We start from the raw sequence: 84,281 nt of genomic DNA on the forward strand, positions 1-84,281 counted from the left end.
GCGCGAAACAGCAATTCGGCCAACTGCCAGTCCTCTTCGGTGTCGATATCCACCACCCGCCAGCGCGGCAGGCGATGGCCAGCAGGGCGCTGCCAGCCATTTTGCCAGCTCTGGCTAGAAGCCCAGTAAAATTGTCCAGCGTCCTGATAGGCGGGCTCCAGATCTTGCGAGCGTTTGGCCATCATCTCGGGCCAGAAGGGCGTCACCAATCCCTGCTCATCCATGCGCACTGCGCGCTGGATAGGGAAGGGAAACTCGGTGACGCTGTAGACAAAATCAGCATCACTGCTGTTAAGTTGCTGATAGGCCGCACGAATATCATCGGCGCTGATAAGTGGTACCGTGGCATAAATGCAGCAGACATGGTCAGTGTGGATGCCCATGGTGCCCAGGCGATGAATGGCGTCGATAACCACCGGTGTGGTGCCGGTATGATCATCAGCCAGTGCTGGCGGCCGCATAAACGGAACGCTGGCGCCGAGCTCACGGGCAATCTGGGCAATCTCATCATCATCGGTTGAGACGACTACCTGCTCAAAGCAGCCGCTTTGAAGCGCAGCGTCGATGGCATAGGCGATCATCGGCTTGCCGCAGAAGGGGCGGATGTTTTTACGTGCAATCCGTTTGCTGCCGCCACGGGCAGGAATGATGGCAATGGCCATAAGAGCCCCTAAATAGTTACAACACGCTGAATTTTTTTGAGATTATATCCATCTGACGATTTTTTTAAGCGACTCGGCTCATCTTTGTGTCGCGTCGGGCCGATAAGGGGGCGCTAGCATGGAGTACGGGATTGAATTACGCCCGGTCACGCCAGCCGATTTACCGGCGCTTAGGCGTTGGCGTAACAGCGATGCGGTGCGCCTGCAGATGCAAGACACTGGTCATATTACCCCGCGTGGGCAGAGGCAGTGGTTTGAGCGCATTGCACAGAGCCAGAGCCAATGGCATCGGGTGGTGTGGTGCCGCGGTGAGCGTGCCGGTTACGTCAACCTCAAAGGGGGACGTGACGCGCCGTTAAGCGGGCAGGCAGAAGTTGATGCCGGACTCTATCTGGGCAACAGCCGCATCCGTCACCCCATGCTGGCCGTGGCAGCCGCGCTGGCTCAACTCGATTGCGCCTTTGAGCAACTGCACGTTGAGCGCATCAGAACGTCGGTGCGCAGGCACAATGAATCGGCCCTGCGCCTTAACCTGCAACTGGGTTATCGCGTGGCCGAGCAAGATGACGAGTGGGTCAGCATGACATTAAATGGCGCCGAGTATCAGCAGGCGCGAGGTTTACTGAGGAGATTTTTTCGATGATGTCCCTAGAGCAGGTTTTTGCCAATGCCCTCGGTATTGAGCTTGCCACTGTCAACGATGCGCTGGCCTACAACAGTATTCCGCAGTGGGACTCTGTGGCCCACATGGGGTTGATTGCTCAACTGGAAGATGCCTACGGCATGTTGCTTGATACCGATGACATCATCGATATGAGCTCGGTGGGCAAGGCGCGCGAGATCCTCGCCAAGTACGACGTTGTGCTGTGAGTGGTGCCATGCTGCAGGGAAAAGTAGCACTGGTCACCGGCGCTGGCCGCGGCATTGGTCTTGCCATTGCGCGACGTTTTTGCGCCCAGGGCGCCACCCTGTTTCTCGCTGGCCGTAATGAGGCTCACCTGAATAAACTGGCCGCTTCGCTGCACGATGAATTTAGCGTGCAAGTGACATCGCTTGTCATGGATGTCAGTGACGCGGCGCAGGTGAAAACCGCCTTTCAGGTACTTTTCAAACAGTGCGCCAGGCTGGATGTGCTGGTTAACAATGCCGGCATACTGGAAGAGGGGCTGCTGGGCATGATGAGTGCAGCCCAGATTGAGCGGCAATTTGCCGTTAATGCCTGTGGACCGCTCTACTGCTGCCAATATGGCGCGCGTTTGATGCAGCGCGCTGGTGGCGGCAGCATCATCAATCTGGCCTCGATCATGGGGCAATCTGGCGCAGCAGGTCTGAGCGCTTATGCTGCCAGCAAAGCGGCGGTGATCGGCATGACCGGTGCGCTGGCGCAAGAGCTGGCGCCTCATAACATCCGCGTAAATGCCATCTCGCCCGGTTTTATCGACACCGAGATGGCCCATGGCCTCTCTGATGAAACATTTCAGGAGCGTCTGGCCAGTATCGCCATGGGGCGGATCGGCGATCCCGATGAAGTGGCCAAGGTGGCTCTGTTTTTGGCATCGGACTTGTCGAGTTACGTCACCGGCGAGGTGATAGGTGTCAATGGGGGGATGCGAGTGTGATGCGGTCGCTGTTGGCTCATCTTCGCGTGGATAACCCGGCACTGGCCTGGTGGGATGAAACCGAGGGCTGGCTGAGTTATGACGAGCTCTGCCGACGGGTTGAGCATTTATCACATCGCTATCCTTCAGGCCGGCAGCTGGTCTATCTGCCGTTTGCCAACACGACGACGCACTTGATTCACTATCTGCTGGGGCTTCGCGACGGCCATGTGATGATGTTGGCTGATCCAGCCCAGCCTGACGAGGTGAGCGAGCAGCTCTGCCAGCATTTTGCGGTCAGCGTGCAGATATCCCCTGAGGGTGCGCTGCAGCAGCGCTCGGCCCCTGCGCCTTTGCATGCGGATTTGTCGGTACTGCTACCCACTTCTGGCAGTACCGGTAGCTGCAAATGGGTGCGTCTCTCATCAGACAACCTGGCCACTAATGCCGCCTCAATTGCGCAATATCTCAAGCTCGATGCCCATGAACGCGCCATCACCAGCCTGCCATTTTTCTACTCGTTCGGGATGTCGGTGCTCAACAGTCACCTGCTGGTCGGTGGCTCACTGGTACAAACCAGTGCCAGTCCGTTGGAGCGCAGCTTCTGGCATCGGGTTGATGAGCTCGGTGTCACCAGTGTGGCCGGTGTGCCGTTTACCTATCAGATGCTGAAAAAACTGCGCTTTGATTGGGGACGTCATCCCACGCTCACCACCCTGACGCAAGCGGGTGGACGGCTGGAGCCTGAGTTGACCCGCCATTTTGCCGAGCAGGCAAGTTTGCTGGGGCGCCGTTTTTTTGTCATGTATGGGCAGACGGAAGCCGCGCCACGCATGGCCTGGCTGGCCCATGACGAGGTGCTCATCGCCCCCGATGCCATTGGTCGCGCTGTACCGGGCGGCGAGTTTTCTCTGCGTCATGAGCCCGGGTTACCGGCAGGGCAGGGGGAGCTCGTCTATCGCGGCCCCAACGTGATGTTGGGCTATGCCACCTCGGCGAGCGACTTGGCGCTGGGGCGGACGATTGACGAGCTGCATACGGGAGATATCGGCTGGTGTGATGATGCTGGGCGTTATCACCTCTGTGGTCGTCTTAGCCGGTTTCTCAAGCTGTTTGGCAAACGAGTGAGCCTTGCGGAGGTCGAGTCATGGCTGTCGCAGCAAGGGGTGAGCGCTGCGGCGACCGGACGTGATGATCGTCTCAAGGTGGCTATCGAAGGGGAGAATGTGCCTTCAGATCTGCAGGTGGCGTTAGCCAATTGGTTGCGGGTTGCGCCCTCTGCCGTGTCGCTGCATCAGGTAGCGAGCCTGCCGCGGCGCAGTAACCTGAAAATTGATTATGTGGCGCTGTTACAGCAACTGGAGGCGCTGGCATGACCGAGTGGTGGGATCTGCCGGTGTATGGTCTGTCGCAGCAGGAGAAAAGCCAGCTGCTGCTGGCTCGTCTCAATCGTCTGACGGCGCTGCATCACAAGGGCTGCGATGCTTATGCGCGCGTGCTGAAGAGCTTTGGTTGGGGAGAGGCCGATGATTATGCCGCGCTCCCTTACCTAGCGGCCAGATTGTTTAAACTCTCGCGCTGGCAAAGTGTGCCGCAAGAGGAGGTGTTCAAGGTGCTCACCTCATCGGGTACGACCGGCGCACCCTCCCAGATCGTGCTTGATCGTGAAACAGCAGCGTTGCAGAGCAAGGTGCTGGTCAGGATCTTGCAAGATTTTATCGGTAAGCAGCGCCTGCCGATGCTGCTGATTGAACAGCCGACGCTGATTGAGCAGCGCAGTGGCTTTTCGGCCCGTGGCGCGGGCGCACTCGGGCTGTCATTTCTGGGGCGGGATCACACTTATGCGCTGGATGAACAGATGCGCCCCAATTGGCCGGTGATTGAAGCGTTTTGCGACAAGTATGCCAAGCAGCCGGTGCTCCTGTTCGGCTTTACCTTCATGGTCTGGCAATGCCTGCTTGAGCCGCTACGACAACGTGGTATGTCATTGCCCTTGATACAGGGCGTGCTGTTTCACAGCGGCGGCTGGAAGAAATTGCAGCATCTGGCCGTTGATAATGCTGCGTTCAAGCAGGCGTGCCGTGATACCTTGGGGCTCTCCCGGGTCCATAACTTTTACGGTATGGTCGAGCAAGTGGGTTCGGTGTTTGTCGAATGTGAGCAAGGTCATCTGCATGCACCCCTGTTTTCCGATCTGCTGGTTCGCGATCCGCTTACCCACGCAGTGAGCCAACCCGGTGATATCGGTCTGTTGCAAGTGCTGTCAGCCATTCCACAAAGCTATCCCGGTCACTCGCTGCTGACTGAAGATCTGGGCCGGATTCTCGGTACTGATGATTGTCCGTGTGGCCGCCAGGGCCACTATTTCGAGGTGTTGGGGCGCCAACGTGGCGCTGAGGTGAGAGGATGCAGCGACACGTTTCAATGACCCTGTGGTCGCAGGCTCCTGCCGTGGCGCACAGCTTACCAATGCTGGGGTGGCAGAATTTTGCCGCCACGCCATTGCCTCCTTTTTCGCCGGTGATCCGCGAGTTTATTGATGTGCTCTCATTGCGTTTGCAGCAGGCTGCTAGGCTGTGGCCCGATCTGGCAGCGCTCGGATTTTGGCTACGGCGTCGTCAGATTGAGGCGCAGGTACATCGTATGGAAGGGCGTTTATCACTGGGTGTGGTCTTTCATCTGGTGCCTTCCAATGTGCCGACGGTGGCATTTTACTCCTGGTTGATGGCGCTACTGATGGGAAATCCTTCTGTCGTGCGTCTCTCCTCACGGGACGATGAGATGCAATCGGCATTGTTAGCGATTCTTGCCGAGCTGTTTGCTGATCCCGCGTGGCAGGATATTGCCAGCCGCACCCGTTTTATCCGCTATGGCCACGAGGCCCATATTACCGCCTGGCTCAGTGAGCAGTGTTCGCTGCGTATTGTCTGGGGTGGGGATGACACCATTCGTGCCATTCGCGCTATTGCGCTCTCGCCGCGCGCTCAGGAGCTCGTGTTTCCGGATCGACGCTCCATGCTGTTAATCGATAGCCGCTGGCTTGGTGAGCAGAAAAGTGAGCACGTTGATCGAATTGCCACTGCATTAACCCAGGACTGTACCCAATTTAATCAGCTGGCGTGTGCATCACCCACCACGCTTATCTGGCTGGGTCAGCCAGAGCCTGTAATACGCCAAGCCCTGCTGGAGAGGATATTTGCTCCTCTGGTAGCCGATCCGGCCCTGGCGATGGAGCGTCTGGTGCAGAGCCAGCGTAGCGCTGCAGCATTACCAGACAGCAGGATGGAATCACTCCCCGGTGTCACTTTATTGACACTTACCGCCCCGCAACCACTTCCTTTTGTTGGTGGGGGTGTTCTCACCGAGTGGGCTGCCGATAACTGGGAAGCCTTGCTGGAAAAAAACTGGGATATGCAGACCTGCGTCTATGTAGGCGGCGATTTACAGCAAGCCCGTGCGCGTTTTGGCCGCTGTCATGGCCGTGTGGACAGGATTGTTGCCCCGGGACAGGCATTGGCATTTGACTGGTATTGGGACGGCATTGATCTTCTCCAGTCTTGCAGCCGTCAAATGTGCTGAATCATTTGAGCCTGATGTAAGTCACAAAAACCAGCAAAATCAGCGCATTAGTTTTGTCAGGCATAGCTCTTGCATTGATACTGACACAAGGGAGGAAGGGTTGACACAGACCGTGCGGTAGCTTTACCACAAACCAGCGCAACCCTACTCATCATCTCTCGTTTTTGTCGGAAAACCCTATGAAAGTCAGTGTATTGGTGCCGGTATATAACCTTGAGCGCTTTGTCGAACCCTGCCTGCTCAGTTTGCTCGAGCAGCAAACTGACTTCGAGTTTGAAGTGGTTGCTATCGACGATGGTTCGCGTGATGGCTCCTGGACCATTATGCAGCGACTGGCTGCGCGCTGGCCGCGTCTGCGCGCCTTGCAAAATCCGCAAAATATGGGGTTGGCGAAAACCCAAAAGCGCCTGCTGACAGAAGCGCGGGGCGAGTATCTGGCGTATGTCGATGGTGACGATCTGGCCTTACCGGGCAAGCTGCAGCAGCAGGCTGACTATCTCGATAGCCACCCGGGTTGTACGCTCTGTTATCACGAAGCCGACATGTTTGATGATGCGACAGGGCAGACGATTAAGCTGTTTACTCGTGATTACTACAATGCCCGTTATCTGAAACCGGTGATGGACCGCGAAGCACTGATCCGTTATGGCGTGTTTGTGAATGCCAGCTCCATCATGTTTCGCCGTTATGAAGAAATGGCAAATGCCATTGATGAAGGGTGCAAGATCATTCTTGATTACCCTTGGCACATTCTTAATTTGTCACTCAATCCCGGTACTCTCGATTTTATTCCCGAGGTGTTAGGGCGCTATCGCATGCATGTGCAAAGTTTCGGCGGCCAAACGCGCCAATCCCCCGATCGCCGCGAGCAGTCACTCCATGATTTACTGCGCGCCTGTGATAACGCCGCGCAATTTGGCGCAGCGCCCGTGCTGGTTGCTAAAGGGCGCTCCCATCATCTCTATTCGGCGGCTCTTTATTTCTTGCGTCAGGGGGATAACGCTCGCTTTGAGCATTTTATCGCGCAATCCATCGATGAAGTGTCTTTACTGGCGCCCGGCTGGTTTTTTGATGAGAGACATCAACTGGCTGCCACGCATCATAAAACACCGCAGTATGTGGCAAAGGCCCTGTTCGGAGTCAGTGCATGAGCTATCAGGCGGTGATCATCGGCGCTGGGCTCTCGGGCGCCGTCATGGCAGAGCGAATGGCCAGCCAGCTGGGTTGGAAGGTATTGGTGCTAGAGCAGCGCGATCACATCGGTGGCAACTGCTTCGACGAGTATGACGCGCACGGCATTTTGGTTCATCGTTATGGCCCACACCTATTTCATACTGACAAGCCTGAAGTGTGGGAATATCTCTCCAGATTTACTCAGTGGCACCCTTATGAGCATCGGGTGTTGTCGCGTATCGACGGGCAATTGGTGCCGATTCCTTTTAACCTGACCAGCATCGAGCGCTGTTTCCCCGCCGATAAAGCGAATGCCATGATTGCTGCCTTGTTGGCCCGCTTTGGCGAAGGGGCCCGAGTCCCAATACTGGAGCTGCGTAAAGAGTCAGAGCCTTTGCTCGGAGAGTTGGCCGAATTTATCTACCTGAAAGCCTTCGTCAACTACACCAGCAAACAGTGGGGGGTACCGCCAGAGCAGATCTCCCCCGAGGTGACGGCTCGGGTACCCGTGGTGGTCAGTCGGGATGATCGCTATTTCACCGACCCGTATCAGGGCGTTCCGCTCTATGGCTATACCAAAATGATTGAGGCGATATTGGACCATCCCAATATAGACCTGCAGCTGGGTATGCCCATGTCGTCACGCGTATCGTTGGACTGGGAGAAAAAAGGGATTATTTTGGATGGACATGTATTCAGCGGCCCAGTTATTTACACCGGTATGATTGACAGTCTTATTCCAGACAATCATATACCACTGCCTTATCGATCATTACGCTTCGAGCATAAGCATTTTGAGCAAGCACATTTTCAGCCGGTGACAACAGTCAACTATCCCAATGAAGAGCAGTTCACTCGTATCACCGAATTTAAACATCTGACTGGGCAAGTGAAACCAGATACTAGTATTGTTATTGAGTATCCCTGTGATTATCTTCCTGAATATGGTTTAGAGCCTTATTACCCAGTGCTACAAGATTCCACGATAAATCGATATCTTCGTTATAAACAAACTCTAGAGGAAATAAAAAACTTATGCCTCTTGGGTCGGCTAGCTGAATACAAGTACTTTGATATGGATGATATTGTCGCCAATAGTTTGGCAAAATTCAAAATTTTCGATAGAGGATAATAGATGAAGACCGCTTTGATTATTGGCGTAACTGGTCAAGATGGCTCATACCTTGCCGAATTTTTGATTGGTAAGGGATATATTGTCCATGGCGTAAAACGCCGTACCTCGATGTTTAACACTGGAAGAATTGAACACTTGTATCAGGATATCCATGTTCGAGATAGACAGTTCCACCTCCATCATGGTGATATCACCGACTCCAGCAATATGTTGCGTTTGATCCAGCAAATTCAGCCGGATGAAATATACAATTTGGCTGCCCAGAGTCATGTTGCGGTATCTTTCGAACAACCTGAATATACGGCGAATGTCGATGCCTTGGGGCCTTTACGTATTCTTGAAGCTATTCGAATTTTGGGCCTTCAGAATAAAACTAGGTTTTATCAAGCCTCCACATCAGAACTATATGGATTAGTTCAAACTATTCCTCAAAATGAGAACACACCTTTCTACCCACGCTCCCCTTATGGTGTGGCAAAGCTATATGCATATTGGATTACAGTAAACTATCGCGAGGCATATGGCATATATGCATGTAATGGTATATTGTTTAATCATGAATCCAGTCGGCGTGGTGAAACCTTTGTAACCAGAAAAATAACCCGTGGTTTATCGAGAATTAAAGTAGGGTTAGATGAAAAGTTATATCTTGGCAATCTTGATTCTCTAAGAGATTGGGGACATGCCAAAGATTATGTTGAAATGCAATGGCTTATGCTGCAGCAGGACAAGCCAGAGGACTATGTAATAGCAACAGGACAGCAACACAGTGTCAGAGAGTTTGTTGTACGCTGCGCAAAGAAACTCGGAATGAATATCGAATGGCGTGGACAAGGGGTTGATGAGAAAGGTTATGATCAGAATGGTCGTTGCATCGTAGAAGTTGATCCATTTTATTTTAGACCGACGGAAGTTGAAACATTGTTGGGAGATGCGTCAAAAGCTCGCAAAGAGTTAGGCTGGGAGCCATCAATAACTTTTGAAGAGATGGTGGATGAAATGATTGAGCACGATCTCATTGAAGCTAAGCAGACACTACTCCTGCAAACAACGACACTGGACTAAATCATGAAAATCTTTCTGAGCAATCCTCCTTGGTATCATCAACCGACTGCAGAAGTACCCGGTTGGCATGGTGTGCGCGCTGGTTCCCGTTGGCCCCACACATTTCCGTATTATTCGCATACTGATGAAGATGGTACTATTTCTGAACTGCGCAATGGCTATAAACCATTTCCATTCTGGTTGGCTACAGCGACTAGCATGTTGAATGCACTACCTGGTTTTGAGGTCGAGTTAAGAGACTCGATCGCTCTCTCAGAAAGCTACACGGCATTCTATGATGCATTTTGTGCCTGCCATCCAGATATTCTTGTCTTGGAGACAGCGTCAGCAACGTTGGATCACGACCTAGAGATCATTGAGCGGCTCAGAGGATTATCCTCTGACTTAACTGTAGTTTTGACCGGTTTGCATATTGAGCTGGACTCTCCAGAGTTTTTAAAAAAACACGTAAACATTGATTACATTGTTTATGGTGAGTATGAACTATCATTAGTTAGTCTTCTTGAAGCGTTAAGAGATAAAAAGCCAGTTTCAGATGTTCCTGGATTATTATATCGAAATGAAGATGGCGCTGTTGTAAAAAATCCATTTGGTGTGGGGAAATCAGTGACCGATTTCCCTTGGCCTTATCGTGATCCTGCAGTGGCACTTGCCTATAATGACACCGCAAGTGGCCTTCCAATGCCACAGCTACAGATCATGGCTACCCGTGGTTGTCCATATGGTTGCATATTTTGCATTTGGCCGCAGATGTTTTATCGCAGCGGGAAGTATAGAAAACGTACCGTTGAAGATGTGGTCGATGAAATTGAGCACAACATGAAAACGGGTCGCTATGCAAGCTTTTATCTGGATGATGATACATTCAATATAAACAGAAAATTTGTTATAGAGCTTTCCCAAGAAATAAAGAAGAGAGGGTTGCATAATTACCCTTGGGGTGCGATGGGACGGGCTGATTTGATTGACCAAGTCCAGGTCGATGCATTGAAAGAGGCCGGATTATATAGTGTGAAATACGGTGTGGAATCAGCAGATCAAACCGTATTGAATAGTTCTGGTAAGCACATTGATATTAATAAAGTAATTCTTGGCATTGAGTTGACTCATAATGCCGGCATAAAGGTACATTTAACTTTTACCATCGGGCTTCCCAATGACACGCATGATACAATAAATCAGACAATTGATCTTGCATGTTCGCTACCTTGTGAGTCAGTACAGTTTTCTATAGCGACACCTTATCCTGGAACCAGTATGTATGACATATATAAGGATAAGGACTGGTTAGTGTCTGACCAATGGTCTGACTATGTAGGTTCAACTAAGGCGGTTAGTAAGACGGATACGTTGACACCTGAGGATTTGGAGTATTATCAAAAGCTCGCAATGTCACGCTACGCAGAGGCAGATGCAAATCGTAAGGTAACGGATAATAACTTTATTGCGAAGTTAAGAGAGCGCCTGGCTGGTATTGGTAATGATGGCCGTCCCATATTATTATTTCAGTCTGCTCGCGTATCATTTACCAAAGCACTTCTTACCACGTTGTTAAGTCTTGGCTACAACGTACATGTATTATGTCATGAACGCTTCAGCAATGAATTCAGTGCTCTCATTGAAGAGAATCAACTACATGTGTTCTCCAAGTCGAGCAACTTTGACTTTATGCAATTAAAAGACCTATGTGAAAGTTTGTGCGGTCATTTTTGTGGAGCATTGATCCCCTATAGTCACCGGTTCGGTTCTGGCTATGCTGAGGTCGAGAGAATGGCTCTCGCTGCAACAGGGAAGATAATAGCTGGTGTAAATTTGGATGGAGAGTTTATAAAGTGAGCCACCCAATACTTGTTGTTGGCGCATTTGACTATCCTTACATTAATAATCATTGGCTTGAGCCATTAAGTATAACATCGAACGGAAATCTAATTTCAGTTGATGTTAACGTATTGCTTTCTATTTTATCTACAGAAGATGTTGAAAAATATCTAAAGAAGATAATTGAAGAATTTGAAGTGCGATACGTTTTTTTCTATCACGATCTCATCTTTGCAGATCTGAGTGATAGTTTTTTTTCGGAAATAAAAGAAATTACTAAGGTTATTACATTCTATGCCGATGACGAGCCACCGGTATGGTTTCAAAGGAATGTTCGCTTTGATCATCATTATTCGTATATAGCTACACACTCAATTACAGCTATCGAAAAAAGAAAGAAACAGTTTCCTGAACGGGAGTGCTATTATCTTCCTTGGGGATTTAACCCTCGCATAATAAAGTATCATATAAGTGAAGAAAAGCATCAGTACAACTATGATGTGATATTCATCGGCCGTAACAAAGATTCGCTAGGGAGCGGCTTATATAGAGAAGATGGTGCAATCCGCGACCAATTATTACAGGCTATTGCCGATGCGGCTAAACATCATGGATGGCGATTTGCTATTTTTGGCTTTGGGTGGGAGAATCATCCAACCTTGGCTCCTTGGTATGTTCGCCAGCTTTCGGATGATGAATATCAAAAAGTACTAGCATCATCACGTATAGTCTTCAATCCGGGTTATGCGTGGGATGGAACGTCATTAAAGCCTCAAGTAAAACTACGCCATTTTGAAGTTGCAGCTAACGGATATGCAATGCAGCTGACTAATGAGAATACTGAGCTCGGTAATATTTTTGAGGAGAATAAAGAAATAGTATTCTATGATAAAGCTGCTGACTTAGTCGAAAAGATAAGATATTGGTTAGATAAACCGCAAGAGTGTGCTCAGTGTGCAAATCTAGCTAAGACTAATGCATTTAAACGGCACACAATTGATAGCCGACTTCGTGATTTAATGAACAGCTGTAAAGTGAGTATCCCAGTCTACAATAACGTTAGCAAGATTGAAAAAATTGCATTTGATGAAAATATCGCTCTTTTAAAAGAGCGCCTTGAGGCATCAACTGCTGAATATGTTTATATCTGTCCGAAAGGAACTGACGTTCATATTCCCAACGTACCGGTATCGCATGCTGTTGTTGATAAGCCAAAGATAGTCGACTGCGAGCTATTTTCCTATGGGTATAGCAAGCTACGAGATCCGGTACAACCTCGCAGGGAGGAAATATATGCTTGCCACGTATCAAAAGGTGAGTTTGTAGGAAATGTTACTCCTGGTTTAATGACAATTATTGGTGGTGAATTAAGTCAGTCACTTAAAATGCCACTCCATACCAGTTTGATTCACCGCGATACATTGTTGGAATGTATCTGTGATATAGACAATCTTTATGCATTAAATATTAAACTGGCTTCTTTAGGTCATAGAAGTAGCTTGAATACGATGCTGATTATGAGGTTTGACTCGTGGTTGTGTAGCGAATTAGGGGTAAATACAGTCAGTCCTTTATATTGGCTTCTTGATCGTGTATCAGAACGTTGTAAATATGAAAAAAAGAAACTAATTGTGTACGGTGTTAGAGGTGATCTGGCTGAGTCAGCAATATCGTATCTGAAGACTTCAAAAGGAATAGATTCCCTGATTCTTGTTGATAATGCTCTTAAGGGGAGTAGTCTTCCGATAGGAGATATATATGGTCATGATGATATTTCCTCTACAAAAGACATGATTGTTCTCATTTGTGCGGCTATTTCTGGACCAGCAATCATGGCACAATGCGCATCACTAGATCAAAGTGTGAAACTCTTACCTCTCTATGATCCTTTCTTCCCTGCGTGGAGTTTATTTACATGAGCAGGACAATATGGGTAACTGGTGCCTCTGGTTATATTGGCAGTTATTTAGTTGACGCCTTTTCTAACAATAAGGGCTTTCATATTATACCTATCGGTGGTCGTTCCGGGCACTCTAATTGGTCTGGGGACTTAACGTCAGATGACTTTGTCTGTCAACTAGTCACACGAAATGGCATCCCCGATATTATTATACATTGTGCGGGAAATAAGAATGTTAAGTGGTTAGAGTCGAATAATAAACAGGCGCGAACAGATAATGCTGAAATGGTGGTTAATCTTTGTCGTTTAGCCCCCACTGCTCATTTCATATTTATTAGCACTGATCATGTTTTTGATGGAATGCAAGGTTTTTACAAAGAGAGTCACCGACCAAACCCTCATACTGTATATGGGAAAAGCAAGTATTTAGCAGAGCGATATCTGAGACGCCACAGTAAAAAGGCAACCATAGTTAGAACGTCAGCGGTATTTGACCGATATGCAGCATTTCCTGCGATGTTATTAAGTGCTTGGTCTGAAAACAAAGTTGTCAGCTGTTTTAGTGACGTGTTTTATAGTCCGTTATATCTTCCATGTTTTTATGATGGACTTGCTGCCATCATAGACAAAGTTCATTTAGGCACTGTGCATCTTGGTGGTGAACGATGTTCGAGAGTCGAATTCGCCCAGAAACTGGCTAATGTTGCAGGTATTTCATCTTCTTTAGTTGACACTTCACGTAGTCTTTCATCGAATGATATTTACGATCTTTCTCTAGATTCGACAGCCTCATGGAATTCATTGGGTATGACAACGCCGCAACTTAGCCGTTCGCTTCTTGATATGTGGAGTATAGGATGAAGATCATTGAGTCATATATGAATCGTACGGATGCAAGAGGTGAGGTCACCGGCATATTTAGAGAATTTCCTCTTGCTGAAATAAATATGATTAGAACCTTGGCTGGCCACACAAGGGGTAATCATTATCACAAGAGTACAAACGAATTCTTTGTTGTGCTGTCAGGTAGACTACATCTAAATGTGATGACGCTGAAAAATGATCTCTTGTTTGATGGCGAGTTATCTGAAGGAGCAAAGTTCATCATTGAAAAAAATGAAATACATACTATAACTGCAATTAGTGATGTAGTTTGGATCAATGGTTTGGATGTGAAATTTTCTGATAGTAATCCGGATTTTCATATCATTGCATCTAATTAAATATAAATGATGAAGGTGAACATAATGCGTGTACTTTTCCTTAATCCGCCTTGGTATAAACTTCCAGAAGACGGCCATGAAGGCTGGCGTGGTGTAAGAGCTGGTTCACGCTGGCCACACACTTTTACTGTTGATAATGCCTGTGAAAAAGATGGAATTCTACCTGGTCTGCTCGGCGGTTATCTGCCATTTCCATTCTGGTTGGCTACGGCTGGGGCACTTGCCAAGCAGAGAGGTTTTGATGCCTATGTTCGAGATTCGATAGCTCTGGGAGAGACTTATGAGAATTTCTATGGTTTTGTGAATTCATATAATGCTGATGTGATCGTTATCGAAACGGCCTCTGCGACACTGAAGCATGATCTTGCGATAGCAAATAATATTAAAAAATCATATCCATCGTGTATTGTCGTATTCACCGGATTACATATTGAGTTAGAAGATAAGTCATTCTTGGAGCGTACGCCAGTTATTGACTATATTGCATATGGCGAATATGAAGCCAGTGTAATGAAGTTACTTGAGGTCATTCGTGATGGTGTCAGCGATCGTCTCCTGAGTGAAATACCTGGTATTCTTTTCAGAAGTGAGCTACTTGGTGTAGTTAAAACTGAATTCGGTGAATTGGTCGGTCTTGATTCATTGCCGTGGGCAGAGAGAGAAGATGGATTACCTGCACTCAACTATTTTGATGGCGTATGCGGGTTGCCTCGCCCACAATTACAACTTATGTCAACGCGTGGCTGCCCTTACGGGTGTATATTTTGTGTTTGGCCACAAATGTTCTATAAAAGCGGTAAGTATCGCAAGCGTACACCGCAAGATGTCGTCGGTGAGATTAAAGCAAATTTGGAACAAGTCCCGTACAAGAGCTTCTATATTGATGATGATACCTTCAATATGAGTAAAGCAAGTGTAATTGCTTTGGCTAAAGCGATTACTGATGCAGGGTTAAATACGATTCCATGGGCGACCATGGGGCGTGCGGATAGAATTGATGATGAACAACTTGATGCACTCGTTGAGGCAGGACTTTACAGTATCAAATATGGTGTCGAGTCGGCTGAACAATCAATTCTTGATGCCTCAGAAAAATACATAGATATCAATAAAGTTATTAGTGGTATCCAAAAAACTGCTGCTCGTGGCATCAAGGTTCATTTAACCTTTACCTTTGGGTTACCTGGCGACACGATAGAGACAATTGAGAAAACAATTGATCTCGCATGTCAACTTCCTTGTGACACAGTACAGTTCTCCATTGCGACACCTTACCCTGGTACTCGTATGTACGAAATGTATAAAGAGGCAGGATGGTTACAGAGTGAAAATTGGGAAGACTATGTGGGTTCAACCAAAGCTGTTTCTCGTACTGAGAACTTTACCGGAGAGCAGTTGGAGTTCTACGTTCACGAAGCATACCGACGGTTTAACCTATCTCGTCAAGTAAAAAAATTCCATGACGGAAATTATGCTCAGACTCTTTGTGATGGGTTATTGGACAGAGGTATTAGTAAAGATAAGCGTATTGTTTTACTTCAATGTGCAAACATTACGTTTAGCAAGCTTGTTCTCACCGCGCTGAAAAATAATGGCTGGGATGTGAAAGTATTCACCCATGAGCGGTTTGTTGATGATCTCTCAGCAGTTATAGATGCCCCACGTATCACAACGTTTAACAATGTGAAAAACTTTGACTATCATAAACTAAGCTCTCAACTGAGTTCATTGATAGATGATGGCTGCATTGTCTTTGCTCCCTGCTCCAACAATGATGGTAGTGGATATGAGGAGGTTCGTAAACTCATGGCCTTAAGCCCGGATCCATCTGTGATGTTTACTATGGAAGGGACATTTATTTGATATGGAAAAAATAATAATACTGGGTGCATTTAACATCGAGTATATCCATGATAATTGCCGTTCACCATTTAGGGATGTTCTTGGATGTGCGGCAATAAATATTAATGTCCTTCCTTTATCTTTCTATCTTGGCAAGAAGGATGTCGAGGCATATGTTTTGGATGTTGCCAATAAATGTGGTGCAAAATTCATTCATATATATCACGACTGGATAAAAGAGCTTTTTTCAGAAGAGTTCTGGTTTAAATTGGCTGATGGCAGAGTAATCTCTGCCTTTTATCCTGACGATGAGCCTGGGCAGTGGATGGATCTGAATTTAGAAAAATTCGATCACCATTATAATCATATATTTACACATTCAAAAAAGGCCTATCAGATTCGGTGTGATCAAGGCTATGACAATGTTAGTCATCTACCTTGGGGTTATAATAATAGTCTGTTTAGACATGAACCTGGTTATCATGGCCACGATATTGTTTTTATTGGTAAGAATAAACAATCCAACTCTAGTTTTACTGGGGCCGAAGATGGTAAACAGCGTGATATTTTTCTGGAAATTTGCGCTGCCTACGCGGTAAGTCAGAATCTAGATCTTGCTATATATGGATATGGATGGGAAGAGCACCCGACGTTAGGAACATATGCTCGTGGTGTCTTGGATATAACCGATTTTAACAAGGTTTATAGTTCGGCAGGTGTTGTCTTTAACCCCGCATGGGCTCCTGACAGTCAGGAGCCTCAGGTTAAATTACGTCACTTTGAAGTCCTTGGTGCGGGAGCTGTTCAGATCACGAATAGCAACCCGGAGTTATACGAGGTTTTGGGAGAATCTCCAGCTGTTATTTACTTCAATAGCAGAGAAGAACTGCAAGAGAAGTTATCAACAATACTACATAACCGTTCACGAGACCGCCAGAGACAATGGTTTGAGATAAATCGGAGTATGCATTCCATCCAGAATAGGGTGAGTGCCATGCTTAAGGAACTCAATTTTCCTATTAATAAAGTGGATAAGCCATTTCTTGATATTGACTTAGAATATCCATCTACGATCGGTGACATACTACGCAGAGTCCAGGAAACATTTAAGAATAATCCTGACGTTGAGTATATCACTATTAACTCAGTAGGTGATGATACATATAAATATATTGATGAAGGGTTTGTCGCTACTTATTGTAGAACCGATAAAATCTGCCAGTTTGGTGTGATGTTCGATTTTTCTGCCTTCCAGGCAAACCATCTACATTTTTCGGATAATAACGGGGAATTGTCTTGCGAATTTATCGACTCATATGATGCTTTTAAACGGTTACTTGCCGAACCTGCATCTAAACATCTCGATGATAATTTTAGATCTCTTGTCACCATTGATGGTGAGCCTATATTTACTGATACACTGGTATTCCCAAGGAATGCTAACTACTCGTCATTGATGGAGCGGATAACGCATCTCGATGTGGAGAATTATACATACCATTTCCCTATAGAATACAAAGTTAGTAAGAATACTGCGCGTTTTATAAAACCGATGCAAATGTGGCGTAAAATTTTCGATCACTTAAGTTTATTGAGTCATATCCAAAGTGAATTATCACTTTGCATCTATGGTGTCGGGGGAAGTTTTGGTAAATCGTTGATCCGCTTTTTTGCAAAGAACTTCCAAAGTGTGAGAATTTTTGCTGTAGATAACCGGCTTTCAGGTCAATACATAGATGGTCTATATATTTACGACAAAAGCGTTCTTAGCACATATAAAATAGATGCGATACTTATCGCAGCTGAAGCATCAGGGCCATTGATTTATGAGGATATGATAAAGGCGGAACCGGTTGGTAAAATAATAAGAGCTTATGATACGACGTATATTTTATCTGATGTTTTAGATTTTATTGACTGTTATAAATAATGGGGGCTACGCCCCCATTATTTATTTCCGCTCATACAAGAATTCAGCATGATGGTAGTGTGATGAGTTTATGCTAAACCATGGCCAGCGAGAGGGAGATGAAAAAATGAGTTTGAATGCTTCAAGTGTAGGAAACGTGCTGACTGGATAAAATTCAAATCCGGCACCCCCATCGAGCATATTTTCATGGTAAATATAATGTCTACTTACTTTACTAAATATCTCAAGATAATGAGAAATATTTCTAAAGTCCATTTCTGAAAAGCTGATAGTGTTTATAGCAAAATCGATGCTCAACTCTTCAATCTTTTCAATAAGATAATGTGGCAACAAAATAATATCATATTTCTCTAGTTCTGCTCGGCTAAGCGTCTCGATATTATCTTGATATGTCAGTATCTTCTTATCGGGAAAACACATCATTAAATAGTATGATGATACTATTAGGTTTTCAGGTAAATCAAAGTTGATATATGTTCCCTGAAAGCCACAGGAAAATAGAGATTCAGCGTAGCCACCATACCCACCACCAACTTCCATCACGATTGGCCGATTGAGATCACTCAGTAGGTTAATTGTAGTTACCGCTCTATAGTTGTTCAGCATGTTATTTGCATGCACTATGTTGCCGTCTAAATAGATACCGTATGGGTTACCCACGTTTTTACATGCCAACTGTTCCACCTTGGGTTCAAGCAGGCTATTCTTCCATACATTAAAAACACGTCTAAAGTTTCCAGCATGGTGCGCATCGTTACAAAATGCATGAAATGCCTCAACTCCACCTAAAATACCACTGCTCATTTCATTTCTATAGAAATTCTGAAGTAGTTTTTTAAGTCCAACTTGATCTTTCTTGTTAATAGCAGTATAGAAGTTAGGTCTCGAACCCTTTAGGAAATTATGCCAGTTTTTTCCTACTTGTAACTCTGGTGGAATCGTATCATGTTCTGCATCATCAATCGTTTTTTCATAAGCAGAAAGGATATTAGCAACAAATACAGTTTCATTTATATCATCTATTCTAGAGAAAACATCATCGGTTGATTTATTTGAAATGTCATATGATATTGTCGCAGTGTTTAATCGATCATCCACAATCTTGTGACGTCGGATAGATATGCAGCTACTAGATTCGAACGCACGGATAATAGTGTGAAAGTCACTTTTAAACGAAAGTACTTTTTGGGGGGCAACACCATTCTGCGATAGTACTAATTGAGCATTGTTTTTTTCAAACTGGCTGTTGACTATAATGTAATCATATTCCAATGCGTTTAGCTCACTCGGCTCAAGAATTTTTGTGTTTTTTAATACATTCAGAGATTTATCCAGATGCGGCTGAACATATCCCACAATTGTGACGCCATAACGTGCGCAATTGAATTCAATACCACCATTAAACATGGTGCCAGCTGCGGCCTCTACATCGCTAACTGTGGTATCTTTATTTGTGATAAGCCCTGTTCCGTATACGATAACTTTCATAAGTATCTCTACAATATATTATTTGTTGAACCAGTTGTGCTTCTATTTAACTTACTGTCTCTATACTTATTTCTGATAGGTGTCTTATTATCGATCTAAAATCTGACTGTGATAGATTTGGATATAGCGGTAAGGTAATTGCTGATTGGGAAAAACTCGCAGCATTGGGAGTTTTCCCCAATGTCATCATATGAAAAGGCTGAGTATTTATCGCAATATAATGCACATTTGCTGAGATGTGTTTTTTTCTTAGCTTGTCCATCACTTCATTACGAGCAGATTGTTTAACTCGAATAACATAAAGATGCCATGCACTGAGACGAGCCTGGCGAGTAGCGAGAGACCCAATATGTCGTGGTAACTTGTTATGATAGCTTGCAGCAATCTCTCGGCGCTTGGCCAGAAACTCGTCCAGTCGCGTCATCTGGCTCAACCCCAACGCAGCCTGGATATCGGTCATCCGGTAGTTAAAGCCCAGCATCTGTTGCTCGTAGTACCAGGGGCCGTCCGGCTCATTGATAAAATCCTCCGGCTCACGGGTGATGCCGTGGCTGCGGAGCATGCGCATGGTTTTGGCCAGCGCAGGGTCGTTGGTCATGGCCATGCCACCCTCGCCAGTGGTGATGATCTTCACCGGATGGAAGCTAAATACCGTGATGTCGCTATAGCGGCCGTTGCCGGTGGGCTCATCGTGGTAACGCGCGCCAAGGGCATGGCAGGCATCTTCAATGATGCGAAAACCATATTCTTGCGCCAGGGTATGGATGGCCTGCATATCACACGGTAGTCCGGCAAAGTGCACAGGTATCACTACTTTGGGTAACTTGCCTTCCTGTTTGGCGATGGCAAGCTTACGGGCAAGCTCTTGCGCGCACATGTTGCCGGTATCGGGTTCGATATCAACAAAATCCACTTGGGCGCCGCAATAGAGCGCGCAGTTGGCGGATGCAACAAAGCTGATGGGAGAGGTCCAGACCCAATCTCCGGGGCCAACGCCGAGAGCCAGGCAAGCGATGTGTAACGCGGCAGTGCCTGAATTGACTGCAACACCAAAGCCGGCACCGCAATAATCGGCCACAGCTTGTTCAAAACGCGGCACCACCGGTCCTTGAGTCAGAAAATCTGACTTGAGTACTTCGATAACGGCGTCGATATCTTGCTGGCTAATGGATTGGCGCCCGTACGGAATCATTCAAATACCACCTGTTTGTTCAGTGCCATTAACTGTTCAATGGTCAGGAAATCAGGATTGTCGCGAGAGTTATATTCAAAGCCTTGGGCGACGGCTTGGCCGTTTTCACCCGCTGCCGTCCGGGAAAAATCGTTGTTGCGGTTGTTGAAGTTGATGGTCGGGCCAATGACAAAGAAGTCGTCGAACTCAAAGGTGTGATAGGAGTCATCGGCCGGGCACATCACCTCATGCAGCTTCTCACCGGGACGGATGCCGATAATGTCGTGGGATAACTCGGGGGCCATGGCTTTGGCCAGCTCGGTGATACGCACCGACGGCAGTTTGGGGACAAAAATCTCACCACCTTTCATTCGCTCGAAATTGCGTAAGACGAAATCGACCCCTTGTTGCAGCGTGATCCAGAAACGGGTCATTTCAGCATGAGTAATGGGTAGCGAGTGTTTGCCCTGATCAATCAGCTTTTGAAAGAAGGGAACGACTGAACCGCGTGACCCCACCACATTGCCATAGCGCACGACGGCAAACCGGGTCGGATCCTGGCCTGCGATATTATTGGCCGCGACAAACAACTTGTCGGAGGCAAGCTTGGTGGCGCCATAGAGATTAATCGGATTGGCAGCCTTGTCGGTCGAGAGTGCAATCACCTTTTTGACCTGATTAAGCAGCGCCGCCTGAATGACATTCTCCGCGCCATGAATATTGGTCTTGATGCACTCCATGGGATTGTATTCAGCTGCTGGCACCTGCTTGAGCGCAGCGGCATGAACGACGATATCCACCCCACGCATGGCCATGGTCAGACGGTTGGCATCACGCACGTCACCGATGAAATAGCGCATGCAGGGATCGTTGTAGATCTGCTGCATCTCGAACTGCTTGAGCTCGTCACGCGAGAAGATAATCAGGCGTTTGGGTTTGTAGCGGGCCAGAATGGTTCTGACCAGCATCTTGCCAAACGAGCCTGTTCCACCTGTGATCAATATCGATTTGTTGTCAAACATATGGCGTCTCTCTGCTGAGCTCTGACTCAAGCAATCTTCGTTCCATCTTCCAATGGCGCTTTGCGCTTCCTTAACAGATGGTACTCAATAAATTCGTGAGTGCGAATGAATAACCCGCTGTTTTTCAAAGTATTGCATACCGATGCCCACTGTTTGCCAGTGATTGGACCGGTTTGCTGTGAATTTGCGGAGTAGATAGCAAAAAAACAGGCACCGCCGGGGTGCCTGTTGCATAGAAAATGTTCAGGAGAGAAGTTCCAGTCGCCAGCCCATTTCCCGGCAGTAGCGCTGTTCTTTTTCCAGATTCTGCATCAACAGACGATTTGCCTCGCACCAGCTTTCCGGTAGCGTCAGGCTGATGCTGTCACCCTCGGCACTGGCCGACAGTGGCGGCACCAGGTCGTCCTGGCGGCGGTGATGCAGTGCAACGGCAAGGCGCAGCAGGCGGATACAACGCAATACCGTGGTCTCGTCGTGGCTGGGTAGAGGGGGCATCTCATCAAGACGCAGCGCCTTGCGCTGGAAGCGAACCATTGCCGCCAGCAGGGTTTGATCCTCCTGGCTAAAACCCGGCAGATCGGTGTGCTGCAGGATATAGGCTGAATGGCGATGAATGCCGCTGTAGTTAATTGCCATACCGATTTCATGCAGGCGAGCTGCCCAGCCGAGCATATCCCGGTAGGGGGCTTGCTCTAGCGCCCAGGGCGCCTGCACCGCATCAAACAGCGCCAGCGCGGTTTGTTCTACCCGGCTTGCCTGACGCACATCGAGTCGATAATGGCGGGCCAGGGCATCTGCCGTGCGCTCACGAATGTCGTGGTGCTGCAGGCGCTCTTCGAATTCATAGAGCAGGCCTTCACGCAGCGCGCCATCTGAGTAATCCATCCGCTCAATCTTGAGTGAGTGAAACAGCGCCAGCAGAATGGCCACACCTGCAGCCAGCACTTCGCGGCGCTCGTCGGGAAGGCCGGCCAGCTTGAGGTGGCTCACCTTGCGGCTCTCCACCATCTTTTGGCGCAGCAACTCCAGGGCGCTGAGGGTAATACCGCAATCGCTCATCCCCTCTTGCTGCAGCACATCATACACGGTACGCACCGAACCTGAGCTGCCGAGGCAACTTTGCCAGCCCAGTGAGCGGTACTGCTCCAGAATCGGATCAAGTTGATGCTGGGCTTCCAGCATGGCGGCCGTGAACTGGCGGTCTGTTAATTTACCGTCGGAGAAAAACTGCTGAGTAAAGCTCACGCAGCCCATCTTGCGGCTGGTGAGCGCCAGCGGACTAAAGCCTTCGCCGATGATGATTTCGGTACTTCCGCCGCCGATATCCACCACCAGCACCTGACCTTCCACATGCTGGGTATGGGCGACCCCTTGGTAGATCAAGCGGGCTTCTTCCTGGCCGCTGATCACCTCGATGGGATGATGCAGCAGTTGGCTCGCTTGCAGCACAAAATCACGGGCGTTGCTGGCGCGGCGCAGGGTATAGGTACCCGCGATGCGCACATGGTCCGGGCGGATGTTGGCCAGCCGCTCGGCAAACAGCGACAGACAGGAGAGGCCGCGCTCCATGGCTTCGGCGCTCATGCGCTTTTGCGCATCCATCCCCTCGGCCAGACGCACCCGCTCCTTGATGCGGTCGATAATACGAAAGCGCCCCTCGCTTAGGTGGGCGATGATCATATGAAAGCTGTTGGATCCCAGATCCACGGCGGCGTAGAGACTATTGTCCACCGCTCTTCTCCTCAATCTGTTTGAGGTAGTCATAGATGGCAACCTGGCTGCGCAGTTTGCGCCGGTTACCACGCTTGACGTACTCGTTCTTCTGCTCGGCGTCGATCATACGGGCCTTGGTGGTGTCATTCCACTGCAGATCGAGAATATCGAGAATGCGCTGGCGCAGGCGATCGTCATAAATGGGGGTGCCCACCTCGATTCGACCATCGATATTACGGGTCATCCAGTCGGCGCTGGAGATGTAGATCTGCTGATTGCCCTTGTTGTGGAACACCATGACGCGCGGGTGCTCAAGGAAGCGGTCGATGATACTGACAACCTTGATGTTCTCGCTCAATCCCGGCACGCCGGGGCGCATGGCACACATGCCGCGAATGATCATCTGGATAGGGACCCCCGCCTGACCGGCGGCATAGAGCCGGTTGATAAGATCCCGGTCTACCAGATTGTTGATTTTTAGGAAAATCCCCGATTCTAGACCCGCCTTGGCATTGGCAATCTCGTTGTCGAGCATGCGATAGAGCTGGCGGCGCGAGTTGATGGGGGAGACCAGCAGGTGGTTGAACTTGTAGCGGCGGTAGGGGTATTCGATGTACTCGAACACGCTCTCGACTTCGGCCGTGATCTCCGGATGGCAGGTCAGCAGCGAGAAGTCGGTATAAATCTTGGCGGTGCGTTCATTGAAGTTACCTGTACCGATATGGGCATAACGCACCGGTTCGCCATTTTCCATGCGGGTGATAAGGCAGAGCTTGGAGTGGATCTTGAGGCTCGGCACCCCAAACACCACCCGCACACCCGCATCGGTCAGGATGTTGGCCCAATCGATGTTGGCTGCTTCATCAAAGCGAGCGCGCAACTCAACCACCACGGTAACCTTCTTACCGTTGTTGGCGGCATCAATCAGTGAGTGAATGATGCGCGATTTTTTGGCCACCCGGTAGATATTGATACGCATGGCCGTCACTGCCGGGTCGAAGGCGGCCTGACGCACCAGCTCGGTAAAGTGGTGGAACTTGTGATAGGGGTAGTAGAGCAGGATATCCCGCTGCTTGATGGCATCAAAGGCGTTGACGAAGCCGTCAAAATCCCGGCAATCGAGGGCCGGCAACTTGCCGTTTTCCAGATAGTCGCGCCCGACATTGGGAAAACCGATGAAGTCCTTGAAGTTGTGATAGCGCCCGCCCGGAATGATGGCGTCGTAGGAGCTGATCTGCAGCTTGAGCTTGAGAAAGCTAATCATCGCAGCTGGCATTTCGCGCTCATAGACAAAACGCACCGGCATGGCAGTCAGCCGCTGCTTGAGGCCGTCACTCATCTTGTCAACCAGACTCATATCGAGCTGATCGGACAGGTCATATTCGGCGTCACGGGTGAGCTTTACGGCATAGGCCGATATCTCGTCGTAGTTGAAAAAGCCGCGGAAGATGTTGTCCAGATTGAGGCGGATGATGTTGTCGAGCAGCATGATCTGCTTGCGGCGACGAGTGCCATCGGGCGGCAGCTGAATAAAACGTGGCAAATCGTCAGTCGGCACTTCCACCAAGGCGTATTGAATCACCTGACCCTGCTTTTTCATCTCGATGGCGAGGTAGGTCCGTTCGTCTTTCAGGAACTTGGCCGGGTTAACCTCTTTATTGAGCAGGATCGGGATGATATGGCGCAGCACCTTCTCTTTAAAGAAGATATCTATCCAGGTCTGGATCGGCTCTGACAGCTGGTTTTCGTTGACCAGGAAAATGTTGTGGCGCGCTAGCGCCAGCAGCAGTTCGCGATAGGTGGCATCGAAGGCTTCGCCCAGCGACAACACTTTTTGCTGAATGGCGCGCAGCAGCACTTTGGCCTCTTCGTCGCCACCGTGCTCTTCGTTAATCAAAATGCGGCGTTTGACATCTGAAACGCGCACCTTGAAAAACTCATCCTGATTGGAGGAGAAGATACCGAGAAAGCGGACCCGCTCAATGAGCGGCACCGTTTTATCCATGGCTTCCTGCAATACCCGTTCATTGAAAGCGAGCCAGCTGAGCTCTTTTTCCACGTACAACTGATCCGTGCTCATGATGTGCCTCTGTGGTGTGTTCGGCTCGTTATATGACGCTTTGATTACGCTTTAATGACGTTGGCTTAGTCCTGCTCTTCGCGGTCGATATCGATCATCAGATCGTCCGACAGGGATTCAAGCTCGCTCACCAGTTGCTCCTGACTGATACTGGCCGGCAGTGCCACCAGAGCATGAGCATAAAAGAGCGGAGCGCCACTGTGAGCGGCGGCTTCGCAGCCGGTGGTGAGATCGACCACGTTGACATCTAGACGGTGCAGTACGGTGGCAAGCTCATGGACGATGCCGGGGCGATCGTTGCCGGTCACGGTCATCAGCAGTTGCGATGATTCGTCGAGTTCGGCGCCATCACTGCCTTCCGCCAAGGTGATCTGCAGATCGGGCAGGGCGCTTAATGCGGCTTTAAGCGGCGCGACGGCACTCTCTGGCAATGCGACTTGCAAGATACCGGCAAACTGCCCTGCCAGCTCGCTCATGGAGCTTGCCAGCCAGTTGCCATTGACGTTCGTCACGGCGGCCGCCAGGGTTTCGACGATGCCGGGTCTGTCGGGACCGATAACGGTGATAACCAGTTGTTTTTGCATCTTATCCTCCATGTCATGCCACTCTATTGTGCCTGTGCGGCTCGCCCAGATGAAGCCACCACAGCGGAAAAAACCACCCAAGGTTTCGGCCTCAGAGGCCCTGATGGGCCGCCGGCGCGTCAATAACTGACAGGCCCATACCTACATGCTAAAGTATTGCGCGTTTTTTTCAGCCCAAATGTGATGTGGGTGCAGGAGGAGTGATGGGCCTGGTCTGGTTTGCCGTATTGTTGTTGCTAGTGGCGGGCTTGCTGTGGTGGATGCGTCGTGGAGGCAATCCCTCTCACTACCGTCGTGTGGAAAATGTACTGGATAGTGAAGAGTTGGCGCTGTTTGTGGCGCTCGGTGAGGCAGTTGAAGGGCAGGCCCGGGTATTGTGCAAGGTCAACTTGGCCAATGTACTGTCACCCTCCGATAAACTGGGTGCCCGCAAGTGGCAGCGAGCTCAGGATGAGCTGACCTGTTGGGACCTCGACTATGTGCTGATCGACCCCGAAGACGGTGCCCCCCTGTGTGGTATCGTCCTTGAGGAAGAGGAGGGCCATGCCGAGGATTTCAGACGCAAAGCGTGCGCCGCCGGTGGGCTGGCCCTGTTGGCGGTCCCTCCTGCCAATGAGTATGACGTCGATCATCTGCGCACCCAGCTGCACTACTATCTGGAGCCCGAGTTGGGGCTGCTCGAAGAAGACAACGAAGAGCCACCGGTTGTCGATGAGCATCACCACGATCGCGATTTTGGCAACGAGCCGACATTTGGCGCCATTTCGCTCGATGGCATCGATGTAGGCGGCCGGCGTGAACCGACGCTCAACCCGGTCCTGATTGATGAGGTTGAGGTAGAAGGGCGCTTGCCCGAGGTCAAACCGGTCAAGAAAGTGCATACCCAATGCCCGCGCTGCTCGTCCCCGCTGGTGGAGCGACTGGCACGCAAGGGGCCGCAGGCCGGTCAGTATTTCATGACCTGCACCCGCTTTCCCGAGTGCCGTTATGCGACCTTGACCGACAAACGAGTTAGTCATTGACTAGCGAGATAACGCCCCATCCCGATAGTTGCAACGTGCCATAAAGCGCGATACCGCCGCCATCGGGCAAAAGAAAAGGCCAGCATGACGCTGGCCTTTTGATTTCTGCGCGGGATTGTCGTTATTCCTCAGCCCAGTGGCGGGAGCGCTCAACGGCTTTCTTCCAGCCGCGGTAGAAGTTGTCACGTTGGGCAACCTCCATCTGCGGAGTGAACTCGCGGTCTACGCTGAACTTGTTCTTCAGCTCGTCAGCGCTGGCCCAGAAGCCCACAGCCAGACCGGCCAGGAAGGCTGCACCCATAGCGGTGGTTTCGATACGAGTCGGACGTACCACCGGGGTATTGGTCATGTCGGACTGGAATTGCATCAGGAAGTCGTTAGCGACGGCGCCGCCATCAACCTTCAGGGCAGAGAGCTTGATGCCGGAGTCTTCCTGCATCGCATCAAGCACATCACGGCTTTGATAGGCGATGGATTCCAGTGCGGCACGGATGATGTGGTTGCGGTTAGCGCCACGGGTCAGACCCACCATGGTGCCGCGAGCATACGGATCCCAGTAGGGGGCGCCCAGACCGACGAAGGCCGGAACCAGATAGACACCGTTGGTGTCGGCGACCTTGGTCGCGAAGTAGCTGGTATCGCGGGCATCGTGGATGATCTTCAGCTCATCACGCAGCCACTGGATGGTGGCACCACCCATGAACACGGCACCTTCCAGTGCGTAGTTCACGTCACCCTTGGGACCAACTGCCACGGTGGTCAGCAGACCGTTGTGGGAGCGAACCGGCTCGGTACCGGTGTTCATCAGCAGGAAGCAGCCAGTACCGTAGGTGTTCTTGGCCATCCCCTTCTCGAAGCAGAGCTGACCGAACAGGGCGGCTTGCTGGTCACCGGCGATACCGGCGATGGGGATACGCGAGCCACCACCACGAGTGGTATAGCCATAGACCGAGGAGGAGGGTTTGACTTCCGGCATCATGGACATCGGGATGCCGAGTTCGTCGAGCATCTTCTCGTCCCACTTCAGATCGCGAATGTTATAGAGCATGGTACGCGATGCGTTGGTCGGGTCGGTGACATGCACTTCGCCGTTGGTCATCTTCCAGACCAACCAGGTATCGATGGTACCGAACAGCAGCTCGCCGTTCATGGCCTTTTCACGGGCGCCTTCTACGTTATCCAGAATCCACTTGACCTTGGTACCGGAGAAATAGGCATCGACCACGAGGCCGGTGTTTTCACGGACATACTCTTCCAGGCCGCGTGCTTTGAGCTCTTCACAGATAGACGCGGTACGGCGGCACTGCCACACGATGGCGTTGTAGATGGGTTTGCCGGTGGCCTTTTCCCACACCACAGTAGTTTCACGCTGGTTGGTGATACCGATGGCAGCAATTTGGTCACTGTGCAGGCCGGTCTTGGCCAGTACTTCGGTAAAGACGGAGGATTGGGTGGCCCAAATCTCCATCGGGTCGTGCTCTACCCAGCCCGCCTTGGGGTAGTGCTGGGTGAATTCGCGCTGGGAGACGGCAACGATGTTGGCGTCCTGATCGAAGACAATTGCGCGGGAAGAGGTGGTACCTTGGTCCAGAGCAACAACGTATTTCTTATCTGCAGTCATGATGTTCTCCACGTTTATTGTAGGGGCTGCCACTTAGGCGGCAGCCTCTTTTTTGTAGGGGCTACTACTTAAGCAGCAACCTCTTTCTTGGATGCGGCGGTTTTGGCTTCTTCGGTGACGACACGGTTACCCGGTACGCACGGAGCCAGTACTTTCACGTAGAGGGCTGCGCCAATTTGAGCTCCGACGATCGGGCCAAGGATGGGCACCCAGAAGTAGGGGTTGTCACGGCCACCGGTCAGGGCCATATCGCCCCAGCCTGCCATGTAGGCGAAGAACTTCGGACCAAAGTCACGGGCCGGGTTCATCGCAAAGCCGGTGAGCGGGCCAAGGGAGGCACCGATAACGGCAATCAGCACACCGATCAGCAGGGCAGCAGCAAAGCCCTTGGGCGCGCCATTGTTATTGTCACCCAGCGCCAGAATACCGGTCATCAGCACAGCGGTGATGGTCAACTCGACAAAGAAGGCGTGCAGGTTGGACAGTTGCGGCTTGGCATAGGTCGAGAAGATCCCGGCGGTGCCGAGGCTCTCCTGGCTACCGCGCACCACATTGTGGGTGGTTTCCCACTCGGTGAACAGGCTGCCATAGAGGAAGTAGACCAGAGCGGCGAAGCAGAACGCGCCGGCTACCTGAGCCACGATGTAAGGAACGATTTTGCGCTTGTCAAAGCCACAGAAGGTGGCCAGAGCCAGCGTAACAGCCGGGTTCAAGTGGGCACCGGAGATGCCACCGGTTACATAAACGGCGATGGCGACACCGAGACCCCAGGTAATGGAGATTTCCCATTGCCCGAAGTTGGCGCCAGTCAGTACCAGTGCTGCGACACATCCCACGCCGAAAAATATCAGCAGGCCGGTACCAAGGAACTCGGCGAAACACTCGCCAAGCAGGGTGTTGGGTCTTTGTATGCTCATATCTCGTTCCTTTTATTATCTATCCACCATGGGGGCACACCCCTGACGTTCTAAGGTTTGTTCTAACGACCTTTTTGCCCGAAAACGCGACCTTGTATGTTGTTTGAGCGAGCTCAAACTTTATGTTCGTTTTTGCTCGTTTCCGGGATAGCGCAACATTACGCCCTCTGCATAAAAGCCGTTAGACCCCACGCGGTAGAAGTGTGCTCGAGATCGCACATGTTGCTAACAAAATGTGACCGCTCGCAAATATACCATAACGATATAACCCTAAGTGGGTAACAACACCAATGGTATCAAGGGCTGCAGCAATGGTATGACCAGTGATAATGTTATTAATTGTGTCACAAAACTGTAATATTTTGTTTCTGTCACAGTTTAAATGTTCCTTTCTGAACATAATGCGAGCGAATTCGAAGTGGTAATTGCTCGAATTCCCGGCTTGTCCGGTCTCGCTACAACACAGAAGGAACGTCATATGATGTTGGGTCTTTTCAAACCGGCGCCACACATTGCCCGGTTGCCTGCTGACCAGGTTGATCCGCTTTACAAACGGATGCGCTGGCAGATTTTTTTCGGGATATTTTTTGGCTACGCCGGCTACTATCTGGTTCGCAAGAACTTCAGCCTGGCTATGCCCTACCTGATTGAGCAAGGTTTCTCCCGGGGTGATCTCGGGTTTGCGCTCTCGGGCGTCTCGATTGCCTACGGACTGTCCAAGTTCCTGATGGGGAACATCTCGGATCGCTCGAATGCGCGTTATTTCCTCTCCGCCGGTTTGCTGCTCTCGGCGATCCTCATGTACATGATGGGAACGATGCACTGGGCGACGTCCAGCATCGGCATTATGTTCGTGATGCTGTTCCTTAACGGCTGGGCACAAGGCATGGGCTGGCCGCCCTGCGGTCGCACCATGGTGCACTGGTGGTCGCACAAGGAGCGCGGCAGTATCGTGTCGGTTTGGAACGTGGCCCACAACGTCGGTGGTGGCATGATTGGGCCACTGTTTATCCTTGGAATGGGCTGGTTTAACGACTGGCGCAGTGCCTTCTATGTGCCGGCCGCCTGCGCGGCAGCTATCGCCGTGCTGGCTTTTTTTGTGATGCGTGATACGCCGCAATCGATCGGCCTGCCGTCGGTCGAAGAGTACAAAAACGACTATCCGGCTGATTACAGTGCCGAGCATGAGAAGGAGCTTTCAGCCAAGGAGATCTTCGTTAAATACGTGCTCAATAACAAACTGCTGTGGTACATCGCGATTGCCAACGCGTTCGTCTACCTCATTCGTTATGGCGTACTGGACTGGGCGCCGACCTATCTGAAGGAAGCCAAGGGCTTTAGCATGGATAAAACCTCCTGGGCTTACTTCCTCTATGAGTGGGCCGGGATCCCTGGCACTTTGCTGTGTGGCTGGATGTCAGACAAGTTCTTCCAGGGACGCCGTGCACCGGCCGGCATCCTGTTCATGGCACTGGTGACTGTGGGCGTGCTGGTGTACTGGTTCAACCCGGCAGGTAACCCAACCGTTGATATGCTGGCTCTGATCTCGATCGGTTTCCTTATCTACGGTCCGGTCATGCTGATTGGTCTGCATGCTCTGGAGCTGGCGCCGAAGAAGGCAGCCGGTACGGCGGCAGGCTTTACCGGTCTGTTCGGTTATCTGGGCGGCGCGGTGGCAGCGAACGCTATGCTTGGCTACACCGTTGACCACTTTGGTTGGGATGGCGGCTTTATGGTGCTGACCGTTTCGTGCGTACTCTCCATCCTGTTTATTGCGCTGACTCTCAAGCACGATAACGAGATGGTTGCGCAACAAGCCTAAAAGGTGATGGGCGACCTATCTGCCCCACCGGTCTTGGGGTAGACTGCAAAGGCCTCAGTGATGAGGCCTTTATCAGTCAGGTTGGAGGAGCTCGGTGAAGCAGACGCAACGGCACCAAGAAATACTGGATGTACTTACTCGTCAGGGATTTGTGTCGACAGAGGACCTGGTCAGCCACTTTGATGTGAGTCCTCAGACTATCCGCCGGGATCTCAACGACCTGGCCGAGCAGAACAAGATTCGGCGTCACCACGGTGGCGCCTCGCTGCACTCCAGCACTGTCAATACCGCATATACCACCCGCAAAGTGATGCAACTTAAAGAGAAGGATCGCATTGCTCAGGCCGTTGCGGCCCATATTCCCGATGGCTCTTCCCTGTTTATCGATATTGGTACGACCACGGAAGCCGTGGCGCGTGCGCTGCTTGGGCACCGCGACCTGCGCATTGTGACCAACAACCTCAACGTAGCCAGCATTCTGACCGCCAAGGATGACTTCACGGTGATCATTGCCGGTGGTGAAATCCGCAATCGTGACGGTGGTATCGTGGGTGAGGCAACCCGGGATTTTATCGGGCAGTTTCGCATGGATTATGGCGTGATCGGGATATCGGGGATCGATCTTGACGGTTCACTGCTCGATTTTGACTATCACGAAGTGAAGATTGCCCAAGCCATCATCAAGTATTCCCGTCAGGTGCTGCTGGCGGCCGATCACACCAAATTTGGCCGCAACGCCATGGTGAACCTGGGCAACATCAACCAGATCCATGCCCTGTTTACCGATCAACCCCCTCCCGACAAGCTGGTTCGCATCATGGATGCCCACCAGATTGAATACCATGTCTGCTGATAGCTAGTAGCTAATCCATTCAGGCAGTGAACAGGGCCCGCAGCGATAACCGTTGCGGGCCCTTTGTTTTGCGAACGACGTAAAGGGATGCATATGTTGCCACACAGTTGATATGGTGTTACTCCAATCGGGGTGGAAGAGTCGCATTTTGATCACATTTTTTTCATTTCATGTTCGAATTACTCTTTTAATCTTCTAATATGAGCGAAAACAAACGCAAACGCGCATAGCGAATAGATAAAGAGCAAGAAGGTGAACATGAGCGAGCATTATGATCTGGTCGTCATCGGTGGCGGCATTAATGGCGTCGGCATTGCGGCCGATGCGGCCGGTCGCGGGTTGAAGGTCGCCCTCTATGAAGCCAGCGATCTGGCCTCGGCGACCTCGTCCAACTCCAGCAAGCTGATCCACGGTGGTCTGCGTTATCTCGAGCATTATGAGTTTCGTCTGGTGAAAGAGGCGCTGGCAGAGCGCGAAGTGTTGCTGGGCATGGCGCCTCATATCGCCCGTCCCATGCGTTTTCGTCTGCCCCATCGCCCCCATCTCCGCCCGGCTTGGATGATCCGTGCCGGCCTGTTTTTGTATGACAACCTCGCCAAACGTAATCGCCTCAAGGGTAGTGTCGGGCTGCGTTTTGCCAGCAGCGATGGACTCAAACCCGGTATCAACAAGGGATTTGAATACTCCGATGCTTGGGTCGATGATGCCCGGCTGGTGGTACTCAATGCCATGCAGGCCCGTGACAAGGGCGCCACCATCGCAACACGCACGACCTGCGTCGATGCCAAACGTGAAGGCAAACAGTGGCGAGTGACCCTTGAACGTGAGGGGGGGGAGCGCTTTACCGTCACGGCTGCCGGGTTGGTCAATGCGGCTGGTCCCTGGGTCAGGCAGTTTTATGATGATGCGTTGCATGAGCGCTCACCGCGCGGCATCCGCCTTATCAAGGGGAGCCACATGGTGGTGCCGCGGATTCACGAACGTGAAGAGGCGTACATTCTGCAAAACGAAGACAAGCGCATCGTGTTTGTGATCCCTTATCAGCAGGTTTTTTCACTGATCGGCACCACTGATGTGGAGCACAAGAGCAGCCCGCGCGACGCCAAGATGAGCGCCGAGGAAATTGAATATCTGTGCAAGGTGGTCAATGCTCACTTCCGTCAACAGATAACGGCGCAAGATGTGGTCTGGACTTACGCCGGTGTGCGCCCACTTTGTGATGACGAGTCGGACTCGCCCCAAGCCGTGACGCGCGATTACACTCTGGAGGTCAATGGTGCAGAAGGGGAGGCACCGCTACTCTCGGTGTTTGGCGGCAAACTGACGACCTATCGCAAACTGGCCGAAGCAGCCTGCCATAAATTGAACGCCTGGTATCCGCAGATGGGCACTGACTGGACAGCCAAGAGCCGTTTACCAGGCGGTGAGTTTGATTGCTCGGTCACCGAGCTGGCCCGTGCTTACGCACTGGAGTTTGACTGGCTGGATGATCGCAATGCACTGCGCATCGCCGAAGCGTATGGCAGCCATGCCCGTCTTTGGTTGGGGCAGCCCCGTGGCGAGGAGTTCGGTGCTGGATTATGCGAAGCCGAAGTGCGCTATCTGGTCGAGCGCGAGTGGGCAGTGACTGTTGACGATATTTTGTGGCGCCGTAGCAAGCTGGGTCTGCGTCTTGATGAAGCAGGCCGCCAGCGATTGGCGCGCTGGCTGGAGCGTGAACCTCATGTGCTGCCCAAAGCGAGCTGATATCGAGCTAAGCATCTAAAAACAGGCCCCTTTATGGGGTTTGTTTGTTTATATGATCCGAAGTGTTTGGCTGTAATATTTTATTTACGACTATTGTGTTTTGAGTGTAATGAGATTGTCGACTGAACTCTATTTACTGAACTAAAGAGGTGTTTTTGCGAGATAAGTTAGATTTTATCTTGCCAAATCACGCTGAGTTGGTATGGTGAGCGTCGGTTGCGTAGCTGTGAGTGAACGTAAGTAAACTTAAATTTACATCACCGCAGTGGTTGTCAGTTAAACGAGAGAGAGTTCACTCATGCACAAAGATGCCCTTACCGATATTCATATCCAGTCCGAGCAGGTGATGATCACCCCGGCCGAGCTCAAGGCCAAGCTGCCGGTGTCGGAGCACGCGCTGGCCTTTATTCAGCAAGCGCGCCATACCATCTCCAACATCATCCATCGCCGTGATCACCGCTTGTTGGTGATCTGCGGACCTTGCTCTATTCATGACATCGATGCAGCCAAAGAGTACGCAACCCGCCTCAAGGCGCTGCACGATGCATACCGTGACTCTCTCTATATCGTTATGCGGGTCTATTTTGAGAAACCGCGGACCACTGTGGGCTGGAAGGGATTTATCAACGACCCCAAGCTAGATGGCACGTTTGATATCGAGCAAGGGTTGCATCAGGCGCGTGAGCTGTTGTGCTGGCTTGCCGAGCTGGAGTTGCCGCTGGCTACCGAAGCGCTTGACCCCATCAGCCCGCAATATCTGGCAGATCTCTTCTCTTGGTCGGCTATCGGGGCGCGTACTACCGAGTCGCAAACGCACCGCGAGATGGCCTCGGGTCTCTCGATGCCGGTCGGGTTTAAGAACGGCACCGATGGTAATCTGGGTACTGCCATCAATGCGATGCGCGCTGCCTCTTCTTCCCATGCCTTTATGGGGATCAACCAGCAGGGACAGGTTGCGCTGCTGCAGACCCAGGGTAATCCGGACGGTCATGTGATCCTGCGTGGCGGCAAGGCGCCGAACTACGACTCGGTCAACGTGTCGCTGGCTGAAGAGGCGATGGAGCAGGCAGGACTGACTCCTTGCCTGGTGGTTGATTGCAGTCACGGTAACTCCAACAAGGACTACCGCCTGCAGCCCAAAGTGGCTGACAATGTGATTCGCCAGATCCAGGAAGGTAATAAAGCTATCATCGGCCTGATGCTCGAATCCCATCTGGACGAGGGCAACCAATCTTCCGAGCAGCCGCGTGAATGCATGCGCTACGGCGTCTCCATCACCGATGCGTGTATCGGTTGGGAGAGCACTGCTGAGCTGCTTGAGCGAGCGAACCGCGAGCTGGGCTCGGCGCTAAAAGCGCGTCGGCAGTCCGCCTGATGAATCCATAAAGTGGGCCGCCGTGAGGCGGCTCATTGGTGAGTAAAGAGTCATGTCCGAAGAGTTGAATGTCCTGAGGGACAAGATTGATGAGGTAGACCGCCAATTGGTCGCCTTGCTGGCCCAGCGCCTGATGCTGGTGGCTGACGTGGGGGAAGTGAAAAGCCGCCACGGCTTGCCTATTTATGCCCCGGATCGTGAAGCGGCCATGCTGGCCAAACGCCGTGAAGAGGCTGAGCGTCAGGGGGTTCCCGGCGATCTGGTGGAAGATGTGCTGCGCCGCATCATGCGCGAGTCATACGCCAGTGAGAAAGATACCGGCTTTAAGTGTGTCAACCCGGCACTGCGTCGGGTGGTGGTCGTGGGCGGTCACGGTGCCCTCGGTCGCCTGTTTGTCTCCTTGCTGCGCCTGTCCGGTTATGATGTGGCGGTGCTCGAGCAGGGCGATTGGGTACAGGCTGATGCGTTGCTCAGCGATGCCGGCATGGTGCTGGTGGCAGTGCCGATTGATGTGACCGAGAGCGTGATTGCTCGTCTCAAGGGGCTACCCGATGATTGCCTGCTGGTGGATGTCACCAGCGTAAAACGTGGCCCACTGTCGGCCATGCTGGCGGTGCACTCTGGTCCTGTGCTCGGCTTACACCCCATGTTTGGTCCTGATGTGGCCAGTTTTGCCAAGCAGGTGATTGTCTGCTGCAGTGGTCGCGACGAGGCGGCCAGTGACTGGCTGCGACAGCAGATGACCATTTGGGGTGCTCGACTGGTCAATGTGAGCGCAGACGATCACGACCATTCCATGACGCTGATCCAGGCGCTGCGCCACTTTGCCACGTTCGCCTATGGGCGGCATCTGGCCGAGGAGCAGGCCGATCTCGAGCAGCTGCTGGCGCTGAGCTCTCCGATTTACCGGCTGGAGCTGGCGATGGTGGGACGCCTGTTTGCCCAAGACCCGGCACTCTATGCCGATATTATTCTCTCGTCACCTGATAATCTCGCCATGATCCGTCGCTATTACGAAGGATTTGGCCGCTCACTGGCGCTGCTGGAGCAAGGTGACAGGAGCGCGTTTGTCCGCGCTTTTAACGACGTCGCGGCTTATTTCGGCCCGCATGCCGGTGAGTTCTTGCGCGAAAGCAAGCAACTGCTGGCGCAAGCCAATGATCGGCGCCATCTGGCGTAGCCATTGCCGAGTTGATAGTGACAAAAAGCATAGAGGGCCTGCCGGCCCTCTCTCTGTTTCTGCAGCAGATAACCGTGCAGGCGTGGTTGTCGCGCTTGCTACAGCGGTGCGGTGCGCAGCTCATCCTCGCGCCAGCCAAGGGAGAGGCTGAGGATGCTGTCGATCAGTTCGCGGCGCTCTGAGTTTTCCAGATAGGCCACATAGAGCGGGCGGGTGAGCGGTTGGGTCTCCTTGACCGGATGCAGGCGCCCCTGCTCAAGGTAAGGACTGACCATGCGCCGTGGCAGAAAGGCGGCGCCGCCATTGCCAAGCAAAAACTGCAGGGCCATGCCGGCCGAGCTGGAGTGCAACACCGGCGTTTTTTGCAGGCTCTGCATCCGGGTCGGTTGGGGTTCAAAGCTGGTGCCCCAATCAAGATGAATATGCGGCATCTGGGCCAGCTTCTCGTGAGTGACCTCAGCATCGCGGCTAACCAGTTCAAACACCAGCTCACCGATGGGATGCAGCGCGATTTCATCGATCTTGGTCGGCTCGGAGAGCAGGGCCAAATCGAGCGAACGCTCCAGCAGTTGACGGCAGAGATGCTCGCGCGAGGCGGTCTCGAGGCGCACGGCCAGTCCGGGAACCAGTCCATAGACATGGCCCAGCCATTCGTTGAAATCGAGTTCCCAGAAGACGGGCGGCGCCCCAATGGCGAGTTGCTGGCTAAAGCCGGGCGAGAGGGCTACGTCCTGCTTGGCGCGCCCCAGCGTGTGCAGAATCGCGTCAGCGTAAGGGAGCAGACGCTCGCCGGAAGCGGTCAGGCGGATATTATTGCGGTGGCGTGCAAACAGACTGACACCCAGCTGCTGTTCAAGCTGGCGAATACGAAAGCTGACAGCAGACTGAGTGAGATAGAGGTTTTCAGCAGCCCGGCCAAAATGCCGGGTCTTGCTGACCTCAATGAAGGTCCGAAGCAGCTCGGTGTCCATTAATCCAGGGACTCGTCAGAGCTGCTGCTTGCCTCAAAACTGGTCTCTTCCGCCGAGCCGGCCACGGTGCACAAGCGGTGCACGCGCTTGGGCCCAATCACCTTCAGGTATTTGAACCACACCTTGGCATGCGGGTTGGTGCCTGCTTCACCCGTCTGGATCTGAGCGACAAAGGCGGCTTCTGCCTCGTCACGGGGAGCTTGGACTCCCTGATAGAGGGCCAGCATGACAGTGCCGTTTTTTTCCAGAGAGTCTGCTTCGGCCACGGTAAATTCACCGCTGCGGCGCAGGCCACGGGGGAAATGTTTGAAGTCGTTGAAACGCTTATCAGATTCGAAGCTCATAGAGGATCTTTCAGTGGTTAGATTTACCTTCGCGGGAAGTATCATCAGGTGTAGCGAGAGTGCAAAATCAATTTACTCGCCAAATCAATAAAAAACATTCATCGATTGGGTGTCGAACAGTTCCGCCTCTCCCATAAGGGTGAGAGAGGCGGCCAAACCGGCCCAGAAAGGGGATAAAAACGGGCGAAATTACTTCTGTTCCATGATGATTTGCAACAGGTCACCTTCGAGCAGCGCCCGTTTGACCAGTGCAAATCCACCGACAGTCGGCTGGTTTTGAAAGCGCGCTTTAACAATCGGCAGTCCGCGGTGAAAACTCGGCAGCGATTGATGCTCCACACAGCGGCGAATGGCGGGTAGAAGAATGTCGTCAGCGGCGGTGATCTCGCCAACCAGCAGCACCTTTTGCGGGTTGAACAGGTTGACCGTAATGGCAATCGCCCGTCCCAAATGCTCGCCAACATTCTCAAGCACGCTGCGCGCCAGCTCATCGCCCTGCAATGCGGCCTTGCACACCTCTTCAATGGTGATGTGGCGCTCTTGCAAACTGGAGCGATGACCACGGCTGATGAGCTCCTTGACCTTCTCGACAATCGCTTCGTTCGAGGCGATGGTCTCCAGACAGCCGAAGTTACCGCAGTGGCAGCGCTTACCGAGCGGTTCAACCTGGATATGACCAATCTCGCCTACGTTGCGATTCTGCCCTAAAAACACCTGTCCTTTGGTGATGATCCCGGAGCCCGTCCCCTGGTGCACGCTGACCAGGATCGAGTCCATGCAGTCGCGTGACTCGCCAAACAGGTGCTCGGCCAGCGCCAGCGAGCGGGTGTCGTTACCGACATAGCAGGGCAGGTTAAAGTGCTGCTCGAGCAGCTTGGCCAGCGGCAGATTGCGGATCTGATACTTGGGGGTATAGATGACCATACCGGTTTCCGGATTGACCAGACCCGGCATGATGAGCGCGATAGCAATCAGCTGGCGCACCCGCTCCCGATTGTCGTCGATAAAGGCGCCGAGCTCACGCAGTAGCATATCCACGACCGGCTGCTGCTCGACTTCATTCACCTGGGTGATGTGGTGGTCGAGCATCTTGCCATCGAGATCGTAAAGGGCCAGATGCAGGTAGCCGCGGCCAAGTTTGGCCGAGACAAACTGAAAACGGTTTTTGATAGTGGTCAGTGAAATGGCACGACGCCCCCCGGTTGAGGCCTGGGGGGCGCTTTCTCTGATCAACCCGTGCTCAATGAGCTGCCGGGTGATTTTGGTGACACTGGCAGGTGCCAACTGACTGAGCTCGGCAATCTTGACCCGGGAGATCGGGCCCTGCTGATCAATCAGCCGGTATACGGCCGCACTGTTGACCTGTTTGATTAGATCTACGTTTGCTATTTGTCCGCCAGTCATGGTGTCGTGCTTATTGGTTATAGTGTCCGTTCACCACGGTACCCAGGATAGTAAAGTCCTGATTGAACACCGTCAGGTTAGCAATCTTGCCGACCTGGATGCTGCCAAGACGGTTGTCCCAGCCGATGGCCCGTGCGGGATAGAGGCTCGCCATACGCAGCGCCTCCTCAAGCGGCAGTCCCACTTCTCGCACGAGGTTTTTCACCCCTTCGATCATGGTGAGTGCAGAGCCGCCGAGTGTACCATTCTCATCGACACACTGGCCATCTCGGTAATAGACGGTTGCGCCGCAAAAATCGAACTTATCAAAACCTTGCGCAGCGCCAGCCGGCGCGGTGGCATCGGTGACCAGCACCAAACGCTCGCCGAGAATGCGATGGGCCAGCCGCACATTGGCGTAATGCACATGATGGCCATCGACGATGATGCCGGCATAGACATCCGGGCGATCATAGATAGCACCGACCACACCGGGCTCGCGACCGTTGATGGTCGGTGTCATGGCGTTATAGAGGTGGGTGGCAAAGCGAATGCCGTTATCAAACCCGGCCATGGCCTGGGCGTAACTCGCTGCTGTGTGACCGGCGGAGACCAAAATTCCGGCATCCACCAGACGGCGGATGTGTTCGGGCTTGTTCTGCTCCGGGGCCAGCGTCATCTGGCCGATAGCATCGCTGTTGTCACAAAAGAAATCGATCATCTCATCAGAGGGATGACGGATCTGCTCGGCCGGGTGGATCCCCTTGCGCTTTAAGTTGGTGTATGGCCCCTCAAGGTGCACACCCAGCACTTCGTTCGGGCGTGTCTGCATGTAATCGCGGGTCACCTCGACGGCCTGGCGCATATCGGCGTCTGGGCTGGTGATCAGGGTCGGCAGGAAGCTGGTGGTGCCTGACTTGAGGTTAGCCGCCTGCATGGTGGCCAGCGTCTGGGTCGAGATAGCGTCGTTGAACATTACCCCGCCGCAGCCGTTCAGCTGCACGTCGATAAAGCCGGCGGTCAGGTTAGCGCCTTGCAGATCATGGCGCGGCATATCAGCAGGCAGTTCGCGCTCATCGATGATGGCGTGAATACGGTCGCCATCAATGATAAGGGCCCGTCCGGTGAGGATGCCCTCACCGGTATAGAGAGTACAGTGATGCAGGGCGTACATGCCATGCCTCCTTACAGATGGCCGATATTGGCCGCTTCCAGCTCTTGGAAGTAGCGTACTGTCTTGACCTTGAGCTCCATGGTTGAAGGCTCGTCGCACACCATGATGCTCTTGGGATGCAGTTGCAGGGTCGAGATGGTCCACATGTGGTTGACGCTGCCTTCGACGGCGGCTTGTAGCGCCTGGGCCTTGGCGTGCCCGGTGACCAGGATCAGGATCTCTTCGGCATCCATCAGGGTGCCCACGCCCACGGTCAGTGCCAGCTTGGGTACTTGAGTGACGTCATCACCAAAGAAGCGGGAGTTGGCGATACGGGTGTCTTCGGTCAGGGTCTTGACGCGGGTGCGCGAAGCCAGTGACGAGGCCGGTTCATTGAAGGCGATGTGGCCGTCATTGCCCACGCCGCCCATGAACAGGTGGATACGGCCGTAGGATTTGATCTTGTCTTCGTAGCGCTGGCATTCAGCCACCAGATCCTCAGCATTGCCGTTGAGGATATTGATATTTTCAAGGCGAGCATCAACGTGGTTGAAGAAGTTGTTGAACATGAAGCTGCGATAGCTTTCCGGATGATCCGCAGGCAGTGCAACGTACTCGTCCATGTTGAAGGTCACCACGTGCTCAAAGCTCACCTCACCGGCTTGATAGAGTTCGATCAGGCGCTTGTAGGTTGTCAGCGGTGTGCCGCCAGTGGGCAGGCCCAGCACGAAGGGGCGCTCGGCGGTCGGTTTGAAGGCGTTGATACGGTCGACGATATAGCGTGCAGACCAGAGGCCGACTTGAGCGGAGTTTTTCAGTGGGATCAGGCGCATGGGGAAACCTCTTTTAGATGTGGGGGGCGGGGGAGCCGCATGACAAGGTCGATAGTTGTTTCATAGCGTAAATAAAGATTCTGTATGTCGCCACAAAAATCCGCTTGAAATCTCCACATTAAGTGATTTATATCACGTTTGAGGGTTTATTAATTTGCGGAGCGAAATAAAAGACATAGACTGAAAATCAAGCCACTAGGCTTACTGTCAGATTGGCGATAAGCACTTAATTCGAACTTAAAAGACAATCAACTAAGGAAAGGAGAGGGAACCGTGAACATTCTCGGTTATTTGCAAAAGATCGGCCGTGCGCTGATGCTACCGGTAGCGACACTGCCGGCTGCTGCAATTCTGATGGGGGTAGGGTACTGGATTGACCCGACTGGCTGGGGTGGGGAGAGCGCACTGGCTGCGTTCCTGATCAAGGCCGGATCTGCCATTATCGATAACATGTCTGTGCTGTTTGCTCTCGGCGTAGCCTATGGCTTGTCCAAGGATAAAGACGGTGCCGCTGCGCTGGCCGGTCTGGTTGGCTTCTTGGTGGTCACCACACTACTGAGTCCGGCTGCCGTAGCCCTGATCCAGCATATCCCGGCCGAGCAGGTTTCGCCGGCATTTAACAAGATCAACAACCAGTTCATCGGTATCCTGTGCGGTATCATTGCGTCGGTGATCTACAACCGCTACAGCAGTGTCGAGCTGCCCAAGGCGCTGGCATTCTTCTCTGGTCGTCGTCTGGTACCGATCGTGACATCTGTGGTCATGATCGTCGTCTCCTTTATCCTGATGTACGTCTGGCCGGTGCTGTTTGGTGCCCTCATCTCCTTTGGTGAGTCGATCATCAGTCTGGGGCCGATTGGCGCGGGTATCTTCGGTTTCATCAACCGTCTGCTGATCCCGGTGGGTCTGCACCACGCCTTCTACCCGGTATTCTGGTTTGACGTGGCCGGTATCAACGACATCCCGAACTTCCTCGGCGGCGCCAAGTCGCTGGCTGAAGGCAAGGCGGTACTCGGTGTCACCGGTATGTATCAAGCTGGCTTCTTCCCAATCATGATGTTTGGTCTGCCGGGCGCAGCACTGGCTATGTACCATGCCGCCAAGCCGGAGAATCGTGACAAGGTTGCAGCCATCATGCTGGCTGCTGCACTGTCCTCCATCTTCACCGGTATCACCGAGCCGATTGAATTCTCCTTCATGTTCGTGGCTCCGCTGCTCTATCTGCTGCACGCCATCCTGACCGGTATTTCCCTGTTCATCGCTGCCAGCATGCACTGGATGGCCGGTTTCGGTTTCAGTGCTGGTCTGGTGGACATGGTGCTCTCCAGCCGTAACCCGCTGGCGACCCATTGGTACATGCTGCTGGTGCAAGGTGTGGTCTTCTTCGTGATTTACTACGTGGTGTTCCGTGCCGTTATCGCCAAGTTCAACCTCAAGACCCCGGGTCGTGAAGATGAAGAGGTGGCGGTCAAGGTGGAAGCCGGTAACAAAACCGAGTTGGCCAAGCAGTATCTGGAGGTGCTGGGTGGTCACGACAACCTGGTCTCTATCGATGCCTGCATCACCCGTCTGCGTCTGACCATGAAGGATCGCTCCCTGGTCGATGAGCGCAAGCTCAAGGCGCTGGGCGCGGCCGGTGTGGTCAAGCTTGGTGAACAAAACCTGCAGGTCATTCTTGGCCCGCTGGCCGAGATCATCGCGACCGAAATGAAGGCGCTGCGTTAATCGCGCCATGTCAGGCTGGCGTTATGCGCCAGCCTGACCTGTTTGACCGGCGCAGTGGGCGCGGTCTCCTTGCCCAAGGGTTTGCTGCGAAGCCCTTGGTCAAGGGAGCAAGTCGTGGTTCCCGAGACGTTGTGTGTGATTTGTGATTTCATCATTGTGTTGCCCCGCCTGAGTGCGGGGCTTTTTTCTGCTGCTTATCACGCCGCAAGCGGCAAAATGCGGTTGAGCGCGAGGGCACAATGATGGATCATACTCGGCTTGACGTCGGGAGTGGAGCTGGTCGTCGGCCCCGCCCCGTGAGGTTCGACATTCTGAGGTGAGCTCATGACTCAGGCTAGTAGCCCAAGCAACTTTATCCGCCAAATCATTGACGAGGATCTGGCCAGCGGTAAGCACAGCAGTGTGCACACCCGTTTTCCCCCGGAGCCCAACGGCTATCTGCACATTGGCCATGCCAAGTCCATCTGCCTGAACTTCGGCATCGCTCGCGATTACCAGGGCCAGTGCAACTTGCGCTTTGACGACACCAACCCGGTCAAAGAGGACATCGAGTACGTCGAGTCCATCAAGCGTGACGTGCAGTGGCTCGGCTTCCAATGGAGTGGCGAGGTGTGCTACTCCTCTGACTATTTTGACCAGCTGCACGGTTATGCCATTGAGCTGATCCGTAAAGGGCTGGCCTACGTTGATGAGCTTTCAGCCGAGCAGATGCGCGAATATCGCGGCACCCTGACTGCGCCTGGCAAGAACAGCCCCTATCGCGAGCGCAGCGTCGAAGAGAACCTGGCGCTGTTTGACAAGATGAAAAACGGCGAATTTGCCGAAGGTGCTGCCTGCCTGCGTGCCAAGATTGATATGGCCTCGCCCTTCATGGTCATGCGTGATCCGGTGCTCTATCGCATCAAGTTTGCTCACCACCACCAGACCGGTGACAAGTGGTGCATCTACCCGATGTACGACTTCACCCACTGCATCTCCGATGCGCTGGAAGGGATCACCCACTCCATCTGTACACTGGAGTTCCAGGACAACCGTCGCCTCTATGACTGGGTGCTGGATAACATCACCATCCCCTGCCACCCGCGTCAGTACGAGTTCTCCCGTCTGAACCTCGAATACACCGTCATGTCCAAGCGCAAGCTGAACCTGCTGGTGACCGAGAAGCACGTGGACGGTTGGGATGACCCGCGTATGCTGACCGTCTCCGGTCTGCGCCGCCGTGGTTACTCCGCAGCCTCCATTCGTGAGTTCTGCCAGCGCATCGGCGTGACCAAGCAGGACAACATCGTGGAGATGAGCATGCTCGAAGCCTGCATCCGTGACGATCTCAACGAGAACGCCCCGCGTGCCATGGCCGTGCTCAATCCGGTCAAGGTCGTGATCGAGAATCTGGATCATGATGAGACTCTGGTTGCCCCCAATCATCCGAACAAGCCGGAGATGGGCACCCGTGAGCTGCACTTTGGCCGCGAGATCTTTATTGATCAGGCTGATTTTCGTGAAGAGGCCAACAAGCAGTTCAAGCGTCTGGTGCTCGGTAAGGAAGTGCGCCTGCGTAACGCCTATGTGATCAAGGCCGAGCGCATCGAGAAAGATGCCGAGGGCAACGTCACCTGCATCTACTGCAGCTATGACGCCGATACCCTGGGTAAAGATCCGGCCGACGGGCGCAAGGTCAAGGGCGTGATCCACTGGGTTTCTGCCGCTACCTCTCTGCCGGCGGAAATTCGCCTGTACGATCGTCTGTTCAAGGTGCCCAATCCCGGCGCTGAGGATGATTTCGAAGCCACCCTCAATCCGGACTCTCTGGTGATTGTATCGGGTGCCCGCGTGGAAGCATCGCTCAAGAGCGCAACCGCCGAGCAAGCTTACCAGTTTGAGCGTGAAGGTTATTTCTGCGCCGACAACAAGCTCTCGTCTGCCGAGCATCTGGTGTTTAACCGCACCGTTGCCCTGCGTGACTCCTGGGGCAAGGTCGAAGCCTGACATCAGCCGGCGGGGCAACCCGCCGTGCAGGCACAGCAATAAAAAGGCCGGCAATCTTGCCGGCCTTTTTTATCAAACGTTCGATCGGGAAATCGGGTTATTAGTCGTCTGCGTGCTCACAGGTCCCTTCGGCGCAGTGGCCGTAGAGATAGAGGCTGTGGTTGGTCAGGCGAATGTTGTGTTTGCGAGCGATCTCGTGCTGACGCTGCTCGATGAGCTCGTCAGAGAACTCGATGACCTTGCCGCAATCGAGGCAGACCAGGTGATCGTGGTGCTCCTGACTCGCCAGCTCAAACACGGACTTGCCACCTTCAAAGTGGTGACGAGTGACAATGCCCGCATCATCAAACTGGTTGAGAACACGATACACAGTGGCCAGACCGATCTCTTCACCTTGATCGATCAGACGCTTATAGAGATCTTCCGCGCTAGTATGGTGGCAATCCGGCTGCTGCAGGATTTCCAGAATCTTGACTCGGGGCAGGGTCACTTTGAGACCAGCTTTTTTCAACGCTTGGTTATTGTCAGCCATAGTATGAGCTATTCGTATTCTCTTTGATTTAGGACATTCTGATTGACTGCCAAGCGAATGGCAACCTCGAACTTGCTATCGACCCTCATTATAGGGCGGGCAACGAAACAAATTAAACCCGCTAATTCAAAGGTTTTTCTCCAAAGTGTGACTGCCATGCGGTTCATCTGGGAACTTGATCTACATCAAGGTGTTGATATGATGTAAAAAACATATCTGGTCGGATGAGAAGGCATGGAGTGGTTTTTTAAACGGGCAAGCAGGATACGTATGGCGCTTAACTGGTGGCCGCCATTTCGTGGCGCCGGTATTCGCATCGATACCTTGAGCGAGGACTTTCGTTATTGCAAAGTGGTGCTGACATCACGCTGGGGCACGCTGAACGCCAATCGTACCCAGTTTGGCGGCAGCATGTTTGCAATGACCGATCCCATCTACCCCCTGATGCTGATGGGGTACTTCAAGAATCACTATTACGTGTGGGATAAATCTGGCGACATCGATTACATCAAGCCGGGCAAAGGGCCGCTGGTGGCCGAGTTTCACTTAACCGACAGCAAACTGGCTGAAATCGAGGCGGCAACCGGGGAGGGGGAGAAGCACTTTCCTGAATTCACCGTGGCCATCTTGGATGGCAAGGGTGAGGTGGTGGCTAATGTGCGGCGCACCCTGTATGTCAGAAAACGTCGTGAACACCGCTAACTGGCAAATATGGCGGTAATAGCAATGACCCAAAAGTAAGGGAGGCACAGCGGCCTCCCTTCTCATTTTTATGCGGTCAGCTTAATCAGATCAGGCTGGCCCACAGATCGTATTCGTCGGCGTGCTCTACCTTGACGCGAACCATATCGCCCGCCTTGAGGTTGGTGGCGCCATTGAGATAGACCAGACCGTCGATCTCAGGGGCATCGGCCATGGAGCGGCCCGTGGCGCCCTCTTCATCCACGTCATCGATAATGACGGTGATCTCTTGGCCCACTTTGCGCGCCAGCTTGCGGATGGATACTTGCTGCTGCAACTCCATAAAGCGCTGGAAGCGCTCTTCCTTGACCTCTTCTGCGACCGGGTCCGGCAGTTCGTTGGCCTGGGCACCGTCGACCGGGCTGTATTTGAAGCAACCAACCCGATCCAGCTCTGCCTTATCGATAAAATCGAGCAGCATCTGGAAGTCTTCTTCGGTCTCACCGGGGAAACCGACGATAAAGGTAGAGCGCAAAGTGATCTCGGGGCAGATCTCACGCCACTTGTGGATACGTTCCAGGGTGCGCTCAACGCTGCCCGGACGCTTCATCAGCTTGAGAATGCGCGGGCTGGCATGCTGCAACGGGATGTCGAGATAGGGGAGGATCTTGCCATCACGCATCAGCGGGATGACGTCATCCACGTGCGGATAGGGGTAGACGTAGTGCAGACGCACCCACATTCCGAGCTTGGAGAGCTCTTCACACAGCGCCTGCATGCTGGTCTTGACCGGCATACCGTCGTAAAAACCGGTGCGATGCTTCACATCGACGCCATACGCCGAGGTGTCTTGGGAAATAACCAGGATCTCTTTGACGCCGGCTTCCTTGAGACGCTTGGCTTCGGCCAGGACTTCCCCGATGGGGCGGCTCACCAGATCGCCACGCATTGACGGAATGATGCAGAAGGTGCAGCGATGGTTGCAGCCTTCCGAGATCTTCAGATAGGCATAGTGGCGCGGGGTGAGCTTGACGCCTTGGGCCGGGACCAGACTGGTAAAGGGATTGTGGGTCGGCTGGGGCACGTATTTGTGCACATGGCCGAGCACCTCTTCATAGGCATGAGGTCCGGTGATCTCCAGCACCTTGGGGTGAATTTCCCGGATCTGGTTTTCCTTGGCACCCAGGCAGCCGGTGACGATCACCTTGCCGTTTTCGGCCAGGGCTTCACCGATGGCTTCCAGCGATTCCTGGACGGCGCTGTCGATAAAACCGCAGGTGTTAACCACCACCAGTTCTGCGTCGTCATAGCTCGGAACCACGTCATACCCTTCGGTGCGCAGCTGGGTCAGGATACGTTCGGAATCAACCAGGTTTTTCGGGCAACCAAGGGAAACAAAGCCGACTTTCGGCGGCTGGGTTGTATTGCTGCTCATTCACTCATGCTCACAAAGCTCTAAAGGCGCGCGATTTTACCAGCATGATTGCCACAAACAAAGGCCAAAATTCATACAGAGCGACCGGCTGCCGTGCAAGGGAACAATTTATCGGCAGAGTGCCACTATCTTACGCATTTTCTGGTACTTCCCTGCGGGCTCAATCGGCCAGTGAGCGCAGAAATTCGGCGGCGCTGGCGGCCCCTTGCGCCGTCACGGTGTGGTCGCTCTCTGGCTCAAACAGGCTCTGTACCCGGGCACCGGCTGCTTGCAACCGTTCGGCCGCATAGTGGCTCTCCTGCCAGGGCATCACGGCATCGCGCTGACCGTGCACTAGCAGCAACGGGGTGCCACTTCGCACGCTCAGTGGTTCGGGCGATGCCAGCCGGCCGGAAAAAGCGATCACCGCATGCAGCGCCAAGCGTCCGCTGGCCAGCAGATCGAGCGCCATGATGGCGCCTTGGGAAAATCCGGCCACGATCAGGCGATCAATATCCGGGCGAAAGCCGCGCGCGGCCAACTCAGCGCGGATCACCGCATCGAGCGCCTCGCGGGCCGCGGCGACGCGCTGTGGCCGATTCTCTGCAGTGACACCGGCGATGCTAAACCATTGGTGACCGCCGCCAGCAAAGGGAAACGGGGCATCGGGCGTTATCACCGACAAGCCGGGCAACACGGCGCGCCAGTGCTCGCCAATCGGTTGCATATGGCTGCCTTGGCTGCCGACGCCGTGTAGTAAAATGGCAAAAGAGTTTGGCATGAATTCCTCGTTATCCGGCTCATGGTCGCCACGGGATAGGTGTGGCCTGGTCACGACAGGGTAGAGGCTTGAACCTGCGATTGTTAGCCAGCGCTTCTGCTGCTCTTTTTCAAATTAATTGATGGAGTTAGCTCAGAAAACCGGCAGTTGGTTGGCGGTGTTGGAGCAAAATAGGGCATTGGCCATTTCTGGCACTCTGATTGCATCTGGCTAGTCAGCGTCAATCAATTGTCTCGGGAGCAACATGGATATCAACGCCACCAACCTGCTGCAGGAGATGCAGTCTCTGAAGGTCGAGGCAGGGAACAGTCTGGTCTCCCAACCCAGCCAGAACGTCAACTCCAACTTCGGCAACATGCTGCGCCAGGCGCTTGACAACGTCAACGGGCTGCAGGAGCAGGCCAATGATCTGCGAACCCGCTTTGATATGGGTGATCGCTCCATCGACCTCTCTGATGTGATGATCGCCGGGCAGAAGTCATCGATCGCGTTTGAAGCCACCGTGCAGGTGCGCAACAAGGTGGTCGAGGCTTACAAGACCATCATGAATATGTCGGTGTAAGGAAACTAAACCGTGGCAAGCGAACAGAACGGCGACCTGTTGCTGCAAGATGGCGGCGCTGCTATCGACGAGAACGAGCAAAAGAGCTCGGCCCTCGGTAGCATCCTCTCTAACAGCGACATCCTGCGCCAAATCACTCTGATCCTGGCGCTGGCCATCTGTCTGGCCATCGCCGTGTTTATTCTGCTATGGGGCAAGGAGCCGGATATGCGGCCCCTTGGCACCTTTCCTACCGAGCAACTGGTTAAAACCCTCGACTATCTGGATCAGCAGAAGATCCCCTATGAGGTCGAGGGCAAGTCGATCATGGTCAATGCCGAGAAGTATGCCGACATCCGTCTGCAACTGACTCGCGCCGGTCTGGTCAGCCAGACCGATACCTCCGTGGCCGGCGAAGATATCCTGCTTAAAGACAACAGCTTTGGCGTCAGCCAGCGCATGGAGGGCGAGCGTCTCAAGCTGAGTCGCGAACGTCAGTTGGCCAGCGCCATCGAGCAGTTTCAGAGTGTTGCCAAGGCTCAGGTTCTGCTGGCTATCCCCAAAGATAACGTGTTTGCCCGCAATGAGCGCAAGCCCAGTGCCACCGTAGTGGTGACCCTCAAAGGCTCGGCGCTGGATCAGGGGACTGTAGACTCCATCGTGGACATGGTCGCCTCGGCCGTGCACGGCATGGAGCCAACCCGGGTGACGGTAACCGACCAAAACGGCCGCCTGCTTAATTCGGGCTCGCAAGATCCGGTCGCTGCCCAGACGCGCCGTGAATTTGCCATGCAGCAAAAGCAGGAGCTTGAGTACAAACAAAAAATTGACGCCATCTTGATCCCGGTGCTGGGGATGGACAACTACACCGCCGAAGTGGATCTGGCGCTCGATTTCACCGAACAAGAGCAGACTCGCAAGAGCTACAACCCGGACTTGCCGGCGGTACGCTCTGAAATGACCATGGAAGAGAACAGCGCCAATGGCCAAAGCCAGGGCGTTCCCGGTGCGTTGACCAACCAACCGCCAACCAACTCAGCCATTCCGGAACAAGCCACCGCTGGCAACAGCAGCAGTGCCAACGGCCGCTCCCGTAAGGAAGCGACCCGTAATTACGAGCTCGATACCACGGTGAGCCACACCCGCCGTCAGATGGGCGGTATCCGCCGCATGACCGTGTCGGTCGCCGTCGATTACAAGAGCAATGTGGCCGAAGAGGGCAAGGTCAATCGCGAGCCGCGCACTCAGGTTGAAATTGATACCCTGCGCCGCCTGCTCAGTGCCGGTCTGGGTTTTGACGTGACCCGCGGTGACACGCTGGAAGTGGTGACCATTCCGTTCAACCGTCCGGAACTCGACACGGTCGCCGAGCCGCCTATTTACGAACAGCCCTGGTTCTGGCGCGCCGTGCGCATTGCCGCTTCGGTGCTGATCATCATTGTCTTGATTGTCACCATAGTGCGGCCCATGCTCAAACGGCTGCTCTATCCGGATGCCAAGCCCGAACATGAGCTGGATCTTGATAACCACACCGTTCTCGGTGGTGATGACGAGCTCAGCCTGCTGGCCGCTCAGGCCGAGTCGGAGCCGATATTCGGATTGCGTGATGGACAGCTGAAACTGCCGGATCTGCATCGTGATGAGGACTTGCTCAAGGCGGTGCGTGCGCTGGTGGCCAATGAACCCGACCTGGCTGCTCAGGTCATCAAGGAGTGGGTAGCACAAGATGCCAGATAGTAATAACCAGGTGACCGGTAACGACATCTCCGATGCCCAGCGACAGCTACTGGAGTCGATGAGCGGGATGGAGAAGGCGGCCGTGCTGATGCTGAGCCTCAATGAAGAGGATGCCGCCCAGATCTTCCGTAATCTGGAGCCCAAGCAGGTGCAGCGCCTCGGTATGTCGATGGCCTCCATGTCGGACTTTAGCCACGACCGAGTGGCGGCGGTGCACCGCCTGTTTATCGAGGACATCCAGAAGTTCACCAATATCGGTATCGGTAGTGAGGACTTCGTGCGCAAAGCGCTGGTGGCTGCGCTCGGTGAAGACAAGGCAAGCAACCTGGTCGATCAGATTATCCTTGGCTCCGGTGCTCGCGGTTTGGACTCGCTCAAATGGATGGATGCCCGTCAGGTGGCCAGCATCATCCAAAACGAGCACCCGCAAATTCAGACCATTGTGCTCTCTTACCTCGAGCCCGAGCAGTCGGCCGAGATTTTGAGCCAGTTTGCTGAACAGGTGCGGCTCGATCTGGTGATGCGTATTGCCAACCTCGAAGAGGTACAGCCAGCGGCACTGCAAGAGCTTAACGACATCATGGAGAAGCAGTTTGCCGGTGCCGCAGGGGCGCAGGCAGCCAAGATGGGTGGCCTGAAGGCCGCCGCCAACATCATGAACTACCTCGATACCAACGTCGAAGGCCAGTTGATGGATGCCATCCGCGAGTCGGACGAAGAGATGAGTCAGCAGATCCAGGATTTGATGTTCGTGTTCGAAAACCTCATCGATGTGGACGATCGCGGCATTCAGACCATGCTGCGCGAAGTACCCGGCGATCTGCTGCAACGCGCCCTCAAGGGCGCAGACGATCAGCTGCGCGAGAAGGTTTTCAAGAATATGTCTAAGCGGGCAGCCGAGATGCTGGCCGACGATCTCGAGGCAATGGGCCCGATCCGGGTCTCCGAAGTGGAGGCGGCGCAAAAAGAGATCCTCTCGATTGCCCGCCGTCTGGCCGATGCCGGCGAAATCATGCTGGGCTCCGGCGGTGGCGACGATTTCCTGTAATTTATGAGCGATCGCAAATTGAGGGGCTACCTGCGCCCGGAGCAGGAAGGTGTCGACGTGCAATCCTGGGGGTGGCCCGAAATGGAGACCGCCAAAACCATGGAGAGCAACGCCCTCGGGCTACCGCCTGATTGGTATGAGCAACCCGAGCCGGACATCGAGCAAGAGCCCGAGCCAGAGCCGACCCCGACCCTGACCGCCGAAGAGCTTGAAGCGATTCGCCAGGCCGCATGGGAAGAGGGGATGAACGAAGGCCGTGAGGCCGGTTTTGCCAAAGGTTTGGAAGAGGGCAAGCTCGAAGGGTTGCAACAGGGCCATGCGGCAGGTTTAGAGCAGGGCCGTGATGAGGGGCTCGCCATGGGGCGCGAGCTGGTCGAACAGGCCGTTGCCCACTGGCAGCAGTTGGCGTCCCATCTCTCTGCGCCACTACAAGAGCTTGATGAAGAAGTGGAATCCCAATTGGTGACGCTGGCCATGCAGCTTGGCAAAGCGCTCATCAAGCATGAAGCCGATACCTCGCCACGCTTGCTGCTCGCGGCCCTCAAAGAGGGATTGTCACTGCTGCCGGCATCTGAAAGCGGGATTACCCTGCAGCTGCATCCGGACGATGTGGAGCGGGTCATCACTGCCTTTGGCACGGAAGAGTGCGAAAAACGCGGTTGGCGCCTGGAGGCCGATCCGACGCTCGATCCCGGCGATGTGCAGTTGGCTACATCACTCTCTAGCATCGATATGCAGCTCGAGGCTCGCATCGGCCAACTGCTGCGTAATTTCCTGCGCGATAACCACGGAGAGTAAGCATGGTGTCGCTCAAAGAGCGTTTGGCCCGTTATCAGGTTCGCGACATTGCACCACGCGCTCCGGTTGCCGGAAAATTGACGCGGGTGGTGGGACTGACGCTGGAAGCGGTCGGTTGCCGCGCCGCCATCGGCTCGCTGTGCCGTATCGATACGCTGGATGGTGTGCTGGAGGCCGAAGTGGTCGGTTTTTCCGGCGATCGCCTTTACCTGATGCCCAGTGAACAGCTCAAAGGGGTGATTCCGGGGGCCCGCGTGGTGCCGCTCACCGAAGAGCAGGGCATTCCGGTGGGAATGGGGCTGCTTGGCCGCGTCATTGACGGAATTGGCCAACCGCTCGACGGCCTGGGTCCTATCATGACGGCCCAGACGGCCCGATTTGCCGCTCGTGGTATCAACCCGCTCGCCCGTCGCCCGATCCATCGACCGATGGATGTCGGGGTTCGTGCCATCAATGCCATCCTCACCGTGGGTCAAGGCCAGCGGATGGGGCTGTTTGCCGGCTCCGGCGTTGGTAAATCGGTGCTGCTGGGCATGATGACCCGGGGCTCGGTGGCCGATGTGGTGGTGGTGGGGCTCATTGGTGAGCGTGGCCGTGAGGTTAAAGAGTTCATCGAGGAGATCCTTGGCGCCGAAGGGCGTGAGCGGGCTGTGGTGGTCGCAGCACCGGCCGATGCCTCGCCGCTGATGCGCCTTAAAGGGTGTGAAACGGCGATTACCATCGCCGAGTATTTTCGCGATCAGGGCATGAATGTGTTGCTGCTGATGGACTCGCTCACCCGTTATGCCCAGGCGCAGCGCGAAATCGCGCTGGCCGTGGGCGAGCCTCCCGCCACCAAAGGGTATCCGCCGTCGGTGTTCGCCAAATTGCCGGCGCTGGTGGAGCGGGCCGGAAACGGTGGTGAGGGGCAGGGATCGATCACCGCCTTCTTTACCGTGCTGACCGAAGGGGATGACCTGCAAGATCCCATCGCCGATGCGGCGCGGGCCATTCTCGATGGCCACATTGTCTTGTCGCGGGAATTGGCCGATGCCGGCCACTATCCGGCCATTGATATCGAAAAGTCCATCAGCCGGGTCATGCCGCAGGTGACCTCTCCCGAGCATCTGCAACTGGCCCGTCTGCTTAAACAGTTTTATTCCCTCTATCAGCAGAATCGCGACCTTATCAGCATTGGCGCCTACAGCCAGGGGGCGGATCCGCGCATCGACCGCGCTATCTTGCAAAAGCCTTATCTGGACCAGTTCTTGCAGCAAGGAATGAAAGAGGTGGTCAGCTACGATACTGGCCTCAGTGAATTGCAGATGGTCAGCGGGCCATTGATGCGGGTATAGCGAGGTGATGGGTGAGCAAGGGACTGGAACTGCTGTCGCAGCAACTGGTTGACGCCGAGCAGCGCTGCGCCATGGCGCTGGCCAAGGCGCGTCAGGATTTGAAGCTGTTTATGGAGCAGCAAGAGGCTCTGAATCACTATCGCGAAGTCTATCTGCAGCAGTGGACCGAGCGTGGCTTGCAAGGTGAGCTCAATGCCCAGCAAAACGGCCACTATCACTCGTTTATCAACAAGTTGCAGTCGGCGGCCCAGCAGCAGTACGAAGGGGTGCTGCAGGTGCGTCAGGCCGTTGAGCTGCGCAAGCAGGAGTGGCTGGCCATGCAGCAGCGGCGTAAAGCCGTGGAGTTGCTGCTGGAGAAAAAGGCCGAGCGCGCCCGCCAAAAAGCCGACCGTCAGGAGCAAAAAATGCTCGACGAATTTGCCATGCGCGATTATCTCAATCGTTCAGTCCTGTAGCGGGCAACGATTATCTAAACAGTGATGGCTTGTAATTTGCATATCACCATCAGATGCACGCAACGATGCCGATGATGACACCGCTCCTGCAGTCACCGGGTGCGCTTGATATCGGCCAAACTGATTCACCACCGCGTTTCGGCGCCGTGGTATCTAACCAGGAGTGAGTGATGATCCCCCAAGCTTCACTGATGATGCCAAATGCGGCGGCTGAGGCTCCAGCCACCGGGAAAGGCTCGGCGGCAGCGGGCACAGGGCTGCTTGCCGGGGATAAGGGGAATGTGCGGGCCGATGTAAAAGGCGCCGAACTCTCTAAAGGGCTCTCGTTTGCCGATCTGCTGCAAGATAGCGATAGCGCCGAATTCACCTCTGATGCACCCACGCCTAAAACTGTTGATGGTAGCGATGATGCGGCCGCTTCTGACAAATCCGGCGGCGAAGAGTTGCCGGTTGATTTGCTGGCCCGTCTGCATGCATCACTGCAAACCAATGCCGAATTGACCGCGCCCAAGCAAATAGGCGTGACCAGCGAGCCCACCCTCAGCGAAACCATGCCAGCTTCGCAAGATGCGGACAGCTCGAGCAAGCCTGCCCCGATTGACAGTGCTCACTCTGATGCCAAGGCCAGTGCAGGTAAGCAATCAGCCATGGCGCAAGCCGCTTTGAGTCAGACTGCCAATACCCTGCTAAGCCCACAGGCTAATACGGCGCAACCTACCGCTGAGCACGCTGCTGTGACGACAAACGCTCAGTCACAAACTCCAGACACATCAGCGTCGGCCGGTGGCATCGCCCTCGATAGCCTGCTGGCCGCAGGCATGACCAAGGTCAATGGCCAGACGCTGGCCACTTCCGCCGAGAAGATGCCGGTCGCCGACGGCGATAACGCCGCCCTTGGCAAGGCACTGCTGGAAAAGGCTGTGGCCGATGGCAACGTAATAACGGATAAGAGTGCAGCCAGCAGCAAACCATCGCAACCACCTAGTGCCACCGAGGCCTATCGGCAGAGCGTGGCGCAGGACAAGGTTACCCTGACGAGTAATACGTCGCTGGCAGAAGGTGCTGCTGCCTCGTCGGAGTCGGCAGCGCCGGTGACGAGTCCTGCGCCGGTAACTGCCGAGCTTAACAAAAAGAGCGCCAGCCCGGCAGAGCCACAGAAACAGTCGCAAGAGCCTGAGCCGGTGGTCACCAAGAGCCCCGCGAGCACTGCCCAAAGCGGTGTCGCCGCATCGCAAGGTGCTCAAAGCACGGCGCAGCAGCCCACCAGCTTGGTGCAGGCACAAGATCAGTTGCTGGCTCAGGCGGCCACGATGCAGCCCATTCAGGCCAGCCGCGTGACTGAACAGGTGATGACCCAGGTGCAGCAAGCGCCGGCCAGTGCCGAGGTCGCTGCCGCCAGTGTCAGTGTGACCAAAGAGGTGCTGGGCACCAGCAAGAGCGAGAGTGCGCGTGAGAGCGTGGCCCCGGCCAGCACACCGGCGGCATCGACCGACAACCAGAGCAGCACCGCCAATCAAAGTGCACAAGCGCAGAGCGCATCCCAGCTGCAGGCCCAGGCCCAACCCACAGCCACGAGCGAGACGCAGGCGCGTCGTGACAGTGGCCTGACCCATCTCGGCAGCCAGCGTCTGGATGGTGAGAATGTCCCGAGCGAGCTGCAGCAGAAGGTCAATGTGATGCTCAGCGATCGACTGCAGCAGGCTGAATTACAATTGGAGCCATTGGGCCTTGGCCGCATGAAGATCCACGTTCAGGTGGGGCAGGATCAGCAGGTCAGTGTTCACTTCGTGGTGCAGCATGGCCAGACGCGAGAGATGGTGGAGCAGAGCATGCCACGCCTTCGTGAAATGCTGGCTGGGCAGGGGATCTCGCTGGGTCAGACCCAGGTGCAGCAGCAAGCCTCACAACAACAGGGGCAGCAACAGGGTCAGGCTCAGACCATGGCCGATAATAACGGGCAAGGGCGTAGCCAAGGGCAGGGCAACTCCCGTGGTGGCTCATCCTCTGGTCAGGAGAGCGAGCTCACACTCCCGACATCCCGTCTGGCGAGGGAATCGGCAAACGGCGCCGGAATTGATTTCTATGCTTGAAGCTGCCTATGGCAACTATATGATATTGAAATAGTTAGATGAGATGGTGGTCGCGTAATGGCAGACGACAGTGAACTGACCCTCAAAGAGAAAGGGGGCGGCAAGAAAAAACTCATCATTATCGTGGCGCTGGCAGTGATCTTGCTGGGCGGTGGTGGTGGTGCAGCCTGGTTCTTTCTTGGTGGCGGTGGTGAGAAGCCCACCGAGGCCAAAGAGGCCGAGGCAGAGCCGGCCAAACCGGATCCCAAGACCCTGGCACCTCTCTATGTGGCGATGCCACGGCCCTTTGTCTTCAACGTGGCCGGCAAGACCCGTGACCGTCTGGTTCAGATTAAGGTTGACCTGCTGGTGCGCGGCAATCCCAACGAGGCGCTGGCCAAACAGCATATTCCCCTGATTGAAGGCACCTTGTTACGGGTGTTCAGTGCTGCCACGGCAGAGCAACTGGTCACCTTTGAAGGCAAGGAGAAGCTGCGCAAGGATTCGCTCGATGAGTGCCAGAAGGTGCTGACCGAGCTGACCAAGGAGAGCGTAGTGGATCAGGTACTCTTTACCGGTTTTGTGATGCAGTAGGTGAGCCGTGAGCGATCTGTTAAGCCAGGATGAAATTGATGCCCTGCTCCACGGGGTGGATGAGGTAGAAGAAGAGGAGGTGGATGTCTCCAGCTCCTCGGGGGCTGCCACATTCGATTTTTCATCCCAGGACCGTATTGTCCGTGGTCGGATGCCGACCCTGGAGCTGGTGAACGAACGCTTTGCCCGTCATATGCGTATCAGCTTGTTCAACATGCTGCGTAAAACAGCCGAGGTGTCGATTAACGGCGTACAGATGCTCAAGTTTGGCGAATACGTCCATACCCTGTTCGTGCCAACCAGTCTGAACATGGTGCGTTTCCGCCCCCTCAAAGGGACGGCGCTGATCACCATGGAGGCGCGTCTGGTCTTCATTTTGGTGGAAAACTTCTTTGGTGGTGATGGCCGTTATCACGCCAAGATTGAAGGGCGTGAATTTACCCCGACCGAGCGACGTATCATTCAAATGCTGCTCAAGCTGGTGTTTGAGGATTACAAGGATGCCTGGGCGCCGGTGATGGATGTCGGGTTTGAATATCTCGACTCCGAAGTGAACCCGGCGATGGCCAACATCGTCAGCCCGACCGAAGTGATTGTCATCAGCTCGTTTCACATCGAGCTCGACGGTGGCGGCGGGGATTTTCACGTCGCCATGCCCTATTCGATGCTCGAACCCATCCGTGAACTGCTCGATGCCGGTGTTCAGAGCGACAAGGGCGATACCGACGTGCGCTGGAGCAAGGCGCTGCGCGACGAGATCATGGATGTGAAGGTGGGCATGCGCGCCAAGTTGCTGGAAACCCAAGTGACCTTGCGCGAGCTGATGGAGATGCAGCCCGGCGACATCATTCCGGTCGAGATGCCGGAAAACCTGCTGGTGTTTGTCGAAGATCTGCCTACTTTCCATGCCAAGATGGGACGCACCCGCGAAAAAGTGGCCCTCAAGATTACCGATAAAATCAAACGACCCGACACGGTTAAGAATGAAATGCATCTGGTGACCCGTGGCGGTGTGCGTATCGATGGTGACGTTGAGCTCGACGAGCTTGAGCGTTCGATTCAAGAGCAGCCATCAGATTGAACAACGCCCCTTCATCCGGGCACAGCGTTAAGAAAAGGAATCGCAGCACATGAGTCAGACTGAAAACGAAGATGAGTCCCTGATGGCCGATGCCTGGGCGGCGGCTCTGGAAGAGCAGGAAGGTGAGGTCAAAGCGGCTCCGCTTGAAGAGCTCAAGGAAGATGCCCCCATCTCGGCGGAAGAGCGGCGCAAACTCGACACCATTCTCGACATTCCGGTGACCATTTCGATGGAGGTTGGTCGTAGCCAGATCAGCATCCGTAACCTGCTGCAGCTCAATCAGGGCTCAGTGGTGGAGCTGGATCGGGTGGCCGGTGAGCCGCTGGATGTGCTGGTCAACGGCACCCTGATTGCCCACGGTGAAGTGGTGGTGGTCAACGACAAGTTCGGTATTCGTCTGACTGACGTCATCAGCCAGATTGAACGGATCAAGAAGCTAAAATGATGCGCCATCTGCTGTGGTTGTTCCCTTTGCCTGCACTGGCCGAGCCGGCCGGTGTGGTGGCTCCGAGCCTCACCTCCTGGCTGTTTTCCAGCCTGATGGTGATTGCTCTTATTGTGGGGTTGGGCTTTTTACTGAAAAAAAGCCGGCTAACTCAGGGGCTGAGCGGCGGCCAGATGAAGGTGATCGCGTCACTGCCACTGGGTGTTAAGGAGAAACTGATGGTGGTTAAGGTGGGGGAAGAGCAGTTTTTGCTGGGGGTGACCCCGCAGCAGGTGAGCTTCTTGTCGCGCCTTGACACTCCGCTGGACGAAGTGCAGCCGTTTGCACAGCAACTGGGCAGGTTGATAAAGAAAGATGAAAAAGAGTAGCTGGCTCTGGCTGGGGCTGGTGATGCTCGCCCCCTTGTGTCTTGCTCAGGATGGCGGCATGTCTGCCGTCACGGTGACGACCCGTGCCGACGGCAGTCAGGAGTACAGTCTGACGCTGCAGGTGCTGGCGTTGATGACCGCACTCTCTTTCTTGCCGGCCATTGTCATCATGATGACCTCGTTTACCCGGATTGTGGTGGTGCTTGGTATTTTGCGCCAAGCCATTGGCTTGCAGCAGAGCCCTTCCAACCAGGTCATCATCGGCATTGCCCTGTTTATGAGTTTCTTTGTCATGTCGCCGGTGCTCGATCGTATCAACGACGAGGCGCTGCAGCCCTATCTGGCCGAGACCATCACCGCTAAAGAGGCGCTGGACAAGGCGCAGGTGCCGCTGCATCAATTCATGCTGGCCCAGACGCGCATCAAGGATCTCAACACCTTCATGGAGATTGCTGACGTGAAGGTGGACAAGCCAACCGATGTGCCGATGCGGGTATTGATCCCGGCTTTTGTGACCAGCGAACTCAAGACCGCTTTCCAAATTGGCTTTATGCTGTTTCTGCCGTTTCTGGTCATCGATCTGGTGGTGGCCAGTATTTTGATGGCGATGGGGATGATGATGCTCTCGCCGATGCTGGTGTCGCTCCCGTTCAAGTTGATGCTGTTTGTGATGGTTGATGGCTGGAACCTCATCATGGGGAGCCTGGCGACCAGTTTCGGGCTCGGCAGCGGCTAAGGAGGCCCCATGTCCCCGGAAACCTTCGTCGATGTGTTTCGTGAGGCGCTCTGGATTGTGAGCGTCATGGTGTGTGCCGTCATTTTGCCGAGTCTGGTGGTGGGGCTAATGGTCTCTATCTTTCAGGCGGCCACCTCGATTAACGAGCAGACATTGAGCTTTTTGCCGCGTCTGATCGTCACCCTGCTGGCGCTGGCGCTCGGAGCACACTGGGGTCTGCAGACCCTGATGGATTTCTTCGTGATGCTGGTGCACCAGATCCCCGAGGTCGTGGGATGACCTTCTCCAGCGAGATGGTGCTGGCCTGGCTGGCGTCCATTGTCTGGCCGCTTTGTCGTATCAGCGGCTTGCTGATGACCATGGCGGTGTTTGGCAGTCGGTTAGTGCCCATTCAGGTGCGTATTCTGCTTTGTCTGGCCATCACGCTGGTGGTGGCGCCGGTGCTGCCGGCCATGCCCGGAACACCACTTTTCTCCGTCGGCGGGTTTCTTATCACCATTCAGCAGGTGCTGATCGGGGTTGCCATGGGTCAGTTGACCCTGTTTCTGACCGAGAGTTTTGTCATGGCTGGCCAGGTGCTCGCCATGCAGACCAGCCTGGGTTTTGCCTCACTGGTTGATCCGATGAACGGCCAGTCTGCGCCGGTGATAGGCCAGTTTTACCTGATGCTGGCCACCTTGGTGTTTTTGGCGGTCGATGGCCATCTGGTGCTGATTCGATTGGTGATCTTGAGTTTTGACACCCTGCCTGTGGCCCAGCAGGGGATTGCGTCGTTGGTCTATCGGGATATGGCTGCGTTTCTCGGTGTCATGTTCCAATCGGCGCTATTGATGTCGCTCTCAGCCATCGTGGCGCTACTGCTTATCAACTTCTCGTTTGGCGTGATGACCCGCGCCGCGCCGCAACTGAACGTATTTAGCATCGGCTTTGCGGTCAGCATGATTGCCGGGCTGTTTATCCTCTGGCTGACGATTGGCAGCTTTACCGACCACTTTGGGCGTATCTGGGAGCGGATCCAAGAGCTCCTGTGCATGGTGATTGGCACCCGCTGCGAAGGGGGCGTCGGTGGCGGATAGCGATCAGGAGCGCTCGGAGCTACCCACCGGGAAACGACTCGAGCAGGCCCGTGAAAAGGGCCAGATTGCTCGCTCCCGGGAACTGGGTACCGCCACCGTACTGCTATCCGCGTGCGCCGGACTTTACATGGTTAAAGGCCAGTTAGCAGCAGCGCTGATCCACATCTTCACCACCAGTTTTACCCTGCAGCGCGAGCAGGCATTTGATCCCAACGCCATGATTGCCCTGTTTGCCACCCTCGTGGGGTCGCTGCTGCTGCCGCTTGGGTTGCTGTTTTTTATCGTGGCGCTAGCCTCGTTTATCGGCAACATTTTGATGGGTGGCTTCAATTTTTCCACTGAAGCCATGATGCCCAAATTCAGCAAGCTCAACCCCGCCAGCGGCCTCAAGCGGATGATGGGTGTGCAGTCGCTGGTCGAACTCATCAAATCGATTGCCAAAGTCGTGTTTATCGCCCTGTTTGCCTGGGGTCTGCTATCCAGCCAGTTTGAGCACCTGATGAACCTCTCCTTTGAAGGGTTTCCCGGCGGTATCATCGATGCGCTGGAGCTGTTTCTCTGGATGATAGTCGTGCTGTGCTGCTCGTTGTTGCCCATCGTGGCCATCGATGTGCCTTTCCAGAAATGGAACCACCTGCGTCAACTCAAGATGACCAAGCAGGAGGTGAAGGACGAATTTAAAGACAGTGAAGGTAAGCCTGAGGTGAAAGGACGGATCCGTCGCATGCAGATGGAGATGGCCAACCGGCGCATGATGGCCGATGTGCCCAAGGCCGATGTGGTCATCACCAACCCGAACCACTACTCGGTGGCACTGCAATATGATCCTGCTCAGCCCAAGTCGGCACCCAAAGTGGTGGCCAAGGGGGTCGATGACGTGGCCTTCAAGATCCGGGAGATTGCCCGTGAATACGATATTCCTATCCTGCCATCCCCGGCGCTGACCCGGGCCATCTATCATGCCACCGATCTTGGCCATGAAATCCCCGAAGGGTTGTTTGCTGCAGTGGCTCAGGTGCTGGCCTATGTCTATCAGCTGCGGCAGTTCCGCCGTGGTCGTGGCCAGCGTCCGCGTCCGCTGGCGGATAATTTGCCAATCCCTGATGAATTGAAAAAGTGACAAAGTTCTGACGTAGCGTCAATAAATATAGCCACATCAATATGTTATGTCGGTGGAACGAAATTTGCTTTATGCTTGATACAGTTTGTCAGGCTAGATGTGGACGATGGACAAGACGCTGATGCTGACCCGGCTCAAAGGGTATCGCGGATGGCTCTCCAAGGGACTCGGTACCCCGCTAATGGTATTGGCGGCTCTCGGCATGGTGGTCCTGCCGATGCCGGCCTTCCTGCTCGATATGCTCTTCTCCTTTAACATCGCCCTTTCGATGGTGGTGTTGCTGGTGGCCATCTATACCCGCCGGCCGCTGGAATTTGCCGCTTTCCCAACTGTTCTGCTGGTCACCACCTTGCTGCGTCTGGCGCTTAACGTCGCCTCGACCCGTATCGTGTTGCTGGAAGGCCACAATGGCCCGGACGCGGCCGGTCATGTGATTGAAGCGTTTGGCTCGGTGGTGATCGGAGGGAACTACGCCGTCGGTATCATCGTGTTTGCCATCCTGATGATCATCAACTTCGTAGTGGTCACCAAGGGTGCCGGTCGTATTTCCGAAGTCAGTGCCCGCTTTACGTTAGATGCCATGCCTGGCAAGCAGATGGCCATCGACGCCGACCTCAATGCCGGTCTGATTAATCAAGAAGAGGCCAAGAAGCGCCGTCAGGACGTAACCTCCGAAGCGGACTTTTACGGGTCGATGGATGGTGCGTCCAAGTTCGTCAAGGGTGATGCCGTTGCCGGTATCATGATCCTGTTTATCAACATCATCGGTGGTTTCATCATCGGGATGATGCAGCATGGCCTGAGTTTTGGCGATTCAGCCCGCCTGTATACCCTGCTCAGTATCGGTGATGGTCTGGTCGCCCAAATTCCGTCACTGCTGCTCTCAATTGCTGCTGCCATCATCGTAACCCGTCAAAACACCGACCAGGACATGGGTCAGGCGGTGCTGGGTCAACTGTTTAGCAACCCGCGCTCACTCATCATCAGTGCTGCGATCTTGCTGGTGATGGGGATTGTGCCGGGGATGCCGCACTTTGCCTTTCTCTCCCTTGGCGCCGTCGCGGCAGGGCTGGCCTGGTGGCTGCTGACACTGGAAAAACGCCGCGCTGCCAAACCCAAGAAGGTGGAGGGTAGTGACCAACCGGTCAGCCAGGAGCCGCGTGAGCTGAGCTGGGATGATGTCATGCCGGTTGATATCATTGGTTTGGAAGTCGGTTATCAGCTGATCCCGCTGGTGGATCGCTCTCAAGGCGGTGAGCTGCTCAACCGGATTAAAGGGGTGCGCAAAAAGCTCTCGCAAGATTTGGGCTTTCTGGTGCCTGCCGTGCACATCCGCGACAATCTGGATCTGGCGCCCAATCAATATCGCATCACCCTGATGGGCGTCAGTACCGGCGAGGCGCAGATCTATCACGATAAAGAGATGGCCATTAACCCGGGCCAGGTGTTTGGCACCTTGCCAGGAACGCCGACTCGTGACCCGGCCTTTGGGCTGGATGCCGTGTGGATCTCTCGCGATCAGGTTTCTCACGCCCAGACACTCGGTTATACGGTGGTGGACGCGGCGACCGTGGTGGCAACCCACGTCAGTCAGCTGCTCTCAAACCATGCCGCTTTGCTGCTGGGTCACGATGAAGTGCAGCAACTGCTGGATCTGGTGGCCAAACATCAGGCCAAGCTGGTGGATGGCCTGGTTCCGGAAGTCATCAGCATGGGGAACTTGGTTAAGGTATTGCAAAACCTGCTTACCGAGGGCGTGCCTATCCGTGATATGCGGACCATACTGCAGACCCTGGTCGAGTATGCGCCGCGCACCCAGGACCCTGAGGTGCTCACTGCCGCCTGCCGTATCGCTCTGCGTCGGTTGATTGTGCAGGAGATCGCCGGCACCGAGCCCGAGCTTCCCGTGATTACGCTGGTTCCGGAGCTGGAACGCATATTGCATCAATCTCTGCAGGCAGGTGGTAACGAAGGGGCGGGTATCGAGCCCGGTCTCGCCGAGCGGATGCAGCGCTCCCTGGTCGAAGCCACCCAACGTCAGGAGCTGGAAGGTCAGCCGGCAGTCTTGCTGACATCAGGAATTTTGCGCAATACCTTGGCCAAGTTTGTTAAGAATGCCATTCCTGGGTTGCGCGTCCTGTCCTATCAGGAAGTCCCTGACGACAAGCAGATCCGCATCGTCAGCGCGATAGGGCAGAACTAGTAAGCGGAGATGACAGGTGAAGATTAAGCGGTTTTTTGCCAAAGACATGCGAACGGCACTGGCCGAGGTCAAAGAGACCCTCGGGCCGGATGCAGTGATCATGTCCAACAAAAAGGTCACCGGTGGGGTCGAGATCGTGGCTGCGGTCGACTATCAGGCTCAGGTGATACCCGCCAAGGAGCCTGCTCGCTCCGCCGGTGGAGAAGAGCACGTCAATATTTCGGCGGCTGCTCGTCAGATGACCGCTGCCCGACCGGCTAAGTCAGCGAAAGAAGAGCACTACGCCGACTCTCTGGCGGCGCTACTGGCTCGCCAACAACAGGCTAGTGCGCCGGCACGTTCCCATAGTGCGGCTGATGCGCCCAAAACACTGGCCGAACAGGCTCAGTGGGAAGCGCCTGCCGCCAACAAAGCGCCGGCTCGTTCTCGCCCCGCAGCATCGGGTCGCGGCAACAGTGCGCCGGCTCGAGAGAGCGCTGGCCGCGATCGCGAGCTCGAAGCCATGCGCCACGAGATGGCCAGCATCCGCAAGTTGCTTGAGCATCAAATCTCCGGACTGATGTGGCAGGAAGTGGAGCGCCGCGAGCCAATGCGGGCGCTGCTGATTAAAGAGCTCAAGAAGATTGGTCTGGATGACGCCTTTACCGACCAGCTGGCCAGCATGGTGCCCGAAGAGATGACGGTGCACGAAGGCATGGCGCAGGTGGCCGAGATGCTGACCAGTCAGCTCAAGGTAGGCGAAGATGATATCCTGCGTCAGGGTGGCGCCGTGGCGCTGCTTGGACCAACCGGTGTGGGCAAAACCACCACGATTGCCAAGCTGGCGGCGCGCTTTGCCATGAAATATGGCGCCGATCAGGTGGCGCTCATTACCACCGATAATTATCGGATTGGTGCCCATGAGCAGTTGCAAACCTACGGACGGATCATGGGCTGCCCGGTGCGTCAGGTGCGCGATGCCGAGGAGCTGGCATCGGTGCTCTATCAGTTCCGCCACCGCCGTCTGGTGCTAATTGATACGGCAGGAATGGGCCAGCGGGATATTCGCCTGACCGAGCAACTTGACACCCTGGTTAAAAATGCCAAGGTTCGCATTCGCAGTTATCTGGTGATGCCGGCCACGGCTCAGCGCCGGGTGCTGCAAGAGGCTGTCGATCACTTCAAGCGTATTCCCCTTAGTGGCTGCATTCTGACCAAGCTCGACGAGAGCTTGAGCCTCGGGGAAGTGATCAATGTATGTATCGAGAATGCGTTGCCCATCAGTTATGTCACCGACGGGCAACGGGTTCCGGAAGATATTCGGCTGGCCGAGCCCGCCGAGCTGGTCGCCACGGCCATAGGCTCTTTGGAGAAACAACCGGAAGAGACCTATTTCTGGGGTGTAGGCTACGGCGAGACGGAAGATTCGGAATTTTATGAGTAACGTATATATGGATCAGGCAAGTGGGCTGCGCAAAATGCGTCAAAACAACCGGGTGAAAGTGATCGCCGTTTCAGGCGGCAAGGGTGGGGTGGGCAAGACCAACGTCACCCTCAATGTGGCCGGAGCCATGGCAGCGCAGGGCAAGCGGGTGATGGTGCTGGACGCCGACCTCGGCCTGGCCAACGTCGATGTCATGCTGGGGCTGCGGGTTCATCGCAACCTTTCCCATGTGCTGGCTGGGGAGTGCTCCCTCGATGACATCATTATCGAAGGTCCCAACGGTATGATGATTGTGCCGGCAACCTCCGGCACCCAGTCGATGGTTGAACTGTCACCGGCTCAGCACGCCGGCCTCATTCGCGCGTTTAGCGAGATGAAAACACCTATCGATATCCTGATGGTGGATACCGCAGCCGGTATCTCCGACATGGTGCTGAGCTTTTCCCGCGCCGCCCAGGACATCATGGTGGTGGTGTGTGATGAGCCCACTTCGATTACCGATGCTTACGCACTTATCAAGATCCTCTCCAAGGAACACGGTGTCTTCCGCTTTAAGGTGGTTGCCAATATGGTCCGCAGTTTGCGTGAGGGGCAGGAACTTTTTGCAAAATTAACCCGGGTTACCGATCGTTTCCTTGAGACTTCGCTCGAATTGGTCGCTTGTATCCCTTACGACACCAACCTGCGTCAGTCTGTTCGCAAGCAAAAATTGATTGTCGACGCCTTTCCCAAGTCCCCGGCCTCATTGGCATTTCGGGCCTTGGCCAACAAGGCGGCGAGCTGGCCAGTACCGAGCCAGCCCGGCGGTCACCTCGAGTTTTTCCTCGAGACGCTTTTGAACAAGCCGACCACAATAAAGGAAGGTTCTCGTGAATAAAGCCCAAGCATACTTTCGCCAACAGGATTCTTATGCGCTTATCGAGCGCCATGCACCTCTGGTTAAGCGCATCGCCCAGCACCTGTTGGCCCGTTTGCCCAGCAGCGTTCTGCTCGATGACTTAATCCAGGCGGGTATGATTGGGTTGATTGAAGCGTCCCGCAACTTTGACGGGGGCAAGGGCGCAAGTTTTGAAACATATGCCGGTATCCGCATCCGCGGGGCTATGCTTGACGAGATACGGCGTGGGGATTGGGTCCCCCGTTCGGTTCATCGCAACAGCCGGATGATCGCCGAAGCGATCAATCAGGTTGAAAAGGCCCAGGGGCGTGATGCCCGGGACAATGAGGTTGCATCGCAGCTGGGTGTGGAGCTCGAGGAGTATCACACCATGCTGCAGGACGTCTCTTGCGGCAAGATCATCGGTATCGAAGATCTGGGTGTCAGCGAGGATGTGCTCTCGACCGAGGGTGCCTGTGTCAGTCACGGCTATGAAGATTTGGCTGCCGAACGCTTTCAGGCTGCGTTGGCCGAGAATATAGCCACCCTGCCTGAACGTGAGGCTCTGGTGCTGTCGCTTTACTATGATGAAGAGCTCAATCTCAGGGAGATTGGCGAGATTCTCAATGTAAGCGAATCGCGTGTTAGCCAGATCCACAGCCAGGCAATGCACAGATTGCGAGCTAGATTGCGCGATTGGCAGGCATAACTCTTTGTACTAGCTACACTAAAAACACGGTGTAGGGCATAATGTTCATAACAATCTCGGCATTCTGCATCAGCAACGCTGGCTGCCCGACGGGTGGCCATTTAGGAGGGAATTTTGGACAAGAACATGAAAATCCTCATTGTTGACGATTTTTCGACAATGCGCCGGATTATCAAGAACTTGCTAAGAGATCTTGGCTTCAACAACACCCATGAAGCCGATGACGGCAACACTGCCCTGCCAATGCTTAAAAATGGCGACTTCCAGTTTGTCGTGACTGACTGGAACATGCCAGGCATGCAAGGGATCGATTTGCTCAAGGCGATTCGCGCCGATGACAAGCTCAAGCACCTGCCGGTGCTGATGGTGACGGCAGAAGCCAAACGTGAGCAGATCATTGAAGCGGCTCAGGCAGGCGTTAACGGTTATATCGTCAAGCCGTTCACTGCGGCGACTCTGAAAGAGAAGCTCGATAAGATTTTCGAACGTATCGGCTAAGGAGCGCCAAGGATGACGGCCAAAACGGGCGCAATCATTACGCTTGAACAGGCAAGGATGCTCGTCGCCTATCTTGAACAGGACGAGTTCGGGAAGGCGGACGAACTGCTGGCGGAGGTGTGTGTTCCCAACGCCAACACCTTGTTTGAGAAAGTCGGGCAATTGACTCGGCAACTGCATGATTCATTGCAGGAATTCCGGCTTGATCCCCGAATTCCCGTCATGGCGACCCATGAAATTCCCGATGCCCGTGAAAATCTCACCTATGTCATCGATATGACTGACAAGGCGGCCAACCGGACCATGGATGCGGTCGAGGCCAGTCTGCCTATTGCCGATCGACTCAACGACAGTATTCAATCCGTGCTTCCGGGTTGGCAGGCACTCATGACGCGTGAGCTCAATGTGGGCCAATTCAAAGTTTTGTGTCATCAACTCGATGATTTTCTTAAGTCTTCCGAGGTTGACGCCGATACGTTAAGAAAACTTCTGACAGAAATTCTGATGGCTCAAGACTTTCAGGATCTCACCGGTCAAATGATCCGCAGGGTCATCAAGCTGGTACAGGAAGTCGAAGTAAAATTGGTTGAGATGTTGACGATGTTTGGGGACGTGGCACCCGCTGAGGTACCAAAACCCACACTTCGCAACACGATCGAGGCAGAAGGACCTATCATCAATACCGAGCATCGCGATGATGTCGTTAATGGTCAGGATGATGTGGATGACCTGCTCTCCAGCTTGGGATTTTAACGGAGTCGACGAATGGGCTTTGAAGTTGATGAGGATATTCTGCAGGACTTTCTGGTTGAAGCATCCGAAATCTTGGAGCAACTATCAGAGCAGCTTGTAGATCTCGAAAAGCGGCCGGATGACACCAACCTGCTGAATGCCATTTTCCGTGGCTTCCACACCGTCAAGGGGGGGGCAGGTTTCCTCTCCCTGGGCGAACTGGTGGATGCTTGCCACGGCGCAGAGAACGTCTTTGACATCCTGCGTAACGGCAAGCGTCGTGTCACTTCCGAGCTGATGGATGTGATTCTGCAGGCGCTTGATGCCATCAACGAGATGTTTACTCAGGTGCAGAACCGCGAACAACCCAGTCCTGCATCCGATGACCTGCTGCACGATTTGCACGAGTTGTGCAAACCGGAAGGGGAAGAGCAGCTGCGTACCACCGGTGCCGGTGGCGTAGCGGGCGCGGTTGCCGAGCCGGCAGCTGAGCCTGAACCTCAGGTGCAGCTGGTTGAAGAGGAGCCTCTGCCTGAGGAGATGCCGCTCGAGCCGACATCCGGTGGCACCATTGATGAGATTTCCGCCGATGAATTCGAGCGTCTGCTCGATGAACTGCATGGCGCCGGGAAGAGCCCCACTAAAGAGCCGACTCCGCTGCTTGCTGGAAGTGGCGATATTACCGACGATGAATTTGAAGCGCTGCTTGATCAGCTGCACGGCAAGGGTCAGCACGCGGGCGCCGCGGTCACCAACCCGCTGCAAAATGTGCAGCAGGAAGTGGATCAACTCATCGATGATGACGAGTTCGAGCGTCTTCTGGATCAGCTGCATGGCAGCGGCCAGGGCCCGACGGTTCCAGGTAGTGCCCCTGCGGCTAAACCGGCTGAAGTCCCTGTCGCTGCTGCGCCAAAAGTGGAAGCACCGGTTGCTGCAGCCAAACCTGAGCCAGCCCCTGCGGTTAACAAGCCTGTAGCCCCTGTCGCTAAAGCGGAGAGCAAGCCAGCTCCGTCAGCCAAGCCGGTTGCTACGGCGCCCGCGCCTGCTCCCAAAGCTGAGAGCAAACCGGCGGCGGCACCTGCCAAAGCACCTGCAGCTTCCGAAAATAAGGAAAGCGCTGCTGCTCAGGCTGATACCACGGTTCGTGTCGACACCAAGACCTTGGATGTCATCATGAACATGGTGGGTGAACTGGTGCTGGTGCGTAACCGCTTGGTTAGCCTCGGCATTGCCAGCAATGATGAGGACATGTCCAAGGCCGTCGCCAACCTGGATGTGGTTACCGCCGATCTGCAAGGCGCGGTCATGAAGACCCGCATGCAGCCTATCAAGAAGGTGTTCGGTCGTTTCCCACGGGTGGTTCGCGACCTGGCTCGTTCACTCAAGAAAGAGATTGAACTGGTTCTGATTGGTGAAGATACCGATCTGGACAAAAACCTGGTTGAGGCACTTGCCGATCCGCTGGTTCACCTGGTGCGTAACTCCTGCGACCACGGCGTTGAGATGCCGGATGTGCGTGAAGCCGCTGGCAAACCACGTCAAGGTACCATTACCCTGAGCGCCTCCCAGGAAGGGGATCATATTCTCCTCTGTATCGAGGATGACGGTGCCGGGATGGATCCGGAGAAGCTCAAGTCGATCGCCATCGAGCGTGGCGTACTTGACCCGGATGCCGCCGCCCGCATGACTGATAATGAGGCTTACAACCTGATCTTTGCCGCCGGTTTCTCTACCAAGAAGGAGATTTCTGAAATCTCCGGTCGCGGTGTCGGCATGGACGTGGTCAAGACCAGCATCATTAGTCTCAATGGCTCGATCCACATCGACTCTTCCAAGGGCAAAGGGACTCGTCTCGAGATCAAGGTTCCGTTGACCCTGGCCATTCTGCCGACCTTGATGGTTGAAGTGGGCAAGCAGACATTCGCTTTGCCGCTCAGCAGTGTGAGCGAGATTTTCCACCTGGATCTGAAAAAGGCCAACATGGTGGATGGGCAGCTCACCATCATTGTGCGTGAGAAGGCCATTCCGCTGTTCTACCTGCAACACTGGCTGGTGCGTAACAATCGCCACTACAAGACACGTCAGGATGCGGGGCATGTGGTGATTGTCCAGATTGGTATCCAGCAGATTGGCTTCGTAGTGGACAACCTGATCGGGCAGGAAGAGGTGGTGATCAAGCCGCTCGACAAACTGCTGCAGGGCACTCCAGGCATGGCCGGCGCCACGATTACCAGTGATGGGGGGATCGCCCTGATCCTGGATGTACCTAGCCTACTCAAGGCGTATGCCCGCCGTCATTGATTGATATCAGCCTGAATCGGGAGATAAAAGAACAATAATGGCTGTAAAAGTGTTAGTGGTTGATGATTCGAGCTTTTTCCGGCGACGGGTGAGCGAGATCATCAATCAGGATCCGTCAATGACTGTGATCGACACGGCCCAAAATGGCCGTGAGGCGGTGGACAAGGTGATCGCGTTGCATCCTGACGTGATCACCATGGACGTGGAAATGCCGGTGCTGGACGGGATCAGCGCCGTGCGTGAAATCATGGCCAAGTGCCCCACGCCGATTCTGATGTTCTCCTCTTTGACTCATGAAGGCGCCAAAGCGACGCTCGATGCCCTCGAAGCGGGGGCACTCGACTTTTTGCCCAAAAAGTTTGAGGACATCGCTCGCGATAAGGAAGAGGCAGTCAGTCTGCTGCAACAGCGGGTTAAGGAAATTTCCCGCAAGCGCTTCCTGCTTGGCTCACGTGCTCGCGCCGCAACGCCTGCCAGCGAACCGGTTAGCTCTGCTCGCCCAATGACGCCCCGTGCGCCTGTGGAGCGCCCGGCAGCGGCAACTGCGCCGGCTCCAGTGTTTAAGCGTTCCGGCAAAAGCTATCAGTTGGTAGCAATCGGAACATCCACCGGCGGCCCGGTAGCGCTGCAAACTGTGCTGACCCAGTTGCCGGCGGATTTCCCGCACCCCATTTTGCTCATTCAGCATATGCCTGCGACTTTTACCGCGGCGTTTGCCGCCCGTCTCGACGGGTTGTGCAAGATCGGCGTAAAGGAGGCTGCAGACGGTGATGTGCTGCGTCCGGGTCAGGCCTATCTTGCTCCGGGCGGCCGGCAAATGCTGTTGGAAGGGCGTCCGGGCTCTGCGCGAATCCGCATTATTGATGGAAATGACAAGGTGAATTACAAGCCTTGCGTTGACATCACGTTCGCGTCAGCGGCAAAAGCGTATGCTGACAAGGTGCTGGCTATTGTGCTGACCGGTATGGGCGCCGATGGCCGTGACGGTGCGCGTCTGCTCAAAGAGCAGGGCTCGACCATCTGGGCACAGGACGAAGCCAGTTGTGTTGTCTACGGGATGCCGCAGGCGGTTGCCAAGGCGGGCATCGCTTCGGAATCGCTACCCCTTGATCGGGTTGCGCAGCGGATTTTGGTGGAGTTAGGCCGCTAATGGTCGGATGGCTGGGCTTTTTGTTCGCGCTTGGTTGTGTTGCTCTTGCCCAGCAGTGGCATGGAGGCAGCCTGCTGACGCTGATTGATGGCCCGGCGTTTGTGATTGTGATGGGTGGCACCCTCGGTGCCGTGGTCTTGCAGACCCCGGTCAAAGGGCTGGCCCGTGCTGCCCGTCAACTACGGCTGTTGTTTACCAATCAAGCGTACGATCTTGAGGCGCAAGCCGTCCGGTTTGAAGTGTGGCTGCAGCGCTCACGTCAATATGGTTTTCTCTCCTTGGAAACGCTCTCGGAAGAGGAGTCTGATCCCTTCACGCGCAAAGGTTTGGCGATGCTGGTGGATGGCGTGGAGCAAGAGCAGATGAAGGCGATGCTTGAGGAGGAGATTTTTCTCGAGCAGGAGCGTAACGAACACACCGCCCGGGTATTTGAATCCATGGGCGGTTACAGTCCCACAGTCGGTATCATCGGAGCTGTGCTGGGGCTCATTCAGGCGATGAAGAGCCTTGAGCATCCCGATCAACTGGGGGCCGGTATTGCGGTGGCGTTTGTCGCCACTATCTATGGTGTCGGTTTTGCCAACTTGCTCTATTTGCCGATTGCTAACCGGCTGCGGGCTCTGCACTACCACCATCTTCTGTTTCAGGAGATGACGCTGGAGGGGCTGATGAGTATCGCCCGGGGTGACAATCTGGGTCAGTTGCGTCTGCACATGCAGATGTATCTTAAGGGAGAATAGCCATGCGACGCCGCCATCGCCTGCATCAGCAGGGGCGCGAGCACCTGGACCGCTGGCTGGTTTCCTACGCCGATTACATGACTCTCATTTTTGCCCTATTTGTCGTGCTCTATTCGGTCGCTATGGTAAATAAAGAGAAGTATCACGGCATACTCGAAAGCCTGACCCAGGCATTCAGTCAGACAGCGCCTGTGCGTGATGGATTGTTAGAGGGGAGCACCGGATTACTGGACTCGGCTGAACTGCCACCGGAGTCGGCCTCGGTGGTGGCGAGCGAGCCACCCGCAACGATGATAGCCGGTAAACGTGATGGCGCATCTCTTGCATCGATTGATGCAGCCCTGATTAAGGCGTTGACCGGGATTGCCGAGTCGGGTCAGGTCAAGGTCAATCGTGATGACGAGTGGCTGACCATTGAGCTCAATTCAGGGATGTTGTTTGCCAGCGGGAGCGCCACCTTATCGATAAGGGCAGACGGCGTGCTCAAGGCGGTGACCGATGTGGTCAGTCCGGTCAACAACTATGTTCGGGTGCGCGGCTATACCGACAACCAGCAGATCCGCAACGAGCTGTTTCGCTCTAACTGGCAACTGTCGGCGGCGCGCGCCAGTGCTGTACTCGATGCCCTGATGACTCATGGCATTGATCCACATCGATTAGCGATGGAAGCCTATGGAGAGTTTTCTCCTTGGGCCGATAACGGTAGTGAGGCTGGCAGAGCGCAAAATCGCAAGGTCGTGATCGCGCTCTCCCGTTATGGCTGGACACCGGCACCACCTGCCAGCCCACCGGTAGAGGAGACGGTTACTACACCGTCACCCGCGCCCAGTGCGGGCACCGGCTCGAGTGACATTAAAACGATAACATTGCCACAAGGTGGCATCAGAATAACGACCAGGCAGGATTGATAACGTGAGAGTGTGGACGGTAGCAAACCAAAAAGGCGGTGTAGGCAAAACCACAACGGTGGTTTCGCTGGCCGGTATCCTTGCCCAGCGGGGCAAGCGGGTGCTGCTTATCGACACTGACCCCCATGCCTCATTGACGGCATACTTTGATTATGACTCTGATGGTCTCGACGCTACCCTCTATGAACTGTTTCAGGCGCCGCGCCCAACCCGAGAACTTGTCAAAAAACTGACACTCGAGACTAAGTTTACCAATATTCATCTGCTCCCTGCCTCCATTACCCTGGCAACCTTGGACCGGGTGATGGGTAATCGCGAAGGGATGGGGCTGGTGCTCAAGCGTGCCTTGCTGCAGATCCAGGATTTGTACGACTACGCCATCATCGATTGTCCGCCCGTGTTGGGGGTCATGATGGTCAATGCGGTCGCCGCCTGTGATCGGATTTTGGTTCCGGTTCAGACCGAGTTTCTGGCCCTCAAGGGGCTGGAGCGAATGATGAAGACCTTCGAGATCATGCAACGCTCGAAGAAAGGGGGCTTTCGTTACACCGTCGTTCCCACCATGTTTGATAAACGGACTCGCGCCTCCCTGATGACCCTTAAATCGATCAAAGAGCAGTATGGAGACGCCGTGTGGCCCTCGGTGATCCCGATTGATACCAAATTCCGTGATGCGAGTTTGCTGCATATTCCGCCGTCGATCTTCTCGCCGGGAAGTCGAGGCACTTATGCCTATCAGACCTTGCTGCAATTTCTCGATGCCCTCGACAAGAAAGAGCGTCTGGAGGTGGCATCATGAGAGAGTCTACCCAAATTCGGGCCATGGATGACTACTTCCATGCCCTGCTGCTTGAAGAGGAATCCGTCGCTGAGGTTGCGGTTGCCGAGCCGGTTGTTCAACTGCAGCCGGTGGCGAGCCGGCGTGAAGAAGCGCGCCCTTATCTTGAAGAGCCGCAGCGTCTTGAGCGTTTGAGCGAATTACTGGCTCAGGTCGGCCAGGTGCACGAGGAGATGGAGGCGATCTCGACCCAGCAGGTTGAAGCGCTGACCATTGAGGCCGAAGTCATTACGCTGCCGCAGACCGAAGCCTTGCCCGAGGTAGTGAGCGAGCCGCTGGTGGATACGGTGATTCCGCAAGTGGACACCGTGGTGACCACCGAGGTTGCAACCCAGACCGAGCTGGCGGCTGAGCCTGAGCCGTCGCCGGAAGAGTGGCGCAATATCGAGCTTGGCAATGAATTCCAGGCACTGTTTTTCGATGTGGCTGGCGTGACGTTTGCCGTGCCACTTACCGAGCTTGGCGGGATCCACAAACTCGGAGACATCACCTCACTGTTTGGTCAGGCCCCCTGGTTTCGCGGCATCATGACCCAGCGCGAGCAGAAGCTAAAAGTGGTGGATACGGCACAGTGGGTGATGCCGGATAGTTCCCATGACGATATGCCTGCGTATCATTATCTGATCACCTTGGGCGATTCTAGCTGGGGGTTGAGCTGTCATCATCTCAAGGGCACCGAGCGGTTGCGCCAGGATCAGGTGAAATGGCGTAATCAGGAAGGAAAGCGTCCCTGGCTGGCAGGGATGGTCAAAGAAAAGAAGTGTGCACTACTGCACGTGCAGGAGCTGTTACGGTTACTGGAACGTGGCGTCAACATCGAAGGACGCTGATAACAGGGCAGTCGGGCATTTTTGTTGCTAGTTTTACCTAAGACGTATTCATACAAGGAACACGACGATGAGCGAAAAGCGCAATGTTGCACAAAACCTGGCAGAGGACGAAGTACTGCAGTGGGTGACTTTCCAGCTGGAAAATGAAACCTACGGCATCAATGTGATGCAGGTTCAGGAAGTGCTCCGTTACACCGAGATTGCTCCGGTTCCGGGCGCGCCTGACTATGTGCTGGGGATCATCAACCTGCGTGGTAACGTGGTCACCGTCATCGATACTCGCTCCCGTTTTGGCCTGCCGCCGGCAGAAGTGAGTGAAAACTCCCGTATCGTCATCATCGAGGCTGAAAAGCAGGTGATCGGTATCATGGTCGATAGCGTGGCGGAAGTGGTCTATCTGCGCTCGTCCGAAATCGATGTGGCTCCGGCTGTCGGCACCGAAGAGAGCGCCAAGTTCATTCAGGGTGTGAGCAATCGCGACGGACTGCTGCTGATCCTGGTGGATCTCAACAAGCTGCTCACCGACGAGGAGTGGGAAGACATCGGTTCCCTCTAAGGCTACATGCTTCAATCGCTGATCGAATGGCTGGCCCTTGGGCTAGCCACTGTTTCCCTGTTGGTTGTCATCATCTTGTGGCGATCCCTTGGTCGTGTCCGCTCGGCGGCCAAAGAGGAGCGAGAGCAGCTGCTTGGCAAAGTAGAAAGCCTGCGCCGGCAGCTGGTCGAAATGCACTCTGGTACCATCGGCATGGGCCAACGCCTGCAAGCGATGGAGGGGCTGGTCAACCGTCTTCAGGATAACCAGCAGGAGCTCAGTCTGCAGGATCCGGAGCGTAAGCTCTATAGCCGCGCTGCCAAGATGGTCGAGCTCGGTGCCGACATTGAGGAGCTGATGGCCGAGTGCGAGTTGCCCAAGGCGGAAGCCGAGCTGCTCATCTCCTTGCGCAAAGGGCGCCCCTAGTCCAAGTGGGAACGACGTTGAAGTGGGAAGGGCTACCTTCCCTTTTTTGCCTTACTGGCGATCACACTTTTCACCAATAGTTAACTCATCAATGAAATGGTCCATGTGGTTCCTGTGATAGACTGCGCTCGCTGTCTGTTAACCACAGGGTCACCATGCTCCAAGCCCGTCAATTGACATGTGTTCGTGAAGATAGAACGCTGTTCGAATCGCTCTCATTTGATATTGCGCCCGGTGATGTAGTACAGCTGGAAGGTCCCAACGGTGTGGGCAAAACCAGTCTGCTGAGGATCTTGGCCGGTTTGTCCCAGCCCCACGCAGGCAGCGTCTGCTGGCAGGGGGAGGAGATCCGCCACTGCCGCGATGAATACCACGCAAATTTGCTCTACCTCGGCCACCATGCCGGGGTAAAAACAGCACTGACCCCCTATGAAAACCTCTCGTTTTACCAGCGTATGCATCATCCATCCGGTCAGCGTGATCTGTGGGAAGTGCTGGCTCGCGTGGGTCTGGCTGGCTTTGAAGAGACGCCTTGCGGCCATCTTTCGGCCGGTCAGCAGCGGCGTGTTGCGCTGGCAAGACTGTGGCTGTGTGACGAGCCGCGCTTGTGGATCCTCGACGAGCCGTTTACGGCGATTGACCGAAACGGCGTGCGCATTCTTGAGTCGCTGTTTGTCAGCCATGCCGATAAGGGCGGCATGGTGCTGCTCACCACACACCAGGAGATGGCGCTCTCACCTGAGCGGCTACGCCGTTTAAGCCTGTCTGCTGGATTGCGGGGGGCTGCCTGATGTTCGATATCCTGTGGCAAGTGATTCGCCGTGAATTATTGATGGCAGTGCGTCAGCGCTCCGATATCCTCAATCCGCTCTGGTTTTTTCTGATTGTCATCACGCTGTTTCCGCTCGGAATTGGCCCGGAGCCGGCACTGCTGTCACGCATGGCGCCCGGCATCGTCTGGGTGGCAGCGCTGCTCTCGGCCATGCTCTCTCTGGAGCGGCTGTTTCGTGATGACTTCGCCGACGGCTCCCTCGAGCAGTTGATGCTCACTCCCTGTCCTTTGCCGCTGGTGGCGCTGGGCAAGGTGAGTGCCCACTGGCTGCTCACCGGTTTACCTCTGCTGCTGCTCTCTCCTCTGGTGGCAGTGCTTTTGTCGATGGATTGGCAAACCTGGCAGGCCGTGGCGCTGACGCTGCTGCTCGGTACACCGGTGCTGAGCCTGCTCGGCGCCATCGGGGTGGCGCTGACGGTGGGGCTGCGCCGTGGTGGCGTGTTGCTGAGCCTGCTGGTGTTGCCGCTGTTTATTCCCGTGCTGATTTTTGCGACATCAGCCATTGATGCAGCCAGCATGGGATTAGCGTACAACGGTCAACTGGCGATATTGGCAGCTCTGCTGGCGGGCTCGTTGACCCTGACACCCATGGCGGTTGCCGCCGCGCTGCGAGTGAGTCTGCATTAACGCTTTTTGAGCTGGATCAAGAGGTTGGTCGCGTTATTCAGATTTAGGTATTTCCTATGTCCATTTAGACGGTAAGGTAGCCTCTCGCCAACCAGATAATGACAACAAAGGTATTGTGAGCTATGTGGAAATGGTTGCACCCTTACGCCAAACCCGAGCGGGCCTATCAACTGGCCGGTCAACTGCTGCCCTGGTTTGCGCTTGTCTCTGCTATCACCTTTATCATCGGACTGGTATGGGGCCTGCTGTTTGCACCGGCTGATTATCAGCAGGGTGATTCCTTTCGCATCATCTACATCCACGTGCCAGCGGCCATCTGGTCCATGGGGGCTTACTCCACCATGGCGGTGGCTGCGCTGATTGGTCTGGTGTGGCAGGTGCGTATGGCGGACATGACAGTGGCGGCCATTGCCCCGGTTGGCGCCGTCTTTACCTTTGTCGCCCTGTTCACTGGCGCCGCCTGGGGCAAACCCATGTGGGGTGCCTGGTGGGTATGGGATGCCCGGCTCACCTCTGAGCTTATCCTGCTGTTTCTCTATCTGGGGGTGATGGCGCTCTATCAGGCCTTCAGCGACAAGATGCTGGCAGGTCGCGCCGCCGCCATTCTGGCGCTGGTGGGGGTGGTGAACCTGCCCATCATTCACTACTCGGTGGAGTGGTGGAATACCCTGCACCAGGGCGCCACCATCACTAAATTTGCCAAACCGTCGATTGCGCCTGCCATGTTGTGGCCCCTGCTGATCATGATTGTCGCCTTTGCCAGTTTTCTGGGCGCCCTGACCTTGATGCGTTTTCGCAATGAACTGCTTGAGCGGGAGTGGCAGCGTCCCTGGGTGCAAGCTATCGCCGAGCAGGAGAAATAGTCATGCAGTTTGCCTCGTTTGCTGATTTTCTTGCCATGGGCGGTTACGCCTTCTATGTCTGGCTGGCCTTTGGTGTGACCTTGATTTCGTTGCTTGGCCTGCTGCTGGTGACCCGCTCGCGCCGTCGCCATCTGTTAACCGAGTTGCGCCGTAAACAGGCGCGGGAGTCCCGCCGGATGGCGGCACGTTCGCTGGAGAATACCCTATGAATCCGAGACGCAAGAAGCGGCTATCCATTTTGCTGGCCATTCTGGTCGGGCTCTCTGCGGTGACGGGCTTGGTGCTCTACGCCTTGAGCCAGAACATCGATCTCTTCTACACGCCGACGGAACTGATCAATGGCAAGGGGCCGGAGAAGCTCAAACCCCACGAGGGGCAGCGTCTGCGTATCGGTGGGTTGGTGGTGCCGGGCTCGGTCAAGCGGGCCAGTGACAGTCTTAAGGTGACGTTCCAGCTGGTGGATGGCGGTGGCGGTCTGGTGACTGTCGCTTACGAGGGTATTCTTCCGGATCTGTTCCGGGAAGGGCAGGGGATTGTCGCTCAAGGTACCTTGCGTGATGCCACTACCATCGATGCGTTCGAAGTATTGGCAAAGCATGACGAGAAATACATGCCGCCGGAGGTGTCCGACACCCTTAAAGGGATGCAGCATTTCAAACCGCAGTCCAGTGATGCGCAGCGAAAAGGGAGCCAGTCATGATCCCGGAGTTGGGACAATTTGCCCTGATCCTCTCGCTGACGGTGGCGCTGCTGCTGGGTGTCTATCCGTTGTGGGGGGCTCACCGCGGTCATGTGGGCATGATGCGAAGTGCCCGGCCACTGGCCTATGTGCAGTTTGGGCTGCTCTTGATAGCGTTTGGTTCGTTGACCTGGGCGTTTATCAGCAACGATTTCACAGTGCTCTATGTGGCGAGCAACTCCAACAGCCTGTTGCCGGTGATCTACCGCATCTCGGCGGTGTGGGGGGCGCACGAAGGTTCCTTATTGCTGTGGGCGCTCACTCTTGGCGGCTGGACGGCTGCGGTCGCGCGTTTTAGCCGTGGCTTGCCGCTGGATGCGGTGGCCAGAGTGCTGGGCGTGTTGGGGCTGATTGCGGTGGGTTTCAGTGCGTTTATTCTGTTTACCTCCAACCCATTTACCCGCACGCTGCCGTTTTATCCGGTGGATGGGCGCGATCTTAACCCGCTGCTGCAAGACCCCGGTCTTATCTTCCACCCGCCGATGCTCTACATGGGCTATGTGGGATTTGCCGTGGCATTTGCCTTTGCTATTGCGGCGCTGCTGACCGGGCGGCTTGATGCCACCTGGGCCCGTTGGTCACGCCCGTGGACCATGGCGGCCTGGATCTTCCTGACGCTCGGTATCGCACTTGGCTCCTGGTGGGCCTATTACGAGCTGGGCTGGGGCGGCTGGTGGTTCTGGGATCCGGTAGAAAATGCCTCCTTCATGCCCTGGCTGGCGGGCACGGCGCTGCTGCATTCGCTGGCCGTCAGCGAAAAGCGGGCGACCTTCAAAGCCTGGACAGTGTTGCTGGCGCTCTCGGCGTTTTCGCTCAGTTTACTTGGGACCTTTCTGGTGCGCTCGGGTGTGCTGGTCTCGGTGCATGCCTTTGCCAGCGATCCGACCCGTGGCCTGTTTATTCTGGGCTTCTTGCTGGCGGTGATCGGCTCTTCACTGCTGCTTTATGCCTTCAAGGGTTCGCAGGTGCGCAGTCACGGCAAGTTTGAGCTGTGGAGCCGTGAAACCCTGCTGCTGGGCAACAACGTGCTGCTGGTGGCGGCGCTGTTAACCGTACTGCTTGGTACCTTGCTGCCGCTGGTACACAAAGAGCTGGGGCTGGGTAGCATCTCCATCGGTACGCCGTTTTTTAACCATATCTTCAGCTGGCTGATTATCCCATTTGCCCTGCTGCTGGGCGTTGGCCCTCTGTTTCGCTGGCGCCGGCAATCTTTGGGGGAACTGCGCGGCAAGGTAGCGCTGGCCCTGATTATCAGCCTGATGGCCGCCATCGCTTTGCCGCTGTGGCTGGCAGGCTCGGTGCAGCCCTGGGCGGCGCTTGGTGTGGGGCTCGGGGTCTGGATCATCATCACCAGTATTCAGGAAACCTGGACGCGCGCCACCTGGCGCCAGCCGTTTGCTAGCGGCATTACCCGTTTGGGCAACAGCCACTGGGCGATGATTTTGGGCCACGTGGGGTTGGCGGTCACTATCATCGGGATTGCCTGCACCCAGAACTACAGCATTGAAAAAGATCTGCGCATGCAAGCGGGCGATCGCGCCGTGTTTGCCGACTACGAGTTTGTCTTTACCGGGATTCGTGAGCAAGATGGCCCCAACTATCAGGCTTTTAAAGGCGTGATTGAAGTACACCGCGATGGTAAACAGGTGGCACTGCTCAAACCAGAGAAGCGCAACTACACCGTGACTCGCATGCCAATGACGGAAGCGGCGATCGACGCCGGCTTTGGCCGCGACCTCTATGCCGCGCTGGGTGAACCCCTTGGCGATGGCGCCTGGGCGGTGCGTCTTTATTACAAACCGATGGTGCGCTGGATCTGGGTCGGTGGCCTTATCATGGCGCTCGGCGGCCTGCTTGCGATGTTCGATCGTCGTTACCGTTTATCATCCCGTCGTGAGGAGGAGAAGGCATGAGCCGCCGCACCTGGTTGTTCCTCATCCCGTTTTTCATTTTTGTAGTGGGGGCCGGTTTTTTGTTTCGCGGCCTGTTTAGCGATCCGCGCAAACTCGAATCAGCGCTTATCGGGCAACCGGTGCCGGAATTTGCCCTGCAGGATCTGTTTGATCTCGGTAAGCGCCATGACCGCTCGCTGCTAACTGGTCGCCCGCTGCTGCTCAACGTTTGGGCAACCTGGTGCCCAACCTGTCAATCCGAGCACGCCTATCTGGCACAGCTGGCAGGCGAGGGCGTCAGCATCGTCGGTATGAACTACAAAGACGATCGCAACAAGGCCATTGGCTGGCTGCGAGATCTGGGCAATCCCTATCAGGTGACCCTGTATGACCCCGATGGCATGCTGGGGCTGGATCTGGGGGTATATGGCGCGCCGGAGACCTTCTTTATCGACAGCAAGGGCATCATCCGCTATCGCCATGTGGGCGATATCAATCCCGAGGTGTGGCAATCGACCCTCAAGGCCATCTATGAGGGGTTGCAATGACCAAACTGCTGCCACTGCTTGCCTGTGTGTGGATGCTTTTTTCGCTGCCGGTGCGGGCCGATATCGACGTTTACCAGTTTGATAATGACAACCAGGAGCAGGTGTTTCGTGAGCTGACCCGGGAGCTGCGTTGTCCCAAATGTCAGAACCAGGATATTGCCGACTCCAATGCGGGTCTGGCCAAGGACCTGCGTGACAAGACCTATCAGATGCTGCGCGCCGGCAAGAGCAAGCAGGATGTAATTGATTACATGGTCGCTCGCTATGGCAACTTCATTCTTTATGATCCGCCGCTGATGGCCTCGACCCTGATCCTCTGGCTGGCGCCGTTGGGTGCCATTGTGCTCGGCATGCTGTTTATTGTGCTGCGTAGTCGCAAAACGGCGGTGGTGTCGGCCGAGCTGACGGAACAAGAGCGGCAACGACTGGCTCGCTTGCTCGATGAGGAACAGAGATCATGACCGGATTAGTGATGGTTGCCCTGCTGCTTATCGTGCTCTGCGCATTGGCCCTGTGCCTGCCGTTATGGCGCGCTAACCTGCCGCAGGGCGGGCTTACCCGCAGTGAACTGAACCGCCGGCTGTATCAGCGCCGGCTGGTGGAAATCGAGCAAGAGCGTGAAGTCGGCGTGCTCGGTGATGAGCAGGAGACCCTGGTCGAGCTGCAGCGCAGTCTGCTGGACGATGTGCCGGGGGCCGAGACGCCAGCGAGCGCTGGTGCTCGCTGGGTGTGGCTGCCCGGGGTGCTGGCGCTGGTAGTGATCAGTGTCGGGCTGTACTGGCATTTGGGAGGGTGGCGCGAAGTGATGGCCTGGCAAAGCGCCAGCAGCCGGCTTAGCGAGCTCTCCAACCGCATTCTGGTTGAGCGCGACAGTCAGGTGACCGAGCAGGATCTGCAGGATTTCACACTGGCGCTGCGTACCCGTTTGCAAAGCGATGGTCAGGATTACCGTGGCTGGCTGCTGCTGGGTCGCCTGCTGCTCGACAGCAATGATGGCGAGTCGGCCGAGCAGGCGCTGGAGCGGGCTTACCGGCTGTCCCCTGACCCTGATCTGGTGGCGGTGCCTTACGCCCAGGCGCTGATGACCAATGGCGATGAAGCGCGTGCCCGTGAGTTGCTGGGCAAGGTGTTAGCACGCAACCCTTCCAATCTGGAGGCGCGCTCGCTAACGGCCTTTATGGCACTGCAAAAAGAGGATTATCAAGGCGCGTTGGCCGAATGGCAGAGTATGTTGCCGCTGCTGGAAGCGGGCTCTGCACGCTATCAGATGATTGAGCGCTCCATGAACTATGCCCGCCAGCAACTGGCTGAGCGTGCGCCGGTGGTTCATGGTGCCAGCGCCGGGCAGAGTGCGGCATCGGCTGCCAGCGGCTTCCCGCTCACGGTGACGCTCTCGGAAGGGGTCACGCTGCCCGAGCACAGCTATCTGTTTGTCTATGCCGTGGAGCCCGATGGCCCGCCGATGCCGATTGCGGTACAGCGCATCGAATCGCCCCGTTTCCCTGTGTCGCTGCGCCTGACCGATGCCGACGCCATGATGGAGGGCGGTAAGCTTGCCGATCATCCCAAGCTGCAGTTTCGGGCCCGGATTTCGGCCAGTGGCAACGTGATGGATCGCAGTGGTGCTTGGGAAGGCGCGTCGCAACCGGTTGATTTACAGGCGCCCATGCCGGTGTCGATTGACATTCGCATCGATCACCCTCTTTAATTCTTCTCTTGGCGCCGTTTTGCTTGAGCGGCGCTTCAACTAGAATAAATCCAATACACACAACAAGATGGTGTCAGTCATGCAATTGCGAGTGGCAGCGTTGCTGCCGTTTTTATTGCTGGCCGGTTGCGCCGGTGGTCCCCCTAAGGAAGGGCCTCCCAGTCTGCCGGATCCTTCGGGTGACAAGCCCAATGCCAAGGCGATGAGCGTGGCCAAAGATCTCCGCGATCCGTTTGAAGGCGCCAACCGGGCCATGTGGGCGGTCAACTATGACGTACTCGAGCCCTATGCCGCCAGGCCTGCCGTGCATGGCTACGCCAAGTTGCCGCAAGGGGTGCGCACCGGGATTGGCAACTTCGTTGAGAACTTCAACGAGCCGAGCAGCATGGTTAACCACCTGCTGTCGGGCGATTTGAAAGGGGCGGGGACCAACTTGGGTCGCTTTACCATCAACACCACCATCGGTGTGCTCGGTATTTTCGACGTGGCTAAACACATGGGACTGGAGCGCAACATGCTTGGGTTCGGCACCCTGCTCGGTCGCATGGACATCGGCAACGGCCCTTACATGATGCTGCCGGGCATGGGCCCGACCACTGGGCGGGAGCTGACCGGGGATGTGGTGGATACCCTCTATTTCCCCTATTCACTGCTGACCTGGCCGGTGCGTGTGGTGCAGTGGACACTGGGCGCGCTCGACAGCCGCTCCAAGCTGATCCCGCAAGAGCCGATGATTGACAACGCGCTCGACCCATATGGCCTGACCAAGGACTTCTATCTGCAATATGCCCAGTCCAAGGTCGATGGTAAGCCGGTCAAGCTGGAGGTATCTGCACCTGCGGCCGAGTCCAAGCCATCCACCCCATCGGATGACAAAGAGCTCGATCAATATATGGACGAGATCGACAAGTAACCTATTGGCATCGAACGTCTGTGCAATTCAGCCGGCCTCCAGTGTGAGGCCGCTGTTATTTAAGATGAGTAGAGATGGCTGGTTGATGCTTCAGCGGTCATTACTGAGATCGCGTCAGGTGCCAGACGCTGGATAATTCTGCGCATTAGCATAAAAAACGCCCCGCACAGTGAACTGCACCCCAAAAGTTGGACGCAAATCCAACCTTTGGGGTATTTTCATGGCTAGGTATGACGAAAGTTTCAAGTTGACTGTAGTTCAAGAC

At 54.6% G+C, this 84,281-nt stretch carries 81 protein-coding genes (1 of these 81 only partly in view); 63 read left to right on the top strand and 18 right to left on the bottom strand.

The features are described 5' to 3' along the window. A protein-coding gene (gene pseF, locus BW958_RS12405) for a pseudaminic acid cytidylyltransferase (protein ID WP_076576061.1) crosses the window boundary here: on the bottom strand, window positions 1-662 show its 5' portion. It extends 25 nt beyond the left edge of the window; the window shows 662 of its 687 coding nt (coding positions 1-662); its start codon is at window positions 660-662; its stop codon lies beyond the left edge, outside the window. Window positions 663-780: 118 nt separating this feature from the next. Here pseF and BW958_RS12410 point away from each other — a divergent pair, with 118 nt between their 5' ends. The 15 genes from BW958_RS12410 to BW958_RS12480 all read left to right on the top strand — a co-directional run bounded on the left by BW958_RS12410 (window position 781) and on the right by BW958_RS12480 (window position 17,925). After that, window positions 781-1,305: a GNAT family N-acetyltransferase gene (locus tag BW958_RS12410; RefSeq protein WP_076576062.1), complete on the top strand. Its 525-nt coding sequence runs from the start codon at window positions 781-783 to the stop codon at window positions 1,303-1,305. After that, window positions 1,305-1,532 (top strand): acyl carrier protein, encoded by a 228-nt coding sequence (locus tag BW958_RS12415; RefSeq protein ID WP_218641768.1) that lies wholly within the window; start codon window positions 1,305-1,307, stop codon window positions 1,530-1,532. The genes BW958_RS12410 and BW958_RS12415 overlap by 1 nt, the downstream gene beginning before the upstream one ends. An 8-nt stretch (window positions 1,533-1,540) precedes the next feature. Beyond that, window positions 1,541-2,281 carry an SDR family NAD(P)-dependent oxidoreductase gene (locus BW958_RS12420; RefSeq protein WP_076576064.1) on the top strand — a complete coding sequence of 247 codons (741 nt, stop codon included), beginning with the start codon at window positions 1,541-1,543 and terminating at the stop codon, window positions 2,279-2,281. Then, window positions 2,281-3,636: an AMP-binding protein gene (locus BW958_RS12425; RefSeq protein ID WP_076576065.1), complete on the top strand. Its 1,356-nt coding sequence runs from the start codon at window positions 2,281-2,283 to the stop codon at window positions 3,634-3,636. Before BW958_RS12420 ends, BW958_RS12425 begins: the two co-directional genes overlap by 1 nt. Further along, a complete protein-coding gene (locus BW958_RS12430) occupies window positions 3,633-4,688 on the top strand; it encodes a LuxE/PaaK family acyltransferase (protein ID WP_076576066.1) in 1,056 nt (351 codons plus the stop codon). Before BW958_RS12425 ends, BW958_RS12430 begins: the two co-directional genes overlap by 4 nt. After that, window positions 4,667-5,839, top strand: coding sequence for an acyl-CoA reductase (locus BW958_RS12435; protein ID WP_076576067.1), 1,173 nt, complete (start codon window positions 4,667-4,669; stop codon window positions 5,837-5,839). Before BW958_RS12430 ends, BW958_RS12435 begins: the two co-directional genes overlap by 22 nt. A gap of 179 nt (window positions 5,840-6,018) precedes the next feature. Beyond that, entirely contained in the window at window positions 6,019-6,990 is a 972-nt protein-coding gene (locus tag BW958_RS12440; RefSeq protein WP_076576068.1) for a glycosyltransferase family 2 protein, read from the top strand. Further along, on the top strand, window positions 6,987-8,144 hold the full coding sequence (gene glf / locus BW958_RS12445) for a UDP-galactopyranose mutase (RefSeq protein WP_076576069.1): 1,158 nt from the start codon (window positions 6,987-6,989) through the stop codon (window positions 8,142-8,144). Before BW958_RS12440 ends, glf begins: the two co-directional genes overlap by 4 nt. 3 nt (window positions 8,145-8,147) lie before the next feature. Next, window positions 8,148-9,212: a GDP-mannose 4,6-dehydratase gene (gene gmd / locus BW958_RS12450; RefSeq protein ID WP_076576070.1), complete on the top strand. Its 1,065-nt coding sequence runs from the start codon at window positions 8,148-8,150 to the stop codon at window positions 9,210-9,212. Window positions 9,213-9,215: 3 nt separating this feature from the next. Continuing rightward, window positions 9,216-11,048, top strand: coding sequence for a B12-binding domain-containing radical SAM protein (locus tag BW958_RS12455; RefSeq protein WP_083687326.1), 1,833 nt, complete (start codon window positions 9,216-9,218; stop codon window positions 11,046-11,048). Continuing rightward, window positions 11,045-12,949, top strand: coding sequence for a glycosyltransferase family protein (locus BW958_RS12460; RefSeq protein ID WP_076576072.1), 1,905 nt, complete (start codon window positions 11,045-11,047; stop codon window positions 12,947-12,949). The genes BW958_RS12455 and BW958_RS12460 overlap by 4 nt, the downstream gene beginning before the upstream one ends. Beyond that, entirely contained in the window at window positions 12,946-13,791 is an 846-nt protein-coding gene (locus BW958_RS12465) for an SDR family oxidoreductase (RefSeq protein WP_076576073.1), read from the top strand. The genes BW958_RS12460 and BW958_RS12465 overlap by 4 nt, the downstream gene beginning before the upstream one ends. Next, window positions 13,788-14,153, top strand: coding sequence for a polysaccharide biosynthesis C-terminal domain-containing protein (locus BW958_RS12470; RefSeq protein WP_076576074.1), 366 nt, complete (start codon window positions 13,788-13,790; stop codon window positions 14,151-14,153). Before BW958_RS12465 ends, BW958_RS12470 begins: the two co-directional genes overlap by 4 nt. Window positions 14,154-14,177: 24 nt before the next feature. Beyond that, complete coding sequence (locus tag BW958_RS12475; RefSeq protein WP_076576075.1) at window positions 14,178-16,016, top strand: B12-binding domain-containing radical SAM protein; 1,839 nt, start codon at window positions 14,178-14,180, stop codon at window positions 16,014-16,016. Between the two features lies 1 nt (window position 16,017). Then, the gene (locus tag BW958_RS12480) at window positions 16,018-17,925 is read left to right on the top strand and encodes a glycosyltransferase family protein (protein ID WP_076576076.1); all 1,908 of its coding nucleotides are present in this window, start codon (window positions 16,018-16,020) and stop codon (window positions 17,923-17,925) included. Between the two features lie 21 nt (window positions 17,926-17,946). On the opposite strand, the gene BW958_RS12485 is transcribed toward BW958_RS12480, so the two are convergent. The 6 genes from BW958_RS12485 to BW958_RS12510 all read right to left on the bottom strand — a co-directional run bounded on the left by BW958_RS12485 (window position 17,947) and on the right by BW958_RS12510 (window position 25,983). Further along, on the bottom strand, window positions 17,947-19,413 hold the full coding sequence (locus BW958_RS12485) for a putative sugar O-methyltransferase (protein ID WP_076576077.1): 1,467 nt from the start codon (window positions 19,411-19,413) through the stop codon (window positions 17,947-17,949). Between the two features lie 46 nt (window positions 19,414-19,459). Continuing rightward, entirely contained in the window at window positions 19,460-20,605 is a 1,146-nt protein-coding gene (pseC, locus tag BW958_RS12490) for a UDP-4-amino-4,6-dideoxy-N-acetyl-beta-L-altrosamine transaminase (protein WP_076576078.1), read from the bottom strand. After that, window positions 20,602-21,606, bottom strand: a complete 1,005-nt coding sequence (gene pseB / locus BW958_RS12495; protein ID WP_076576079.1) for a UDP-N-acetylglucosamine 4,6-dehydratase (inverting) — start codon at window positions 21,604-21,606, stop codon at window positions 20,602-20,604. Before pseB ends, pseC begins: the two co-directional genes overlap by 4 nt. A gap of 243 nt (window positions 21,607-21,849) precedes the next feature. After that, a complete protein-coding gene (gene ppx, locus BW958_RS12500; RefSeq protein ID WP_076576080.1) occupies window positions 21,850-23,337 on the bottom strand; it encodes an exopolyphosphatase in 1,488 nt (495 codons plus the stop codon). Next, window positions 23,327-25,399 carry a polyphosphate kinase 1 gene (gene ppk1, locus BW958_RS12505; RefSeq protein ID WP_076576081.1) on the bottom strand — a complete coding sequence of 691 codons (2,073 nt, stop codon included), beginning with the start codon at window positions 25,397-25,399 and terminating at the stop codon, window positions 23,327-23,329. The genes ppx and ppk1 overlap by 11 nt, the downstream gene beginning before the upstream one ends. Window positions 25,400-25,464: 65 nt before the next feature. Continuing rightward, window positions 25,465-25,983, bottom strand: coding sequence for a glycine cleavage system transcriptional repressor (locus tag BW958_RS12510; protein ID WP_076576082.1), 519 nt, complete (start codon window positions 25,981-25,983; stop codon window positions 25,465-25,467). Window positions 25,984-26,186: 203 nt separating this feature from the next. Here BW958_RS12510 and BW958_RS12515 point away from each other — a divergent pair, with 203 nt between their 5' ends. Beyond that, a complete protein-coding gene (locus BW958_RS12515) occupies window positions 26,187-27,005 on the top strand; it encodes a DUF2726 domain-containing protein (RefSeq protein ID WP_076576083.1) in 819 nt (272 codons plus the stop codon). Window positions 27,006-27,126: 121 nt separating this feature from the next. Here BW958_RS12515 and glpK read toward each other — a convergent pair whose 3' ends face one another. Next, window positions 27,127-28,626 carry a glycerol kinase GlpK gene (gene glpK, locus BW958_RS12520; RefSeq protein ID WP_076576084.1) on the bottom strand — a complete coding sequence of 500 codons (1,500 nt, stop codon included), beginning with the start codon at window positions 28,624-28,626 and terminating at the stop codon, window positions 27,127-27,129. Between the two features lie 68 nt (window positions 28,627-28,694). Continuing rightward, window positions 28,695-29,543, bottom strand: a complete 849-nt coding sequence (locus tag BW958_RS12525) for an MIP/aquaporin family protein (RefSeq protein WP_076576085.1) — start codon at window positions 29,541-29,543, stop codon at window positions 28,695-28,697. A 481-nt stretch (window positions 29,544-30,024) separates the two neighbouring features. Here BW958_RS12525 and glpT point away from each other — a divergent pair, with 481 nt between their 5' ends. The 5 genes from glpT (at window position 30,025) to tyrA (ending at window position 36,519) form a co-directional block, all read left to right on the top strand. Further along, window positions 30,025-31,365 carry a glycerol-3-phosphate transporter gene (gene glpT / locus BW958_RS12530; RefSeq protein WP_076576146.1) on the top strand — a complete coding sequence of 447 codons (1,341 nt, stop codon included), beginning with the start codon at window positions 30,025-30,027 and terminating at the stop codon, window positions 31,363-31,365. A 94-nt stretch (window positions 31,366-31,459) separates the two neighbouring features. Beyond that, window positions 31,460-32,218 carry a DeoR/GlpR family transcriptional regulator gene (locus BW958_RS12535; RefSeq protein WP_076576086.1) on the top strand — a complete coding sequence of 253 codons (759 nt, stop codon included), beginning with the start codon at window positions 31,460-31,462 and terminating at the stop codon, window positions 32,216-32,218. A 258-nt stretch (window positions 32,219-32,476) separates the two neighbouring features. Then, a complete protein-coding gene (gene glpD, locus BW958_RS12540) occupies window positions 32,477-33,964 on the top strand; it encodes a glycerol-3-phosphate dehydrogenase (protein WP_076576087.1) in 1,488 nt (495 codons plus the stop codon). A gap of 298 nt (window positions 33,965-34,262) precedes the next feature. Next, a complete protein-coding gene (locus tag BW958_RS12545) occupies window positions 34,263-35,339 on the top strand; it encodes a 3-deoxy-7-phosphoheptulonate synthase (protein ID WP_076576088.1) in 1,077 nt (358 codons plus the stop codon). Between the two features lie 52 nt (window positions 35,340-35,391). Continuing rightward, complete coding sequence (gene tyrA, locus BW958_RS12550; RefSeq protein WP_076576089.1) at window positions 35,392-36,519, top strand: bifunctional chorismate mutase/prephenate dehydrogenase; 1,128 nt, start codon at window positions 35,392-35,394, stop codon at window positions 36,517-36,519. 98 nt (window positions 36,520-36,617) lie between these two features. Here tyrA and hdfR read toward each other — a convergent pair whose 3' ends face one another. The 5 genes from hdfR to nagB form a co-directional block, all read right to left on the bottom strand. Then, window positions 36,618-37,490, bottom strand: coding sequence for an HTH-type transcriptional regulator HdfR (hdfR, locus tag BW958_RS12555; RefSeq protein ID WP_076576090.1), 873 nt, complete (start codon window positions 37,488-37,490; stop codon window positions 36,618-36,620). Continuing rightward, window positions 37,490-37,834, bottom strand: coding sequence for a MaoP family protein (gene maoP, locus BW958_RS12560; RefSeq protein WP_076576091.1), 345 nt, complete (start codon window positions 37,832-37,834; stop codon window positions 37,490-37,492). Before maoP ends, hdfR begins: the two co-directional genes overlap by 1 nt. 189 nt (window positions 37,835-38,023) lie before the next feature. Then, window positions 38,024-39,238 (bottom strand): DNA-binding transcriptional regulator NagC, encoded by a 1,215-nt coding sequence (locus BW958_RS12565; RefSeq protein WP_076576092.1) that lies wholly within the window; start codon window positions 39,236-39,238, stop codon window positions 38,024-38,026. 10 nt (window positions 39,239-39,248) lie between these two features. Continuing rightward, window positions 39,249-40,391 carry an N-acetylglucosamine-6-phosphate deacetylase gene (gene nagA / locus BW958_RS12570; protein WP_076576093.1) on the bottom strand — a complete coding sequence of 381 codons (1,143 nt, stop codon included), beginning with the start codon at window positions 40,389-40,391 and terminating at the stop codon, window positions 39,249-39,251. A gap of 11 nt (window positions 40,392-40,402) precedes the next feature. Continuing rightward, window positions 40,403-41,203 carry a glucosamine-6-phosphate deaminase gene (nagB, locus tag BW958_RS12575; protein ID WP_076576094.1) on the bottom strand — a complete coding sequence of 267 codons (801 nt, stop codon included), beginning with the start codon at window positions 41,201-41,203 and terminating at the stop codon, window positions 40,403-40,405. 273 nt (window positions 41,204-41,476) lie between these two features. On the opposite strand from nagB, the gene nagE reads away from it, so the two are divergent. After that, window positions 41,477-42,928, top strand: a complete 1,452-nt coding sequence (gene nagE, locus BW958_RS12580) for an N-acetylglucosamine-specific PTS transporter subunit IIBC (protein WP_076576095.1) — start codon at window positions 41,477-41,479, stop codon at window positions 42,926-42,928. Here the strand turns inward: nagE and BW958_RS20515 are convergent. Continuing rightward, entirely contained in the window at window positions 42,925-43,083 is a 159-nt protein-coding gene (locus tag BW958_RS20515; protein WP_179078853.1) for a hypothetical protein, read from the bottom strand. The two genes, nagE and BW958_RS20515, sit on opposite strands and share 4 nt — an antisense overlap. A 169-nt stretch (window positions 43,084-43,252) precedes the next feature. Here BW958_RS20515 and glnS point away from each other — a divergent pair, with 169 nt between their 5' ends. Then, window positions 43,253-44,914: a glutamine--tRNA ligase gene (glnS, locus tag BW958_RS12585; protein ID WP_076576096.1), complete on the top strand. Its 1,662-nt coding sequence runs from the start codon at window positions 43,253-43,255 to the stop codon at window positions 44,912-44,914. Window positions 44,915-45,014: 100 nt separating this feature from the next. Here glnS and fur read toward each other — a convergent pair whose 3' ends face one another. Next, complete coding sequence (fur, locus tag BW958_RS12590; RefSeq protein WP_076576097.1) at window positions 45,015-45,446, bottom strand: ferric iron uptake transcriptional regulator; 432 nt, start codon at window positions 45,444-45,446, stop codon at window positions 45,015-45,017. A 234-nt stretch (window positions 45,447-45,680) separates the two neighbouring features. On the opposite strand from fur, the gene BW958_RS12595 reads away from it, so the two are divergent. After that, window positions 45,681-46,148, top strand: coding sequence for a DUF4442 domain-containing protein (locus BW958_RS12595; protein ID WP_076576098.1), 468 nt, complete (start codon window positions 45,681-45,683; stop codon window positions 46,146-46,148). 85 nt (window positions 46,149-46,233) lie between these two features. Here BW958_RS12595 and rimO read toward each other — a convergent pair whose 3' ends face one another. Both rimO and BW958_RS12605 read right to left on the bottom strand, forming a co-directional pair. Then, entirely contained in the window at window positions 46,234-47,562 is a 1,329-nt protein-coding gene (gene rimO / locus BW958_RS12600; RefSeq protein WP_076576099.1) for a 30S ribosomal protein S12 methylthiotransferase RimO, read from the bottom strand. A gap of 160 nt (window positions 47,563-47,722) precedes the next feature. After that, window positions 47,723-48,322: an alpha/beta hydrolase gene (locus BW958_RS12605; RefSeq protein ID WP_076576100.1), complete on the bottom strand. Its 600-nt coding sequence runs from the start codon at window positions 48,320-48,322 to the stop codon at window positions 47,723-47,725. 244 nt (window positions 48,323-48,566) lie between these two features. On the opposite strand from BW958_RS12605, the gene fliE reads away from it, so the two are divergent. From fliE to BW958_RS12800, 39 genes are all read left to right on the top strand, one after another. Further along, window positions 48,567-48,884, top strand: a complete 318-nt coding sequence (fliE, locus tag BW958_RS12610; protein ID WP_076576101.1) for a flagellar hook-basal body complex protein FliE — start codon at window positions 48,567-48,569, stop codon at window positions 48,882-48,884. Window positions 48,885-48,896: 12 nt separating this feature from the next. Next, window positions 48,897-50,600 (top strand): flagellar basal-body MS-ring/collar protein FliF, encoded by a 1,704-nt coding sequence (fliF, locus tag BW958_RS12615; RefSeq protein WP_076576102.1) that lies wholly within the window; start codon window positions 48,897-48,899, stop codon window positions 50,598-50,600. After that, the gene (fliG, locus tag BW958_RS12620) at window positions 50,590-51,648 is read left to right on the top strand and encodes a flagellar motor switch protein FliG (protein WP_076576103.1); all 1,059 of its coding nucleotides are present in this window, start codon (window positions 50,590-50,592) and stop codon (window positions 51,646-51,648) included. Before fliF ends, fliG begins: the two co-directional genes overlap by 11 nt. Before the next feature lie 3 nt (window positions 51,649-51,651). After that, window positions 51,652-52,446 (top strand): flagellar assembly protein FliH, encoded by a 795-nt coding sequence (gene fliH / locus BW958_RS12625; protein ID WP_076576104.1) that lies wholly within the window; start codon window positions 51,652-51,654, stop codon window positions 52,444-52,446. A 2-nt stretch (window positions 52,447-52,448) separates the two neighbouring features. Continuing rightward, complete coding sequence (gene fliI, locus BW958_RS12630; protein WP_076576105.1) at window positions 52,449-53,780, top strand: flagellar protein export ATPase FliI; 1,332 nt, start codon at window positions 52,449-52,451, stop codon at window positions 53,778-53,780. Window positions 53,781-53,791: 11 nt separating this feature from the next. Then, window positions 53,792-54,235: a flagellar export protein FliJ gene (fliJ, locus tag BW958_RS12635; protein WP_076576106.1), complete on the top strand. Its 444-nt coding sequence runs from the start codon at window positions 53,792-53,794 to the stop codon at window positions 54,233-54,235. A 170-nt stretch (window positions 54,236-54,405) separates the two neighbouring features. Then, window positions 54,406-56,325 (top strand): flagellar hook-length control protein FliK, encoded by a 1,920-nt coding sequence (locus BW958_RS12640; RefSeq protein WP_076576107.1) that lies wholly within the window; start codon window positions 54,406-54,408, stop codon window positions 56,323-56,325. A gap of 57 nt (window positions 56,326-56,382) precedes the next feature. Further along, window positions 56,383-56,898: a flagellar basal body-associated protein FliL gene (gene fliL, locus BW958_RS12645; RefSeq protein WP_076576108.1), complete on the top strand. Its 516-nt coding sequence runs from the start codon at window positions 56,383-56,385 to the stop codon at window positions 56,896-56,898. A 7-nt stretch (window positions 56,899-56,905) separates the two neighbouring features. Then, window positions 56,906-57,979 (top strand): flagellar motor switch protein FliM, encoded by a 1,074-nt coding sequence (gene fliM, locus BW958_RS12650; protein ID WP_076576109.1) that lies wholly within the window; start codon window positions 56,906-56,908, stop codon window positions 57,977-57,979. Window positions 57,980-58,028: 49 nt separating this feature from the next. Continuing rightward, window positions 58,029-58,424, top strand: a complete 396-nt coding sequence (fliN, locus tag BW958_RS12655; RefSeq protein WP_076576110.1) for a flagellar motor switch protein FliN — start codon at window positions 58,029-58,031, stop codon at window positions 58,422-58,424. Then, window positions 58,421-58,792: a flagellar biosynthetic protein FliO gene (gene fliO, locus BW958_RS12660; protein WP_076576111.1), complete on the top strand. Its 372-nt coding sequence runs from the start codon at window positions 58,421-58,423 to the stop codon at window positions 58,790-58,792. Before fliN ends, fliO begins: the two co-directional genes overlap by 4 nt. Then, complete coding sequence (fliP, locus tag BW958_RS12665) at window positions 58,779-59,528, top strand: flagellar type III secretion system pore protein FliP (RefSeq protein WP_076576112.1); 750 nt, start codon at window positions 58,779-58,781, stop codon at window positions 59,526-59,528. The genes fliO and fliP overlap by 14 nt, the downstream gene beginning before the upstream one ends. Before the next feature lie 9 nt (window positions 59,529-59,537). After that, window positions 59,538-59,807, top strand: coding sequence for a flagellar biosynthesis protein FliQ (gene fliQ / locus BW958_RS12670; protein WP_076576113.1), 270 nt, complete (start codon window positions 59,538-59,540; stop codon window positions 59,805-59,807). Next, window positions 59,804-60,604 (top strand): flagellar biosynthetic protein FliR, encoded by an 801-nt coding sequence (fliR, locus tag BW958_RS12675; protein ID WP_076576114.1) that lies wholly within the window; start codon window positions 59,804-59,806, stop codon window positions 60,602-60,604. Before fliQ ends, fliR begins: the two co-directional genes overlap by 4 nt. Next, a complete protein-coding gene (gene flhB, locus BW958_RS12680) occupies window positions 60,594-61,724 on the top strand; it encodes a flagellar biosynthesis protein FlhB (RefSeq protein WP_076576115.1) in 1,131 nt (376 codons plus the stop codon). The genes fliR and flhB overlap by 11 nt, the downstream gene beginning before the upstream one ends. A 106-nt stretch (window positions 61,725-61,830) precedes the next feature. After that, window positions 61,831-63,927 (top strand): flagellar biosynthesis protein FlhA, encoded by a 2,097-nt coding sequence (gene flhA / locus BW958_RS12685; protein ID WP_076576116.1) that lies wholly within the window; start codon window positions 61,831-61,833, stop codon window positions 63,925-63,927. Window positions 63,928-63,943: 16 nt separating this feature from the next. Beyond that, a complete protein-coding gene (flhF, locus tag BW958_RS12690; protein WP_076576117.1) occupies window positions 63,944-65,350 on the top strand; it encodes a flagellar biosynthesis GTPase FlhF in 1,407 nt (468 codons plus the stop codon). Window positions 65,351-65,384: 34 nt separating this feature from the next. Beyond that, window positions 65,385-66,227, top strand: a complete 843-nt coding sequence (locus BW958_RS12695) for a MinD/ParA family protein (RefSeq protein ID WP_372629728.1) — start codon at window positions 65,385-65,387, stop codon at window positions 66,225-66,227. Then, on the top strand, window positions 66,220-66,936 hold the full coding sequence (locus BW958_RS12700) for an RNA polymerase sigma factor FliA (protein ID WP_076576119.1): 717 nt from the start codon (window positions 66,220-66,222) through the stop codon (window positions 66,934-66,936). The genes BW958_RS12695 and BW958_RS12700 overlap by 8 nt, the downstream gene beginning before the upstream one ends. A gap of 114 nt (window positions 66,937-67,050) precedes the next feature. Next, on the top strand, window positions 67,051-67,434 hold the full coding sequence (gene cheY, locus BW958_RS12705) for a chemotaxis response regulator CheY (RefSeq protein WP_005357654.1): 384 nt from the start codon (window positions 67,051-67,053) through the stop codon (window positions 67,432-67,434). A gap of 12 nt (window positions 67,435-67,446) precedes the next feature. Further along, a complete protein-coding gene (locus BW958_RS12710; RefSeq protein WP_076576120.1) occupies window positions 67,447-68,187 on the top strand; it encodes a protein phosphatase CheZ in 741 nt (246 codons plus the stop codon). A 12-nt stretch (window positions 68,188-68,199) separates the two neighbouring features. Continuing rightward, window positions 68,200-70,467 (top strand): chemotaxis protein CheA, encoded by a 2,268-nt coding sequence (locus BW958_RS12715; protein WP_076576121.1) that lies wholly within the window; start codon window positions 68,200-68,202, stop codon window positions 70,465-70,467. 37 nt (window positions 70,468-70,504) lie between these two features. Continuing rightward, on the top strand, window positions 70,505-71,617 hold the full coding sequence (locus BW958_RS12720) for a protein-glutamate methylesterase/protein-glutamine glutaminase (RefSeq protein WP_076576122.1): 1,113 nt from the start codon (window positions 70,505-70,507) through the stop codon (window positions 71,615-71,617). Continuing rightward, window positions 71,617-72,357, top strand: coding sequence for a flagellar motor protein (locus BW958_RS12725; protein ID WP_076576123.1), 741 nt, complete (start codon window positions 71,617-71,619; stop codon window positions 72,355-72,357). Before BW958_RS12720 ends, BW958_RS12725 begins: the two co-directional genes overlap by 1 nt. A 2-nt stretch (window positions 72,358-72,359) precedes the next feature. Further along, complete coding sequence (locus tag BW958_RS12730) at window positions 72,360-73,265, top strand: flagellar motor protein MotB (RefSeq protein WP_076576124.1); 906 nt, start codon at window positions 72,360-72,362, stop codon at window positions 73,263-73,265. 4 nt (window positions 73,266-73,269) lie between these two features. Next, window positions 73,270-74,064, top strand: a complete 795-nt coding sequence (locus tag BW958_RS12735) for a ParA family protein (RefSeq protein WP_076576125.1) — start codon at window positions 73,270-73,272, stop codon at window positions 74,062-74,064. After that, window positions 74,061-74,933 (top strand): chemotaxis protein CheW, encoded by an 873-nt coding sequence (locus BW958_RS12740; protein ID WP_076576126.1) that lies wholly within the window; start codon window positions 74,061-74,063, stop codon window positions 74,931-74,933. The genes BW958_RS12735 and BW958_RS12740 overlap by 4 nt, the downstream gene beginning before the upstream one ends. Window positions 74,934-75,000: 67 nt before the next feature. Beyond that, the gene (locus BW958_RS12745; protein WP_076576127.1) at window positions 75,001-75,489 is read left to right on the top strand and encodes a chemotaxis protein CheW; all 489 of its coding nucleotides are present in this window, start codon (window positions 75,001-75,003) and stop codon (window positions 75,487-75,489) included. Between the two features lie 18 nt (window positions 75,490-75,507). Continuing rightward, on the top strand, window positions 75,508-75,894 hold the full coding sequence (locus BW958_RS12750; RefSeq protein ID WP_083687334.1) for a DUF2802 domain-containing protein: 387 nt from the start codon (window positions 75,508-75,510) through the stop codon (window positions 75,892-75,894). A 155-nt stretch (window positions 75,895-76,049) separates the two neighbouring features. After that, window positions 76,050-76,685, top strand: a complete 636-nt coding sequence (gene ccmA / locus BW958_RS12755) for a cytochrome c biogenesis heme-transporting ATPase CcmA (RefSeq protein WP_076576129.1) — start codon at window positions 76,050-76,052, stop codon at window positions 76,683-76,685. After that, window positions 76,685-77,353 carry a heme exporter protein CcmB gene (gene ccmB / locus BW958_RS12760; RefSeq protein ID WP_076576130.1) on the top strand — a complete coding sequence of 223 codons (669 nt, stop codon included), beginning with the start codon at window positions 76,685-76,687 and terminating at the stop codon, window positions 77,351-77,353. Before ccmA ends, ccmB begins: the two co-directional genes overlap by 1 nt. A gap of 122 nt (window positions 77,354-77,475) precedes the next feature. Further along, on the top strand, window positions 77,476-78,216 hold the full coding sequence (locus BW958_RS12765) for a heme ABC transporter permease (protein ID WP_076576131.1): 741 nt from the start codon (window positions 77,476-77,478) through the stop codon (window positions 78,214-78,216). Window positions 78,217-78,218: 2 nt separating this feature from the next. Further along, window positions 78,219-78,425 carry a heme exporter protein CcmD gene (ccmD, locus tag BW958_RS12770; RefSeq protein WP_076576132.1) on the top strand — a complete coding sequence of 69 codons (207 nt, stop codon included), beginning with the start codon at window positions 78,219-78,221 and terminating at the stop codon, window positions 78,423-78,425. Further along, complete coding sequence (gene ccmE / locus BW958_RS12775) at window positions 78,422-78,916, top strand: cytochrome c maturation protein CcmE (protein WP_076576133.1); 495 nt, start codon at window positions 78,422-78,424, stop codon at window positions 78,914-78,916. The genes ccmD and ccmE overlap by 4 nt, the downstream gene beginning before the upstream one ends. Continuing rightward, window positions 78,913-80,868 carry a heme lyase CcmF/NrfE family subunit gene (locus BW958_RS12780; RefSeq protein ID WP_076576134.1) on the top strand — a complete coding sequence of 652 codons (1,956 nt, stop codon included), beginning with the start codon at window positions 78,913-78,915 and terminating at the stop codon, window positions 80,866-80,868. The genes ccmE and BW958_RS12780 overlap by 4 nt, the downstream gene beginning before the upstream one ends. Next, window positions 80,865-81,395: a DsbE family thiol:disulfide interchange protein gene (locus BW958_RS12785; protein ID WP_076576135.1), complete on the top strand. Its 531-nt coding sequence runs from the start codon at window positions 80,865-80,867 to the stop codon at window positions 81,393-81,395. Before BW958_RS12780 ends, BW958_RS12785 begins: the two co-directional genes overlap by 4 nt. Then, the gene (locus BW958_RS12790; protein ID WP_076576136.1) at window positions 81,392-81,856 is read left to right on the top strand and encodes a cytochrome c-type biogenesis protein; all 465 of its coding nucleotides are present in this window, start codon (window positions 81,392-81,394) and stop codon (window positions 81,854-81,856) included. The genes BW958_RS12785 and BW958_RS12790 overlap by 4 nt, the downstream gene beginning before the upstream one ends. After that, the gene (gene ccmI, locus BW958_RS12795) at window positions 81,853-83,103 is read left to right on the top strand and encodes a c-type cytochrome biogenesis protein CcmI (protein WP_076576137.1); all 1,251 of its coding nucleotides are present in this window, start codon (window positions 81,853-81,855) and stop codon (window positions 83,101-83,103) included. The genes BW958_RS12790 and ccmI overlap by 4 nt, the downstream gene beginning before the upstream one ends. A gap of 79 nt (window positions 83,104-83,182) precedes the next feature. Continuing rightward, the gene (locus BW958_RS12800) at window positions 83,183-84,016 is read left to right on the top strand and encodes an MlaA family lipoprotein (protein ID WP_076576138.1); all 834 of its coding nucleotides are present in this window, start codon (window positions 83,183-83,185) and stop codon (window positions 84,014-84,016) included. The last annotated feature ends 265 nt before the right edge of the window (window positions 84,017-84,281 follow it).

Source organism: Aeromonas sp. RU39B (assembly GCF_900156095.1).
Classification (GTDB): domain Bacteria; phylum Pseudomonadota; class Gammaproteobacteria; order Enterobacterales; family Aeromonadaceae; genus Aeromonas.

What these genes read in the sequence shown, in the direction of transcription:
- BW958_RS12410 (WP_076576062.1), top strand. Translation starts at nt 781, where the DNA reads ATGGAGTACGGGATTGAATTACGCCCGGTCACGCCAGCCGATTTACCG.
- BW958_RS12415 (WP_218641768.1), top strand. Translation starts at nt 1,305, where the DNA reads ATGTCCCTAGAGCAGGTTTTTGCCAATGCCCTCGGTATTGAGCTTGCC.
- BW958_RS12420 (WP_076576064.1), top strand. Translation starts at nt 1,541, where the DNA reads ATGCTGCAGGGAAAAGTAGCACTGGTCACCGGCGCTGGCCGCGGCATT.
- BW958_RS12425 (WP_076576065.1), top strand. Translation starts at nt 2,281, where the DNA reads ATGCGGTCGCTGTTGGCTCATCTTCGCGTGGATAACCCGGCACTGGCC.
- BW958_RS12430 (WP_076576066.1), top strand. Translation starts at nt 3,633, where the DNA reads ATGACCGAGTGGTGGGATCTGCCGGTGTATGGTCTGTCGCAGCAGGAG.
- BW958_RS12435 (WP_076576067.1), top strand. Translation starts at nt 4,667, where the DNA reads ATGCAGCGACACGTTTCAATGACCCTGTGGTCGCAGGCTCCTGCCGTG.
- BW958_RS12440 (WP_076576068.1), top strand. Translation starts at nt 6,019, where the DNA reads ATGAAAGTCAGTGTATTGGTGCCGGTATATAACCTTGAGCGCTTTGTC.
- glf (WP_076576069.1), top strand. Translation starts at nt 6,987, where the DNA reads ATGAGCTATCAGGCGGTGATCATCGGCGCTGGGCTCTCGGGCGCCGTC.
- gmd (WP_076576070.1), top strand. Translation starts at nt 8,148, where the DNA reads ATGAAGACCGCTTTGATTATTGGCGTAACTGGTCAAGATGGCTCATAC.
- BW958_RS12455 (WP_083687326.1), top strand. Translation starts at nt 9,216, where the DNA reads ATGAAAATCTTTCTGAGCAATCCTCCTTGGTATCATCAACCGACTGCA.
- BW958_RS12465 (WP_076576073.1), top strand. Translation starts at nt 12,946, where the DNA reads ATGAGCAGGACAATATGGGTAACTGGTGCCTCTGGTTATATTGGCAGT.
- BW958_RS12470 (WP_076576074.1), top strand. Translation starts at nt 13,788, where the DNA reads ATGAAGATCATTGAGTCATATATGAATCGTACGGATGCAAGAGGTGAG.
- BW958_RS12475 (WP_076576075.1), top strand. Translation starts at nt 14,178, where the DNA reads ATGCGTGTACTTTTCCTTAATCCGCCTTGGTATAAACTTCCAGAAGAC.
- BW958_RS12480 (WP_076576076.1), top strand. Translation starts at nt 16,018, where the DNA reads ATGGAAAAAATAATAATACTGGGTGCATTTAACATCGAGTATATCCAT.
- BW958_RS12485 (WP_076576077.1), bottom strand. Translation starts at nt 19,413, where the DNA reads ATGAAAGTTATCGTATACGGAACAGGGCTTATCACAAATAAAGATACC.
- pseC (WP_076576078.1), bottom strand. Translation starts at nt 20,605, where the DNA reads ATGATTCCGTACGGGCGCCAATCCATTAGCCAGCAAGATATCGACGCC.
- pseB (WP_076576079.1), bottom strand. Translation starts at nt 21,606, where the DNA reads ATGTTTGACAACAAATCGATATTGATCACAGGTGGAACAGGCTCGTTT.
- ppk1 (WP_076576081.1), bottom strand. Translation starts at nt 25,399, where the DNA reads ATGAGCACGGATCAGTTGTACGTGGAAAAAGAGCTCAGCTGGCTCGCT.
- BW958_RS12510 (WP_076576082.1), bottom strand. Translation starts at nt 25,983, where the DNA reads ATGCAAAAACAACTGGTTATCACCGTTATCGGTCCCGACAGACCCGGC.
- BW958_RS12515 (WP_076576083.1), top strand. Translation starts at nt 26,187, where the DNA reads ATGGGCCTGGTCTGGTTTGCCGTATTGTTGTTGCTAGTGGCGGGCTTG.
- glpK (WP_076576084.1), bottom strand. Translation starts at nt 28,626, where the DNA reads ATGACTGCAGATAAGAAATACGTTGTTGCTCTGGACCAAGGTACCACC.
- BW958_RS12525 (WP_076576085.1), bottom strand. Translation starts at nt 29,543, where the DNA reads ATGAGCATACAAAGACCCAACACCCTGCTTGGCGAGTGTTTCGCCGAG.
- glpT (WP_076576146.1), top strand. Translation starts at nt 30,025, where the DNA reads ATGTTGGGTCTTTTCAAACCGGCGCCACACATTGCCCGGTTGCCTGCT.
- glpD (WP_076576087.1), top strand. Translation starts at nt 32,477, where the DNA reads ATGAGCGAGCATTATGATCTGGTCGTCATCGGTGGCGGCATTAATGGC.
- BW958_RS12545 (WP_076576088.1), top strand. Translation starts at nt 34,263, where the DNA reads ATGCACAAAGATGCCCTTACCGATATTCATATCCAGTCCGAGCAGGTG.
- tyrA (WP_076576089.1), top strand. Translation starts at nt 35,392, where the DNA reads ATGTCCGAAGAGTTGAATGTCCTGAGGGACAAGATTGATGAGGTAGAC.
- hdfR (WP_076576090.1), bottom strand. Translation starts at nt 37,490, where the DNA reads ATGGACACCGAGCTGCTTCGGACCTTCATTGAGGTCAGCAAGACCCGG.
- maoP (WP_076576091.1), bottom strand. Translation starts at nt 37,834, where the DNA reads ATGAGCTTCGAATCTGATAAGCGTTTCAACGACTTCAAACATTTCCCC.
- BW958_RS12565 (WP_076576092.1), bottom strand. Translation starts at nt 39,238, where the DNA reads ATGACTGGCGGACAAATAGCAAACGTAGATCTAATCAAACAGGTCAAC.
- nagA (WP_076576093.1), bottom strand. Translation starts at nt 40,391, where the DNA reads ATGTACGCCCTGCATCACTGTACTCTCTATACCGGTGAGGGCATCCTC.
- nagB (WP_076576094.1), bottom strand. Translation starts at nt 41,203, where the DNA reads ATGCGCCTGATCCCACTGAAAAACTCCGCTCAAGTCGGCCTCTGGTCT.
- BW958_RS20515 (WP_179078853.1), bottom strand. Translation starts at nt 43,083, where the DNA reads ATGATGAAATCACAAATCACACACAACGTCTCGGGAACCACGACTTGC.
- glnS (WP_076576096.1), top strand. Translation starts at nt 43,253, where the DNA reads ATGACTCAGGCTAGTAGCCCAAGCAACTTTATCCGCCAAATCATTGAC.
- fur (WP_076576097.1), bottom strand. Translation starts at nt 45,446, where the DNA reads ATGGCTGACAATAACCAAGCGTTGAAAAAAGCTGGTCTCAAAGTGACC.
- BW958_RS12595 (WP_076576098.1), top strand. Translation starts at nt 45,681, where the DNA reads ATGGAGTGGTTTTTTAAACGGGCAAGCAGGATACGTATGGCGCTTAAC.
- rimO (WP_076576099.1), bottom strand. Translation starts at nt 47,562, where the DNA reads ATGAGCAGCAATACAACCCAGCCGCCGAAAGTCGGCTTTGTTTCCCTT.
- BW958_RS12605 (WP_076576100.1), bottom strand. Translation starts at nt 48,322, where the DNA reads ATGCCAAACTCTTTTGCCATTTTACTACACGGCGTCGGCAGCCAAGGC.
- fliE (WP_076576101.1), top strand. Translation starts at nt 48,567, where the DNA reads ATGGATATCAACGCCACCAACCTGCTGCAGGAGATGCAGTCTCTGAAG.
- fliG (WP_076576103.1), top strand. Translation starts at nt 50,590, where the DNA reads ATGCCAGATAGTAATAACCAGGTGACCGGTAACGACATCTCCGATGCC.
- fliH (WP_076576104.1), top strand. Translation starts at nt 51,652, where the DNA reads ATGAGCGATCGCAAATTGAGGGGCTACCTGCGCCCGGAGCAGGAAGGT.
- fliI (WP_076576105.1), top strand. Translation starts at nt 52,449, where the DNA reads ATGGTGTCGCTCAAAGAGCGTTTGGCCCGTTATCAGGTTCGCGACATT.
- BW958_RS12640 (WP_076576107.1), top strand. Translation starts at nt 54,406, where the DNA reads ATGATCCCCCAAGCTTCACTGATGATGCCAAATGCGGCGGCTGAGGCT.
- fliL (WP_076576108.1), top strand. Translation starts at nt 56,383, where the DNA reads ATGGCAGACGACAGTGAACTGACCCTCAAAGAGAAAGGGGGCGGCAAG.
- fliN (WP_076576110.1), top strand. Translation starts at nt 58,029, where the DNA reads ATGAGTCAGACTGAAAACGAAGATGAGTCCCTGATGGCCGATGCCTGG.
- fliO (WP_076576111.1), top strand. Translation starts at nt 58,421, where the DNA reads ATGATGCGCCATCTGCTGTGGTTGTTCCCTTTGCCTGCACTGGCCGAG.
- fliP (WP_076576112.1), top strand. Translation starts at nt 58,779, where the DNA reads ATGAAAAAGAGTAGCTGGCTCTGGCTGGGGCTGGTGATGCTCGCCCCC.
- fliQ (WP_076576113.1), top strand. Translation starts at nt 59,538, where the DNA reads ATGTCCCCGGAAACCTTCGTCGATGTGTTTCGTGAGGCGCTCTGGATT.
- fliR (WP_076576114.1), top strand. Translation starts at nt 59,804, where the DNA reads ATGACCTTCTCCAGCGAGATGGTGCTGGCCTGGCTGGCGTCCATTGTC.
- flhA (WP_076576116.1), top strand. Translation starts at nt 61,831, where the DNA reads ATGGACAAGACGCTGATGCTGACCCGGCTCAAAGGGTATCGCGGATGG.
- BW958_RS12695 (WP_372629728.1), top strand. Translation starts at nt 65,385, where the DNA reads ATGCGTCAAAACAACCGGGTGAAAGTGATCGCCGTTTCAGGCGGCAAG.
- BW958_RS12710 (WP_076576120.1), top strand. Translation starts at nt 67,447, where the DNA reads ATGACGGCCAAAACGGGCGCAATCATTACGCTTGAACAGGCAAGGATG.
- BW958_RS12715 (WP_076576121.1), top strand. Translation starts at nt 68,200, where the DNA reads ATGGGCTTTGAAGTTGATGAGGATATTCTGCAGGACTTTCTGGTTGAA.
- BW958_RS12720 (WP_076576122.1), top strand. Translation starts at nt 70,505, where the DNA reads ATGGCTGTAAAAGTGTTAGTGGTTGATGATTCGAGCTTTTTCCGGCGA.
- BW958_RS12725 (WP_076576123.1), top strand. Translation starts at nt 71,617, where the DNA reads ATGGTCGGATGGCTGGGCTTTTTGTTCGCGCTTGGTTGTGTTGCTCTT.
- BW958_RS12730 (WP_076576124.1), top strand. Translation starts at nt 72,360, where the DNA reads ATGCGACGCCGCCATCGCCTGCATCAGCAGGGGCGCGAGCACCTGGAC.
- BW958_RS12740 (WP_076576126.1), top strand. Translation starts at nt 74,061, where the DNA reads ATGAGAGAGTCTACCCAAATTCGGGCCATGGATGACTACTTCCATGCC.
- BW958_RS12745 (WP_076576127.1), top strand. Translation starts at nt 75,001, where the DNA reads ATGAGCGAAAAGCGCAATGTTGCACAAAACCTGGCAGAGGACGAAGTA.
- ccmA (WP_076576129.1), top strand. Translation starts at nt 76,050, where the DNA reads ATGCTCCAAGCCCGTCAATTGACATGTGTTCGTGAAGATAGAACGCTG.
- ccmB (WP_076576130.1), top strand. Translation starts at nt 76,685, where the DNA reads ATGTTCGATATCCTGTGGCAAGTGATTCGCCGTGAATTATTGATGGCA.
- BW958_RS12765 (WP_076576131.1), top strand. Translation starts at nt 77,476, where the DNA reads ATGTGGAAATGGTTGCACCCTTACGCCAAACCCGAGCGGGCCTATCAA.
- ccmD (WP_076576132.1), top strand. Translation starts at nt 78,219, where the DNA reads ATGCAGTTTGCCTCGTTTGCTGATTTTCTTGCCATGGGCGGTTACGCC.
- ccmE (WP_076576133.1), top strand. Translation starts at nt 78,422, where the DNA reads ATGAATCCGAGACGCAAGAAGCGGCTATCCATTTTGCTGGCCATTCTG.
- BW958_RS12780 (WP_076576134.1), top strand. Translation starts at nt 78,913, where the DNA reads ATGATCCCGGAGTTGGGACAATTTGCCCTGATCCTCTCGCTGACGGTG.
- BW958_RS12785 (WP_076576135.1), top strand. Translation starts at nt 80,865, where the DNA reads ATGAGCCGCCGCACCTGGTTGTTCCTCATCCCGTTTTTCATTTTTGTA.
- BW958_RS12790 (WP_076576136.1), top strand. Translation starts at nt 81,392, where the DNA reads ATGACCAAACTGCTGCCACTGCTTGCCTGTGTGTGGATGCTTTTTTCG.
- ccmI (WP_076576137.1), top strand. Translation starts at nt 81,853, where the DNA reads ATGACCGGATTAGTGATGGTTGCCCTGCTGCTTATCGTGCTCTGCGCA.
- BW958_RS12800 (WP_076576138.1), top strand. Translation starts at nt 83,183, where the DNA reads ATGCAATTGCGAGTGGCAGCGTTGCTGCCGTTTTTATTGCTGGCCGGT.